This is a genomic window from Streptomyces sp. NPDC059874, from assembly GCF_042731135.1.
GTDB lineage: Bacteria > Actinomycetota > Actinomycetes > Streptomycetales > Streptomycetaceae > Streptomyces.
Genome location: NZ_JBHWJY010000028.1, coordinates 3,405 through 87,667, shown reverse-complemented (window position 1 = coordinate 87,667; position 84,263 = coordinate 3,405). Strand labels below are relative to the sequence as shown.

81 protein-coding genes and 1 riboswitch are annotated in these 84,263 nt (G+C 71.2%); of the genes, 38 read left to right on the top strand and 43 right to left on the bottom strand.

The window, feature by feature from the left end; translation table 11 throughout:
- Nucleotides 1-136: 136 nt before the first annotated feature.
- Complete coding sequence (locus ACFV9H_RS18465) at nucleotides 137-1,009, bottom strand: winged helix-turn-helix transcriptional regulator (RefSeq protein WP_385399141.1); 873 nt, start codon at nucleotides 1,007-1,009, stop codon at nucleotides 137-139.
- Between the two features lie 106 nt (nucleotides 1,010-1,115).
- On the opposite strand from ACFV9H_RS18465, the gene ACFV9H_RS18460 reads away from it, so the two are divergent.
- Nucleotides 1,116-2,345, top strand: coding sequence for an MFS transporter (locus tag ACFV9H_RS18460; RefSeq protein ID WP_385399146.1), 1,230 nt, complete (start codon nucleotides 1,116-1,118; stop codon nucleotides 2,343-2,345).
- 9 nt (nucleotides 2,346-2,354) lie between these two features.
- Nucleotides 2,355-3,335 (top strand): 2,3,4,5-tetrahydropyridine-2,6-dicarboxylate N-succinyltransferase, encoded by a 981-nt coding sequence (gene dapD / locus ACFV9H_RS18455; protein WP_365173561.1) that lies wholly within the window; start codon nucleotides 2,355-2,357, stop codon nucleotides 3,333-3,335.
- 97 nt (nucleotides 3,336-3,432) lie between these two features.
- Here the strand turns inward: dapD and ACFV9H_RS18450 are convergent, their stop codons facing one another.
- From ACFV9H_RS18450 to ACFV9H_RS18435, 4 genes are all read right to left on the bottom strand, one after another.
- Nucleotides 3,433-3,834 carry a cupredoxin domain-containing protein gene (locus ACFV9H_RS18450; protein ID WP_385399138.1) on the bottom strand — a complete coding sequence of 134 codons (402 nt, stop codon included), beginning with the start codon at nucleotides 3,832-3,834 and terminating at the stop codon, nucleotides 3,433-3,435.
- A gap of 435 nt (nucleotides 3,835-4,269) precedes the next feature.
- Nucleotides 4,270-4,524 (bottom strand): hypothetical protein, encoded by a 255-nt coding sequence (locus tag ACFV9H_RS18445; protein ID WP_385399136.1) that lies wholly within the window; start codon nucleotides 4,522-4,524, stop codon nucleotides 4,270-4,272.
- Nucleotides 4,525-4,647: 123 nt separating this feature from the next.
- A complete protein-coding gene (locus tag ACFV9H_RS18440; protein ID WP_385399133.1) occupies nucleotides 4,648-5,112 on the bottom strand; it encodes a GNAT family N-acetyltransferase in 465 nt (154 codons plus the stop codon).
- 61 nt (nucleotides 5,113-5,173) lie between these two features.
- Nucleotides 5,174-7,015 carry an endonuclease/exonuclease/phosphatase family protein gene (locus tag ACFV9H_RS18435; RefSeq protein WP_385399131.1) on the bottom strand — a complete coding sequence of 614 codons (1,842 nt, stop codon included), beginning with the start codon at nucleotides 7,013-7,015 and terminating at the stop codon, nucleotides 5,174-5,176.
- 322 nt (nucleotides 7,016-7,337) lie between these two features.
- On the opposite strand from ACFV9H_RS18435, the gene ACFV9H_RS18430 reads away from it, so the two are divergent.
- On the top strand, nucleotides 7,338-8,834 hold the full coding sequence (locus ACFV9H_RS18430; RefSeq protein ID WP_385399128.1) for a hypothetical protein: 1,497 nt from the start codon (nucleotides 7,338-7,340) through the stop codon (nucleotides 8,832-8,834).
- 159 nt (nucleotides 8,835-8,993) lie between these two features.
- Entirely contained in the window at nucleotides 8,994-10,433 is a 1,440-nt protein-coding gene (locus ACFV9H_RS18425) for an alkaline phosphatase PhoX (protein ID WP_385399126.1), read from the top strand.
- A gap of 15 nt (nucleotides 10,434-10,448) precedes the next feature.
- Here the strand turns inward: ACFV9H_RS18425 and ACFV9H_RS18420 are convergent, their stop codons facing one another.
- The 4 genes from ACFV9H_RS18420 to ACFV9H_RS18405 all read right to left on the bottom strand — a co-directional run bounded on the left by ACFV9H_RS18420 (nucleotide 10,449) and on the right by ACFV9H_RS18405 (nucleotide 13,845).
- On the bottom strand, nucleotides 10,449-10,625 hold the full coding sequence (locus tag ACFV9H_RS18420; protein WP_385399124.1) for a hypothetical protein: 177 nt from the start codon (nucleotides 10,623-10,625) through the stop codon (nucleotides 10,449-10,451).
- A gap of 102 nt (nucleotides 10,626-10,727) precedes the next feature.
- Entirely contained in the window at nucleotides 10,728-11,969 is a 1,242-nt protein-coding gene (locus tag ACFV9H_RS18415) for a TerD family protein (RefSeq protein ID WP_385399121.1), read from the bottom strand.
- Between the two features lie 62 nt (nucleotides 11,970-12,031).
- A complete protein-coding gene (locus ACFV9H_RS18410) occupies nucleotides 12,032-12,253 on the bottom strand; it encodes a hypothetical protein (protein ID WP_385399119.1) in 222 nt (73 codons plus the stop codon).
- Nucleotides 12,254-12,321: 68 nt separating this feature from the next.
- Nucleotides 12,322-13,845 carry an aldehyde dehydrogenase (NADP(+)) gene (locus ACFV9H_RS18405; RefSeq protein ID WP_385399117.1) on the bottom strand — a complete coding sequence of 508 codons (1,524 nt, stop codon included), beginning with the start codon at nucleotides 13,843-13,845 and terminating at the stop codon, nucleotides 12,322-12,324.
- A 147-nt stretch (nucleotides 13,846-13,992) separates the two neighbouring features.
- Between ACFV9H_RS18405 and ACFV9H_RS18400 the strand changes: the two genes are divergently transcribed.
- The 6 genes from ACFV9H_RS18400 (at nucleotide 13,993) to ACFV9H_RS18375 (ending at nucleotide 19,932) form a co-directional block, all read left to right on the top strand.
- Nucleotides 13,993-14,775, top strand: coding sequence for an IclR family transcriptional regulator (locus tag ACFV9H_RS18400; protein ID WP_385399115.1), 783 nt, complete (start codon nucleotides 13,993-13,995; stop codon nucleotides 14,773-14,775).
- Nucleotides 14,776-14,868: 93 nt separating this feature from the next.
- A complete protein-coding gene (locus ACFV9H_RS18395; protein ID WP_385399113.1) occupies nucleotides 14,869-15,885 on the top strand; it encodes a hypothetical protein in 1,017 nt (338 codons plus the stop codon).
- A complete protein-coding gene (locus tag ACFV9H_RS18390) occupies nucleotides 15,885-17,183 on the top strand; it encodes a sensor histidine kinase (protein ID WP_385399110.1) in 1,299 nt (432 codons plus the stop codon). Before ACFV9H_RS18395 ends, ACFV9H_RS18390 begins: the two co-directional genes overlap by 1 nt.
- Nucleotides 17,180-17,854: a response regulator gene (locus ACFV9H_RS18385; protein ID WP_385399108.1), complete on the top strand. Its 675-nt coding sequence runs from the start codon at nucleotides 17,180-17,182 to the stop codon at nucleotides 17,852-17,854. The genes ACFV9H_RS18390 and ACFV9H_RS18385 overlap by 4 nt, the downstream gene beginning before the upstream one ends.
- Before the next feature lie 62 nt (nucleotides 17,855-17,916).
- Nucleotides 17,917-19,365 carry a peptidoglycan D,D-transpeptidase FtsI family protein gene (locus tag ACFV9H_RS18380; protein ID WP_385399106.1) on the top strand — a complete coding sequence of 483 codons (1,449 nt, stop codon included), beginning with the start codon at nucleotides 17,917-17,919 and terminating at the stop codon, nucleotides 19,363-19,365.
- A gap of 69 nt (nucleotides 19,366-19,434) precedes the next feature.
- A complete protein-coding gene (locus tag ACFV9H_RS18375; RefSeq protein WP_385399104.1) occupies nucleotides 19,435-19,932 on the top strand; it encodes a GNAT family N-acetyltransferase in 498 nt (165 codons plus the stop codon).
- Between the two features lie 229 nt (nucleotides 19,933-20,161).
- On the opposite strand, the gene ACFV9H_RS18370 is transcribed toward ACFV9H_RS18375, so the two are convergent.
- The 4 genes from ACFV9H_RS18370 to ACFV9H_RS18355 form a co-directional block, all read right to left on the bottom strand.
- On the bottom strand, nucleotides 20,162-20,989 hold the full coding sequence (locus tag ACFV9H_RS18370) for a protein kinase (protein ID WP_385399102.1): 828 nt from the start codon (nucleotides 20,987-20,989) through the stop codon (nucleotides 20,162-20,164).
- Between the two features lie 78 nt (nucleotides 20,990-21,067).
- Nucleotides 21,068-21,511 (bottom strand): hypothetical protein, encoded by a 444-nt coding sequence (locus ACFV9H_RS18365; protein WP_385399100.1) that lies wholly within the window; start codon nucleotides 21,509-21,511, stop codon nucleotides 21,068-21,070.
- Nucleotides 21,508-21,684 (bottom strand): hypothetical protein, encoded by a 177-nt coding sequence (locus ACFV9H_RS18360; protein ID WP_385399099.1) that lies wholly within the window; start codon nucleotides 21,682-21,684, stop codon nucleotides 21,508-21,510. The genes ACFV9H_RS18365 and ACFV9H_RS18360 overlap by 4 nt, the downstream gene beginning before the upstream one ends.
- Nucleotides 21,681-21,932 carry a hypothetical protein gene (locus ACFV9H_RS18355; RefSeq protein ID WP_385399097.1) on the bottom strand — a complete coding sequence of 84 codons (252 nt, stop codon included), beginning with the start codon at nucleotides 21,930-21,932 and terminating at the stop codon, nucleotides 21,681-21,683. The genes ACFV9H_RS18360 and ACFV9H_RS18355 overlap by 4 nt, the downstream gene beginning before the upstream one ends.
- Nucleotides 21,933-22,063: 131 nt before the next feature.
- Here ACFV9H_RS18355 and ACFV9H_RS18350 point away from each other — a divergent pair, with 131 nt between their 5' ends.
- Nucleotides 22,064-23,404, top strand: coding sequence for a tol-pal system YbgF family protein (locus tag ACFV9H_RS18350; protein WP_385399094.1), 1,341 nt, complete (start codon nucleotides 22,064-22,066; stop codon nucleotides 23,402-23,404).
- 24 nt (nucleotides 23,405-23,428) lie between these two features.
- Nucleotides 23,429-23,659, top strand: coding sequence for a hypothetical protein (locus tag ACFV9H_RS18345; protein WP_385399092.1), 231 nt, complete (start codon nucleotides 23,429-23,431; stop codon nucleotides 23,657-23,659).
- Nucleotides 23,660-24,845: 1,186 nt separating this feature from the next.
- On the opposite strand, the gene ACFV9H_RS18340 is transcribed toward ACFV9H_RS18345, so the two are convergent.
- From ACFV9H_RS18340 to ACFV9H_RS18315, 6 genes are all read right to left on the bottom strand, one after another.
- Nucleotides 24,846-25,319: a hypothetical protein gene (locus tag ACFV9H_RS18340; protein WP_385399089.1), complete on the bottom strand. Its 474-nt coding sequence runs from the start codon at nucleotides 25,317-25,319 to the stop codon at nucleotides 24,846-24,848.
- A gap of 3 nt (nucleotides 25,320-25,322) precedes the next feature.
- Entirely contained in the window at nucleotides 25,323-25,634 is a 312-nt protein-coding gene (locus tag ACFV9H_RS18335) for a hypothetical protein (RefSeq protein ID WP_385399087.1), read from the bottom strand.
- 81 nt (nucleotides 25,635-25,715) lie between these two features.
- The gene (locus tag ACFV9H_RS18330; RefSeq protein ID WP_385399084.1) at nucleotides 25,716-27,161 is read right to left on the bottom strand and encodes a phage/plasmid primase, P4 family; all 1,446 of its coding nucleotides are present in this window, start codon (nucleotides 27,159-27,161) and stop codon (nucleotides 25,716-25,718) included.
- An 11-nt stretch (nucleotides 27,162-27,172) separates the two neighbouring features.
- Nucleotides 27,173-27,466 (bottom strand): hypothetical protein, encoded by a 294-nt coding sequence (locus tag ACFV9H_RS18325; RefSeq protein ID WP_385399082.1) that lies wholly within the window; start codon nucleotides 27,464-27,466, stop codon nucleotides 27,173-27,175.
- Between the two features lie 551 nt (nucleotides 27,467-28,017).
- Nucleotides 28,018-28,206, bottom strand: a complete 189-nt coding sequence (locus ACFV9H_RS18320; RefSeq protein WP_385399080.1) for a hypothetical protein — start codon at nucleotides 28,204-28,206, stop codon at nucleotides 28,018-28,020.
- Nucleotides 28,207-28,332: 126 nt separating this feature from the next.
- Entirely contained in the window at nucleotides 28,333-30,003 is a 1,671-nt protein-coding gene (locus ACFV9H_RS18315) for a recombinase family protein (protein ID WP_385399077.1), read from the bottom strand.
- A 98-nt stretch (nucleotides 30,004-30,101) separates the two neighbouring features.
- On the opposite strand from ACFV9H_RS18315, the gene ACFV9H_RS18310 reads away from it, so the two are divergent.
- Together ACFV9H_RS18310 and ACFV9H_RS18305 are read left to right on the top strand one after the other, a co-directional pair.
- The gene (locus tag ACFV9H_RS18310) at nucleotides 30,102-30,791 is read left to right on the top strand and encodes a DsbA family oxidoreductase (protein WP_385399075.1); all 690 of its coding nucleotides are present in this window, start codon (nucleotides 30,102-30,104) and stop codon (nucleotides 30,789-30,791) included.
- 70 nt (nucleotides 30,792-30,861) lie between these two features.
- Nucleotides 30,862-31,917: an aminotransferase class V-fold PLP-dependent enzyme gene (locus ACFV9H_RS18305; protein WP_385399073.1), complete on the top strand. Its 1,056-nt coding sequence runs from the start codon at nucleotides 30,862-30,864 to the stop codon at nucleotides 31,915-31,917.
- Nucleotides 31,918-31,932: 15 nt separating this feature from the next.
- Here the strand turns inward: ACFV9H_RS18305 and ACFV9H_RS18300 are convergent, their stop codons facing one another.
- The gene (locus ACFV9H_RS18300) at nucleotides 31,933-33,018 is read right to left on the bottom strand and encodes a pyridoxal-phosphate-dependent aminotransferase family protein (protein WP_385399071.1); all 1,086 of its coding nucleotides are present in this window, start codon (nucleotides 33,016-33,018) and stop codon (nucleotides 31,933-31,935) included.
- Between the two features lie 86 nt (nucleotides 33,019-33,104).
- Between ACFV9H_RS18300 and ACFV9H_RS18295 the strand changes: the two genes are divergently transcribed.
- Complete coding sequence (locus ACFV9H_RS18295; protein WP_385399068.1) at nucleotides 33,105-34,190, top strand: amidohydrolase family protein; 1,086 nt, start codon at nucleotides 33,105-33,107, stop codon at nucleotides 34,188-34,190.
- Nucleotides 34,191-34,463: 273 nt separating this feature from the next.
- A complete protein-coding gene (locus ACFV9H_RS18290; RefSeq protein ID WP_385399065.1) occupies nucleotides 34,464-35,393 on the top strand; it encodes an SCO1860 family LAETG-anchored protein in 930 nt (309 codons plus the stop codon).
- A gap of 49 nt (nucleotides 35,394-35,442) precedes the next feature.
- Here the strand turns inward: ACFV9H_RS18290 and ACFV9H_RS18285 are convergent, their stop codons facing one another.
- Together ACFV9H_RS18285 and cobC are read right to left on the bottom strand one after the other, a co-directional pair.
- A complete protein-coding gene (locus ACFV9H_RS18285) occupies nucleotides 35,443-36,669 on the bottom strand; it encodes a CapA family protein (protein ID WP_385399063.1) in 1,227 nt (408 codons plus the stop codon).
- A 265-nt stretch (nucleotides 36,670-36,934) separates the two neighbouring features.
- Nucleotides 36,935-38,356 carry an Rv2231c family pyridoxal phosphate-dependent protein CobC gene (gene cobC, locus ACFV9H_RS18280; RefSeq protein WP_385399060.1) on the bottom strand — a complete coding sequence of 474 codons (1,422 nt, stop codon included), beginning with the start codon at nucleotides 38,354-38,356 and terminating at the stop codon, nucleotides 36,935-36,937.
- 98 nt (nucleotides 38,357-38,454) lie between these two features.
- Here cobC and ACFV9H_RS18275 point away from each other — a divergent pair, with 98 nt between their 5' ends.
- A complete protein-coding gene (locus ACFV9H_RS18275; RefSeq protein ID WP_385399057.1) occupies nucleotides 38,455-39,180 on the top strand; it encodes a ZIP family metal transporter in 726 nt (241 codons plus the stop codon).
- An 11-nt stretch (nucleotides 39,181-39,191) separates the two neighbouring features.
- Here the strand turns inward: ACFV9H_RS18275 and ACFV9H_RS18270 are convergent, their stop codons facing one another.
- The 7 genes from ACFV9H_RS18270 to ACFV9H_RS18240 all read right to left on the bottom strand — a co-directional run bounded on the left by ACFV9H_RS18270 (nucleotide 39,192) and on the right by ACFV9H_RS18240 (nucleotide 47,913).
- A complete protein-coding gene (locus ACFV9H_RS18270; protein WP_385399054.1) occupies nucleotides 39,192-40,637 on the bottom strand; it encodes a cobyrinate a,c-diamide synthase in 1,446 nt (481 codons plus the stop codon).
- The gene (gene cobO, locus ACFV9H_RS18265; RefSeq protein ID WP_385399051.1) at nucleotides 40,631-41,230 is read right to left on the bottom strand and encodes a cob(I)yrinic acid a,c-diamide adenosyltransferase; all 600 of its coding nucleotides are present in this window, start codon (nucleotides 41,228-41,230) and stop codon (nucleotides 40,631-40,633) included. The genes ACFV9H_RS18270 and cobO overlap by 7 nt, the downstream gene beginning before the upstream one ends.
- Nucleotides 41,230-43,326: a putative cobaltochelatase gene (locus tag ACFV9H_RS18260; protein WP_385399049.1), complete on the bottom strand. Its 2,097-nt coding sequence runs from the start codon at nucleotides 43,324-43,326 to the stop codon at nucleotides 41,230-41,232. The genes cobO and ACFV9H_RS18260 overlap by 1 nt, the downstream gene beginning before the upstream one ends.
- Before the next feature lie 280 nt (nucleotides 43,327-43,606).
- Nucleotides 43,607-45,127, bottom strand: a complete 1,521-nt coding sequence (locus ACFV9H_RS18255) for a cobyric acid synthase (RefSeq protein WP_385399047.1) — start codon at nucleotides 45,125-45,127, stop codon at nucleotides 43,607-43,609.
- Nucleotides 45,124-46,083 carry a cobalamin biosynthesis protein gene (locus ACFV9H_RS18250; RefSeq protein ID WP_385399044.1) on the bottom strand — a complete coding sequence of 320 codons (960 nt, stop codon included), beginning with the start codon at nucleotides 46,081-46,083 and terminating at the stop codon, nucleotides 45,124-45,126. The genes ACFV9H_RS18255 and ACFV9H_RS18250 overlap by 4 nt, the downstream gene beginning before the upstream one ends.
- Nucleotides 46,084-46,118: 35 nt before the next feature.
- A riboswitch (cobalamin riboswitch) is annotated at nucleotides 46,119-46,272 on the bottom strand.
- A gap of 110 nt (nucleotides 46,273-46,382) precedes the next feature.
- Complete coding sequence (locus ACFV9H_RS18245) at nucleotides 46,383-46,604, bottom strand: hypothetical protein (protein WP_385399041.1); 222 nt, start codon at nucleotides 46,602-46,604, stop codon at nucleotides 46,383-46,385.
- Between the two features lie 40 nt (nucleotides 46,605-46,644).
- Entirely contained in the window at nucleotides 46,645-47,913 is a 1,269-nt protein-coding gene (locus ACFV9H_RS18240) for an anion permease (RefSeq protein ID WP_385399038.1), read from the bottom strand.
- Nucleotides 47,914-48,223: 310 nt separating this feature from the next.
- Between ACFV9H_RS18240 and ACFV9H_RS18235 the strand changes: the two genes are divergently transcribed.
- Both ACFV9H_RS18235 and ACFV9H_RS18230 read left to right on the top strand, forming a co-directional pair.
- Nucleotides 48,224-49,354, top strand: a complete 1,131-nt coding sequence (locus ACFV9H_RS18235; RefSeq protein ID WP_385399036.1) for an alpha/beta hydrolase family protein — start codon at nucleotides 48,224-48,226, stop codon at nucleotides 49,352-49,354.
- 117 nt (nucleotides 49,355-49,471) lie between these two features.
- Complete coding sequence (locus ACFV9H_RS18230) at nucleotides 49,472-50,890, top strand: hypothetical protein (RefSeq protein WP_385399033.1); 1,419 nt, start codon at nucleotides 49,472-49,474, stop codon at nucleotides 50,888-50,890.
- 33 nt (nucleotides 50,891-50,923) lie between these two features.
- On the opposite strand, the gene ACFV9H_RS18225 is transcribed toward ACFV9H_RS18230, so the two are convergent.
- Both ACFV9H_RS18225 and ACFV9H_RS18220 read right to left on the bottom strand, forming a co-directional pair.
- On the bottom strand, nucleotides 50,924-51,319 hold the full coding sequence (locus tag ACFV9H_RS18225; RefSeq protein ID WP_385399031.1) for a VOC family protein: 396 nt from the start codon (nucleotides 51,317-51,319) through the stop codon (nucleotides 50,924-50,926).
- 63 nt (nucleotides 51,320-51,382) lie between these two features.
- Nucleotides 51,383-52,273 (bottom strand): neutral zinc metallopeptidase, encoded by an 891-nt coding sequence (locus ACFV9H_RS18220; protein WP_385399029.1) that lies wholly within the window; start codon nucleotides 52,271-52,273, stop codon nucleotides 51,383-51,385.
- A 253-nt stretch (nucleotides 52,274-52,526) separates the two neighbouring features.
- Between ACFV9H_RS18220 and ACFV9H_RS18215 the strand changes: the two genes are divergently transcribed.
- The 8 genes from ACFV9H_RS18215 (at nucleotide 52,527) to amaP (ending at nucleotide 57,993) form a co-directional block, all read left to right on the top strand.
- Nucleotides 52,527-54,125 (top strand): ABC-F family ATP-binding cassette domain-containing protein, encoded by a 1,599-nt coding sequence (locus ACFV9H_RS18215; protein WP_385399027.1) that lies wholly within the window; start codon nucleotides 52,527-52,529, stop codon nucleotides 54,123-54,125.
- A gap of 406 nt (nucleotides 54,126-54,531) precedes the next feature.
- Nucleotides 54,532-54,753 (top strand): helix-turn-helix domain-containing protein, encoded by a 222-nt coding sequence (locus tag ACFV9H_RS18210; RefSeq protein WP_030010789.1) that lies wholly within the window; start codon nucleotides 54,532-54,534, stop codon nucleotides 54,751-54,753.
- A gap of 132 nt (nucleotides 54,754-54,885) precedes the next feature.
- On the top strand, nucleotides 54,886-55,665 hold the full coding sequence (locus ACFV9H_RS18205) for an enoyl-CoA hydratase/isomerase family protein (protein ID WP_385399025.1): 780 nt from the start codon (nucleotides 54,886-54,888) through the stop codon (nucleotides 55,663-55,665).
- A gap of 215 nt (nucleotides 55,666-55,880) precedes the next feature.
- Nucleotides 55,881-56,312 (top strand): Asp23/Gls24 family envelope stress response protein, encoded by a 432-nt coding sequence (locus tag ACFV9H_RS18200; protein WP_385399023.1) that lies wholly within the window; start codon nucleotides 55,881-55,883, stop codon nucleotides 56,310-56,312.
- Nucleotides 56,313-56,327: 15 nt separating this feature from the next.
- Nucleotides 56,328-56,513, top strand: coding sequence for a hypothetical protein (locus ACFV9H_RS18195; RefSeq protein WP_030010792.1), 186 nt, complete (start codon nucleotides 56,328-56,330; stop codon nucleotides 56,511-56,513).
- 7 nt (nucleotides 56,514-56,520) lie between these two features.
- Nucleotides 56,521-56,889 carry a hypothetical protein gene (locus ACFV9H_RS18190; protein WP_385399020.1) on the top strand — a complete coding sequence of 123 codons (369 nt, stop codon included), beginning with the start codon at nucleotides 56,521-56,523 and terminating at the stop codon, nucleotides 56,887-56,889.
- Nucleotides 56,886-57,428, top strand: coding sequence for a DUF6286 domain-containing protein (locus ACFV9H_RS18185; protein WP_385399018.1), 543 nt, complete (start codon nucleotides 56,886-56,888; stop codon nucleotides 57,426-57,428). Before ACFV9H_RS18190 ends, ACFV9H_RS18185 begins: the two co-directional genes overlap by 4 nt.
- 7 nt (nucleotides 57,429-57,435) lie before the next feature.
- Entirely contained in the window at nucleotides 57,436-57,993 is a 558-nt protein-coding gene (gene amaP, locus ACFV9H_RS18180) for an alkaline shock response membrane anchor protein AmaP (RefSeq protein WP_385399016.1), read from the top strand.
- Between the two features lie 21 nt (nucleotides 57,994-58,014).
- Here amaP and ACFV9H_RS18175 read toward each other — a convergent pair whose 3' ends face one another.
- The 6 genes from ACFV9H_RS18175 to ACFV9H_RS18150 all read right to left on the bottom strand — a co-directional run bounded on the left by ACFV9H_RS18175 (nucleotide 58,015) and on the right by ACFV9H_RS18150 (nucleotide 64,448).
- Complete coding sequence (locus ACFV9H_RS18175) at nucleotides 58,015-58,770, bottom strand: SDR family oxidoreductase (protein ID WP_385399014.1); 756 nt, start codon at nucleotides 58,768-58,770, stop codon at nucleotides 58,015-58,017.
- Between the two features lie 9 nt (nucleotides 58,771-58,779).
- Complete coding sequence (locus ACFV9H_RS18170) at nucleotides 58,780-59,571, bottom strand: SURF1 family protein (RefSeq protein ID WP_385399012.1); 792 nt, start codon at nucleotides 59,569-59,571, stop codon at nucleotides 58,780-58,782.
- 90 nt (nucleotides 59,572-59,661) lie between these two features.
- Complete coding sequence (locus tag ACFV9H_RS18165) at nucleotides 59,662-59,895, bottom strand: hypothetical protein (protein WP_051782373.1); 234 nt, start codon at nucleotides 59,893-59,895, stop codon at nucleotides 59,662-59,664.
- A gap of 90 nt (nucleotides 59,896-59,985) precedes the next feature.
- Nucleotides 59,986-60,963 carry a DEDDh family exonuclease gene (locus ACFV9H_RS18160; RefSeq protein WP_385399010.1) on the bottom strand — a complete coding sequence of 326 codons (978 nt, stop codon included), beginning with the start codon at nucleotides 60,961-60,963 and terminating at the stop codon, nucleotides 59,986-59,988.
- A 55-nt stretch (nucleotides 60,964-61,018) separates the two neighbouring features.
- A complete protein-coding gene (locus tag ACFV9H_RS18155; RefSeq protein ID WP_385399008.1) occupies nucleotides 61,019-63,625 on the bottom strand; it encodes an MXAN_6230/SCO0854 family RING domain-containing protein in 2,607 nt (868 codons plus the stop codon).
- A gap of 166 nt (nucleotides 63,626-63,791) precedes the next feature.
- Nucleotides 63,792-64,448, bottom strand: a complete 657-nt coding sequence (locus ACFV9H_RS18150) for a TetR/AcrR family transcriptional regulator (protein ID WP_385399006.1) — start codon at nucleotides 64,446-64,448, stop codon at nucleotides 63,792-63,794.
- 144 nt (nucleotides 64,449-64,592) lie between these two features.
- On the opposite strand from ACFV9H_RS18150, the gene ACFV9H_RS18145 reads away from it, so the two are divergent.
- The 4 genes from ACFV9H_RS18145 to ACFV9H_RS18130 are packed head-to-tail and all read left to right on the top strand — an operon-like array spanning nucleotide 64,593 to nucleotide 68,795.
- Entirely contained in the window at nucleotides 64,593-65,390 is a 798-nt protein-coding gene (locus ACFV9H_RS18145; RefSeq protein ID WP_385399004.1) for an acetoacetate decarboxylase family protein, read from the top strand.
- Nucleotide 65,391: 1 nt separating this feature from the next.
- Complete coding sequence (locus ACFV9H_RS18140) at nucleotides 65,392-66,276, top strand: SDR family NAD(P)-dependent oxidoreductase (protein ID WP_385399002.1); 885 nt, start codon at nucleotides 65,392-65,394, stop codon at nucleotides 66,274-66,276.
- 9 nt (nucleotides 66,277-66,285) lie between these two features.
- Nucleotides 66,286-67,578 (top strand): amidohydrolase family protein, encoded by a 1,293-nt coding sequence (locus tag ACFV9H_RS18135; RefSeq protein WP_385399000.1) that lies wholly within the window; start codon nucleotides 66,286-66,288, stop codon nucleotides 67,576-67,578.
- Nucleotides 67,575-68,795, top strand: coding sequence for an amidohydrolase family protein (locus ACFV9H_RS18130; protein WP_385398998.1), 1,221 nt, complete (start codon nucleotides 67,575-67,577; stop codon nucleotides 68,793-68,795). Before ACFV9H_RS18135 ends, ACFV9H_RS18130 begins: the two co-directional genes overlap by 4 nt.
- Nucleotides 68,796-68,815: 20 nt before the next feature.
- On the opposite strand, the gene ACFV9H_RS18125 is transcribed toward ACFV9H_RS18130, so the two are convergent.
- Entirely contained in the window at nucleotides 68,816-71,917 is a 3,102-nt protein-coding gene (locus ACFV9H_RS18125; protein WP_385398996.1) for an NACHT domain-containing protein, read from the bottom strand.
- 115 nt (nucleotides 71,918-72,032) lie between these two features.
- Between ACFV9H_RS18125 and ACFV9H_RS18120 the strand changes: the two genes are divergently transcribed.
- Genes ACFV9H_RS18120 through ACFV9H_RS18110 form a run of 3 tightly spaced genes read left to right on the top strand, consistent with a single transcriptional unit; the run spans nucleotide 72,033 to nucleotide 74,667 of the window.
- Nucleotides 72,033-72,905 carry a sterol desaturase family protein gene (locus tag ACFV9H_RS18120; protein WP_385398994.1) on the top strand — a complete coding sequence of 291 codons (873 nt, stop codon included), beginning with the start codon at nucleotides 72,033-72,035 and terminating at the stop codon, nucleotides 72,903-72,905.
- Nucleotides 72,902-73,573 carry a lysoplasmalogenase gene (locus ACFV9H_RS18115; RefSeq protein WP_385398992.1) on the top strand — a complete coding sequence of 224 codons (672 nt, stop codon included), beginning with the start codon at nucleotides 72,902-72,904 and terminating at the stop codon, nucleotides 73,571-73,573. Before ACFV9H_RS18120 ends, ACFV9H_RS18115 begins: the two co-directional genes overlap by 4 nt.
- A 50-nt stretch (nucleotides 73,574-73,623) precedes the next feature.
- On the top strand, nucleotides 73,624-74,667 hold the full coding sequence (locus ACFV9H_RS18110) for a zinc-dependent alcohol dehydrogenase family protein (protein ID WP_385398990.1): 1,044 nt from the start codon (nucleotides 73,624-73,626) through the stop codon (nucleotides 74,665-74,667).
- Nucleotides 74,668-74,730: 63 nt separating this feature from the next.
- Here ACFV9H_RS18110 and ACFV9H_RS18105 read toward each other — a convergent pair whose 3' ends face one another.
- A complete protein-coding gene (locus ACFV9H_RS18105; protein WP_385398987.1) occupies nucleotides 74,731-76,275 on the bottom strand; it encodes a S8 family serine peptidase in 1,545 nt (514 codons plus the stop codon).
- A 257-nt stretch (nucleotides 76,276-76,532) separates the two neighbouring features.
- On the opposite strand from ACFV9H_RS18105, the gene ACFV9H_RS18100 reads away from it, so the two are divergent.
- From ACFV9H_RS18100 to moaA, 3 genes are all read left to right on the top strand, one after another.
- Complete coding sequence (locus ACFV9H_RS18100; protein WP_385398985.1) at nucleotides 76,533-76,898, top strand: DUF485 domain-containing protein; 366 nt, start codon at nucleotides 76,533-76,535, stop codon at nucleotides 76,896-76,898.
- Nucleotides 76,895-78,523: a cation acetate symporter gene (locus tag ACFV9H_RS18095; protein WP_385398983.1), complete on the top strand. Its 1,629-nt coding sequence runs from the start codon at nucleotides 76,895-76,897 to the stop codon at nucleotides 78,521-78,523. Before ACFV9H_RS18100 ends, ACFV9H_RS18095 begins: the two co-directional genes overlap by 4 nt.
- A gap of 150 nt (nucleotides 78,524-78,673) precedes the next feature.
- Nucleotides 78,674-79,663, top strand: coding sequence for a GTP 3',8-cyclase MoaA (gene moaA / locus ACFV9H_RS18090; RefSeq protein ID WP_385398981.1), 990 nt, complete (start codon nucleotides 78,674-78,676; stop codon nucleotides 79,661-79,663).
- A 173-nt stretch (nucleotides 79,664-79,836) separates the two neighbouring features.
- Here the strand turns inward: moaA and ACFV9H_RS18085 are convergent, their stop codons facing one another.
- Both ACFV9H_RS18085 and ACFV9H_RS18080 read right to left on the bottom strand, forming a co-directional pair.
- Nucleotides 79,837-80,085 carry a hypothetical protein gene (locus ACFV9H_RS18085; protein WP_385398979.1) on the bottom strand — a complete coding sequence of 83 codons (249 nt, stop codon included), beginning with the start codon at nucleotides 80,083-80,085 and terminating at the stop codon, nucleotides 79,837-79,839.
- A gap of 136 nt (nucleotides 80,086-80,221) precedes the next feature.
- Complete coding sequence (locus ACFV9H_RS18080; RefSeq protein WP_385399143.1) at nucleotides 80,222-80,500, bottom strand: DUF3099 domain-containing protein; 279 nt, start codon at nucleotides 80,498-80,500, stop codon at nucleotides 80,222-80,224.
- Between the two features lie 253 nt (nucleotides 80,501-80,753).
- Between ACFV9H_RS18080 and ACFV9H_RS18075 the strand changes: the two genes are divergently transcribed.
- Nucleotides 80,754-81,032, top strand: a complete 279-nt coding sequence (locus ACFV9H_RS18075; protein WP_385398976.1) for a GlsB/YeaQ/YmgE family stress response membrane protein — start codon at nucleotides 80,754-80,756, stop codon at nucleotides 81,030-81,032.
- A 287-nt stretch (nucleotides 81,033-81,319) separates the two neighbouring features.
- On the opposite strand, the gene tyrS is transcribed toward ACFV9H_RS18075, so the two are convergent.
- A complete protein-coding gene (tyrS, locus tag ACFV9H_RS18070; protein ID WP_385398973.1) occupies nucleotides 81,320-82,588 on the bottom strand; it encodes a tyrosine--tRNA ligase in 1,269 nt (422 codons plus the stop codon).
- A gap of 66 nt (nucleotides 82,589-82,654) precedes the next feature.
- Entirely contained in the window at nucleotides 82,655-84,046 is a 1,392-nt protein-coding gene (locus ACFV9H_RS18065) for a metallopeptidase TldD-related protein (RefSeq protein ID WP_385398971.1), read from the bottom strand.
- Nucleotides 84,047-84,263 lie beyond the last annotated feature (217 nt).

The window sequence follows — 84,263 nt, the reverse complement described above, 5'->3', positions numbered from 1 at the left end:
GCTGAAAGATCAGCCCCGCCGGCGTTTGAGGCGCGGGTCCGGGCAGAGCCCGGTTTCGGGAAGGGGCGGGGTGGGGGCAGGCTCCGCGCAGCGGCCCCGGCGGCCCCGGCGGCCCTGGCGGCACTGGCGGCCCCGGCTACGCGGCGCGCACGGCGGCAAGGGCCGCGGCCACGCTCGCCTCGATGTCCCGGATCGGGTAGATCACCTCGCGGACCACCCGCTCCCGGTCCACGACCAACGTCAGCCGCTTGATCCGGCTCACCCCCGCCGCGCGGAACGTCGGCAACCGCAGCGCCGCCGTCAGGCCGAGCTCGGCGTCCGAGAGGAGCGGGAACCGCAGCCGCTCCTGCTCCGCGAACTCGCGCTGCTCGTCCGGCCGTTGGGTGGAGACCCCGTGCACGGTGGCGCCGGCCGCCGTGAACTCCGCGAGCTGGTCGCGGTACGTGCACGACTCGAAGGTGCAGCCCTTCGCGCCCGGGATCCCGGCCCAGCCGGGCGGGTAGGACTCGGCGCGCGCGTACGCGCCGGGGAAGCAGTACAGGACCGTGAACGGGGTGTCCGCCACCGGGTCGCGCAGCTCGCCGAAACGGTCCGGCAGCAGCAGCTCCGGCACCTTCGTGCCGCGCAGCGCGTGCACCCGGCCCGCCTCCTTCGAGGCCTCCGCCGTCGTCGCCGTCATCTCTCCCTCTCCCAGGACCCAGGTGTCTCCCCAGTCCTGGAGGGCGACCAGGACCGGCAGCAGCCCCCGCCCGCGCGGGGTCAGCCGGTATTCGTGCCGCACCGGGCGTTCCTGGTACGGCTCGCGCGTCAGCACCCCGGCTTCGACGAGCAGCTTCAGCCGCTCGGCGAGGACCTTGCGGGACATCCCCAGCTCGCGCTGGAGCTCGTCGAAGCGGTGCAGGCCGCGCGCGGTGTCGCGCACGATCAGCAGCGTCCACCAGTCGCCCACGACGTCGAGCGCCTGGGCGATGGAGCAGTCCGCGTCGCCGAGATGCGTGCGCTGGGCCATGGGCACTCCTTTGTCCGTTGACCCCAGGCTGTCATGCTGGCATAGTCCGTTCCCAAAAGGAACTAACTAGCCGACCAACTGACGGAACGCGGGGGACACGGCTGTGCTGCAGGGGTTCAAGGACGTACCGAGGGTCGTGTGGCTGCTGGCTGCTGGGATCTTCGTCAACACCGTCGCCGGCTTCACCGTCGTCTTCGTCTTCCTCTACCTGACCGGCCCGCGCGGCCTCGGCGCCACCCAGGCGGGCCTGATCGTCGGCATCGGCGGCGTCGGCCTGGTCGCCGGCAACTTCACCGGCGGCTGGTACGGCGACCGCTTCGGCCACCGCCGGGTGCTGCTCACCGCCTCGGCCCTCGGCGGATCCGCCCTCGTCGCCCTGCCGGCGGCCCCCACCGCCCTGCTGGCCCTGCTCCTGCCGCTCGCCCAGTACGCCTCCGGGGTGATCCGCGCCGCCAACTCCGCGCTGGTCGCCGTCACCGTGCCCGAAGGTTCCCGCCGCCAGGCCTTCGCCATCACCCGCTGCCTGTCCAACGGCGGCTTCGCGGTGGGCGGACCGCTCGGTGCCCTCATCGCGACCGGACTCTCCTACGACTGGCTCTTCGTCGCGGACGGCCTCGGCACCCTCTTCTTCGCCCTTTGGACCGCCCGGGTCGTCCCGGCCAGGGCCGCCACCACGCCTTCCGCGGCCCCGGACGGGGGTCTGGGCCGCGGAGGGCTGTGGCGGGAGCTGCGTGCGCGTCCGGCCGTACTGGTCCTGCTCGGTGCGATCGTCGTCATCGACGTCGTCTACCGCCAGCACCTCACGACCTTCCCCGTCTACCTCGCCGACCACGGTCTGGACACCCGCGCGTACGGCTGGCTCATCGCCGTCAACTGCGGGGTCATCCTGCTCCTGGAGATCCCCGCCGCCCTCGCCCTGCGCCGGCGCTCCCCGCTGCACGTCATCGGCAGCGGGCTGGTGCTGGTGGGCGGCGGCTACGCGATGCTGATGCTCGGGGTCGGTACCGCGACGGCCGTCGCGATGATGCTGCTGCTCACCCTCGGTGAGATCCTCTACAAGACCACCGCCATGGCGTACGTCGCGGACGAGTCGCCCGAGCACGCCATCGGCCGGTTCCAGAGCCTGTACGCGGGTGTCTCCATCAGCGGCTTCGTCCTTGCCGCGCCCCTCGGCGGAGCCTTGTACGACACCGCGCCGGAGCTGCTGTGGCCGCTGTGCGCGGCGCTCGGCGTGGCCGCCGGGGGGATCGTGCTGGTCACGGGTGCGCGGGGGGTGCGGCGACCCGTGCGCCCGGCACATGAGACCGGTTCGCAACCGAAGGCCGTCGCCGGTTAGGTTTCGGATATGACTGCTACGCGTACCACCGGCGCCGTCGCCGCCGGACTTGCCACCATCACCGCCGACGGCACCGTCCTCGACACCTGGTTCCCCGCCCCCGAGCTGGTCGCCGAGCCCGGCCCGGCCGGCACCGAGCGCCTCACCGCCGAGCAGGCCGTGGAGCTCCTCGGCGCCGCCGCGGCCAAGGCGATCCGCCAGGACGCGGTCCGCGGCGTCGAGGTCGTAGCCGTCCGCACGGTCATCGCCTCCCTGGAGGACAAGCCGCTGGACGCGCACGACGCGTACCTGCGCCTGCACCTGCTCAGCCACCGCCTGGTCAAGCCGCACGGCCAGAACCTCGACGGCGTCTTCGGCCTGCTGACCAACGTCGCCTGGACCTCGCTGGGCCCGGTCGCCGTCGACCAGGTCGAGACCGTGCGCCTGAACGCCCGCGCCGAGGGCCTGCACCTCCAGGTCACCTCGATCGACAAGTTCCCGCGGATGACGGACTACGTCGCCCCCAAGGGCGTGCGCATCGCCGACGCGGACCGGGTCCGCCTGGGCGCGCACCTCGCCGAGGGCACCACCGTCATGCACGAGGGCTTCGTCAACTTCAACGCCGGCACCCTCGGCACCTCGATGGTCGAGGGCCGCATCTCAGCGGGCGTCGTGGTCGGCGACGGCTCCGACATCGGCGGCGGCGCCTCCACCATGGGCACCCTCTCGGGCGGCGGCAAGCAGATCATCTCGATCGGCGAGCGCACCCTGATCGGCGCCGAGGCGGGCATCGGCATCGCGCTGGGCAACGAGTGTGTCGTGGAGGCCGGCCTGTACGTCACCGCCGGCACCCGGGTCACCCTGCCGGACGGCCAGATCGTCAAGGCCCTGGAGCTCTCCGGCGCCGACAACATCCTCTTCCGCCGCAACTCGGTCACCGGCGCCGTCGAGGCCCGCCCGTACAAGGCGAACTGGGGCGGCCTGAACGAGGTCCTGCACAGCCACAACTGACGGCCAACCGCACTGACCTGCGGTTGAGTTACGGCCCCTGACTAGGATCGATGGTCAGGGGCCGTCGGCTTGTCCGGTCGTGTGACGACGTACGGCGTCAGCTGACGACGAGCGTCCCCTTCATCTCGGGGTGGATGGAGCAGATGAAGGCGTAGCTGCCGGGCTTGGACGGTGCGGTGAAGGTGCCGGACTTGCCCGGTTCGATCGTGCCGGTGTCGAAGGCGTAGCCGTCGGAGGCGGTCAGGGTGTGCGGAGCCGAGTCCTCGTTGATCACGGTGACTTTCGCGCCGGCGCTTACCTTGACGTCCGCAGGGTTGAACTTGAAGTCCTTGATGCGGACTTCTGCGCTGTCGACCGTCACGGCCGACGTGCCGGCGGTCGGGGACAGGGGCGCGGCGCTGGTACTCGTGACGCCGACGATGGCGAGCAAGGCGCAGGCGGCGCCGACCGCTGCTCCCCGAGTACGGTTGCGAATGCGGCGGGAACGGGTGAGCGACATGGTCACCCCTCTCAGGATCGGTGATGGTCTTGACCGGCCCTGACGGTCTCTCCTCGGTGACCTCGTCCGGCCGGTACGCGTCCGCCTGTCGTGGGCGAGGCGGCTCGTGCGCCGCTGGTGGTCGGCCGTGTCGATCCTGCTGTGGCCGTGATCAGCCGCGCGATGTCGTGCGGAACGGTGTGGAGAATCGGTGCGCGGATGAGCGCTGCCATCAGAGCTGCCTTGCTGATCGCCTCGGCCGGAGCCGGGTCGGCAGCGGATGGCTCCCGTTCGAATACGGGTCTCTTCTCCACTATCCCAGGCCGCCGCCACCGGGGCACTTCGTGGCCATGGGGCGGTCGGGCCGCCGGTCACCGCGCCCCGCTCGGGCCGATGGCAGAACGCCCTCCCACCCCGACCGGGGGTGGGAGGGCGTTCCCGTGCTCGTGAGGCGGGTCAGCTCAGGGGGAGCCTGCGGATCAGGCCGGCGAAGGCCTCCTGCTCGGCCTCGGTCAGCTCCACCGCCTCCATCGGGTGCGAGGCGACGCCGCGCTGGGCCGGGATCACGGCCATGCCCTCGAAGGCGCCTGGCTCGGGCTGGTGGAAGCGGCTGTCCCACAGCATGTGGCCGAGGCCGACGAGCCAGACGAGCGCGGCCACGAGCAGGACGGCGATGCCGATTTCCTGGGCGAGGGAGATGGAGGGGAACACACGGTCCTCCAAAGCGAGGGTGCAAGATCGGGCGTGGGGACACTCAACACCACAACCGGGCGATTTCCCCAGGGAATGTGTCGAGCGTCACGCCAGGGCCGAAAGTCCCTACTTTGGCCCGCGTCAGTCCGCCAGCGGCAGCTTGAAGCCCTCGTGGCTCCGGGCGAAGCCCAGTCGCTCGTAGAACCGGTGCGCCGCCGTGCGCCGCTTGTTGCTGGGCAGCTGGACCAGGCCGCAGCCGCGCTCGCGGGCCCGCTCCACCGCCAGCCGCATGAGTTCCGCGCCGAGCCCTCCGCCGCGGCGGTCCGCGCGGACCCGTACCGCTTCCACCAGCGCCCGCTCCCGGCCGTTCTGGCCCAGGCCCGGGATGTACGTCAGCTGGAGGCAGCCGAGCACGACCTCGTCCGCTCCGTCCGCTCCGTCTGTCAGGACCAGCATCTCGTTGCGGGCGTCCGAACCGATGGCCGCGAAGGCCCGCGCGCTCGCCTCGTCGACCACGACCGAAGCCGGGTCCACGACCCGGTCCTCGTCGGCGAGCAGGGCGAGTACGGCGGGCAGGTCCCGGCGGGTGGCCTCACGGAAGATCATGCCCGGATTGTGGCAGGGGGTCCGGCCGGGACGGCGGCCGGACCCCCCGCGGTCCGTGGGGCTACGGGCGGAAGCGCAGCACCTGCGGGTCGTGGTCGCTGTTCTGGGCCGCGAACTCCGCGTTGATGTGCACGCTGTCGTACGAGAAGTTCTTGATCGACGGGCTGGTCAGGATCTGGTCCAGCACCTGCGCGTTGCCCTGGAAGACGTACGAGTACCGCTCCGACTTCGGCAGCGACTTGATCGCCGGGTACAGCACCCCGCCGTCCGCGAGCGCCTCCGTGGTCGCGGAGAACTCGAAGTCGTTGATGTCACCGAGGACGACGACGTTCGCGTTCTTCTCGGCCGCCAGGACCTCCTTCACGAAGCCGTTCACGGCCTGCGCCTGGAGCAGTCGCTTCTCCTCGGACTTGCGCACCGGCGGCTGGTGGTGCGAGGTCAGGCCCTCGTCGCCGCCCTTGGAGCCGAAGTGGTTGGCGATCACGAAGACGGTCCGGCCGCGGAAGACGAACTCGCCGGCCAGCGGCTTGCGGCTGTCGGCCCACGCCGGGTTCGCCGGGTCGATCCGGCCGGGGGAGTGGGTGAGGGCCGCGTGGCCGTTCTCCCGCACCACGCCGTTCGCGGTCGTCGCGTCGCCGGCGGCGCGGTCGGTGAAGGAGACCCGGGCGGGGTTGAAGAGGAACACCTGGCGGATGTTGCCGCCGGGCTCACCGCCGTCCTTCTTGTCCTCGGGGTTGACGGTGCGCCACTGGTACGCCGGGCCGCCCGCGGCGACGATCGCCTCGGTGAACTTGGTCAGCGTCTGCTCGGCCGAGACGGTGCCGTCGTTCTTGGCGCCGTTGTCGTCCTGGATCTCCTCCAGGGCGAGGATGTCGGGGGAGGCGAGGTTCTCGACGACCGCCTTGGCGAGGTTGTCGAACTTCTCCTGCGGGTCGGTCGGGTCGAGGTTCTCGACGTTGTACGTCGCCACCGCGAGCTCACCGGGGCTCTGCGCCCGGGTCTTCTCGGGGGCGATGGCGCCGGCCTTGACGGTGCCGAGGGTACGGGCCACCAGCGTGTAGCCGCCGAACTGGTTGAAGTCCAGCGGGCCTTCGGTGGTGCCGGTCAGCTTGTCGCCGACGTTGGCCACCGGGAAGGGCTGCTGCGCGATCGGCGCGAGCTGCTGGATCTGGAGGCGGCCGGTGTTCTGGGACTCGTAGGAGCCGTAGATCGTGCCACCGCGCCGGGCGGGGTTCTCCCAGCCCTTCACCGTGACCCACAGCTCCGAGTACGGGTCGGTGGCGCCGACCACGCGGGAGGTGCCGATCGCCACGTTCATGCCCTCGAGGGACTCGTAGAAGTCCAGGGCGTAGCGCGAGGGCTCCAGGGCCAGGCCGTTGATGCTGCCGGCGGCGGCCGGGTCGCCGGCCGGGGCGTACTCGGCGGGCACGGTGTACTCGTTGATCGCGGCGGCCGCGGGCAGGGCGTTGCCCGAAGAGACCACCTTGACGGTCGGCTTGGAGATCTGGGTCACCGACTGGTTGCCGGAGGCGACCCCGCCGGGAATGTACTCGCCGACCGTGCCGGAGACCGTGACCGCGTCGCCCACGGCGACGGTCGGGACCGAGTTGGTGAAGACGAACACGCCCTCGCTGGTGGCGTCGTTGTCGTCGGCGTCCGGGTCCTGGATCCAGAAACCGCGAGAGCCGTAGGCGCGGACGCCCGTCACGATGCCCGCGACGTCGGCGACCTGCTTGCCGGCGAGCGGGGATATCCGGGTGGTGCCCTGAATGTCGTGGATGCGTATCGGATCGGCGGACACGGCGCCTTCGGCCGCGTCGGCGGAACCCGCGAGCAGGCCGGTGGCCAGCGCGGTGGCGACGAGGGCCGCGACGGCGGCGGAACGGGGATGCGAGGAGCGCATGGGCGGGAACTCCGGTGTGGGATGAGGGAAAACGCAGAAGGGGGGTGGGCAGCGGGTTCCGTGAGGGTTTCGGCCCCGGGGTTCCCGACATGTCTACGCGCGTCAATTTCCTGTGTGACCAGCAAAGTTGTCAAGCCCTCCAGGGAATACACCGGTTGACTGTGGGATGAACCAAAGGTGATGGGTCGCCAGGCACGCCCGAAATGCGTCTACGCTGGGACTTCCGGCCTGATCCGAAAGACGCGCCCCGGGTCAGCCCTCGTTTCGCCCCGGCCGCCTCCGGCCCGCCCCACAGCGTTCGCTTCGCGAGGAGAATCGCCCCATGTCCGCAGAGCCGCACCCCACGCTGCCGCCGGTACGGCTGCCCGCCGATGCGGAACTGGCCCGCGACGCCCTCGTCGCGCCGCTGTTCGCCCGGGCCGTCCGGCTGGCCCGCTGGGCCGGACCGGACACCCGTGTCGAGGTCGGCGGTGAACTCGTCGCCGACCAACTGCCCGATGCCGTCGCGGCGCTCGGCCTCGACACCTCCGACGCGGACTCCGCCGTGTACGCGAGCCAGGCGTGGCGGGTGGCCGTGGACACCGGGCTGGTCGACGTGACCGAACCCGAGGAAGACGGGGCGGACGGGTCGGAAGGGGAAAGCGCTGAGGCGCAGTCCGGCACCGCCGTCCCCGGCGAGGACCTCGCGCTGGTGACGGGCGGCGCGCCCGGCGACGTACTCGACCTGTGGCTGGCGGCCCTCGACACGGTGCTCGCCGACGCCGCCGTACCCGACCTGGACGACCTCGTGGACGCGCTGGACGCGGGCGGCGAGATCGACTTCGACCAGCTGGACTGGAACCCGCGTCGAGAGGCGGACTTCCTCGACGGGGTCCTCGCCAACCTCTACCTGCTCACCGTCGCCGAGGGTGGGGCGGCGGACCGGCCGGTTCCGCTGCCCGTGCTCGCCGCGTCGATGGTCGTGCCCGACGGTATGGGCGACCCGACCGACGCCGTGCTGGAGCAGGTCTCGGACGCGATGATGCGGCTCGACGACCAGTTCCGGCAGCTGGAGCCGATCGGGCTGGTGGAGTACCAGCCCGTCGACGAGGCGCTGATGGCGGAGAGCGAGGAGCCGGGGGACGTCGGAGCGGGCGCGTACGGCGGGGACGAGGAGGACGTCTCCCGCTACGGGATGGTCCGCCTGACCCCGCTGGGCCGGTACGGCGTCCGCGCGCGGATGCTGGAGGCCGGGGTCGAGGCACCCGCCGTCGGGGACTTGACCGACAAGGGTGCCGACGCGCTGCTCGACGGGGTCTCCCGCTACCCGGAGGGCGCCGCGCAGGCCGAGATCGAACAGTGGCTGGCCGGTCGTGAACTGCCCACCGCCGTGGCCGAACTGCTGGCCGCGGCCCGCGGCGACGACGAGGGCGCCCCGCTGCGCCGGCTGCGCTGCCAGCAGGCCCTCGCGCCCGCCGGGCCGGAGGCGGAACCCGCGGTCCGCGCGGTTCTCGACGACCCGGAGCTCGGCGGGCTCGCCCGGGTCTGGCTGGCCGAGCGCGGCGTGGCCGACGTACCGGCGCCGGACGGGGCCATGGTGTTCTGGCTGACCGTCGACACGATCGCGGCTCAGCTCGCCGCCGACGGGGAGACGGAGGAGCTGCCGCTGCTGATGGAGTCCCTGACCGCTCATCACGCGGGGTTCTTCGACCGGGTGTGGCGGGTGGAGCACCCGGCGACGGCGTACGTCCTGGAGGCGATGGGGCGGCTGCACCCGGACAAGAAGGCGGCGAAGGAGGCCCGGAAGGCGGCGTTCAAGGCGCGCTCCCGTCAGAACTGACCGGAACGAGTCGTTCCTGGGGCGGAGTTGGCCATTCCGCCCACCGGAAAGGGGTCGACTCCTCTTCGTGGGTAATTCAGCCGCCGTTCACGTGTGGGCGGGAGCGTGTGCGCCGACGACCGCACACAGGCGCACCACCTCCCCACCCCTGGAGACCCGATGCCGCTCAGCCGTAGAGACTTCACCGCCCGCACCGTGATCGCCGGTGCCGGAGTCGCCCTCACCGGGACGGTCGGCGCTCTCGCCACCGCCCCGGGAGCGCTCGCGGCCGAGGACAACACGCCCCGCGACGAGCACGGCCGGCCCTGCGAGCCCGGCTACGGCCCCCTCGTCCCCGACCCGGCCGGCATCCTCGCGCTCCCCGCCGGATTCAAGTACCGCGTGATCACCCACAGCGGGGTCACCACGCTGGAGTCCGGCGAGACCACCCCGTCCAACCACGACGGCACCGCCGCCTTCGCGGGCCACCGCGGGGTCACCCTCCTCGTCAACAACCACGAGCTCAAGGGCAAGCGGTCGAACTGGGCCCACCCCGTCCCGCTCACCGAGGGCCTCGTCTACGACCCGGCCGCGGCCGGAGGCTGCACGGTCGTCGAGGTCCGCCGCGGCGGCGAGGTCGCCGAGTGGGTCGGCATCGCGGGTACGTCGACCAACTGCGCGGGCGGCTCCACCCCCTGGAACACCTGGCTGACCTGCGAGGAGAACGCCGACCTCGCCGGCAAGAACGGCATGACCAAGGACCACGGCTACGTCTTCGAGGTCGACCCGCACGACCGCCGCGCCAACCAGGACCCGCAGCCCGTCAAGGCCTTCGGGCGCTACGACCACGAGGCCGTCGTCATCGACCCGCGCACGGGCCACGCCTACCTGACGGAGGACGCCTCCGGTCCCAACGGGCTGTTCTACCGCTGGACCCCGCCGGCCGGCTTCCGGCACGGGCGCGGCAAGCTCCGTACCCTCGCCGCCGACGCCGGCGTGCTCCAGGCGGCCAAGTGCACCGACAGCTCGGGCCTGTTCGTCGACGACCTCTCGCGCGCCACGAAGATCGGCACCGTCTACGGGGTCGACTGGGTGGACGTGGCGGACCGCGACGCGCGGACCGTGCCGGTGCGCAAGCAGTTCGCGGAGGGCGGCGTGACGCGCGCCCGCAAGCTGGAGGGCATGTGGTGGGCCGACGGCGGCGCGTACTTCGTCTCCTCGTACGCCCGTGAGGAGAGCCCGGGCACGGCCCACGACGGACAGGTGTGGTTCTACGACCCCAAGCGGCGCACCATCCGGCTGACCGTGCTGATCGGGGTGAACGCGGACCCGTCCGCGGACGGCGGCTACGACGGCCCCGACAACATCACCGTGTCCCCGTACGGCGGCCTCGTGATCGCGGAGGACGGCTCGGGCCTGCAGCACCTGTTCGGCGCGACCGAATCGGGCCGCACCTACCCCCTGGCGCGCAACGAGCTGAACATCGGGACGGCCGAGGAGCCGGAGTACTCCGAATTCACCGGCGTCTGCTTCTCCCCGGACGGGCGCACGCTGTACGTCAACATCCAGGACCCGGGCATCATGCTGGCCGTGACCGGGCCGTGGCGGCGCGCGCACTGACGCACGCCGATCCGGCTACTGGGAGGCGGAAAGCTCCGCGCGGGAGGCCTCGGCCCACTCTGCGAGCAGGAATTCGTACGCCTCCGAGGGCCACTCGCCGTCCACCCGCGTCTCGACAAGGTGCCGTATCGCCTCGTTCGCCTCGGCGGCGGACGGGCGGGCGGGCCCCGCGGGGGTGAGTGACTGCTTCATGCGTTCAAGGCTACGGGCGGGCACTGACAGCCACCTCCGAATTCAGGGTGGGGTCGATCACCCGGAATCGTCCTCGGTTGCTCCATGTGCCCGCCCACCTGCTCAGAGTGCCTGCGCGGCGGGCTTGACCATGCCGCGCACTGTGCGCGACTTCACAAACTCGCCCATGGCCGTCATCTCCCACTCGCCGCTGAACTGCTTGATCAATTTCGCCATCATGACTCCGGTCTGCGGCTCGGCGCCGGTGAGGTCGAAGCGCACCAGCTCCTCCCCGCTCGCCGCGTCGATCAGGCGGCAGTAGGCCTTGGCGACCTCGGTGAACTTCTGGCCGGAGAAGGAGTTGACCGTGAAGACCAGGCCCGTGGCGTCGGCGGGGAGCCGACCCAGGTCCACCACGATCACCTCGTCGTCGCCCGCGCCCTCGCCGGTGAGGTTGTCGCCCGAGTGCTTGACGGCGCCGCCCAGGATGGACAGCTTGCCGAAGTAGCAGCTGTCGATGTGGTTGCGCTGCGGGCCGTAGGCGATGACGGAGGCATCGAGGTCGATGTCCTTGCCGCGGAAGGCGGGCTCCCAGCCGAGGCCCATCTTGACCTGGGAGAGCAGCGGGCGGCCGCCCTTGACCAGGGAGACGGTCTGGTTCTTCTGGAGGCTGACCCGGCCCTTGTCCAGGTTGATCTTCCCGGCGCCGGGCGCGGCGGCCGCGGGGACCGGCGCGGGCGGTGCGGGGGGCGCGGGCGGCGTGGGGGTCGTGCCGCCGAGCCAGGGGGAAGCCGGGTAGGAGGCGGGCTGCGCCGGGGGCGCCGGGGGCGCCGGCGGGGCGACGGGCGGGGCGGCCGCCGCCGGAGTCGGCTCCTCTTCCACCGAGACCCCGAAGTCGGTCGCGATGCCGGCGAGGCCGTTCGCGTACCCCTGGCCGACCGCGCGCACCTTCCACGCGCCGCCACGCTGGTAGACCTCGACGACGACGAGCGCGGTCTCCGAGCCCAGCTGCGGCGGGGTGAAGGTGGCGATCACCGCGCCGCCGACCGCATCACGCACGGTGGCGGTGGGCTCGATGCCCTGGAAGGTCTGACCGGCGGCGTCGGGACTGGCCGTGACCACGATCCGCTCGATGCCCGGGGGGAGCGCGCCGGTGTCCACCGTGACGGAGTCCGGTGCCGAACCGCCGCCGGAGCGGTAGCTGACACCGGGCCCGGCGGGCTGGTTGAAGAAGATGAAGTCGGCATCGGAGCGCACCTTGCCGTCCGCCGCGAGGAGCAGGGCCGATACGTCGAGGCGTACCGGCGCGGCCACGTCCACCGTCACGCGGACGGTGTTGAGCGGCAGGTTGGAACCTGGGGTCATAGCGGTCATGCCCGGAGAACGACCGGAGGGGCTTTGCCGTTCCCTTACCCTGGCGCGAGATTTCAGCGCCGGTTGCGGGGGTGGTTCCGTGCGACGCGCTCGTTGCCGAACTTGTACGAGCCGGTCCAGCGGGCCATCACGAGCTGCGCGTCGCCGGACTCCACCTCCGCCAGGAACTTCTCGGCCCGGCCCCCGCGCAGGGTGGCCGCGGCGCGACCCCGGTGGGTGATGACGACGGAGTCGTCCCGGTGGCGTTCGTACGTGAATCCGTGCGGCTTGGGCATACCGCGGAGCCTGCCCCGCCGAGGGCGGGGCGGGCAACGGGTTTACCGGCGGCCCGGGCGGGCCCGGCTCAGCCGCCCGTCACGCGGCGCGGCAGCCCCAGCGGGTTGGCCTCGCGCAGCTCCGCCGGGAGGAGGGCGTCCGGGACCGACTGGTACGCCACCGGGCGGAGCCAGCGCTCGATCGCGGCCCCGCCGACCGAGGTGGAGTGGGAGGTCGCCGCCGGGTACGGACCGCCGTGGTGCTGGGCCGGGGCCACCGCGACCCCGGTCGGCCAGCCGTTGACCACGATCCGCCCCGCCAGGCCCGTGACCTGCTCGATCAGCTCCGCGGCCGGGCCGGCCGCGCCCTCGGTCTCGGCGGCCGACAGCTGGAGGGTGGCGCTCAGGTTCCCGGAGAGCAGCCCGAGCACCGCGCCCGCCTCGCGCGGGTCGGCGTACCGTGCGACGACGGTGACCGGGCCGAAGCACTCCTCCAGCAGGACCTCGTACGCCCCGCCCTCCAGCAGGCGCCGCGCCGGCACGGTCAGGTACCCCGCCCCGACGGTGTGCTCCCCGCCCGAGCCCGGGGTGACCGGAGAGTCGACTCCGGACAGCGCGGCCCGCTCGTGGACCCCCGCGATGAAGTTCTCCCGCATCCGGTGGTCGAGCAGCACCCCCGGCTCGGTTTCGCCGAGGGCCTTGCCCAGCGCTCCGGCGAGCCGATCGCCGTCCGCGCCCTCGGGGACCAGCACCAGGCCGGGCTTCACGCAGAACTGACCGACCCCGAGGGTGACCGATCCCGCGAGCCCGCCGCCGATCTCCTCGGCGCGCTCGGCGGCCGCCGCCGGGGTGACCACGACGGGGTTGAGGGAGCCGAGTTCGCCATGGAAGGGGATCGGCACCGGCCGCGCGGCGGCCGCGTCGAACAGGGCCCGTCCGCCCCGGATGGAACCGGTGAACCCGGCGGCCGCCACCAGCGGGTGGCGGATCAGGGCCAGACCGGCGTCGAACCCGTGGACCACGCTCACCACATCGGCCGGGAGGCCGGATTCGACCGCCGCCCGGCGCAGCAGCGAGGCGCACAGCTCGGAGGTGGCCGGGTGGTCGGGGTGCGCCTTGACGACCACCGGGCAGCCGGCGGCGAGGGCGCTCGCGGTGTCCCCGCCCGGGACGGAGAAGGCCAGCGGGAAGTTGGAGGCGGCGTACACCGCGACCACGCCGAGCGGCACCTTGTAGCGGCGCAGTTCGGGGCGCGGCGGGCTGAGGGAGGGGTCGGCGCGGTCGATGCGGATGTCGAGGTACGCGCCCTCGTCCACGGCGTCGGCGAAGGCGCGCAGCTGGCCGGTGGTGCGCGCGAGCTCGCCGGTGAGCCGGCCGGGGCCGAGCGCGGTCTCCGCGTCTGCGGCCTCGATGACGTGGGCGACGGACTCGTCGAGCAGCGCGGCGGCGGCCCGCAGGAAGGCGGCGCGGGCGGTGGCGTCGGCGAGCGCCCCGCGGGCCGAATGGGCGGCCCGTACGGTTTCGTCCACCTCCTGGGATGTGGCCTCCACCGCAACCTGTTCGCGCTGCTTCCCGGTGCGGGGGTCCACACTCCAGACTGGTGTCGTTGTCATGACCCGCTGCCTCCTGGATCGTTCAGTATTCTGAACGCCGTTCCGGTGGATGAATGATCACATCTGCTGCGGACTCTATTTCCGCGTCCCGCGCGTGACAAGGGGCGATCGGACGCGACCAGAGGCGACCAGAGGGGAAGCGCGCCCATGACGACGACCGAGGCGGGGCCCCCGGCACAGACGGCGGCGGTCAAATCGGCGGTGCGGACCGTCCTGCTCCTGGAGCACTTCGCGGCCCGGCCCGGACTGCACAGCCTGGCCGACATCCAGAACGACCTCTCCCTGCCCAAGTCCAGCCTGTACATGCTGCTGCGCACCCTGGTGAACCTGGGATGGGTGGAGACGGACGCCACGGGCACGCGGTACGGCATCGGCGTACGGGCCCTGCTCGTCGGCAGTTCGTACATCGACGGCGACGAGGTCGTCGCCGCCGCCCGACCCACCCTGGACCGGCTCTCCGACGACACGACGGAGACCATCCACCTCGCCCGGATGGACGGGACGAGCGTGGTGTACCTGGCCACCCGGCAGTCCCAGCACTACCTGCGGCCCTTCACCCGGGTCGGGCGGCGGCTGCCCGTGCACTCGACGGCGCTCGGCAAGGCGCTGCTGGCCACGCACACGGACGAAGAGGTACGAGGACTGCTGCCGCGGCGGCTGGAGGCCGTCACCGAGCACACCGTCACCGACCGGGAACGGCTCATCGAGGAGCTGGCGCTGGTCCGCGAGCAGGGGTACGCGGTGGACCGGGAGGAGAACACCCTCGGGCTGCGCTGCTTCGGGGTGGCGATTCCGTACCGGACCCCGGCCCGGGACGCGGTGAGCTGCTCGGTGCCGGTGGCCCGGCTGACGCCGGGGCACGAGCAGGTCATCAAGGCGGCGCTGTTCGAGGCGCGGGACCGGCTGTCGGTGGTGACGCGCCGCATGTGAGGCGGTGGAGGGGGTGGTTCCTCCCCCGCTCGGGGGAGGAGGTTCCCCTTGGAGGGGGAGGTGGCGGGGCGGCGATCACGGGACCGTTGGGTCATGACCACACGAGCAGTTCACCCGACGCGCGCCGCGCAACCGCAGCGGCAGCCGCAACCGCAGCGGCAGCCGCAGCAGCCGGCCCCTGGTCCGGGGGCCGGGAGGCAGATCCTGCGGGCGGCGGCCCTGGCCGCCACCGTGCCGTACCTGGTGCTCAAGACCGCCTGGCTGGCGGGGAGTCGGATCGGGATACCGGACGGCAGCGTGCTGCTGGACCCGGAGCCGTTCCTCATCGCGGCGAACGCGGTCACGGTGGCCATGGACGCCTGCGTGATCCTGCTCGCGCTGGTGCTCACCCGGCCCTGGGGAATACGGGTGCCGGCCTGGCTGCTGACCGTCCCGGTGTTCGTGGCCACCGGGCTGCTGTCCCCGATCGTCATCGGGTTCCCGGGCCAACTGCTCATACTCCTGCTCGGTTTCGGGGAGGCGCCCGCCGCGAAGGCGATGCGCGAGCCCTTCCTGGACCCCTGGGTGTTCAACGTCGTCTACACCGGATTCGCGATCCAAGGACTCGCCCTGGCCGGGCTGTTCGTGCCCTATGCGCGGGAGCGCTGGGGCCGGCGGTGGCAGGGCGTGCTCGGCCGCGGGCTGCCGTCGTCCACGGGGGTGGTGGCGGCAGCCGCGGCAGCGGCCGGCCTCGCGGTCGCGGCGGTGCACGCCTACTGGGCCCTCGGGGGTACGGCCGGGCTGGGGGCCGAGCGGGCGGCGCTCTCGTCGGAGACGGCCGTGGTGACCGCGATCCACGGGGCGTGCGCGCTCGCCGCCGGAGTGGGGGCACTGCTGCTGGCCCGCGGCGGGGCGCTCCGGGCGCGGTGGCCGCTCGGCCTCGCCTGGATCGGTGCGGGGGCCGCCCTGAGCTGGGGGACGTGGATGCTGGTCGTCTCGGGAGGACCGCAGCTCGACGGTGGGGAAGGTCCGCCGGCGGCAGCCCTGTTGACCTACGCTGGCCAGATGATCACCGGAACGCTCGCGGGCGCGGTCCTCACCCGGTTCCTCATATCCCGCCGCGAGGGGTGATGCGCGAGGGCCTGGGCAGGCTGCTGGGGGCGCGGGCCCGGCTGCGCTGGGTGCACCTGATCCTGGGCGGGGCCCTGCTGATGCCGTACTTCCTCGTCGCCGTGGTGGGGGTCGGCATGGCGGCCGGCGGGGTCAACGCCCTCGACTCCTTCCCGCTGGCCTTCGCCTCCTACGCCGCCGCCCTGCCGCTCGCCGCGGTCACCGCGGTCTTCGGGTTGGTGCGGCCGCTGTCGGTGGCGGCCGTCCGGACCATGTGCGGGGTGCCGGGGGACCGGCTGGCCGACGGGCCCGCGAGGTCCTGGGCCGCCCGGGGCCGGACCTCCGCCTGGTGGACCCTGCACCTGGGGGTCGGCGCGTTGGTCAGCGGGATGTCGCTCGCGGTGCCGCCGATGGGGATCGTGCTGATCTCACTGCCGCTCGTGAACGGGATGCTGGACGCCCGGCTCGAGCTCGGCCCGTTCGTCACGGACGCGGACCCCTACGTCGCGCCGCTGCTCGGGATCGGCCTGCTCGCCGGGGTGGTCCTGTGCGCCGCCGGGGCCGGGGCGCTGCTGGCCCGGCTGGCGCCCGTACTGCTCGGGCCGACGGCGGCGGACCGGCTGGCGGCGGCCGAGGAGCGGGCCGCGGACCTGGCCGTGCGCAACCGGCTGGCCCGGGAGCTGCACGACGCGGTCGGGCACGCGCTGAGCGCCGTCACCCTCCAGGCGGTCGCCGCCCGGCGGGTGCTGGAGCGCGACCCCGACTTCGTCCGGGAGGCGCTGGCCGCCATCGAGGACACCACCCGGCGGACGGTGGGCGAACTGGACGCCGTACTGGGCCTGCTGCGCGACGGGGACCCGACCCGGCCGGACGCCGCACCCGCCCCGACCCTGGCCGCCGACCTCGACGGGCTGCTGGCACGCACCCGGGCGGCCGGCACCACGATCACCGCCCACCAGGACCCCGGGCCCGCCCGGGACTGGGAGCAGCTCCCGGCGATCGCCTCCCGCGAGGCGTACCGGATCGTCCAGGAGGGCCTCAGCAACGCACTGCGCCACGGCGCGGGGCCGGTGGAGCTGTGGATCCGCGTACAGAAGGGGCGGCGCCCCCGACAGGAAGGCGCACATCGTGAACTGGAGATCACCATGACCAATCCGCCCGCCGCGCCCGACGGCCGGGAGCCCCGCACGACCGGGGGCCGGGGCCTGAGCGGTGCGGCCGAACGGGCCGCGCTGCTCGGGGGCCGCATCGAGGCGGGCCCGCACGAGGGCCGTTGGCGGCTGACGGCCGTCCTCCCGCTGGGGGAGGAGGCCCGATGACCGGGCCGAGCCGGCCCCCGCTGCGCATCGTGCTCTGCGACGACGAGCGGATGGTGCGCACCGCCCTACGGGTCATCCTCGAAGCCGAGCCCGACCTGGAGGTCGTCGGCGAGGCGGCCACCGGGGCCGAGGCCGTCCCGCTGGTCCGCTCGCTGGCCCCCGACGTGGTGCTGATGGACGTGCGGATGCCCGAGATAGACGGGATCCGGGCCACCGAGAAGATCCTCGCCACCATGTCGGAGCCGCCCCGGATCGTGGTCGTCACCACCTTCGAGAACGACGCCTACGTCTACGACGCGCTGCGGGCGGGCGCCTCCGGGTTCCTCCTCAAGCGCGCCGACCCCGACGAGCTGGTCGGCGCGGTCCGGCTCGTGGCCCGCGGTGACTCGCTGCTCTTCCCCGCCGCCGTCCGCGCCCTCGCCGCCGCCCAGGCGCCCGGAACCCCGCCCGGCGTGGCGCCCTGGGTGTCCCGGCTCACCGAGCGGGAGGCCGACGTGCTGCGTCTGATGACCACCGGACTGTCCAACCACGAGATGAGCGAACGCCTCGGGGTCGGCCCGCAGACGATCAAGACGTATGTCGCGGCGGTCCTCGCCAAGACGGGCTCCCGCGACCGCACGCAGGCGGTCATCGCGGCGTACGAAGGGGGCTTCATCATGAGGAAAAGCTGAGAACTCGGCCACAATCGGGGCAGAGCGGAACGGCCGGCACGGCTGGGACGTCCTTCTGGGGGATGAACAAAACGATCAGGCGTGCGTCGGTCTTCTGTCTGCTCCTGGTGCTGGCCCTGCTGGTCCGCGTCACCTGGGTGCAGGCATACCAAGGCCAGGCCCTCGCAGACGACGAGCACAACCGACGGAACCTCATCGGGCAGTACGAGAACCCGCTGGGCAACATCATCGTGGGCGGGGAGGCGATCACCGGCTCGACGAAGACGGGCGGCAAGGACTTCGGGTACAAGCGGACCTACACCGACGGCCCCCTCTACGCGCCGATCACCGGGTACAGCTCCCAGGCCTACGGCACGAGCATGTTGGAGGGCATCTACAAGAACGTCCTCAACGGCTCCGACAGCCGGCTGAAGACGATGATGGACACGCTCACCAACAAGCGGGCCGCCCCGGGCAACGTCCTGACCACCATCGACAAGGACGTGCAGAAGGCCGCCTACGACGCGCTCCAGGGCAAGCAGGGCGCCGCCGTGGCCATCGACCCGGCGACGGGCGAGATCCTCGCGGTGGTGAACAACCCCTCCTTCGACCCCGGCCGCATCACCGGCGCCAATGACAAGCAGGCCTGGCAGGAGCTCTCCGCAGACAAGGGCAAGGCCATGGAGAACGTGGCGCTGCGCAAGCCGCAAGCACCCGGCTCCACCTTCAAGCTGGTCACCCTGGCGGCGGCGATCGAGAACGGCCTCGTCGGCAACCTGGACCAGCCGACGGGCATCCCCGACCCGTACACGATCCCCGGCACCCGCACCCAGCTGCCCAGCGAAGCGGGCTCGGCCGCCTGCGACAACGTCTCGGCGCGCACCGCGCTGCGGCTGTCCTGCAACAACGTCTTCGCGGAGCTCGCGTACAAGCTCGGCCAGGACAAGATGCGCGCCATGGCCGAGAAGCTCGGCTTCAACACGCAGATCGACACCCCGGTCCGCACCAACCCGCCGAGCAAGTACCCGTCGAAGAAGATGTCCGTCGACCAGGTCGCGCAGACGGGTATCGGCCAGTTCGACGTGCAGGCCACCCCGCTCCAGATGGCGATGGTGACGGCCGCGATCGAGAACGGCGGCAAGCTCGTCGCCCCGCACATGGTCTCCGAGGTCACCGACGCGGGCGGCAACGTGCTGGAGAGCTTCAAGGACCCGAAGTCCCAGCAGGTCATGAGCGCGAAGACCGCCTCGATGATCCGTGACGCCATGAAGACGGTCGCCACCGAGGGCGGTGGCAAGCCGGCCCAGGTGTCGGGCGCCGAGGTGGGCGGCAAGACGGGTACCGCCCAGCGAGGCGTCAACAACAGCCTCGCCCCGCTCGCCTGGTTCACCTCGTACGGAAAGACGAGCGGCAAGCAGATCGCCGTGGCCGTGGTGATCGAGAACTCCGACACCGACCGCTCCGAGATCGGCGGCGGCAAGCTGGCCGCCCCCATCGCCCAGAAGATGATGGAGGCATGGCTCAAGAAGTAGCCGTGGCCGGGGGGCGTGCCGCGGCGACGCGCCGGGAACCGACACGGGGCCCGGCGCGTTTCCCCTGCCATGATCAGGACCGCGCAACCCGCCGACCTCGACGCCATCGCCGCCCTCCACACCAGGGCCCGGGCCACCTACTACCAGGGCCACATCCCGGAGCAGGCCTACTCCGGCGACGCGGAGCTCACGCGGACCCGAGAGGCCTGGTCGCGGGCCGTCGCCCGGCCCGCCGCCGAGGGCGGGGTGTTCTGCGCCGAGCAGGACGGCGAGGTCACCGGGGTCGCCGCCTTCCTGACCGCGGACGGCGAGACCACCCTGACCCAGCTCCACGTCGACCCGGTCCACTGGCGCCGGGGCACCGGCGCCGCTCTGCACGCCGCCTGCCTCGACGCCTGGCGCCGGGCCGGAATCGGCAGGGTCCGCCTCGAGGTGTACGAGCGCAACCTGCGTGCCCAGGCCTTCTACGCCCGCCACGGCTGGCTCCCGGCCCCGGCCCCGGCCACCGGCCGCACCGGCTCCCACCGCACCCTCTGGCTCACGGTGTCGCCGCCGTCCGGGGAATGAGACGATTCCGCGAGTGGTTGAAGCTCAAACAGTTCACACGCAAACGAGTGCTGCGTACCCCGAGCCGGAGAGAAGAAGGAACATGCGCGTCGAGATCTGGAGCGACATCGCCTGCCCGTGAACCAAGGGAACCCCAGCTTAGCGCGGGGGCGTTGACCTGCGGGGATGAACGTGAAGAACCCCCGCCCACGCGCCATGGGGAAGCGCACGGACGGGGGCGGACTCAGCCCTACAGGGCCGCGCTCAGCCTCTCGCAGACCTCGGCACTCGTAGGCCGGTCAGCGGGTGAACGGCTGAGCATGTGGGGGATGAGCGAGCCCAGTACTCCGGGCACGTTCACGGGGCGGTGAGGGCCCGCCACGATGGCTTGCCGTTGAACGTCCCGGGGGGCGTCGTCCGGGTAGGCCACGTGCCGCCATCCCGTCGCGCTGATGAACAGGGCCGCTCCCAGCGCGTACACATCGGATTCCTGCGTCGGGGTAGCCGTGCCTGACTCCAACACGCTGGCCGAGATTTCCGGCGCTTCGTAGTGGACGAGACAGCCCCGGTACGGGAAGTCATAGGCACGGGGAATTTGCCCTCCGATGGACAGCGCAAGATCGATCAGAAACGCGCCGCCTACCTCACCCAGGAGGAAATGCGCGGGCTGTACATCCCCGTGTACCCATCCCATCCCGTGCAGCCCCGACAGGGCCACAGCGCACGACATTGCTTCTCCGAGGTTCGGCTGAGCTTCCCCGTCCCGGCAGGGTGCCCACCGGTCATAGAGGCTGTCTCCTTGCCGCCACGGCTGAGCGCCCCACGTCCCATGCTCCCACTCCCCGCTGAAGATCCGCTCATGGGTGAGCTGTCGCAGAACGGCGGCTTCGCGGGCAGGGGCAAGCGCGGTCCACGCGTGCGTACGGCTCGGGTAGCCGACCTTTACCGCGTAGGGCCCGGCTTCTGTCTTGACCTTCCATACGGACGACCCGCGCCGGTTGAGCACCAGTTCGGCGGGGCCTGGATTGAGGAGTTGCAGCGCACCGTCCGGCGGGCTGTACGGACCATCGAAAATCATCCTTCACCTTCCAACGGCGAGGCCGATTCCCGCAGTTGAGAACCGGCCCCACCATCACCAGTACGGGTCAGCCGGCCGTCAGGCGGCCCGGTAGTCGCGCCCGCAGTCAGAGTCGCACTGCGCTGCGTTCTCGCCGTTCACGGTCCACAGCGAGTCCAGCACCATGAAGCCGTTGGCCTTGATTGCGTGCGCGGTCGCCTGCACCTCCTCCAGGACCCGGCCGCCACCACCGGGGCGCGGGTTGTGCTCCAGGAACCGGCCCGCGTACTTCTCGGAGAACTCGCGGTAGTCGGCGGTGTGCAGGATGAACGAGTGCAGCGCGCCGTCCACGTCGTCGCTCGGGACCATCTTCACCGTGGCCGTGCCGACCGTGGCGAGGAACGCGAGTGCCTGATCCGTGGCCCGCTCCGCCTTGTCGCGGTCGTAGCCGAAGTGGGTCACGGTGAACTCGGCGATGCTGTCGAACAGATCCGAGCTGACCAGCGTGCGGCCGGTCTTGAGGTCGTTCGCGGTTGCCGTCATGGCTGTGCCTCCTTGTAGTGGATGAGCTGTTCCGCAGCGCGCCGAACGAGGACGGGAGCCGCATGCCATATCGCCGCCTCCCACTCCCGGGCCTCCCGCTCCGCGAGGATCTCCACCAATCCGGCGTTGATCACCGCGCGCTGTTCCGGGGTGAAGCTGGGGGCCCGTCTCACATCCGCTCCCTTATCCGCTGGCTCGTGTTGGCGATGACCACTGCGGCGCTGAGGGCGTCCGACTGGTGGGCGGGTTCCAGGCTCTCCGGGTCGGCCTCCCACTCCCGGCCACCGTTCAGCGGGCGGAGTTGGTAGCGCGGCCCCACGTGACCCACGACGCGACCTACGCGGCCCGTGGAGGCGTCCAGCGCCGTTTCCCCCGCCTCCCAGTCCCGGGGGTGCTCACGTGCGCTCTCAGGGCTGCTCATGGCTGCACCTCTCGTGCTCGTTCGGCTGCTCACAGAAGGCAACCGCGTAACCACAGGGGAGAGGTACCGTTGCGACACAGCGAGGACTTAAGAGCTTTAAGCGGCTTGAAGACGCGGGGAGTTGATGACCGGTGGCCAGCCCCAACGAGACACTTGCCCGACTACACCGGGAAACCGGCTGGACGCTGCGCCAGTTCGCCCAAGAGGTCAACAAGTTGGGGACTGAGCGGGGAACGCCCCTCAAATACCGCGAACCCTCGGTGCACCAGTGGCTCAACGGGCACATGCCGAAAGAGGCCGTCCGCCCGCTGATCTTGGAAGCGCTGGCCCGAAAACTCGGACGCCCCATCACGCACAGCGAAGCGGGATTCCCGCCCCCTCCCGCCGAAGAGTCCAGCGCGCTCCCCAGTACCGTGGAAGGACTGCTAGACCTGGGGAGGGCAGACATGGACCCATCGCGCCGGAGTGTGCTCGGAGTAGGTCTCTTCTCTGTCGCCCTCACCGTGCCCAATTGGCCGGACGTGGTCGGACGAATGGAAGCCGCCCACAAGGGCGAGACTCAGCGCATCGGAATGTCTGACGTGCAATCGGTCATCGCCATGACTGAACGCCTCTCAGACATTGATGACCAATTCGGTGGCAGGACGGCACGGCCGATGGCTGCCGCCTACATGGTCAACACGGTGGCCCCGTATCTGCGCGCTGACGCACCGGACAATGTCCGCAAAGCGATGATGGCCGCCGCATCGGATCTCTCATACCTCACGGGCTGCATGGCCGTGGATGAGGGCGTGCACGGAATGGCTCAGCGCTACTACCTGAAAGCGCTTGAACTCGCTGGGGCATCCGAGGATCACCTAACGTTCTGCACCACGCTCCGGGGTATGAGCGTTCAGGCCGTAGACCTCGGGCATGGGGCCCAAGCATTGCGCCTCGCTGATGCCGCTGCTGCCGCTTCCCCGCAGGCCGGTCCCCGAATGCGCGCTTTCCTCGCCGGACAGCAGGCACACGCAGCCGCGCAAGAGGGAAACAAGCGCATGGCCCTACAGCGCATTCGGGAGGCTGAAACGGCCATGGAAAAGGCCGAGTCGCAGTCCAAGACTTTCGGGTCTTACAATCCTTCCTCGCTGGCGTACCACGTCGGTCAAGTCCGGTACCAGCTCGGGGATTTGGCCGGCTCGGTCGAATCATTCAAGGAATCAAACCGACTGCGACCCAGCACCTTTCGACGGACAACCATTCGCTACCTGTCCATGCTGGCCGAACGTCAACTAGAAGTTGGCCACTTGGAGGCAGCCTGCGAGACATGGGAGGGCGTGCTGGAAATATATCCCCTGGTGCAGTCTGGGCAGTGCGACCGCAGCATTGTGACCATGCATAGCCTCATCCGCCCGTATCTGAAGAACCGTGCAGCGCGCGATCTGTTTGAGCGGGCTCGACTAGTTACCCCGCCGCAACTCCTGACACAGTAACTCGAAAGTGGGTAGCATTCCGATATGGCAACATGTATCGAGTGTGAAGCAGAATTCGACGTCGCAGACGCGCGAAGGAAGTACCATTCGGAGCCTGATGTAGCAGAGGATGAGTATGACGAGCTGCATGGCGGGGAGTGGTGCGCAGATTGCGCTGCGGTTCGAGCCGAAGGGCTGGCGAACGTCGGTATCGCGAATCTCATGATGATGGGCGAAGTGGAATACGACGACGACCACGTGCAGAAGTATCTGTAGGTGATTAAGAAACGCCGATAGCCCCAGACCCGGCCACCATCAGGCAGCGGGTATGGGGCTATAGCTCTTGCGGCAATTGTGAGATGCCCGCGCAAACACTCTCAGTTGCGGCGCTAGCTTTTTCCCTCCCTGCCGGTCGACTTCAGGGCCGGGAGGGGGTCACCCCCCAGGGGGTAGGGAGGAGCAGCGGAAATCAGAACGGCGGAGCGTCCTTCGTCTTCGGTTTCACCTTCTCGGCAGCCCATCCGCCCGGCTGGTTCTTAGCCGTTTCTCTGTTGTGGCAAGCAACGCACAACGGCCTCAAGTGCTTTGGTGTATCAGGCAATGCCTCACCCCTTGCCAGCAGTTGCTTACGGCTCAGTGGCCAATGGTCTGCGACCGTCGCATGCCGACTACACAGCACGCACCATGGATTCGCGTACAGGTAAGCCTTTCGCTTTCGCTGCCACCCAACGTCATAACCGCGCTTGCTCGCTGATCCTCGCTGCTGCTCTCTCTGCCTCTTGTGTTCAGCGCATGGACCTCCATCCGTCAGTTCGCTGCAACCAGGCTGAGTGCATGGCTTCTTGGGCTTTCTGGGCATGGCTACTCCGGTAGGTCTGTAGGCCGACGCGGGTCGGGCTGGTCATAGCGACAGCGAAGGGGGAAGGCGTCCCGGAGCGGGGCATCACACCAGGTCAGCGGGGGGTGGCAGGCTGAGCCGGCGAGACTGGGGGTTTTCAGAACGGAAGGGCCGTGCCGATGGCAGCGAACACCACCAGGGGCACGACCCTTCCCGCTGTCATTCGCTGAGTGCCTGCCATGCCTTGTAGCAGGCCAGGCACATGGATTTGCGGTAGCCCGGATAGTCCGGCCTGATTCCCCGGGCGATCAACTCTGCGCGCGTCAGCGGATACCAGACAGACGCAACGGCACCGGTCTCTGTGCTGTACGGCGCCCGGGGGCACAGCTCACAGAAAGGACTCACGCCCCTCACAGCAATACCGGTGGGTCTATTGGGTCACCGGCGGCGTCGTAAGGGGTTTGATCAATCACGACGCGCTGACGGTTCCGAACAATGGTGGTGACGCCCCGAGGCACGCGGGAACCGTGATAGTCAGCGGGGCACCGATCAGACCAAGCGGGCGAGCCGTCCGGCAGTCGGGGAAAGTACGGGTACGTACCGCCCGGCCCCGGGTCCAGAGCGTCATGCGCCATCGGGCACCGTCCATGCAGCCTCAAGCGCCTCGGAAAGGTCAGCGGCATGACGGGAGGCCGCACCAGAAATCGCATTCTCAAGCTGGCCAGCAATCATCATGTCACGCACCGAAAGCTCACGGGCGAAGGTGTCATCAGGGTGCTGGCCATGTAGCCGGAAAAACGCGCCTCGTGCATAGAGTCGAATAGCATTGCGCTTCGCGCGGTTCACCCAGAAAACAGCGATGGCGGAAATTGGGTCAGCGCCCTCGTAAACAGCGTCGGCGGCAGACTTCGAGCCGACCGCCAGGAGTTCAGCATCAAGCGACTCCCACTGATCCAGAAACGCGGCATCCTTCTCGCGCTGGTGTGCATCGCGCTCAGCAGCCCTCTGAGCAGCCTTCTCGGCTTCGGCGGACTCTAGGGCGGATAGCTTCGCTGCGGCAGCCTCAGCGGCCTTACGGGCATTCTCAAGGGGAGTCATGGATCAGGCTCCATATCCGCGCGCAATGCGCTGGGCAGGGGTCAGGTGATCGCCGGACGGCGAAGGCTCAGGCTTGGAGGGCTGGACGCCTAGTTGATCGGCGGCGCTGCGGGCAATCTGCGAATAGCCCATCGTCATTCGCGTCGTGGGGGTCAGCTGAATGCCCTTTGCCTCAGCGGCTCGAAGGTGGGACAACTCGGCGTCAAGTTCCTCGCTGGCCACAGATGCCAGCGACTCAATGTGTCGGCGCATTCGCTCTGGGTCGCGCTTCTCAACAATTTGGTTCTTGCGCATGTACCAGGGGGTATCGGTCATCGGTCATTCCTTATGGGTTGGAGAGGCCCCGCTGAAGCTGATTGCCAACGGGGATGGGGAAAGGGCAGGAGAATCAGGTACTCAGGTGGCAGCGTCGGACTGATCGAAAATTCCGGGGCCAGCCGTGGTCTCTGGGTCGCCCATTAGGCGAATACCGGTGTAGACCCAGCCCTTACTTTTGCGCCGGAGTTCTTCGACCTTTCCGCTATCGAGTAGATGCCGTTTCACGCTGGACGGGCTGAACTTCGCCGACTTGTCGCCGTTGTTGTCCCGCCACATCTTCAACTCAGCATTGAACGAGGAACGGCCGACTTCCCCGCCCTCGGAGTAGTCGAAGAGTTCGCCCACCAGGTCCTTAAGCGGGTCGACGCTGTCTTTGTGGTGTTCCGTGGCTTGAATGACACTAAGTGTGTCCTTCAATCCCTCGGCGTAATAGCGCGTTGCTCCGCGAACAACCCATGCGGCAACCCCTTCGGCTTCCGGCCCCTGAATGGACGGCTCAAGGTCCGGGTCTCGCCGGTCAGCGAAAGACTGGCCAAACAGAATGGCCTTAGTGCGGGCCCACAGAGCGGCACCGCCGGCTGAAAACTCAGGCAAATGGTTTGTGGCCAGCACGATGGTGAAAGTCGGCTCATACGAGAAGACCTTGCCCATGAGGTGACGCGTGCTGATCCGATCCCCGCCGCTGAAATTCTTGAGTAGCGCCGTGTTCATCGGAGTGCCCGGGTTGCCTTCCTGCGCAACAACCATCCGTGCACCCCGAAGTCCGGCAATCTGTTCAGTGTGGGGAGCCTGCCCCCGAACGTTCTCAAACAGCGAGAACTCAACTTCACGAACGATGTCAGCGCCGAACACTCTTTGCATGGTCCGAACGGTGGTGCCTTTTCCGTTCCGGCCGTGTGCGCCGTACCAAACACCTAGGGCATGCTCGCGGACTTCGCCCGTCACGCAATACCCCAAAAAGGTCTGGAAATACCGCTGAAGCTCCGTGTCGTCTGGGAAGACCTCTTCGACAAACCGGAGCCAGCGCGGTGCATCGGCGTCAGGCGCGTAGTTGACCCGCGCGCACTGCGTGAGCATGTCTGCCGGATCATGGCACTTCATTTCTCCGGACCGTAGATCCACAGTGCCGTTGGGGAAAGTCAGCAGATGTCGCCGGGCGTCCAAGTTGTCAACGGTCGCGTGGAACTCCCGAAGTACGCTCATCTCGGCAACGATTGCCCGGCGCTGGAAATTCACAAGCATTTTGCTCATAGCCGCTGACGCCCACGACGTATCACCGGGCGAATCAACAATGCGCCTGGCGAGCACAGCAACGGCGTCCGTGATTGCCTGCATAGCCGCCCCGTCGTTGCCGGTAGCTTCCCAGACAATGCCATTCCAGCGATACCAGCCAACATGCTCAACGTGCTTGAGCCGGTCCGCACAATGATCAGCAACGAACTTCGCGAAGTTCACGTGCAGCACGTCGTTACTTACATCGAGCCGTGCGCGTTGCTTAGCCCAGTACGCGTCATCGAGAATCATGGCCACTCCCCTTAGTCGAGAAAGGCGGCAGCGGAAGCGGCAGCACGATCGGCACGGATCTTCGCCGTCTTGACGGCCGGGAGTTCCTCACCATTGCCTGCGTACAGGTCGCGCTTGAAGTTGGAGGCATCTGCCGTAGCAGCGGCCAGCGCGAGCGTCGCGTGAACCTGTGCCTGTGCGGAAAGTCGCGCTGCCTCTTCGTCGCTGACCAGGCACATGTCTGCGCCGCTCAGCTTGTTGTACGTCGTGCGTGTTGCTTCCGCCATCAGCTGTTCAGCGCGCTCGTAGTGCTCATAACCGTTCAAGGTCGCCGTCCTTTTGGGTAAAGAAAAAGCCCCCGGTTCGTACCTGGTCTCACACGCTGCGTGGACGGCGAAATCCGCAGCGATGAAACCGGTACGAGACCGGGGGCTTAGTTAAGGGGGTGCGCCGCAGCGCATGACCGGGATGCTGGATTCGCCGTCCAACCGGTCTCGAAGGGGGTTAGGGAGTCAATTGCCTCCGCATGGAGGTGCGACTCGTATTGTCCCTTCTCTGTATATCTAGTGAGTCGATTGCCTGTGGGCCGGCTGTCAAGTGTCGCTCGCAGCGGTGGTGTCGAAAAAGCTTGCACCTGTAGAGAGTTCCCATACGCGTATAGAGGGTCTTCTCAGGTGTCAGGAATTTTGGCACCAACTCCCGTGGGCCTACCCGCTGTTCCCGAGGGCGTGAAGCGCCACGTGCCCGCCTGAGTGCCTACGAGCCGCCTGTCCGGGTTTCCCCTGTCGGCAACCCGGAAAGCCCTCAGGGGGCCTGCTGAGAGCACAAGACAGCCCCCGCCGGTCAGTAACTCAGACGGGGGCATCAATGGGAGGTGTCAGCGCTCAGCAGGAACGTCCGTCTCCATCGCGCTGCGGACCGCATCGGCGGAGTCAAAGCCGTTGCTGTAGCCCCACAGGGCAAGGTCCGTGATGACATCCGTGAGCGCAACTGAGTCCATCGGCCCGCCGGTCATTTCGACGTAACGAGACATGATCTGCTCAGCGCGCGTAAGAGCGTCGGTCATGGTGCATCCCTTCATCGGTGCGGCTACCTGTGCGCCGCCTTCGCAGGGGGTTAGAGAGTCGGTTGCCTGTGGGCAGCGGAGAGCCCCCGGCATCCCGTGAGGGACACCAGGGGCTCTTTTCTGGGCTTACTGCTTCCGCCGCTCCTCCCACCCATCCCATGCGGATTCTTCTGCCGGATTCACGCTGTCGTCTCGCCAGTGCGGTTCCAGCCGGTCAAGAATCGGCGTGCGGTCTCCCCGGAACTTCGGCGGAGTCAGCGTGATCCCTCGCAATGCCGCCTTGAGTAGTGCGCGTTGTCCGCCGATTCCGGCGTCTTGCCAAAGTTCAGCAAGTGACTGCGGGTCCATCAGCGGGGAAAGGTCGGCCTCCCGTGAAAGATCTGCCAGTTCGGATTTGAGCTCTGCGATTTGTGCTGCCACTTGTTCGCGCAGGCGGTCGTACTTCTCTTCGTCCATCCGGCCGAACACAAAGAACTCCTTCTCCAGCTTCATTTCTCTGCCGACGGCCGACTCAAGGGCCGCATTGACATGAGCCTTGCGTGCATCCTTTTCCGGGTCGGAGTACGCCAGCCAGTCTTTTGCAATGGCGTGGATTGTGGGTGATTCGGGAGAAAGGTGGAGCACGTGGTTAAGCCACATGACTTCAGCGGCAGCGTCAACGCGCTTCCGGTCAGTAGAGACTCCCTTGCAGGATGATTCCCCTTCGACCTGTCGGGCGTAGCACCTGTAATTAATTCCGCCGTTCGCCATGGGGCCATTGCACAGCCCGCAGCGAAGTGTTCCGGAGAGAAGGGCGACGACTTCCCGCTTTCCACGCGTTCGGTCACCAATGCTGGTCCCCTTTTGTGCACGCTCGGCGAGGATGGCATTGATCTTCACATGTTCAGCGAACGATATGACCCCCTCCCCGCATGCGATAGGGCTACCGGCCCTGTCAAGTAGGGGAGTTCCGCCTCTGTGGTACTTGCCCACGTCCTTACCGTTCTTGTCCAGCATCTTTTCCCGATTAGCCACCAGTCCGGCCCACGTGACGGAGTGCGCAAGGCTGATGATTCCGGGGCCGGTCCACTTCTTACCGTGACGGGTCAGGATTCCCTCGCCGTTCAGTGTGTTGGCAATCCATCCGGGCGTTTTGCGGTCAAGCAAGTACCCAGCGATCCGGCGCGCTGTGCGGTATTCCCGGGGGTTGTGGGTCAGCTTCCCTGTGCCTTGCGGCGAATGGAGACCGTATGGCGCGACTCCTCCCGTCCAGCGTCCGTCAGCCTTATTGGCGTCGATGCCGTTCTTCGTGAAGGTGCTGATATCAGCTGCCTGGTCGCGGGCTTGCTCGCTGAAGATTGTCAGAACGAGGCGATTATTTCGTGAGTCCATGCCCTCAGCGACGGAGAAGATGCGGGCTTCCCGCTCTTCGAACTTGTCGAGCAACAGGCCAACTTGCCCTGATCCTCTGCGCGAAAGGCGGCTGATCTTGAAGACGTACAGAGTCTTGGACAGACCGGCGTCCGCGATTGCGGCTGTGGCCTTCTCGAATTCCTCGCGCCTGACATACGATTTGCTAGCGCTCTTCTGCTCAAACCAGACGTGCCGGATCCGCTTTCCCTCGCGCATGGCGTGAGCGCACATGCGGCGCACCTGTTCCCGCAGCGAGCTAAGAGTGTCCTTCTTCTTGCTGCGACGGAGGTACATCTCTGCCAAGTCGGCAGGCGTGCCGATCGCTATTTCCCAGAGTCCCAGTTCTTTGAGTTCGTCTTCTTCGAAGCCCAGCGCACGCAGGTTGGGGAGGTCTTCGCGTTCCATCGGGGTCCATTCGCTGTGGGCGGTCCGTCTCTATGGCCTGTGAGCGAGTGGATTGCTCAGATTCGCTGTTTCCGCAGGTCAGAGACGGTCTGGTTCCCGTGGTCCATGGGTGCCCGTGGTGCTACATCGGCAAGGCCCGTTTCACCAAGGGGCTGGCCGACTTCGCCCACCGCGACCAGGTGGAGGTCGTCTTCCGGTCGTTCGAGCTGGACCCGGCCGGCGCCAAGGGCGTCACCGCTCCCGTCGTGGAGATGCTCGCCAAGAAGTACGGCCGCACACTGGACGAGGCGCGCGGCATGGAGGAGCACGTCGCGACCACCGCCCGCGCCGAGGGGCTGGAGTACCGGACCGACGGCCGCGACCACGGCAACACCTTCGACATCCACCGCCTGCTGCACCTGGCCGCCGCCCGCGGCCGCCAGGAAGAGCTGCTCGACCTCGCCTTCCGGGCCAACTTCGCCGAGGAGCGGTCCGTCTTCGACCCCGAGGTGCTGATCGCGCTCGCCGTCGAGGCCGGGCTGGACGAGGCCGAGGCCCGCGCCGTCCTCGCCGACGACTCCGCCTACGCGGGCGAGGTCCGCGCCGATGAGCGGGAGGCGGCCGAACTGGGTGCGAACTCCGTGCCGTTCTTCGTCTTCGACCGCCGCTACGGCGTCTCCGGCGGGCAGCCGGCCGAGGTGTTCACCCGCGCCCTGGAGCAGGCATGGGCCGGGCGCGAGATCGAAGAGCTGGTGGCCGCCGCCGAGGCGTGCGAGCCCGACGGGGCGTGCGCGGTCCCGCAGGTATAAGCATCACTTGGAGTGGGCGCAGGAAACTCGGCAATGGACTTTGGGTTGTTCCTGACGCAGAGTTGAAGACATGGATCTTTCGATCGCCGAAGCGACCCGCGCCGAGTTCGCCCACTCCACCGTCTACCTCAACACCGCCAACTGCGCGGTGCTCCCGCGTTCCTCCGTCGCCGCCGTACGCGAGCTGGCCGAGGCCGCGGGGGCCGGACTCCCCGCCGGATTCGGCGACTTCGACCGCGTGGACCGGGTCCGGTCCGCCTTCGCCCGGCTGGTCGGCGTGGACGTCGGGCGGGTCGCCATCGGCTCGGCCGTCTCCACCCACGTCGGCCTCGTCGCGGCATCGCTCCCGTCGGGCGCCGAAGTGCTGTGCCCGGCGGACGACTTCGCCTCCGTGATCAACCCGTTCCTGGTCCGGGGCGACCTCAAGCTGCGCTTCGCGCCGCTCGAAGCCCTCGCCGAGGCCGTCGGCCCCGACACCGCCCTGGTCTCGCTGAGCGCCGTGCAGTCCGCGGACGGCAGGATCGCCGACCTGGCCGCCGTGCGCGCGGCGACGGCGGCCCACGGGGCCCGGATGCTCGTCGACGCGACCCAGGCGGCGGGCTGGCTCCCCTTCGACGCCTCGCCGTACGACTACACGGTCACCGGCGGCTACAAGTGGCTGCTCGGCGGCCGCGGGGCCTCCTACCTCACCGTGTCGGAGGAGGCCCAGCACACGCTGACCCCGCTGCACGCCGGATGGGTGGCGGCCGAATCCATGTGGGACGCCGTCTACGGCCCGATGCCGCAACTGGCCGACGGGGCACGCCGGTTCGACCAGACCCCGCCCTTCCTCGCCTACCACGCCGCCGAGCCCTCGCTGGCCCTGCTGGAGCGGATCGGCATCGAGGCCGTCCACGCCCACGACACCGCCCTGGCCGCCCGTTACCGGACCGGGCTCGCCCGCCTCGGCTTCGAGCCCGTGCCCGGGGAGGCCGCCATCGTCTCGGTGCCGGGACTGGCCGACCGCCGGCCGGCCCTGGAGGCCGCCGGCATCGTCGTCTCCGCCCGGGCCGGCTCCCTGCGCGCCTCGTTCCACCTCTACACCACCGAGGCGGACGTGGACCGGCTCCTGGACGCCCTGTCCTGACCGCTACCGCTACCGCTACCGGGCCGGGGCGCCCGCCCACGCCGACTCCGCCGCGGCCAGCGCCGCCTCGGGCTCGGCCCCCAGGGCCGCCGCCAGCGCCGTCAGGGACGCCCGCACCGCCGGCAGCGAAGCCGCCGGACCGTAGTGGTTGACCCGGATCATCTCGTGCGCCGATGCCCCGCCGCCCGCGGCGAGCGGCGCCGCCGGGTTCGCCGCCAGGGCCTTGGCCACCACCAGCGAAGCCCCCTCGGCCCGCAGGGTGGTGGCCACCGGCGCGGCCTCCGCCGCCCGGCCCACGTACGGGGCGAGCCCCAGCAGGGCCGTGCCCGCACGGGTCGCCGCCGCGGCGGCCGCGTGCCGGGCCGTCACCGCCGGCAGGCCCTCCTGCGCGATCCGGTCCAGGCAGGCCTCCAGCGCCAGCATCTCCAACTGCGCGGGCGCGTGCGGCAGCGCGCCCCGCCCGGCGTCGATCCAGCGCTCCTTCCAGTCGAGGAGCGAGAGGTAGGAGCGGCGCGGAGCCGCCGGGTTCTCGGCGAAGCGGGCCCACGCGCGGTCCGAGACGGACACCGCCGACACGCCGGCCGGGCCGCCCATCGCCTTCTGCGCGCCGATCACGCACAGGTCCACGCCCCACGCGTCCACGAGCAGCGGCTCCGCGCCGACCGAAGCCACCGCGTCCACCATGAACAGGGCGCCGTGTGCCCGCACGACCTCGCCGATCTCCGCGACCGGGTTCGTGTTCCCGGTCGCCGCCTCCGCGTGGACCAGCGAGACGAAGTCGATCTCCGGGTGCTCGGTCAGTGCCCGCGCGACCTGCTCGGCCGTCACGGCGGTGTCGAAGGGGACCTCCAGGTCCACCACGCTCGCCCCGCAGTCGCGCAGCCAGTTGCCGAACGTGGTCCCGTACGGCCCGGTGACGACGTTCAGCGCCGTCGATCCGGGCCGTGCGCCAGACCGGATGCACGCCTCCAGCGGCAGCAGCGCCTCGCCCTGGGTGATCACCACGTCCTGCCGGGTGGACAGCAGCTCCGCGACCCCCCGTTCGATCGACGCGAAACGCTCCGCGGTGAGCGGCGGGAGGTCCAGGAGGGGGTGGGACACGTCGGTGCTTCTCTCTTCGTCCGGGTCGTCCGGTTACGTCCGGGGTTGCCTCCAGAGCCTACCGAGCACGCCGTTACAGTGCCGACATGAGCGATGTGCTGCACGTGAAGGGGCGCGTACTCGTCGGTCCCGACGAGGTCCGCGACGAGCTCTGGGTGGTCGGGGGGAAGGTCTCGTACGAGCGGCCGCCCACCGCGCGCGAGGTCACCACGGTCACCGGATGGGCGCTGCCCGGGCTGGTCGACGCGCACTGTCACGTGGGGCTCGACGCCCACGGCGCGGTGGACGCCGAGACCGCCGAGCGCCAGGCCCTCACGGACCGCGACGCCGGAACCCTCCTCATCCGCGATGCCGGATCGCCCTCCGACACCCGCTGGGTCGACGAACGCGAGGACCTGCCGAAGATCATCCGTGCGGGCCGGCACATCGCCCGCACCCGCCGCTACATCCGCAACTACGCGCACGAGATCGAGCCCACCGACCTCGTCGAGTACGTCGGCCGCGAGGCGCGGCGCGGCGACGGCTGGGTCAAGCTGGTCGGCGACTGGATCGACCGCGAGGTCGGGGACCTGGCGGCCTGCTGGCCACGCGCGGAGGTCGAGGCCGCCATCGCCGAGGCCCACCGGCTGGGCGCCCGGGTCACGGCGCACTGCTTCGCCGAGGACTCGCTGCGCGATCTGGTCGAGGCGGGCATCGACTGCGTGGAACACGCCACCGGCCTCACCGAGGACACCATCCCGCTGTTCGCGGAGCGCGGGGTGGCGATCGTCCCGACGCTCGTGAACATCGCGACCTTCCCGAAGATGGCCGCGGGCGGCGAGGCGAAGTTCCCGCGCTGGTCGGCGCACATGCGGCGGCTCCACGAGCGGCGCTACGACACCGTCCGGGCGGCCTACGACGCGGGCGTCGAGGTCTACGTGGGCACGGACGCGGGCGGTTCCCTGCCGCACGGCCTGGTCGCGGCCGAGGTGGCGGAGCTGGTGAAGGCCGGGATCCCGGCCCTGGACGCCCTCTCGGCGACGGCCTGGGCGGCGCGCGAGTGGCTCGGCAGGCCGGGGCTGACCGAGGGCGCGCCGGCCGACCTCGTGGTCTACGGCAGCGATCCGCGGGCCGACGTGCGGGCGCTCGCCCAGCCGTTGCGGGTGGTGGTGAACGGCAAGGTCAGGGCCTGAGCGTCCGGTTGACGGCGCGTGACGTTCCTGGCCGCTCGGTCGTTGGAATCGGCCGTGTGGGAGCCCGACGTGGGGCGGGAGGGAACTTCCGTTCTCCCTGGGGCGCGAAAAATCGAATACATGCGTGGAAACCACCCTTTGGGATGAACTCACGCCAGGTTGCCGCCCGTTCACTCACAGTGCGTAAAGATTCCGAGGGTCGAGGCCGTCGGCGCGCGCAATGTCCCCCATTGGCGGCGCGACGGCACCCATCTCCCCGGGGGTTCCACCACCTTGAACAGCAACACCTTCCGCATGCCCGCGGCCGTCCTGCTCGCCACGGGAGCGGTTGCCCTGCTCACCGCTCCGCCCGCCTTCGCCACGGGAGGCGGCGCCGGGGGCGAGGGCAAGGCCGGCGCCGCCGTCCTGCGCGCCGGCCTGGACGTGGGCCTGCTCAACAAGACCGTGCACATCCCGCTGAAGACGAGCCTCAACGAGGTGAGCGCCCCGGCGACGGCCGAGAAGACGGCGCTGTCCGTCACCCTGGACGGGGTCGAGGGCGGAGCGCCGGTCAGCGTGCTCCGCGCCGACGTGGCCACGTCGAAGGCGACCGCCGACAAGCAGCGGGCCGAGGCGGAGGTCAACCTGGCCAAGGCCAGGGTGCACGTGCCGGGCCTGCCCGCGCTCTCCCTCGTCGAGGTGGAGAAGGTCACCTCCAAGGCCGTCTGCGAGGCCGGCAGGCAACCGGTGGCCACCTCGAACGTGCTCGGGACGGTGACCGCGCTCGGCAAGAAGATCACCCTCACCGCGGGCGGCGCCCCGACCAAGGTCGAGGTCCCCGGGGTGGGCCTGGTCAGCCTGGAGCTGTCGGGCACGCAGACCACCTCCACCACGGCGGCCGCCGCAGCGCTCCGCCTGAAGGTGTCGGTCAATCCGCTGAAGCTGAACGTGGCCGAGGTGGAGGGGGAGATCGTGCTCGCCGAGGCGCACTGCGAGTCCCCGACGGGCCCGGCGCCGACCCCCTCCGCCACGCCGGACGTCAAGCCGCAGACCGGCACGTTGGGGACCTCCGGCACGGGCTCCGCCGTCACCACCACCCACGCCAACCTCGCCGAGACGGGCGGCGGTTCGCCGACCCCGTACGTCGCGGGCGGCGCGCTGATCCTGCTCGGCATCGGCGCGGGGGCGCTGGTCGTGAGCCGCCGGAGCGGCAGGGCCTCGTAAGGCCCGCCAGGGCGGTCGGCAGCCCGCGCGAGCACACGGAGGGGAGTGCTCAGCGGGTGGCGCGCACCAGTCCCTGGTCTCCCGCGCCGCGTGACATCACGGCCTCGGTGACCTGCTCGTCGATGCGTGCGTACTCGCTCCGCTTGCCGGCCGGCAGCGAGGTGTCGGACGCGGAGCAGGAGGCGCAGACGACGCGGAACGGAGGCCCCGTGTCCGAGTACTGCGTGAGGTACTCGGCCTTCACCACCTCCCAGCGACCCGGACGGGTCGCCGAGGGTGCGAAGGTGAAACGGGGGACCGAGGACTGGTTGCCGCGCAGTTTGTCGGCCGGCACGAAGCTTGCCACCTGGTCGCCCATGCCGAAGACCACCCAGGTGCCGTTGATCTTCTCGTAGGGCTGCGGCACGTGGTTGTGCGTACCGATGATCAGATCGATGTCGGGGAGGCCGTCGGCCGAGCGGGAGGCGGTCAGTGCCTGCGCCAGTTCCTCCTGCTGCTCGTCGGGAGCCGTCTGCCACTCGGTTCCCCAATGGACGCTGAGCACCACCACGTTCGCGCCGCCCGCCCGGGCGGCGCGGGCGTCGGCGATGATCCGGTCCTTGTCGATGAGGTTGACGGCCCACGGCTTGTCCTGGGGGAGCGGTATCCCGTTGGTGCCGTACGTGTAGGAGAGCTGGGCGACCTTCGCGCCGCCGGCCGAGAGCAGGGCCGGGGCAAGGGCCTCCTCCGCGCCGCGGGCCGAGCCGACGTGCGCGAGGCCGACACGGTCGAGGTGTTCGAGGGTGCGGGCGAGGCCTTCGTACCCGTCGTCCAGGGCGTGGTTCGAGGCGGTGGAACAGCTGTCGTAGCCGGTGTCCTTGAGGGCGTCGGCCAGTTGGTGCGGGGCCTTGAAGGTGGGATAGCCGGTGTAGGGGCCGCCGGGGCGGCCGTACGGCGTCTCGTGGTGGCATATCGCCAGATCGGCGGCGGAGACCAGGGGTTTGACCCCGGCGAACATCTTCCGGAAGTCGTACTCCCCGCCCCGCCCGGCATCGTCCGCCGCCCGCTGCACTATCGACGGGTACGGGATGACGTCGCCCGTCGCCACCAGGGTGAACGGCCGCGCTTGCCCCGGCTGGGCGGGAGCGGTGCTCGCCGTCGGCGCGGGCCTCCCGAACCGCTGCTCCGGCGCCGCCGGTTCGCCGCCGTCATCGAGCAGCCGCGGTACGACGAGGACCCCGCCGCCGATCACCACCAGCCCCGCCAGGCCGACCCCTATCCGCCCCGCTGCCTTCATGTACGGCCCCCCGTGTCCGGCTGTGGTGCCATCGTAGGCGCGGCCCCTGCCCAGAGCCCGGCGGCGCCTCCTGCGGGTGTGTCGCTGCGCGGAGCCGGTCCCCTACCCGCCCTTCCACCGTTCCCAGGGCTCCGCCCTGACCCGTCCTGGGGGCTCCGCCCCCAGACCCTCCCCCAGCTACCGCTGGGGGTACCCCCAGCGCCTCAAACGCCGGCGAGGCTGGACATGGCACCGACCCCGCTCCCCGCGGCCACCCCGCCCTGGTTCAACGCGCGGCCAGCGCGAGGGCGTGGTCGAGGGCCTGCAGGAGGCGGCCCGTGGTGGCGCGGTCGCGGACCGCCAGGCGGAGCCACGTGTGGTCCAGCCCCGGGAAGGTGTCACCACGGCGCACCGCGAAGCCGAGCGCGCGCAGCCGGGTGCGGACCTCCGCGCCGCCCGCCACCCGGATCAGGACGAACGGGCCCTCCGCCACCCCCACCACCGTGACCTCGTCGAACTCCGCCAGCCCGGCCAGCAGGTGCGCCCGGTCCACCGCGATCCGCCGTGCCGCCTCCTCCGCCTCGGCCAGCGCCGCCGGGGCCACGCAGGCCTCGGCCGCCACCAGCGCCGGAGTGGACACCGGCCACAGCGGTTGAGCGGCCGACAGCTTCGCGATCACCTCCGGCTCGGCCAGTACGTAGCCGATCCGCAGGCCCGCCAGCCCCCAGGTCTTCGTCAGGCTGCGCAGCACCACCAGACCCGGTACGTCGGTCCGCCCGGCCAGGGCCTCCCGCTCGCCCGGGACCGCGTCCATGAACGCCTCGTCCACCACCAGGATCCGGCCCGGCCGGGCCAACGCGGCCAGGGTCGCCGCCGGGTGCAGGACGGACGTCGGGTTGGTCGGGTTGCCGACCACCACCAGGTCCGCCTCCTCCGGCACCGCCGCCGGGTCCAGCCGGAACCCGTCCGACGCCTTCAGCAGCACCCGCTCCACGCGGTGCCCCGCGTCCCGCAGGGCCGCCTCCGGCTCGGTGAACTGCGGGTGCACCACCACCGGCCGACCGGCGCCCAGCGCCCGCGCGATGAGCACGAAGGCCTCCGCCGCTCCGGCCGTCAGCAGCACCCGCTCGACCGGCAGCCCGTGCCGAGCCGCCACCGCCGCCCGGGCGGACCGGCCGTCGGGGTACGCGGCGAGATCCCCGAGGGAGGCGGCTATCCGCTGCTTGAGCCACTCCGGGGGCGTGTCCGCCCGTACGTTGACCGCCAGGTCCACCAACCCCGAGCCGGCATCGATGACCTCCGCGTCCCCGTGGTGCCTCAGGTCGTGCGCCTGCGCCGTCGCGACCGCGCAGGTCGCCGCCACCGACCGGCGCTTCGGTACGAGGAGCTCCCCGCCCCCCGCGAGCGCCGCGGCCTCCGCCACCGACGGGGTACCGGTCGCCGAGCGCACCGCGTCCGAGGGGTGCGGCACCGTCAGCGCGGCCAACTGATCGGCGGGGTAGCCGAGCAGGGGCACGCCGAAACGTTCCGCCGCGCCCGCGATCCCCGCCTCGGCCACCTTCGACTCCACCGTGGCCAGCGCCGCCACCGCTTCCGTGGCCAGCCCGGCCCCCCGCAGCGTCTCCTCCACCAGGGCGCAGACCTCAGCGACGGAAACTCCCGCGCGTCCGCCGACCCCGACCACCAGCTGCGTCACGTACTCGCCCACCGGGGATCCTCCTCCTTCGTCACGGTCGTCAACAGTCCGCCGCCCGCCACCCGCGCGCGGACGTGCGCGCGGGGCGGGGAGTCGGTATTCAGGGGCACATGGCCGTGATCGTGGCGTTGGGCGCGTTCCTGATGACCCTGGCGGGCGGATGGACGGCGCAGCGCGTCACCGACCGCCGCCACCTCGTGCTGGGCCTGGCCGGGGGGCTCATGCTCGGCGTGGTCGGTCTCGACCTGCTCCCGGAGGCCCTGCACGCGGCGGGGGACGAGTTCCTCGGCGTCCCGCTCGCCCTGCTGCTCTTCGTGGCCGGGTTCCTCGTCGCGCACGTCGTCGAACGGCTCCTCGCCGTACGCCAGGCCGCGCACGGCGCCGAGGACGGCCACCGCGTCCCCCAGGTCGGCCTGACCGCGGCGGCGGCCATGGTCGGCCACAGCCTCGCCGACGGAGTGGCCCTGGGCGCGGCCTTCCAGGTCGGCGGCGGGATGGGGGTGGCCGTGGCGCTGGCCGTCATCACCCACGACTTCGCCGACGGGTTCAACACGTACACGCTGACCAGCCTCTACGGCAACGCCCGCCGCAAGGCCCTGATGATGCTCTTCGCGGACGCCGTCGCCCCCGTCGTGGGCGCGGCGTCCACTCTGCTGTTCACCCTTCCGGAGGAACCCCTCGGCGCGTACCTCGGGTTCTTCGGCGGGGTCCTGCTCTACCTGGCCGCCGCCGAGATCCTGCCCGAGGCCCACCACAAGCACCCCGCCCTGTCCACGCTGATGTGCACGGTGGGCGGGGTGGTCGGGATCTGGCTCGTGGTCGGCCTCGCGGACTGATCTCGACGGCTTCACGGCCGGGCCGCCGCCGCTTCCACGAACCGGCGGGCGACGGACGGCTCCGCCGCCCAGTGCGTGTGCAGGTAGCTGGCGTGCACACCCTGCTGTACGAAGCCCTCGACGCGGCGCTCCGGGTGCGTGAACCCCCACGCGGGGGCCGAACCGGCACCCGGCTCGATCACCGTGCGATGGAACTCGTGCCCGCGCAGCCGGGTCCCGGCGGGCGCGAGCGCACTGTCGGAGACGGCCACGGCCTCGCGGTAACCGAGGGTGAGGCGCTCCGACATCCGCGCGTCGGCGTCGAGCACCCCGCACATGGGCTTCCCGTCGAGGGAACGCGCGAGGTACAGCAGCCCGGCGCACTCGGCGGCCACGGGTCCGCCCTGCGCGGCGAAGTGGGCCACGGCCTTGCGGAGGGGCTCGTTGGCGGACAGCTCGGGCGCGTACACCTCGGGGAAGCCGCCGCCGATCACCAGGCCGGTGGTGCCGGTCGGCAGGGCCTCGTCCCGGAGCGGGTCGAAGATGACGACCTCCGCCCCTGCGGCTTGCAGCAGCTCCGCGTGCTCGGCGTACGAGAACGTGAACGCCGCCCCGCCCGCGACTGCGACGACCGGTCGTCGGCTGGGGCTCTGCCCCAGACCCCGCGCCTCAATCGCCGGCGAGGCTGGATTTGGCTGATGCCGTCCGCCTGGCGAGGGCACTTTCAGCCCCGCCAGGGCACCCTCCGGGGACCACGCGACGCAGTCCATCGCCGGGGCCGTGCGGGCCAACGACATCAGCGCGTCCAGGTCGCAGCCGGCCCGGACCTGCTCGGCCAGCGCCGACACGGCGGCCACCGCATCGGCCCGCCGTTCGGCCACCGGTACCAGACCCAGGTGCCGCGACGGCGCGGCCACCTGCGGAGCACGCCGCAGGACGCCGAGCACCGGCATCCCCGCCTCCTCCAGCGCCTCCCGCAGCATCACCTCGTGCCGGTCGGAGCCGACCTTGTTCAGGATCACGCCCCCCAGCCGCACCTGCGGGTCGAAGGACGCGAAGCCGTGCACCAGCGCCGCCACCGACCGCGACTGCGAGGAGGCGTCGACGACCAGCACCACCGGCGCCCGCAGCAGCTTCGCCACCTGCGCCGTCGATGCCAGTTCACCCCGGCCGGCCGCCCCGTCGTAGAGCCCCATCACGCCCTCGACCACGGCGAGGTCGCACCCGGCCGCCCCGTGCGCGAACAGCGGAGCGACCAGCTCCGGCCCGCACATGAAGGCGTCCAGGTTGCGCCCCGGGCGGCCGGTGGCGAGCGCGTGGTAGCCGGGGTCGATGTAGTCCGGCCCGGCCTTGTGCGGGGACACGGCGAGGCCGCGCTCCGAGAAGGCCGCCATCAGACCCGTGGCGACGGTGGTCTTGCCGCTGCCGGAGGACGGCGCGGCGATGACCAGCCGGGGAACGTTGAACGACGTCACCACTCGATGCCCTTCTGGCCCTTCTGGCCGGCGTCCATCGGGTGCTTGACCTTGGTCATCTCGGTGACGAGATCCGCGAACTCCAGCAGCTTCTCCGGCGCGTTGCGGCCGGTGATCACCACGTGCTGCGTGCCGGGACGACTCCGCAGCACCTCGATGACCTCGTCCACGTCGATCCAGCCCCAGTGCATCGGGTACGCGAACTCGTCGAGCACGTACAGCTTGTGGGTCTCGGCGGCCAGGTCGCGCTTGACCTGCTCCCAGCCTTCCTTGGCCGCCTGCTCGTTGTCGAGCTGCGCGTCCCGCTGGACCCAGGACCAGCCCTCGCCCATCTTGTGCCAGACGACGGAGCCGCCCTCGCCGGAGGCGCCGAGCACCTTGAGCGCGTTCTCCTCGCCGACCTTCCACTTCGCCGACTTGACGAACTGGAACACCCCGATCGGCCAGCCCTGGTTCCAGGCCCGCAGCGCCAGCCCGAAGGCCGCCGTGGACTTGCCCTTGCCGGGGCCGGTGTGGACGAAGACGAGCGGACGGTTGCGGCGCTGGCGCGTCGTGAGTCCGTCGTCCGGAACGACGGTCGGCTGTCCCTGCGGCATTACGCGGCCCTCCTGAGGGTGTGGGATACGGCAGATGTTCCAGATGCGGGGGATGACACCGCGGTACGTACGTTCTTCACGAGCCCGGCCAGCGAGTCTGCCCGCAGCCCGTCGAGGGTGACCGCGGGTGCGCCGAGGTCGGCGGCCAGAACCCCGGCCAGGCCCAGCCGGACCGGCCCGGACTCGCAGTCCACGACCACCGACGCGACCCCCTCGGCGGCCAGCAGCCGGGCGCTGCGCCCCGAGAGTTCGCGCGGGTCGCCGCCCAGGGCCCCGGCCGAGGTGGCCCGGCCGTCGGTGACGACCACGAGCAGCGGCCGGCGGCTCGGATCGCGCAGCCGCTCGATCCGCAGCACCTCGTGGGCCTTCAACAGCCCGGCGGCGAGCGGGGTGCGGCCGCCGGTCGGCAGCTGCTCCAGCCGGGCCGCCGCCGCGTCCACCGAGGAGGTGGGCGGCAGCGCCAGCTCGGCGCCGGAGCCGCGGAACGTGATCAGGCCGACCTTGTCCCGGCGCTGGTAGGCGTCCAGCAGCAGCGAGAGCACGGCCCCCTTGACGGCGCTCATGCGCTGCCGGGCGGCCATCGAGCCGGAGGCGTCGACGACGAAGAGGACGAGGTTGCCCTCGCGGCCCTCGCGCGTCGCCTGCCGCAGATCGTCCTTGCGGATGACCAGCCCGCGCCCGGCCCGGCCGCGCGCCTTCTGGTGCGGGGCCGCCGCGTGCACCGTGGCCGCCAGGTGCAGCTTCGTCAGCTGCCCCCGGGGCCGCTGGGAGCCGGTGGTCCGGCCGTGGGCGGTACGGGCGCGCGAACGTCGTCCGGCCGCGCCCTCGCCGAGCCCCGGCACGCTCAACACCTTGGTGCGGAACGGCTCGGCGGCCCGTACGGCTGCCTGCTCGGGAGCCGAGCCGCCCCCTTGGGCGGAGGGCTGCGGGGCTTCGGACTGCTGCTCGGGTGCCTCCGAGGGAGCCTCGGTGGTCTCCGACGGCCCGTCGCCCTGCGGGGGTACGCCGCCGCCTCCGTCGGGGCCGCCACCGTGGTCGTCGTCCGGGCCCTCCGGCTCGGGCTCCGGCTCGGGTTCCGGTTCCTCGTCGGGGAACCGGTCCAGGATCTCGTCCAGCTTGTCCTCGTCGAGGCCCGGCGCGTCGAAGGGGTTGCGGCGCCGCCGGTGGGGGAGTGCCAGCAGGGCCGCCTGCCGTACGTCCTCCTTGCGCACTTCGGTCCGCCCGGCCCAGGCGGCCAACGCGGTCGCGGTCCGGGCCATCACGATGTCGGCCCGCATGCCGTCGACCTCGAAGCCGGCGCAGGTCGCGGCGATCTGGAGCAGCGCGGTGTCGCCGAGCGCGACCTGCGGGAGCAGCGCCCGAGCGGCCACCACCCGGGCGCGGACCTCGTGCTCGTCGCCCGCCCAGCGGGTCGCGAAGCCCGCGGGATCGTCCTCGTACGCGAGCCGGCGGCGCACCACCTCCACCCGTTGGGCGGGCTCGCGGGAGGCGGCGACCTCGACGGTCAGCCCGAAACGGTCGAGGAGCTGCGGGCGCAGCTCGCCCTCCTCGGGGTTCATCGTGCCGACGAGGAGGAAGCGGGCGGCGTGCCGGACCGAGACGCCTTCGCGCTCCACGTACGAGGCGCCCATCGCGGCGGCGTCGAGGAGCAGGTCGATCAGGTGGTCGTGGAGGAGGTTGACCTCGTCGACGTACAGGATCCCGCGGTGGGCGTCGGCGAGCAGCCCGGGCTCGAAGGCCTTCACGCCTTCGGAGAGGGCCCGTTCGATGTCGAGGGCGCCGACGAGGCGGTCCTCGGAGGCGCCGACGGGCAGCTCCACCATGCGGGCGGGCCGGTCCTGCCCCGGACCCGGCTCGTGCGGGCCGTCGGGGCAGGCCGGATCCGGCGCGCCGGGCGCACACGAGAACCGGCAGCCGGGCACGACGTCCACCTGCGGCAGCAGGGCGGAGAGTGCGCGGACGGCGGTGGACTTGGCGGTCCCCTTCTCGCCGCGCACGAGTACGCCGCCGACCGCCGGGCTCACGGCGTTGAGCAGGAGCGCCAGCCGCAGGTCGGTCTGGCCGACCACTGCGGTGAACGGATAGGGCGTGCTCATGGGTTGCTCACTCCTTCGAGGGTGCGGACCGTCTTTGCCTGGATTTGGCCGATGTCGTCTGCCTGGCGCGGCTGGATTGCCCGCAGGGCAATTTCAGCCCTGCCGGGGACACTTCCAGCCTCGCCGGCGTTTGAGGCGCTGGGGGTACCCCCAGCGGTAGCTGGGGGAGGGTCCGGGGGCAGAGCCCCCGGCAGCGGCGCCGCACAGGCGAGGGGGCTGGGGCGGAGCCCAAGTTTCGGGAAGGGGCGGGGTGGGGGACAGCCCCGCAGGGCCCGGCCCCTCACGGCGCGCCCGGGGGGAGGAACGGGAGGCCCACCGGGGCCCCGCCCTCGATCAGGCTCAGCAGCGCCGCGGTGTCCGCGTGCTCCTCGATCAGGTCGCCCAGCAGGTCCAGCTGCTCCTCCCGCAGGGAGGCGAACGAGGTGTCCGGCGCCGGCACGAACCGCCGCCCGGCAGCCGAAGCGACCTCACGGAGGAACGCCCGGCGGAAGCCGTCCGACTCCAGCGAGCCGTGCCAGTGGGTCCCCCACACCGATCCGACCCGGCACCCGTCCAGGAACGCCTCGCCGCCCAGGACTTCGGCCACCCCGTGGTGGATCTCGTACCCGCAGACGGCCTCGCCCAGCGCCGAACCCTCCGGCCGCGCCAGGGTCTTCTCCCGTTCGAAGCGGACGCGTACGGGCAGCAGCCCGAGGCCCTCCACTTCGCCCGCACGGGACTCGACGTCGTCCGAGATCCGCTCGCCCAGCACCTGGAACCCGCCGCAGATCCCGAGCACCGGCCGCCCCTCGGCAGCCCGCCGGACCAGGGCGTCGGCCAGCCCCCGCTCCCGGAGCCACTCCAGCGCCTTCACCGTGCCCCGCGTACCCGGTACGACGACCAGGTCCGCGTCCGTCAACTCCTCGGCCCGGTCCACGAACCGCACCACGACCCCCGGCTCCGCCGCGAGCGCGTCGACGTCCGTGAAGTTCGACATCAGCGGCACCGCGCACACCGCGACCCGCAGCACGTCCTCGCCGACCGGCGGGGCCACCACGGATTCCCGTACGGCACCACGCAGGGAGACCCTCAGGCCGTCCTCCTCGTCGATGCCCAGCCCGTGCTGGAACGGCAACACCCCGTACGTGGCGCGGCCCGTCAGCCCCCGGAGCATCTCCATGCCCGGTTCGAGCAGCGAGACGTCCCCCCGGAACTTGTTCACCAGGTAGCCCGCGATCAGCGACTGGTCGTCCGGTGACAGCAGCGCCGTCGTGCCGAAGAAGGACGCGAAGACCCCGCCCCGGTCGATGTCCCCGACCACGACCACGGGGAACCGCGCGGCCCGCGCGATGCCCATGTTCACGATGTCGGTCCGGCGCAGGTTGATCTCGGCCGGACTCCCCGCCCCCTCGCAGATCACGGCGTCATACGTGCCCCGCAGCTGCTCCAGGCAGTCCGTGACGATGCCGAGCAGCTGCTCCTGCCGCCCACCGTGGTAGCCCCGCGCGCTCATCTCGCCCACCGGCTTGCCCAGCAGCACCACCTGGCTGCTGCGGTCGCTGCCGGGCTTGAGCAGCACCGGGTTCATCAGCGCGGTCGGCTCCACGCGGGCCGCCTGGGCCTGCATGGCCTGGGCCCGGCCGATCTCCGCGCCCTCCCGGGTCACGAAGGAGTTCAGCGACATGTTCTGCGCCTTGAAGGGCGCCACCTTCACGCCCTGGCGGGCCAGCCAGCGGCAGATGCCCGCCGTGACCACGCTCTTGCCCGCGTCGGACGTGGTCCCCGCGACCAGCAGTCCGCCGCCGCGCCTCGTGCCGCTCATGCCCGCCCCCTTCGTGACGTACGCGATACCAACGTCCGGACCGCCACACAGGCGCCCAGCGCCAGCCAGGTCACCTGCCGTGACAGCCGTACCGCCCGTTCGATGTCGGCGACCTCGACGGGCCGCCCCGTCTCTCCGTTGAGCACGGCCCGGTGCTCGACCCGCCCGCCGTACGCCAGCGTTCCGCCGAGGCGTACGCCGAGGGCCCCCGCGAAGGAGGCCTCGACGGGGCCGGCGTTCGGGCTGGGGTGCTTGGCCGCGTCCGCGCGCCAGGCCCGAACCGCCCCCCGACGGTCCGGGCCGGCCGCCACCGCGGCGAGCGCCGTGAGCCGGGCTCCCGGCCAGCCCGCCACGTCGTCGAGCCGGGCGGATGCCCAGCCGTAGCGCAGGTAGCGGGGGGACTTGTGGCCGACCATCGCGTCGAGGGTGTTCACGGCGCGGAAGGCGAGCAGCCCGGGGACCCCGGCGACGGCTCCCCACACCAGGGCGCCGACCACGGCGTCGGAGGTGTTCTCCGCGACCGACTCCACGACGGCGCGTGCCATCTGCTGCTCGTCGAGGGCCTGTGGGTCGCGCCCGCACAGGTGGGGCAGTCGTTCCCGGGCCACCTCGGCGTCCCCGGCGGCGAGCGCGCCGCCGATGGCGCGGGCTTCCCGGCCCAGCGAGGTGCCGCCGACGACGGCCCAGGTGGCGGCGGCGGTCAGGGCGATACGGGCGGCCGCGGGCCGGGAGCGCACGGCGCGGGCGCCGAGCACGCCGACGGCGGCAGCGCCCCCGGCGCACACCAGGGTGTGCAGGAGGCCCCGGGCGCGGTCGTCGCGCCACAGGGCGCGCTCGACGGCGGCGGCGGTTCGTCCGAAGGCGGCCACGGGGTGCCCTCGGCGCGGATCACCGAGGATCCGGTCGCCGATCAGGCCCGCCGTGGCGCCGTACGCGAAGACGCGATCGGCACGCATGGTGGCAGGTATGTCCTCACTCAGGGTCCGCGCCCTGGTTCGACGTGTCCGGCGGCGAGAGTTCCTGGCTCCCGGGACGCACTCGGTCGAGTGCCCCGGTGACAGTGGCGGGACCGCGCCGGATTCGCACCGGACTTCCTCTCCATGCCGCCGTATTGGCTCGGGCAGTCCACCACGCACCGAGAAGGCCCGTCAACTTGCCGTTGACCTGCGGCGCGGCAGGGACGGGAGACGCGAAGGCTCCCCCCGGGAGAAACCCGGAGGGAGCCTTCGCGCCCTGCCCGCCGTACGGCGGCGGATCAGGCGACGATCAGGTAGATCCCGTACGTCACGGCGACCGCGACGAGCGCGAAGCAGGCGTACGCGCCGCTACGGGCCAGGGTGGCGGTGCCGCCCTGCTCGGTCGCGGCCTCGTGCTTGGACAGGCCCATCAGACCCAGGGTGAACAGGGCCACGAGGGCGACGGTGGCGAAGAGGCTGACTCCGAAGACGGAGCCGAGCGCTTCCCAGTCGATCTTCATACTGCCGCTTTCTGAATGTCTCGGTCTCTGTGTGTCTCGGTCAGACCGCGGCGGCCGGAGCCGCCGGGGACGCCGTCGCGGCCGGGATGGTGGCCTTGAGGTCCTCGTCCGTCACGGCGGCGGTCGTACCGGCCGCGGCGACGGTCGGCGGGACGGTGACGGCCGCGATCGCCGTGGTGACGACACCCGGCTCGTCGGTGGCGGCCGGCTCCACGTCGTTGACGTTGCTGTGGTCGACGACCTGGCGGCGCGAGATGAGCCAGATGGCCAGGCAGGAGCCGACCAGGAAGACGGCGACGGCGGCGATGCCGATGTCACCGGCGCGCATGACCAGCTCGGCACCGGCCGAGACCAGCGCGGCGGCCGGCAGGGTCAGGCCCCAGGCGACGAACATGCGGGTCGCGGTGGACCAGCGGACCACACCGCCCTTGCGGCCCAGGCCCGCACCCATGACCGCACCGGAGCACGAGTGGGTGGTGGAGAGCGAGAAGCCCAGGTTGGAGGAGGCGAGGATGACGGACGCGGCCGAGGTCTGGGCGGCGAAGCCCTGCTGCGGCTGCAGGTCGGTCAGGCCCTTGCCCATGGTGCGGATGATGCGCCAGCCGCCCAGGTAGGTGCCCATCGCGATGGCCAGACCGGCGGAGACGATGACCCAGACCGGCGGGTTCGCGTCGGGCGCGATCGCACCGCCGGCGATGAGGGCCAGGGTGATGATGCCCATCGTCTTCTGCGCGTCGTTGGTGCCGTGCGCGAGGGAGACGAGGCCGGCCGAGGCGATCTGACCGGCGCGGTAGCCCTTGGCGGAGGTCTTCTCGCCGACCTTGTCGCCCAGCTTGTAGGTGACCTTGGCGGCCAGGTACGCGGCGATGCCGGCCACCAGCGGGGCGGCGATCGCGGGGATGAGCACCTTGGTGACGACGACGCTGCCGTTGACCGCGCCGATGCCGGCGGAGGCGACCGCGGCGCCGATCAGGCCGCCCATCAGGGCGTGCGAGGAACTGGAGGGGAGACCCACCAGCCAGGTCACGAGGTTCCAGAGGATCGCGCCGACCAGGGCGGCGAAGATCACCTCTGGCTGGATGCCCTCTTCGTTGACCAGGCCCTTGGAGATCGTCTTGGCGACCTCCACGGACATGAACGCGCCGACGAGGTTGAGCACGGCGGACATTGCCACCGCCGTCTTGGGCTTGAGGGCGCCGGTCGAGATGGTGGTGGCCATCGCGTTGGCTGTGTCGTGGAAACCGTTCGTGAAGTCGAACACGAGAGCGGTGATGATCACGATCCCGAGGAGAAGCGTTATGTGCTCCATTTACCCAGGCTTCTGTTTGACGTCAGTGGCTCGCCGACCGTAGGCAACCTGGATGAACGGAAGGTGAACTGACTCGGTCGGACCGGTGTACCGGCCCGGCGTGCGATCGGCGGCTTCGTCCCGATTCTGTCGTAGATATATCGATTAATGCACGTCAAAGCCGGGTGAACGGACCCCTCCGCACAGGCCCCGCGACGTATACGAACGGGTGGCCCGGGCGCCGGAAGAGACCTAGATCACTCCGCCCGCACCGCCCGCGGAGCGACTCCCTCCGGTGGCCCGACGGAGCCCGCGCCTCGACACTGGAGCGGTGCGTACCGCCACAGCGACGGCAGCGGCCGTCACCACGACCCTCCTGGGAGCCGGCGCGGCCGCCGTCGCGGCCGGTCGGTACGCCGCCGACGCGGCCCTGCGGCCCGAACCCGGCCGCCCACTGCCCGGCGGAGCCAGGCTCAGCGTCCACTCCACCGCCGCCGGCCGGATCGCCCTGACCCGCACCCTCGCCTCCCTGCGCCCCGGCACCTACGGCCTGGCCGCGCCCGGGGTGCACGCCGTGGTCGGGCCCGTCCTCACCGAGGCCGAGCACGACCCGGACACCGTCGTACGGCGGCTCCTCGCCGTCACCCACGGCAGCCTCGACCCCGGCACCCGGGTCCGACTCACCCCTCAGGTCCACCTCGGGAACCCGCGCACCGCCCTCGGGCTCGACCACGCCGACGTGGACGTCCCCGGGGAGCTCGGCGCGCTGCCCGCCTGGTTCGTGCCGGCCGCCCGCGACACCTGGGTGATCGCCGTGCACGGCCTCGGCAGCAGCCGGGAGCACCCGATGGTGGTCATGCCCTTCCTGCACCGCCAGCGGATGCCCGTCCTCGACCTGGCCTACCGCGGCGACCTCGGCGCCCCCGCCTCCCCGGACGGCCTCGGCCACCTCGGCGAATCGGAATGGCGCGACGTGGACGCCGCCATCCGCTACGCCCTGCGCTACGGCGCCAGGCGGGTGGTCCTGCACGGCTGGTCCACCGGAGCCACCATGGCCCTGTACGCCGCCGAGCGCTCCGCGCTGGCCGACCGGATCTCCGGGGTGGTGCTCGACTCGCCCGTGCTCGACTGGCACGCCACCCTGCGCCGGCTCGCCGCGGCCCGGCACACCCCGGCCCTGGTGCTGCCCCTCGCCGTCAGGGCCGCCGAGGGGCTCGCGGGGCTGCGTAACGACCGCCGCCCGCCCGGCGCGGACCCGGGCGCGCTCCGCGTGCCCGTCCTGATCTTCCACGGCCCCGACGACACCCTCGCCCCCTGGGAACCCTCCCGCCGGCTCGCCGCGGCCCGCCCCGACCTCGTCCACCTGCACACCGTGCGCGAAGCCGACCACGGCGCCATGTGGAACGCGGATCCGCAGGGCTACGAGGAATCCCTGCGCCGTTTCCTCACCCCTCTCATGTGAAGGCCCTGTGGCGGGAAGGGGCCTGCGGGCGGGATGTCCCGGTCTGTAACACCGGTGAGCAGTGGTAATGGCCGGTTCCGTTTGGGCTTTCGGCCAGTGACGGGCGAGACTGCTTCCGTGACGTCCCGAAAGCCTGATGAGCAGTTGGCTCGCGACTCCAGACTCCGACTCGTCTCCCCGCGGTCCGTCGCCGCGGCCCGCAAGGCGGTGACCGACCGACGTACCCGGCCCGCCCCCAGGCCTCCGGCGGGCACCCCCGCCACGGCCGACCTCGCGAACCGGGCCCGGGCCTCGCTCGCCGACGCCGTACGACTGACCCGCTGGGCCGAACTCAACCTCGGCGCCGGGGACGGAGGAAGGCCCGCGCCCATGGGCGCCCTGCCGGCCGTCGACGTCGAACGCGCCGCCGGGGAACTGAACCTGACGCACGGCCAGATCCGCGTCGGCTGGGACCGCGCCCGGCTCGCCGGCCTCGTCGAGGTGCACGGCGGCCACGCCCGCCCCGGCTGGCGGCTGCGCGCCTGGGACCGCGACGACTCCGCCGTCCTGCGCGGCTGGGTCGCCCTCTTCGACGCCTGGTCACTGGTCCACCCGGCCCCCGCCGACATCGCCCCCGAGGCCGTCGCCGAGGTCGTCGAGGCCATGCCCCAACTCCTCTCCCTGCTCCAGCTGTCGGCCGGCCCCGTGACCGTCCCCGACCTGCTCGACCTGCTCGGGCAGCGCGTCGCCGAACTGCGCGACGAGCGCTGCGAGGTCCCGTACGGGCCCCAACCCCGCTCCCAGCCCGAGGCCGCGGCCCGGACCGGCGCCGCCGTCCCGCTCGCCCGGCTGCTGCGCTGGGCGCTGGGCGGACTCGCCGCCGTCGACGCCGTCACCCTCGGCCCCGCGCGGGCCGCGCTCACCCCGCTCGGCAGTTGGGCGGTCTGGGTCAAGCTGGAGCAGATCTGCGTCGCCGCACAGAGCCCGGCGGGCAACATCGAGCAGTCCGCCGCCGCCATGCTGCACGGCTGCGCCCGGCTCACCCCGGGACCCGCCCGCGCCGAGTACCAGGCCTGGCTCGCGGCCCGGCCCGTCGGCCACGCCGTCAGCGAGCTGCTGCACGCCGCCCGCGGCGAGGACGCCCTGCTGCGCGGGCTCGCCTTCGAAGCGCTGCGCGTGGTCGGAGCGCCCGCCGAGCCCGAAGTGCGCGCCGCCGTACGCGAACCCGCGCTGCGGCCCTACGCCCTGCTCTGGCTCGCCGAGCACGACGGGGTCGACCCCGACGAGGCACAGGACGTCCTCACCGCCGAGGAGTCGACCTGGCTCTGGGTGGACACCGCGGCGGCCATCGCAGACCACGGCGAAGCCGAGCTGCTGGCCCGCCACCTGGACTCGGCCGTGCGCACCACCGTGCCCCGGCTGCTGGACGAGGTCCGCGCGGTCGGCCACCCGCGCACGGTGCAGGTACTGGTCGCGCTGGCCGCGGCCCACCCCGACCCGGCCCTCGCCAAAGCGGTCCGCCGGGCCGCCTTCCAGGTCCACACCGGCGGGGCGTAACCCCGTACGGGCGCGAACGTACGCGCCGCGGGCTCAGACCTGCGGCGCGTACGTCCCGAAGCTCCAGATGTTGCCCTCGGCGTCCTTGGCCATGTAGTCGCGGGAACCGTAGTCCTGGTCGGTGGGCTCCATCAGGATCTCCACGCCGTGCTCGGCGGCCCGCCGGTGGTGGGCGTCCACGTCGTCGACCACGACGTAGACCCCCGCGGGGCCGGCGCCCTCCATGGCCTTGTCGAACACCCCGCCGGTGCCCTTGCTGCCCAGCATCACGAGGCCGTTGCCGTACGCCAGCTCCGCGTGCATCACGGAGCCGTCCTCACCCTCGTACACCGCGACCTGGCTGAAGCCGAAGGCGTCGGTCAGCAGCTTGATGGCCGCCTTCGCGTCGCGGTAGACCAGCGTGGGGCAGATGGACGGAACGCCTGCCATGACGATCACTCCCTCTCGTGACGGTGACCCGCGTCACACCAGCATGGCAGGCGGGACCGACAGTCAGCGGAAGGTGTTGCACTGGGCCATGTCGCCCGTGCGGAAGCCCTGGTAGAACCACTGTTGGCGCTGCTCGGCCGAGCCGTGGGTCCAGGACTCCGGGGTCACCCGGCCCTGGAACTTCTCCTGGATCCGGTCGTCGCCGACCGCGGCCGCCGCGTCCAGCCCGTCCTTGATGTCCTGGTCGGTCAGGCTGGTGATCAGCGGCCGCCCGGTGGACTCGTCCGGGGTCTTCGTCGCGTTGTGCGCCCACACCCCGGCGTAGCAGTCGGCCTGGAGCTCCACCTTGACCGCGTTGCTGTTCGCGCCCTGCTGCCCGTCCTGGGCCCGCTGGAGCGTCCCGGTCAGGTTCTGGATGTGGTGCCCGTACTCGTGGGCGACGACGTACGCCTGCGCGAAGGGGCCGCCGCTCGCGCCGAACTTCGTCCGCAACTCGTCGAAGAAGCCCAGGTCCAGATAGACCTGCCGGTCCGCGGGGCAGTAGAAGGGGCCGACCGCCGAGGTGGCCGCCCCGCAGGCGGTGTTCACCCGGCCGGTGAAGAACACCGTCGACGCCGGGCTGTACTGGCCGCCGCGCCGGGTGAACTCCTGCCTCCAGAAGTCCTGGGTGCTGTTGACCACCGCGACCAGCCGGCAGTCCTCGCGCGCGTTCGCGTCCTGACCGGTCCGGCAGGCCTGCTGCACCTGATTGACGGAGGACGCGGCCGGCGCCGGCTCCTGGTCCCCGGAGGACAACCCCAGCTGCTCCGGACCCACACCGAAGAACAGTCCCAGGAGCAGTGCGATCAAGCCGACGATGCCGCCGCCGACCGTGGCCCGACCGCCCGGGATGCGGCTGCCGCGCACGTCCTTGACCTCGGAGGTGTCCAGATTGGCGTTGTCGTCGAACTGCATACCGCACCGCCCTCGCGTTCTACGTGTCCACCGTTGCGGCGAGTATCACCGCGTTCATCCTCGTACGCGCCGCTGCCCACCGGCTCGATCCTTGAGCCGAACGGGGGACACGGCGGCCCGGCCTACGGCCCGGAAAGTAGTTGCGCACCCCCGGTAGAATGTCTGTCATGGCAAATCTCCTCGCGGATTAGCGGCGTCGAAGCTTCGCGTCCTGCCCCCCTTCCGCCGTCCCGACCCGCCCTGGAGTATTTCCGTGATCACCGCCACCGGCATCGAGCTGCGCGCCGGCGCCCGCGTCCTTATCGAGTCCGCCTCCTTCCGCGTCGCCAAGGGCGACCGCATCGGCCTGGTCGGCCGCAACGGAGCGGGCAAGACCACCCTCACCAAGTGCCTCGCGGGCGAGGGACAGCCCGCCGCCGGCTCCATCGCCCGTTCGGGTGAGGTCGGCTACCTCCCGCAGGACCCGCGCACCGGCGACCTCGACGTCCTGGCCCGTGACCGGATCCTCTCCGCGCGCGGCCTCGACGTGCTGATCAAGAAGATGCGGGCCAACGAGGAGCGCATCGCCACCGGCTCCGGCGCCACCCGTGACAAGGCGATGAAGCAGTACGAGCGCCAGGAGACCGAGTTCCTGACCAAGGGCGGGTACGCCGCCGAGGCGGAGGCCGCCACCATCTCGGCCGCCCTCGGCCTGCCCGACCGGGTGCTCGGTCAGCCGCTGCACACCCTTTCCGGTGGTCAGCGCCGCCGCGTCGAGCTCGCCCGGATCCTCTTCTCCGACGCCGACACCCTGCTCCTCGACGAACCGACGAACCACCTCGACGCCGACTCGATCGTCTGGCTGCGGGACTACCTGAAGACCTACCGCGGCGGCTTCATCGTCATCTCCCACGACGTCGACCTGGTCGAGACCGTCGTCAACAAGGTCTTCTACCTGGACGCCAACCGGTCCCAGATCGACGTCTACAACATGGGCTGGAAGCTCTACCAGCAGCAGCGCGAGGCCGACGAGAAGCGCCGCAAGCGCGAGCGCCAGAACGCCGAGAAGAAGGCCGCGGCCCTGAACTCGCAGGCCGACAAGATGCGCGCCAAGGCCACCAAGACCGTCGCCGCGCAGAACATGGCCAAGCGCGCCGACCGGCTGCTCGCGGGCCTGGAGGCCGTCCGCGTCTCCGACAAGGTCGCCAAGCTCCGCTTCCCGGACCCGGCGCCCTGCGGCAAGACCCCGCTGACCGCCGAGGGCCTGTCGAAGTCCTACGGCTCGCTGGAGATCTTCACCGACGTCGACCTGGCCATCGACAAGGGCTCCCGCGTCGTCATCCTCGGCCTCAACGGCGCCGGCAAGACCACCCTGCTGCGCCTGCTGTCGGGCACCGAGAAGCCCGACACGGGTGTCGTCACCCCCGGCCACGGCCTCAAGCTCGGCTACTACGCCCAGGAGCACGAGACCCTGGACCCGGAGCGGACGGTCCTGGAGAACATGCGCTCCTCCGCGCCCGACCTGGACCTGGTGGCCGTACGCAAGACGCTCGGCTCCTTCCTGTTCTCCGGGGACGACGTGGACAAGCCGGCCGGGGTGCTCTCCGGCGGCGAGAAGACCCGCCTGGCCCTGGCCACGCTGGTCGTCTCCTCGGCGAACGTGCTGCTGCTCGACGAGCCCACCAACAACCTCGACCCGGCCAGCCGCGAGGAGATCCTGGGCGCGCTGCGCACGTACAAGGGCGCCGTCATCCTCGTCACGCACGACGAGGGCGCGGTCGAGGCGCTGGAGCCGGAGCGGATCATCCTGCTCCCGGACGGCGTCGAGGACCTGTGGGGCCCGGACTACCGGGACCTGGTGGCCCTCGCCTGACCCCTGACCCCCTGACCCCGACCTTCGCCGGGCCTGCGTGCGACCCGCGCGCGATCCCTCGCGCGGTCTGATCCAGTTCCTTATGGATCATTCGGCTCAGGGGTGATCCATCATCTGAGTGAGACGGTCTGGTACCGACCTACGTGACCCGACGGCCCCGGCCGCACCTGAGCAGGTTCGCGACCGGGGCCGTCGGTTTTCCGGCGCCGCGCCCCTGACCTGGTGATTCCCCTTGAGGGCGGAGAAGTGTGACGGAAGTCATGCGGCGGAAGAGGAGATTCCGTTCTGCTCGTGTGTCCACCCCTCGGGGAATGCGGTCGTACCGACCTTGCGGAATGGGTGGCCAGGAAGGCGGGGAGGGGTGATCATGAGAAGTCCAGAGCGCACTTCCCACGAGGAGGCACGGGTGGCCGAGACTCTGAAGAAGGGCAGCCGGGTAACCGGCGCCGCGCGCGACAAGCTCGCGGCAGACCTGAAGAAGAAGTACGACTCCGGTGCGAGTATCCGGGCGCTGGCCGAAGAGACCGGCCGGTCCTACGGATTCGTCCACCGGATGCTCAGTGAGTCCGGGGTTTCGCTGCGTGGTCGCGGTGGCGCGACGCGCGGTAAGAAGGCGGCTACGGCCTGACCCCGGTCCCATCGGTTCCAACGGTCCGGATGTACCTTCGGTGACCCCCGGTCGGCCCTTTGGTCGACTGGGTGGTTACTGTGCAGTCACTTAGGCCGAGAACGCGGCCGACCGCACACCGGAGGCATACGGATGGCTCTGCTCGACAAGGACGGCGTACGACTCACCGTCGACGACACGCTCGCCACGGTGACACTGACCAATCCGGCCAAGCGAAATGCCCAATCCCCCGCGCTCTGGCGGGCTTTGGCGGAGGCCGGAAGGTTGTTGCCGGGCACCGTCCGGGTCGTCGTGCTGCGCGGCGAGGGCAAGTCCTTCTCCGCGGGACTCGACCGGCAGGCGTTCACCCCCGAGGGTTTCGAGGGCGAGCCGTCCTTCCTCGATCTGGCACGTGGTTCGGACGAGCTGCTCGACTCCACGATCGCCGAGTACCAGGAGGCGTTCACCTGGTGGCGCCGCAGTGACATCGTCTCCGTCGCCGCCGTACAGGGGCACGCGATCGGCGCCGGCTTCCAGCTCGCGCTCGCATGCGACCTGCGCGTGGTCGCGGACGACGTGCAGTTCGCCATGCGCGAGACCAGCCTGGGCCTGGTCCCCGACCTCGCCGGCACCCAGCCGCTGACCTCGCTGGTCGGCTACGCCCGTGCGCTCGAAATCTGCGCCACGGGCCGCTTCGTGCACGCCGAGGAGGCGGAGCGGGTCGGCCTCGCCAACCTGGTGGTCCCGGCGGACGAACTCGACGCGGCCGTCCAGGACCTCGCCACGGCCCTGCTCGCGCCGCCGCGCGACGCCGTGATCGAGACCAAGGCGCTGCTGCGGGACGCGCAGTCGCGCCCGTACGACGACCAGCGCACGGCCGAGCGCGCCGCGCAGGCCCGCCGCCTGCGCGACCTGGCGGGCCTCTCGGACTGACGCCGGGCCGGGGCGGCGCCCGTCACCGGGCCCGCCCCGCCGTCGCGGATTCGTCCGGGTGCGCGGTCCTGGGCGCGCGGGACGGGCCGCGCGCTTACCGTGGTGGGGAGTCCCGTATGAGCGAAGGGCGCTTCGTCCTTGAGGCGCCTCATCTTCAAGGCCCCTCATCTTCAAGGCACCTCATCTTCAAGGCACCTCACCTTTAAGGACGTGCGATGACCGAATCCGCAGCAGGGAGCCCCGCCAAGGAACCCGGCGACCGGGGGCGCACGACCATCGCCGACGGGGTGGTCGAGAAGATCGCCGGCCTGGCCGCCCGCGAGGTGGTCGGGGTGCACGCCATGGGCAGCGGCAGCGCCCTCTCCCGCAGCTTCGGTGCCGTTCGGGACCGAGTCCCCGGCGGCGGCAAGGCCGCCGTCAGCCGCGGGGTCAAGGCGGAGGTCGGTGAGACCCAGACGGCCCTGGACCTGGAGATCGTCGTCGACTACGGCGTGGCGATCCGCGAGGTCGCGCGGGCGGTCCGTGAGAACGTCATCTCGGCGGTCGAGCGGATGACCGGCCTGGAGGTCGTCGAGGTCAACATCGCCGTCAGCGACGTCAAGCTGCCCGACGAGCCCGACGAGGAGCCGGAGACCCGTCTTCAGTAGCCGAGAGGAGCCGCAATGAGCATGGCGATCGCCGGCCTGTTCGCCGGCATGGCCCTGGCGTTCGCCGGGTACTTCGGCGGATTCGGGGCCTTCCTGCTGGTGGCGGCCCTCGGCGCCATCGGCTTCGTCGCGGGGCGCTTCCTCGACGGGGACCTGGAACCGGGTGACCTGTTCCGCCGCCGTGACGACCGGCGCGGGTGAGGCCCGAATGAGCGAGCCGAAACCCCGGGCCACCCCGCCCAAGGTGGCGCCCGCCGATCGCGGGGCCACCCGGATCGCCGACCGGGTCGTCGCCAAGATCGCCGCGCAGGCGGCCCGGGAGGCGCTCGCCGCGCTCTCGGGCGCGCCCCCGCACGCCACCGTCACCGTGCACCACGACATCGCGCGGGTCCGGGTCAGCCTGGAGCTCGACTACCCCTCCGACCTCGCGGTCCAGTGCGCGGCCGTACGGCGCCAGGTCGCCCGGCGCATCGAGGAGTGCGCGGAGATGTCCGTACCCGAGGTGGACATCGACATCGAGCACCTGCACTCCACGCACACCCGGCTCGCCGCCGGGCGGGACCGGCGGCTGCGGTGACCGCCCCGGCCGCCCGGTTCCGGTCCGCCCGGCGCGTCCCGGCCGCGCTCACCGCGCTCGTCGTACTGGGGGTCGCGGGCCTCTTCCTCTACGACCTGGCCGCCGTACGGGCCGACCGCCCCGGCATGGGCTGGCGCCGCGAGCTCGCCGGGCAGCTCGACCAGCGCACCCCCGCCGACCTCGCCGTGCAGCTGGCCGGCGGGGCCTTCGTGCTGGCCGGGGTGCTGCTCGTGCTGCTCGCCTTCACCCCCGGCCTGCGCGGGATCCTCCCGATGCTGCCCCCGGATCCGGCCGCCGGGGTGCGGGCCGGGCTCGGCCGCAGGGACGCCGCGCAGGTGCTGCGGGACCGAGCCATGGAGGTGTCCGGGGTGCGGTCGGTACGGGTCAAGGTGGGCCGGTCCCACATCACGGTGCGGGCCGTCTCGCACTTCCGCGAGCTGGACGACGTACGGGCCGACCTGGACGCGGTGCTCGCCGTCGGCATCGAGGAACTGGGCCTCGCGCACCCGCCGCAGCCGCGCGTCCGGGTCGGGAGGTGAGCGGGAGGTGCTCGGGACGGTGAACCGGATCCTGCTGGCGGTGGCCGGAGCGGTGCTGACGGCCGCCGGCGTCGTACTCCTCACCGGCTCGTGGCCACTGCACGGCCGGCACGCGCCGCTGCTCACCGAGGAGGCCCGGCGCCGATACTGGCACGCGGACGGCTGGTGGTGGTGGGCGGTGGCCGCGGGCCTCGCGCTGTGCGTGCTGTTGGCGCTGTGGTGGCTGCTGTCCCAGCTGCGGCGACCCCGGCTGGGCGCCGTCGAGGTCGACACCGGGGACGGGGCGTACGCCGTGTTGCGGGGGCGCGCGCTGGAGGAGGCGGTGGCCGCGGAGGTCGGCGCCGTCGAGGGCGTCGCCCACTGCCGGGCCTCGCTGCGCGGCCGACGCGGATCGCCCGCCCTGCGGGTCGCGATGGAACTGGAACCCCACGGCGTGCCCGCCGACGCCCTGGCCGCCCTCGCGGGCCCGGTCCTGACCCAGGCACGCGCCTCGGCGGGCCTCCGGGAACTCCCGGCGGAGGCCCGCCTCAAGGTGACCTCCCACCGGGCGCAGCGGGTGACGTAGCGCGCCCTTTGTCGGGCGGGGTCAGAACCCGTGCCGGGAGCCGCCGTCCACCGGGAGCATCACGCCCGTCAGGTACGAGGCCGCGGGGGAGAGCAGGTACGCGGCCGTGCGGCCGAACTCCTCCGGCGTCCCGTAACGGCGGAGCGGGATCCGGGACTCGTGCGCGGCCCGGGCCCCCAGCGCGTCGCCGGACATCGCGTCGAGCTCGCGCACCCGGTCGGTGTCGATGCGCGCCGGGAGCAGGCCGACGACCCGGATCCCGCGCGGGCCCAGATCCACGGACAGGGACTTGGCGAAGCCCGCCAGGCCCGGCCGCAGGCCGTTGGAGATGGTCAGGCCGGGGATCGGCTCGTGGACCGAGCCCGACAGGACGAAGCCGATGACCCCGCCCTCGCCCAGCTCGGCGGCGGCCGCCCGGGCGAGGCGGACCGCTCCCAGGAAGACCGAATCGAAGGCGGCCGACCACTGCTCGTCGGTGTTGTCTGCGGCGAGGCCGGGGGCCGGGCCGCCGACGCTGACGAGGATGCCGTCGAAGCGGCCGAAGTGCTCGCGCGCGGCGGCGATGAGCTGCCCGGCCGCGGCCGGGTCGGAGTTGTCGGCGGCCACCCCGACGGCGTTCGGGCCGAGCGCGGCGGCGGCGTCGGCCGCCCTCTTGCCGTCCCGACCCGTCAGGACGACCTTCGCGCCGTCCGCGGTCAGTTCACGGGCGGAGGCGAAGCCGAGGCCACGGGTGGCTCCGGTGACTACGTAGACGCGGTCTTTCAGTCCAAGATCCATGCCGACACGCTACGCGGTCGCGGTCTCCGCCTCGACCGAGGCTGCCTTGGCCGCCGCCTCCTCGCGGTCGCGCTTCTCCCGACGTACGAGGACCAGCCAGCCCACCGGCACCGCGGCGGCGAACAGCCACCACTGGACGGCGTACGCCATGTGCGCGCCGATCGAGTCGTGGTCGGGATCGGCGATGATCTCGGGGCTGCCGTCCGCCGGGGCCGGGGCGGTGAGCTCCAGGTAGCCGCCGAGGACCGGCCGGCCCAGGTACTCGCTCTGCTGCGCACTGTTGATCAGCATCACCTGGCGGTCCGGCAGTCCCTTGCGCTCCTTGATGCCGCTGCCGCCGCTCGTCTCGTCGGCCTTCAGCCGGCCGGTGACGGTGACCTCGCCCGAGGGCGCGGCCGGCACCGGCGGATGGGCGCGGGGGTCGTCGCCGCCGGGCACCCAGCCGCGGTTGACCAGCACCACCCGGCCGTCGCCGAGCACGAGCGGGGTCAGGACGTGGAAGCCGACCTTGTCGTCGTTGGAGGTCCGCATCCGTACGACCACCTCGTGCGCGGTGTCGTACGTGCCGGTCGCGGTGACGGCCCGCCAGAAGTCCGCGCGGGGGACCCGGTGGCCGGGGGAGGTGACCTCGGTCACGGGAACCGGCCTCGCCCGCAGGTTCGCGTCGATGAGCTGGTTCTGCGCGACCCGGTGCACGTGGCGGTGGTACTGCCAGAACCCCAGCTTGATCATCGCGGGGATCAGGACGAGGGCGACGAGGGTGAGGCACACCCACTGCCGGGTCAGCACAAAGCGGTACACGCCCACGACAGTACCCCCAGCGCGGAAGACCCCGGCGGCCGGGGGCCGTCCGGGGTCACGGGGGATGGGGGGAGCGGTGTGCCGGGGGAGTCAGACGCGGTCGACGATGCCCACCTTCCCCTCCTCGCGGGCGCAGTGCGCCCCGCAGAACCACTGCCCTTCGACCTCGACGCCCTGCCCGATGATCGAGACCCGGCAGTGCTCACAGACGGGCGCCATGCGGTGAATGGCGCAGGAGAAGCAGTCGAAGACGTGCACCGCGCCCTGCGCGTGCACCTCGAAGGACATGCCGTAATCGTTTCCGCAGACCTCACAACGTGCCATGCGCCGAATGCTGCGCACGCCGGAGGACCGGAACAAGATCCAGCGGGGTGAGTCGCCGCGCCTGCACCCACCCGGCGCAACGCACCCGGCTCAGGAGTCCGCGTCCGCCACGTCCCGCAGCAGTTGGGTGAATGCCGCCTCGTCGACGACCGGGGTGCCGAAGGACTTCGCCTTGACGGTCTTCGAGGTCGCCGAGTCGGGGTCGTTCGTCACCAGCAGGCTGGTGAGCCGCGACACGCTCGTGGCGATGTGCAGCCCCGCCTCCACCGCGCGGTCCTCCAACAGCTCCCGCTCCACCGACGTGTCGCCGGAGAAGGCGATCCGCATCCCCTGCTTCAGCGGCTTGCCGTCCTCGTAGCGCCCCGGGTTCGGGTACGGGCACGGCGGCCGCTTGCGCGAGGGCCGCCAGCTGCTGTTCCCGTACGAGGACTGGTAGCCCACCCGGGGTGCGGCGGCCGAGTCCGACCACTCCGTCAGCGGCCGGCACTCCAGCAGGGGCAGCCGTACGCCGCCCGCCGCGGCCGCGTGCAGCGACGGACGGAAGGCCTCGGCGAGCACCCGGGCGTCGTCGAGCGCGTGGTGGGCGCGCTGCTGGACCACGCCGAAGTGCGCCGCGAGCGACTCCAGCTTGTGGTTGGGCAGCGGGAGGTTCAGCTCCTTCGACAGGGCGATCGTGCACAGCCGCTGACGGACCGGCGCGGTCTCCTCGGCCCGGGCGTACTCCCGGGCGATCATCTGCCAGTCGAAGATGGCGTTGTGTGCGACCAGCACCCGGTCCGCGAGCCGGCCGGCGAACTCCTCGGCGATGTCCTTGAAGAGCGGAGCGTCGGCGAGCACCGCACTGGTCAGCCCGTGGATCCACACCGGCCCGGGATCGCGCTGCGGGTTGACCAGGGTGTACCAGTGGTCCTCCACGTTGCCCTGAGCGTCGAGCCGGTAGACGGCGGCGGAGACTATCCGGTCGTCGCGAGCGAGCCCGGTGGTCTCCACGTCGACGACCGCGTACCCCTTCGGGTACGCGGTCGGCCACATCGTCTCTGCGGTCGTACGGTCGGCGAGCATGGTCACAGAGGATATCGGCCCCGACTGACAGCCGTGGCCGCGATGTCGTCCGCCCCCGGGTTCAGCCCAGTGCCGCGACGAGGTCGCCGGCCGCCAGGTGTTCGAGCCCGCAGCCGTCAACGGGCCCCGGCAGCAGCCGGTATACGGACCCGCGCGCACCGGCCGGCGCCACGTCACCGTCCACCAGCGCGAGGAGGGCGGACCTCCCCGAGGCCGCGGCGCCCGCGAGGGCCTCCACCTCCGGCGAGGCCAGCACGGTGTCCGGATCGGCCAGCGCCACCAGCCGCGCGGCGAAGGCCGCGGTGTCCTCGCCCGCCCGCCGCCGGTAGGTCCACAGCTCGTCGGGGTCGCTCGGCCGGGGCGTGCGCCGCAGGACGACGACCTCGCCGCAGCGCGCGGCCGCGTGCCAGCCCGCCAGCTCCCACAGGGTGGTGCGGCCCGTGGAGAAGTACTGGAACAGGTCGCGGCCGATCCGGGCCAGGTCCTCCTGGTGCGCCCACACGCTGTGGTAGCCCTCGTCGTCCGGCAAGTGCACGTCGGTCCACAGGAAGCCGCGCCGCTCCAGATCGACGAGGAGCGGCACGTGGATCCGCGAGTTCCCGACCAGGTCGTAGCGCTGCCGCACGGTCCGCGGGTCGTAGCGCGCGGTGCGCCCGGAGCGGCTCGGCAGTGCCATGAAGCCGGCGAAGGCGTCGGGGAGCAGTTCGAAGGGGATGTTGTTGTAGCTGAAGACGACCGGCATGGCGAAGCGCACACCGGTGTCGGCGAGGGCGTCGAGGTCGATGTCCACGTACTCGCTCGCCCCGGCGGGCGCGGGGGCGGAGGTGAGGTCCCCGGAGTGGACGACGGCCCGCCCGCCGTAGACGAGGTTGGTGTAGTCGCACAGGCCCGCGTAGTTCCAGTCGGCGTCGAAGAGCACCACCGACAGGTCGAGGTCCACGGTCTTCTTCGGCGGCTCCATCCAGTGCAGGAACATCCGCAGCACCTCGCCGTCGGGCAGCGCCTGGAAGCTCCCCTTGGGGACGGTGACCAGGGCCTTGGCGGCCGCCCGCTCGGTGGAGGGCACGTGCAGGTGGGCCAGGCGCGAGTCGAGCACCGCGACGTCGTACGGGTCGGCAGCCGCCAGCCGGCGCAGCACCTCCCGCTCGAACAGCTCGCTCACCGCACGGGTCACCGGCTCGGCCAGCGGGGCCCGGACGTCGTCCACGGTGAACGAGTGCGCCACCTCGCCGCGGGGGAAGAACACCCGCCGGGTACCGGGCAGATGGCGGATCCGCAGCCGCCCCAGCGCGGACAGCACCGGCCCGGGCCCGGCCTTCGGCAGCCGCTCCGCCAGAACCGCTGCGACCTGGTCGGGCAGGGTGTCGGCCGCGTACCGGCGCAGCAGGTGGTCGAGGCGCCGTACGAGTTCCCCGGGCCGCTCCGCCAGCACGGCGAGGGCGCGGTCCGGGTCCGTGCCGCGCAGGGCCTCCTCGGCGCGCCCGGTCCAGGTGGCCGCCCTGATGCGAGAGCCGTCGATCCGTACGGCGTGCGGGTGCGCGGTGGCGGTGGCCAGCAGCGCGTCGCCCAGCGTGTTGCCCGGCGTGGTGCCCCGAACGTCGGTCTCGCGCAGCACGGCGAACGCCAGCGCGGTCCTCGGGTGGCGTCCGTGCTGCTCGAAGGGGTGCAGGATCTCGGCGGCGCGCTTCCAGACGTCGGGGTGGCGCAGTACGTCCTCGACGAGCAGCGCGGGGTCGAGCCCGTCCAGCAGGGCGAGGAGTTCGCGCCGCAGCGGCCGCGGCAGGGAGCGCATCCGGGGCGGCGCGAGCAGGTCGGCCCCGCCGCCGGACCAGACGGCCAGCAGCCGCAGCACGTCGGTGGCGGTGGTCAGCCGCCGGGGCAGCAGGGCCCGTACGGTCTCCCGGGTACGCCGCTCGCGCAGCAGGGTGCCGAGCACCAGGGCCTTGGTCTCCCGCACCGGGATGGCGTCCGGCAGCCAGCCCAGGTCGTGCGGAGCGGTCCCGAGGAGCACCCGCGCCTCCTCGGTGTCCTGGGGCGACAGCGGGGTGCGGCGGGCGAGGAGTCGGCCGAGGGCGGTGACGGAGTCGGCCGCGCGGTCGGTACCCAGGTTCAGCAGCCGCAGCGGGCCGGCCGAGTCGGTGGGGGCGGGCCGGCCGGGCCGTTCGGCCGGGACGAGGAAGGGGTCGGCGGGGTCGATCCGGCGGTGGCAGATCGGGCAGCCGGTGTAGACGGCGCCGTCCCAGCAGGACCGGCAGACCAGATGGGCGCAAGGGGAGACGGGGTGGACGCTGCCGACGGTGGCGCACAGCACGCAGGGCTGGGCGGGCCACTGGAGGAGCAGCGTGAAGACCCGGTCGATCCACAGGCCGTACGTGTCGTCGGGCACCGAGGCCGGGAAGGTGCGGAACAGCGGCATGTGGGTGCGGTCGGCACCCAGCAGGATGTCGATGTCCCGGACGAGGGAGGTGCCGGCGTCGGCGAGCCCGGTGGGGCCGAGCCAGGCGAGTGCGGAGCGCAGCGGAGCCGTCAGGGCGTAGCCCCGGTCGAGGAGTTCGGCCTCCAGGGCGATGAGGCCCTCGGTCGTCGAGGGGTCGCCGGGGCGCGGCCCGGCCTGGTCGACGTACACGGTGTGAAGACGGCGCAGCAGGACGGTCGACAGCTCGGGCAAAGGGGGGATTCCTCCGGAACCGGGGAGAGAGGTGGGGCGGGGGCGGAGAGGGGATGCGCTGCGGTGTCAGTGAAGGATGAGAAGGAAGCACATCGCGGAGCCGCCCCCGCGAAAACAGATCCAACCACGGCCGCGGGCAGGCGCAAACCGATTTATCGGCCCGCTTTCACCGGCTCGCTCTCGGGGCATCGCGGCCGGTCGGTGACGCCGCCGTCAGCAGGGTGGCGGTCAGGGCCTGCACGGACAGCAGGAACAGCCGCTCCGGATCGGCGGGGCGGGCCAGGGCGCGGGCGAGGGCCGGGTCGTGCGGGGCCGCCGCCGGGTCCCACAGGTCGCTCTCGGCGGGCGACTGGGCGGGGGAGCGTTCGCGATTGCGCTCGACCAGCAGGAAGCCGACGATCTGGAACTGGATCGCGCGCACCACGTCGGCCGCCCGCGCCCCGCGCAGCCCCGCGACGTGCACCTCGTGGACGAGGGCCTGCTGCGCGGGCAGGAACATCCGCTCGGTGAGCCCGCGTTCGTGGACCATCGCGATCAGGTGCGGGCGCTCGCGCAGTTCGCGGCGCAGGACCCGGGCCACCGACAGGATCCGCTCGGCCGGGGTCCGGCCGACCGGCCTGATCGCGCCCATCTCCTCCACCGTCCGCTCCACGAGGGCGTCCAGCAGCTGCTCACGGTTGCCGACGTGCCAGTAGATGGAGGTCACCGCGGTGCCCAGCTCGGCGGCGAGCTTGCGCATGGTGAGGGCGGCCGGACCGTGCTGCTTGACCAGGGACGTGGCGGCGTCCAGTACCTCGTCTCGGGTCAGCGTGCTTCTGGCCATGGGATCCGGACCGCCAATCTGTCGGGTCTCCAGAACTGGCACAGTGTCAGTTCTGGTGCGTGCACGGGTCTTTACCCTTCATCGGCGGCGGTGTAACTGTGTTACAGAACCGAACTCCGCTCAAGACGAGGGTGGTGCGAAGGCATGGCACGCGTACGGTACGGAGCGCGAACCGAGGCAGAGATCGCGGCGGCGCGCGAGAAGAGTTCCAAGCTCCCCGACATCTGGTCCACCGGTGTGGTGGCCGTCTGGGAGACCGACCCGGACGTGGTGGCGGCGGTCCTCCCGCCACCGCTCAAGCCCGCCGAGCGGCCCCTCGTACGGGCCAACATCAGCAAGGTCGACCTGCCCGGCTACCCGCTCGGCGCCGGCTCGGTGGCCGTCGCCGCCCGGCACGGCCTCGTCGAGGGCTGGTACCCGCTGGTCATGCCGATGAGCATGGAGCGCGCGCTGATCGGCGGCCGCGAGGTGTTCGGCGAGCCGAAGAAGCTGGGCGAGATCAGCGTCGAGCGCGAGGGCCTGGTCGTACGCGCCGCCCTCGCCCGCCACGGGATCGCCTTCGTGGAGGTGCGCGGGGCGGTGGACCGTGAACTGCCGTTGCCCGAGCCCACGCAGAAGGTCGACTTCTACTTCAAGTTCCTGCCCGCCGTGGACGGTTCGGGCTTCGACGCCGACCCGGTGCTCGTGCACTGCACCCGCAACGAGAAGGTCCGCAAGCTGGAGCACGTCACCGGTGACGTGGTGCTCCGCGAGTCGATGTTCGACCCCATCGCGGACCTCCCGGTGCGCCGCGTCGTCGAGATCACCATCGGTGAGAAGACCACCGACCAGCAGGGCAAGGTAGTCGAACGGGTCAGCGCCCAGGCCCTGCTCCCGTACATCCACCAGCGCTACGACGACCCGATGCAGATCCTGGACGGTCCTCCGGAAGGCAGTGTCTGACATGCGACTCGAACCAGGACAGGTCGCCGTCGTCACCGGCGCCGCCAGTGGCATCGGCCTCGCGATGGCCCGCCGCTTCGCCGCCGAGGGACTGAAGGTCGTCCTCGCCGACGTGGAGGAAGGCGCCCTGAACAAGGCCGCCGGGGAACTCGCCGCCGACGGGGCGGACGTCCTCGCGCGGACCGTGGACGTCAGCGACCGCGACTCGGTGATCGCGCTGGCCGACGCCGCGTACGAGAAGTTCGGCGCCGTGCACGTGCTGTGCAACAACGCGGGCGTCGGCTCCGGCGCCGAGGGCCGGATGTGGCAGCACGAGCCCAACGACTGGAAATGGGCCTTCTCCGTCAACGTGTGGGGCGTCTTCCACGGCATCCAGGCCTTCGTCCCCCGCATGATCGAGGGCGGCGCCCCCGGCCACGTCGTCAACACCTCCTCCGGTGACGGCGGCATCGCCCCGCTGCCCACCGCCTCCGTGTACGCCGTCACCAAGGCGGCCGTGGTGACGATGACCGAGTCCCTCTACGCCCACCTCAAGGCGGAGGGCGCGGCCGTCGGCGCCTCCGTCCTCTTCCCCGGACCGCACATGCTGCGCACCGGCCTGTGGGAGTCGCACCGCAACCGGCCCGAGCGGTACGCGAAGGAGCGGCCGCGCAAGTCCCCGTACCGCAGCCTCGACCAGTACGAGGCAGCCATGAAGCAGGCCGGCCACGAGGTGAACTTCACCCCCGTGGAGGAGGTCGCCGAGCACGTCGTCGACGGCATCCGCGCCGACCGCTTCTGGATGCTCCCGGCGAGCGAGCACAGCGACCGGCAGATCCGCGCCCGGTCGCAGTCGATGCTCGACCGCGCCAACCCCGCCTACCTGGAAAGCTTCATCCTCGACTGAGGGGCTCTTGTGAGTGACGTGCCGTACGAAGACCCGTACCTGATCATCTCCTCCGACTGCCACGCGGGCCTGCCGACCGAGCAGTACCGCCCCTACCTGGACAGCGCGTTCCACCGCCAGTTCGACGAGTTCCTCGGCGAGCGCGACGCCCGCCGCGCGGAGGCCACCCGCCTGGGCGTCCGCAACGAGGCCTTCGCCGAGAAGTGGTTCCACGACCACGAGGAAGGCCTCAAGGGCGGCTGGGACACGGCGCAGCGACTGAAGGAGCTCGACGGCGACGGCGTGGCCGGCGAGGTCGTCTTCCCCGACGCGGACGCCGTCGACAGCCAGACCGCCGCCCCCTTCGGAGTGGGCCTCGGCCTCTCCGGCGACCAGGACCCCGAACTCGGCATGGCGGGCGCCCAGGCGCACAACCGCTGGCTCGCGGAGTTCGTGTCGGCGACCCCCGAACGCCACTGCGGCGTCGCCCTCCTGCCCATCACCGGCGAGCCGGACAAGGTCGTCGCCGAGATCCACCGGGCCAAGGAGTCCGGGCTGGGCGCGCTGATGATCCCCGCGATGTGGGTGGACAAGGCGCCGTACCACGACCGCCGCTACGACCCCGTCTGGGCGGCGGCGGCCGAGACGCAGATGCCGATCGTCACCCACTCCGGCTCCTCGCCGCGCCACGAGTACGGCGACCACCTCGGCATCTTCGTCTCCGAGGTCACCTGGTGGCCGTCCCGCCCGCTGTGGTTCCTGCTCTGGTCCGGGGTCTTCGAGCGGCACCCGGGCCTCAAGTTCGGCGTGGCGGAATCGGGCTGCTGGTGGCTCCCGAACCAGCTGTGGTTCATGGACCGCCTCTACCTCGGCGCGCACGGCGGCAAGAAGCTCTCCCCGTTCGAGGAGCTGAAGCGGCCGCCGAGCGAGTACCTGGACCGCCAGGTCTTCATCTGCGCGACCAACACCAAGCGCCGCGAACTCGCCCAGCGCTACGAGATCGGCGTGGACAACATCCTGTGGGGCTCGGACTTCCCGCACCCCGAGGGCACCTGGCCGGACACCCGGAACTGGCTGAGGAAGACCTTCCACGACATCCCGGTCGACGAGACCCGCCGGATGCTCGGCCTCGCGGCTGCCGAGGTCTTCGGCTTCGACACGGAGAAGCTCGCCCCGATCGCCCGCCGGATCGGCCCCACCCCGGCCGAGCTGGGCCAGTCTCCCGACCAGGCGGCGGTGAAGGCCTCCTGGGCCCGCTCCCGCGAAGTGGGCCGGCACTGGCTGACCGACAACGACTTCCCGGTGCTGGGGGTCTCGGAATGAGCGACGACCGCTACACCGTCATCTCGGCGGACTGCCACGCGGGCGCCGACCTGCTGGACTACAAGCCGTACCTGGAGAAGCGGTACCACGAGGACTTCGACGCCTGGGCCGCGACGTACGTGAACCCGTACGAGGACCTCCTCGCGGACACGGCGGACCGGAACTGGAACTCGGCGCGCCGCCTCGCCGAACTCGAAGCGGACGGCATCGTCGCGGAAGTCCTCTTCCCGAACACGATCCCGCCGTTCTTCCCCAAGGCCTCCCTGATGGCCCAGCCTCCGACGGCCGCGGAGTACGCGATGCGCTGGGCCGGGCTGCAGGCACACAACCGCTGGCTGGCCGACTTCTGCGCGGACGCGCCGGGCCGGCGGGCGGGTGTCGTCCAGATCCTCCTCAACGACGTGGACGCGGCGGTGAAGGAGATCCGCCGCACCCGCGAAGCAGGCCTCACGGGCGGCATCCTGCTGCCCGGCGTCCCGCCCGGCTCCACCGTCCCCGAGCTCTACTCGGAGGCGTACGACCCGATCTGGGCGGTCTGCGACGAGCTGGACGTCCCGATCAACCACCACGGCGGCTCGGCTTCCCCGCCGCTGGGCGACGAACCCGCCGCCCGCGCCGTCTTCATGGTCGAAACCACCTGGTTCTCGCACCGCGCCCTGTGGCACCTCATCTTCGGCGGCGCCTTCCGTCGGCACCCCGGCCTCAAGCTGGTCCTGACGGAACAGGGTTCGGGCTGGATCCCGGGCGTGATGGAGATGCTGGACTACTACCACGGCCGCCTGGTCGCGGCTTCGGGCACGGCCGAGTCCAAGTTCGGAGCGGGCCTGGCGGACGCGATGGGCAAGGGCCCGAGCGAGGTCTGGCGGGACAACTGCTTCGTGGGAGCCAGCTTCATGCGCCCCCACGAGGTCCCCCTGCGGGAGCGGATCGGCCTCGACAAGATCATGTGGGGCAGCGACTACCCCCACGACGAGGGCACCACCCCCTTCTCCCGCGAAGGCCTCCGCATCGCCTACGCGGGCCTCCCGCGGGATGAGGTCGCCGCGATGGTGGGCGGCAACGCGGCCCGCGTGTACGGCTTCGACCTGTCCTTGCTGGACGCGGTGGCCGCGAAGCACGGCCCGCTGGTCTCGGAGATCGCCGAGCCACTGACGGAGGTCCCGGCGGGGGCCACCAGCCCGGCCTTCGCCCGAGGGGGGTCGGTCCGGGTCTGGTAGCCGTCGGCCCGACGGGCGGCTCAGGAACGGCTGACCCTGAGCCGCCCGTCGGGGAAGTGCTCGCTGCCGAGGACGGGGCTGCCGCCCGACAGGGTGATCCGCAGCTCCTGCAGGTCTGCCAGCGGGCTGAGGTCGACCGGCCCGTCGCACTGGTGGATGCTGAGGTGTGTCAGATACGGCATGTCACGAAGCGGTTCGAGCCCGGTCGTGAGCGTGCTCGATCCCACATAGAGGTCGCTGATCCGCTGATGGGGGACGAGCGTGCCGAGGTCGAGGCCGGACTGGAAGAGGATCTGCAGGGTCCGCAGCTGCGGCAGCGGCCCCAGCCGGGCCAGCTGTGCGCCCTGCTCGTCACCGGAGACGGTCAGCCAATCCAGGCCGTCCCGGAAGCGCTCGATCCCGTCCAAGCTGACGTGGCGCGCCCCTTTGTAGAGACCGAGGCCGGTCAGCGGGCCGTTGACCGGCAGATCGGCGACGCGGTGCAGGTCCGGGACGAAGTCCAGGCCGAGATGGGTCAGCGATGCCAGGTCGGCGAGCGGAGCGAGATCAAGTCCGTCCTGGAGCCGGTACAGGTACAAGGTGTCGAGCGCGAGGCCGCGGAGACCGTCCAGTCGCGCACCCGGGCAGGCGTCCAGTCCCAGCAGCGTGAGCCGGCTCTGTCCCGAGAGCGCCGAGAGGTCACTCAGCCGGCGATTGTCCCGGAAGTACACGTGCTCGAGATCCGGATGCGCCAGCAGCTCCGGAGGGATGCCGAACTCGCCTTCGAGGGTGATGCGCTTGAGGTGCCGTAGGCGGGGCAGCTGTGCCAGCTGCTCGGCGGTGTTTATCTGGAGGAACGCGTCCTGCCCCAGGGAGCTGCCGGCCAGCACTGCCTCGGCGTACTCGGCCGCGTCGAACCTGCGCCAGCCGCTGGACAATTCGTAGCAGACAGAAAACCGGGTGTCCTCGCGGAATGCCGTGATCAGTTCCAGAGCTCGCGGTCCGCCCACGAGCGCTGCGGTCTTGACCGTCGTCGCGGCTTCGTAGACGGTCAGATCTGCTGGCTCCGGCAGCAGCTCCAGGACCAGCTCTCCCACCTTCGCCAGCTCTTCCGCCTGCTCCAGGCTCTTGGGCGGAAGCAGCGCCGCCGTGCGCCGCTCGATTTCCGAACGGACCGCCGGGTCGAGCTCCGGGGCGTGCTCCAGGCATGCCGCGGTCAGCAGGACGAGCCTGCTCCGGTCCCGCTTCACACGGTCGGCACGACGGAGCAACTGCCGCAGGATCCGTGCACGTTCGTCGGGCCGGGCGTGGCCCACGGCCATGCGTACGACGTCGTCCCAGGTGTCGTCGTGCGCGTGCTGCACAAGGACACCGAAGTCGCGTGCCTCGACGGCCGCCTTGGCGCCCAGGTAGTCCTGGAAAGTGCGGTGGACGAAGTCCACCGAGCCCTTCACCGGTTCGCGGAGCAGCCCGCTGCGGATCAGCAGGTGGGTGAACACCCGCGCGGCGCTGCCCTGTGCCCGCACTTGCGGCATCGCATCCAGCCACTCGTCGATCATTTCGACCGCCTCGTCCCGCGCGGCCTCGACCTGACCGTTTCGGATCAGCCAGTACGCGAGCCGCTGCAGCAGGAGGATCTGCTCGTCCCTGGTGAGCTGGACCCCCTCGACACCGATGATCTCCCGTTCCGTGTCCCGCCGGACCAGCAGCATGTCCAGCGCGGCGTCGTACAGCTCCTTGCGGGCTCTCGGGAGCTGCATCCGCCGGTCTCGGTTCAGTGCGCAGAGCAGCGCGCACATCAGGGGATTGGTCGCGAGCCGGCTCAGATCCCGCCGCGCGCTCACCGCCTCCAGCAAGGACGTCTCGTACGCCCCGATGTCCTCACCGGAAGATCGGCTTTCCTCGCGCGCCGCCGTGTGCCAGTGCGCGATGAACGACCTGATGTCCTCCCGTTCCATCGGGAGCAGCGAGTGCGGGGTGAAGGCCTGACCGGCCAGCCAGGTTTCCGGCACCGCCGACGGCCGTGTCGTCACCACGTAACGGGCCTTCGGAAAGGCGGCGACGAGCGCGCGCAGCCACTTCTCGGTACGGGTGCGCAGCCGCTGCGGGACCTCGTCCACCCCGTCCACCAGCACCAACGCCCGGCCGCTCAGCATGAGCTGCTCGACCCACCCTGGAGGAGCCGACAGGGGCACGCCCGAGGACGGCAGGAACTCCTCCGGCAGCGGCAGGTTCTCGGCCGAGGTGAAGGACCGCAGGCGCAGGATGAACGGCACGCACGTGTTCCACGACCGCATCTCATGGCCGAAGCTGCGCTGTGCGGCATTCAGGGCCAGCCACTGCACCAGGGTGCTCTTGCCGGAGCCGGCCGGACCGCGCAGCAGCACCCGGTCCGCGGCGCCGAGGGCCTGCTCCGCTTTGATCGGGGTCTGGCGTACCCGGGGTTCGCCCGTCACCAGTTGCTGCTCACTGCTCACCGTCAGGCTGATGTACGCGAGGTCCAGTGGCCACTCCTGCTGTGCCCGGCCGGCGGTCAGCCCGAACAGCTCGAGCCGGCCGTGGGTGCGGGTGACGTACTCCGCGTACCGCTCCTCGAAGGCGTGCGCGACGCCGCCCGGCCGGTCCTTCAGCTGCTCCACCGCACGCGCCAGCTCCCCGGTCCGCCGTACGAGTTCCACGTCCGCCCGGGCCCCGAAGCCCGGCAGGGTCGTCGCGTACTCCACCGCGTGCGCGCAGCACAGGGCGACCAGCCGCCGGTACAGGGCGTCCGCCGCCTCGCTCAGCCCCGGAGGGGGAGCCGGCATCGCCGCCATCAGGGACGCCGGGTCCAGGTCCGCCGCGAAGAGGGCCTCCGCGTCGAGCGGGCCCAGCGCCGCGAAGGTGTCGCCCACGGCCGCCACCGCCGCCAGGCGTTCGTGTTCCGGTAACCGGGCGGTGGCCTCGCCCAGGCGGGCGGCCAGGATCTCCGCCAGCCGGCGGATCTCCGGCTCGCCCAGCTCCACCGGCGGCTTGCGCCAGCGCGGCCCCGGAGCGGCCGGGTCCGCCGTCAGCCCCGCCCCCGGCGCCCGCGCCAGGAGCGACTTCACCACCGCCCCCGCCGCCGTACCCGCCACGCGTAAGAGAACCGTCTCGAAACCCGTCATCCTCCGCCCTCCCCATCGGCCCGGACATCGTCTCGCGTACCCGCGGTAATCCCGATGGATACCGATCGGTAACAACCCCTAGCGGCACCCCCGAAGCCGCCTCTATGGTGCGGGCATGCCGAACCTGCCCGATGTCGTGCTGTGGTCCATACCCGCCTTCGTGCTGCTCACCGTCGTCGAGCTGGTGAGCTACCGCATCCATCCCGACGAGGACGCCGCCGGGTACGAGACCAAGGACGCCGTCACCAGCGTCGGCATGGGGCTCGGCAGCATCGGGTTCGACCTGCTCTGGAAGATCCCCGTCGTCGCGATCTACACCGCCGTGTACGAGCTGACCCCGCTGCGCGTGCCGTTCCTGTGGTGGACCTTCCCGCTCATGCTGCTCGCGCAGGACTTCTGCTACTACTGGCAGCACCGCGGACACCACGTCATCCGCATCCTCTGGGCCTGCCACGTCGTCCACCACAGCAGCCGCAAGTTCAACCTCACCACCGCCCTGCGCCAGCCGTGGACCAGCGGCACCTCCTGGCCGTTCTACCTGCCGATGATCGCCCTCGGCGTGCACCCGGCCGCGATCGCCTTCTGCTACTCCGTCAACCTCGTCTACCAGTTCTGGATCCACACCGAACGGATAGACAAGCTGCCGCGCCCCATCGAGTACGTCTTCAACACCCCTTCCCACCACCGCGTCCACCACGCCTCCCAAGGCGGCTACCTGGACCGCAACTTCGGCGGGATCCTGATCGTCTGGGACCGGATGTTCGGCTCCTGGGTGGGGGAGACCGACAAGCCCGTCTTCGGGCTCACCAAGAACATCAGCACCTACAACCCGCTGCGCGTGGCCACCCACGAGTACGCCGCCATCGCCCGGGACGTACGGGCCGCCGGCAGCTGGCGCGAGCGCGCCGGGCGCGTGTTCCGCGGCCCCGGCTGGCAGCCCGCCCCCGCGGCCCCGGCGCCCGAGCCCGCCCCGGAGCACGCCGCGTGAGCGCCACCGAGTCCCGTACGCCCTCCTGGGCGCGCCCCGCACCCGCGCGAACGGCTGCCGGCCGGGCCGCCCTCGCGGGCTTCGCCCTGGCAACCGCCGTCGACCTCGGCTCGCTGCTCGCCGGCTGGCACCTCGGCCACGTCATCGCCAAGCCGCTGCTGATGCCGCTGCTCGTCGCGTACGTGATCACGCGCGGCGCGCCCCGCCTGCTGATCGCCGCCCTGTTGTTCGGCTGGGGCGGAGACCTCGCCCTGCTCTTCGACGCCGAGCCGGCCTTCCTCGTCGGCATGGGCTCCTTCGCCCTCGGGCACGCCTGCTACCTCGTGCTCTTCGGCAAGCGGGCCGCGAACCCGCTGCTCGGGGGCGCCTACGTACTCGCCCTCGTCGGGACCGTCGCGATGCTCTGGGCGGACCTCCCGGCCGACCTGCGCGTCCCGGTCGCCGGATACAGCCTGCTGCTCACCGCCATGGCCTACCGCTCCAGCGCGCTGGGACTGCGGGCCGGGATCGGCGGGGCGCTGTTCCTGCTCTCCGACACCCTCATCGCCACCGGCGTCGCCGAATGGCCCCAGCTGCCCCGGCCGGACTTCTGGATCATGGCCACGTACATCGCGGCCCAGTACCTGCTGGCCACCGGCGCGACCGGTCGGGAATCAGGCGTACGGTAGGGGAAGTCTTACAAGACTCAACCATCCCCGAGCCGGAGGACTGCACCACCATGCGCGCCACCGTCATCCACGCCCCGCACGACATCCGCGTGGAGGAGGTGCCCGACGCTGCGATCCAGCGGCCCGAGGACGCCGTCGTCCGCGTCCTGCGCGCCTGCATCTGCGGCAGCGACCTGTGGGCCTACCGCGGCGAGGCCGCGCGTCAGCCGGGCCAGCGGATCGGCCACGAGTTCCTCGGCGTCGTCGAGGAGACCGGCTCGGCCGTCTCCGGCCTGAGCGCCGGGGACCTCGTCGTCGCCCCCTTCATGTGGTCCGACGGCACCTGCGACTACTGCTCCGAGGGCCTCTACACCTCCTGCGTGCACGGCGGCTTCTGGGGCGCGGTCGGCCACGACGGCGGCCAGGGCGAGGCCGTCCGCGTCCCGCACGCCGACGGCACCCTCGTGAAGCTGCCCGCCGACGCGGTCTCCGACGACCACCTGCTGACCGGGCTGCTCGCGCTCTCCGACGTCATGGGCACCGGCCACCACGCGGCGCTGGGCGCCGGCGTGCGCAAGGGCTCCACGGTCGCCGTCGTCGGTGACGGCGCGGTCGGCCTGTGCGGCGTCCTCGCCGCCAAGCGCCTCGGCGCCGACCGGATCATCGCACTGGGCCGCCACACGGCCCGTACGGACATCGCGAAGCTCTTCGGGGCCACCGACGTCGTCGCCGAGCGCGGCGAGGCGGCCGAGGCGGCCGTCCGTGAGCTCACCGGCGGCCAGGGCGCGCACGCGGTCATCGAAGCCGTCGGCACCGAGCAGTCCATGCGCACCGCCGTGAACATCACCCGCGACGGCGGGGCCATCGGCTACGTCGGCGTCCCGCACGGCAGCGGCACCGGCCTCGACCTCGGCGTGATGTTCGACCGCAACATCACCCTGCGCGGCGGCGTGGCCCCCGTCCGCGCGTACATCCCGGAGCTGCTGGAGGACGTCCTCAGCGGCGCGATCGACCCGGCGCCCGTCTTCGACCGTGCGGTGTCCCTGGACGAGGTCCCGGACGGCTACCGCGCGATGGACGACCGCAGCGCGCTCAAGGTCCTGATCAAGCCCTGACGGCCCGCACGAAGAAGGGCCGGACGGGATCGATCCCGTCCGGCCCTTCCGCGTATCAGCCGGTTACTTGACGGCCTTCAGCGCGTCGACCACGCCGTAGCCGTAGTAGCCCGTCTGGCCCCACTTGCTCTGGCAGGTGGTCGCGTTGATCAGCGTGCCCGTGTTGTCGTATATCTGCGTCGGGCAGTCCGTCTTCGTGGCCTGGCCCTTGAGCATCGCCTGGATCTGCGAGGGGGTGGCCGACGGGTGGGCGCTCTTGAGGAGCGCCGCGACGCCCGCGACGTGCGGGGCGGCCATCGAGGTGCCCTGCTTGTAGCCGTAGCCGCCGCCCGGGATGGTCGACAGCACGCGGCCGTTGGCGTCCGGAGTGGCCGGGACCTGCCACTTGTCGCCGCCGGGGCCGGCGACGTCCACGACCCCGAGGCCGTAGCTGGAGTAGTAGGAGCGCAGGCCCTTGTCACCGGTCGCCGACACCGTGACCACGCCCGGGAGCTGCGTGGGAAGGTCCAGGCAGACGCTCGGGTCGATGGTGCGCGGCACCGGGGTGGTGTCGTTCGGGCTGGTGTCGTCGAGGAGCGAGTCGGCGGCCAGGTCCTGGTTGGAGTTGCCCGCCGAGGCCACGTGGAGCGTGCCCTTGCGCTCGGCGTACTTGGTGGCCCGACCGATGGCCTCCACCAGCGCCTTCTGGTCGTCGTCCGTTTTGCAGTTGAAGAGGTACGGGTCGACGTAGTAGCTGTTGTTGGTCACCTCGATCCCCTTCTCGGCGGCGAACATGAAGCCGCAGACGACCGCCTCGGTGTAGAAGAGGCTGGTGCCCGGCTCGCTCACCTTGATCGCGGCGATCTTCACGCCGGGCGCGACACCGCTGATGCCGACGCCGTTGCGCGGGGCCGCGATGGTGCCCGCCACGTGCGTGCCGTGGTCGCTGCCGTCCGCGTACGGACGCCAGGCGCCCTCGGTGGTGTCCGCGACGCCGCCGACGCAGTTGGCCGACTGCTCCTTGGAGAAGTTCGGCGCGAGATCGGGGTGAGTGTCGTCGACACCCGTGTCGATGACGCCCACCGTGACGTCCTGGCTGCCATCGTTGATCTTGTGAGCCTGATCGGCCTTGATCGTCCGCAGGTCCCACTGGTTGGACTCCAGCGGCTCCTGACCCTCCTGGGCCGCCGCTGCCGCCTTGGCGGCGTCCGCCGCGCTCAGCTGCTGCGTCGCGCCCTCGTCGGTGGTCTGCACCGTCTGGAGGGGGGCCGTACGGGTGGCGCCGACCGAGACGAACAGGCCGCGGTTGGCGCGCAGCGTCTTGGCGAACTCCGGGTTCTGGGAGTGCGCGACGATGACGCCGATCTGCTCATAGGCCGTCACGACCGTTCCACCGGCCCGCTCGATGGCCTTCTTCGCCGCCTTCACCGTGGCATACGAGTTCAGGTTCGCCACGTACGACAACTTGGGGCCGGTGGTCTCGGCCTTCGAAGCCGTTGCCGCGTCCGCCGTGTTGCCCAGCGGAGCGGCCGAGGCCGAGACCGAGGGCAGGAAGGCGAGCGAGGCGGTGAGCGCCAGGCCGACCGGTACGGCGAGAGCACGCCGGCGGCCGGATCCCAGATGAGCCATGGGTTCTCCACATCATCTTTGAAAAAGCCGTCCGTGCGCGGTCGCGACGGACGGGTTCATGACAGGCGAACCTAGCGTTTTCGTTCCCCTCTGCGCCATCAGTTCGAGAAATCAGTTCTCAAAGAATCAGTGGGTGTTGAACCGTCGCGACACGCCGTCCGTGCCGTTGACAGGGGGGATCAGCACCACCGTCCCCCCACACGGAGGTTGTTTTGTCCGTCTTCCCCACCGCACCCGCGTCACAAGGAGAGTCCCCCGTGACCACCGAAGCAGCGCCGCCGCCGGGCGGCGCGGGAACGCCACTGGCGGGCCCCACGGCCGATGATTTCGCGAGCGTCCAGCAGAGCGCGGAGTTCGCCGAACTGCGCAGTTCCTACCGCTCCTTCGCCTTCCCGCTCACCGTGGCCTTCATCGCCTGGTACCTGCTCTACGTGCTGCTGTCCAACTACGCGGGCGGCTTCATGGGGACCAAGCTCTTCGGCAACATCAACGTCGCGCTCGTGCTCGGCCTCGCCCAGTTCGCGACGACCTTCCTCATCGCCTGGCTGTACTCGCGCCACGCCGCGTCCAAGCTGGACCCGAAGGCCGCGGCCATCAAGGCGCGGATGGAGGCCGGGGAATGAGCGGTGCGCTCCACGTGAACACGGTCGCGGCGGGTGCCGGTGAGCACCGTCCGCTGATCATCACCCTGTTCGGACTGTTCGTCGTCGCCACCTTGATCATCACGATCTGGGCCGGGCGCCAGACCAAGGACGCCGCCGACTTCTACGCGGGCGGCCGCCAGTTCACCGGCTTCCAGAACGGCCTCGCCATCTCCGGCGACTACATGTCCGCCGCGTCCTTCCTCGGCATCGCCGGAGCCATCGCCCTCTTCGGCTACGACGGCTTCCTCTACTCCATCGGCTTCCTCGTCGCCTGGCTGGTCGCCCTGCTGCTCGTCGCCGAGCCGCTGCGCAACTCCGGCCGCTACACGATGGGCGACGTCCTCGCGTACCGGATGCGCCAGCGGCCCGTCCGCACCGCCGCCGGCACCTCCACCATCGTGGTCTCGATCTTCTACCTGCTCGCCCAGATGGCCGGCGCGGGCGTGCTCGTCTCGCTGCTCCTGGGCATCACGAGCGACGGCGGCAAGGTGGCCGTCGTCGCGCTGGTCGGCGTCCTGATGATCGTCTACGTGACCATCGGCGGCATGAAGGGCACCACCTGGGTCCAGATGATCAAGGCCGTCCTGCTGATCGCGGGCGCCCTGCTGATCACCTTCCTGGTGCTGCTGAAGTTCAACTTCAACATCTCCGCGCTGCTGGGCCAGGCCGCGGAGAACAGCGAACAGGGCAAGAAGTTCCTGGAGCCGGGGATGAAGTACGGCAAGGACTCGCTCACCAAGCTGGACTTCATCTCGCTCGGCCTCGCCCTGGTCCTGGGCACCGCGGGCCTTCCGCACATCCTGATCCGCTTCTACACCGTCCCCACCGCCAAGGCCGCCCGCAAGTCCGTGAACTGGGCCATCGGCATCATCGGCGCCTTCTACCTGATGACCATCGCCCTCGGCTTCGGCGCCGCGGCCCTGCTCAAGCGGGCCGACATCCTGGCCTCGAACAAGGCGGGCAACACGGCGGCCCCGCTGCTCGCCCAGGAGATCGGCGGCGGCGCCGGCTCCACCGGCGGCGCGATCCTGCTCGCCGTGATCTCCGCGGTCGCCTTCGCCACCATCCTCGCCGTGGTCGCGGGCCTCACGCTCGCCTCCTCCTCGTCCTTCGCGCACGACCTGTACGTGAACGTGATCCGCAAGGGCAAGGCCACCGAGCAGGAGGAGGTGCGAGCCGCCCGCTGGTCCACCGTCGTGATCGGCGCCGTCGCCATCGGCCTCGGGGCGCTGGCCCGCGACCTGAACGTGGCCGGGCTGGTCGCGCTCGCCTTCGCGGTCGCCGCCTCCGCCAACCTGCCGACGATCCTCTACAGCCTCTTCTGGAAGAGCTTCAGCACCCAGGGCGCGCTCTGGTCGATCTACGGCGGCCTGATCTCCGCGGTCGGCCTGGTGCTCTTCTCCCCGGTCGTCTCGGGCAAGCCCACCTCGATGTTCAAGGACGCCGACTTCTACTGGTTCCCGCTGGAGAACCCCGGCATCATCTCCATCCCCCTCGGCTTCCTGCTGGGCTGGCTGGGAACCGTCCTGTCCAAGGAGAAGGCCGACCCGCAGAAGTTCGCCGAGCTGGAAGTGCGCTCCCTCACGGGAACAGGCGCTCACTGAGATCGTCCGAGCACCTATCGTGGCCACGTCGTACTTCCGTACGACGTGGCCACGTGGCCTCTCGTTCGTTCGGGCACCTCTGGATGTAACAGGCGTCGCGTAGGCTCGATTAATCGACCCTCTACTTCCGGACAGGGGAGGAGGCCCACAGTGCTTCTCGACACCTACGGCCGCGTAGCCACTGACCTGCGCGTCTCACTCACCGACCGGTGCAACCTGCGCTGTACCTACTGCATGCCCGAGGAGGGCCTGCAGTGGCTGGGAAAGTCCGACCTGCTCAGTGACGACGAGATCGTCCGGCTGATCCGCATCGCGGTCACGCGGCTCGGCATCACCGAGGTCCGCTTCACCGGCGGCGAGCCGCTGCTCCGCCCCGGCCTGGTCGGGATCGTCGAGCAGTGCGCGGCCCTGGAGCCCCGCCCCAAGATGTCCCTCACCACCAACGGCATCGGCCTCAAGCGCACCGCGCAGGCCCTGAAGGCCGCCGGCCTGGACCGGGTAAACGTTTCCCTGGACACCCTGCGGCCCGATGTCTTCAAGACGCTCACCCGCCGCGACCGGCACAAGGACGTCATCGACGGCATGGCCGCGGCCCGCGAGGCCGGCCTGACCCCCGTCAAGGTCAACGCCGTGCTGATGCCCGGACTGAACGACGACGAGGCCCCCGACCTGCTGGCCTGGGCCGTGGCGAACGAGTACGAGCTCCGCTTCATCGAGCAGATGCCGCTCGACGCCCAGCACGGCTGGAAGCGCGACGGCATGATCACCGCCGGGGACATCCTGGAGTCCCTGCGCACCCGCTTCACCCTCACCGAGGAAGGCTCGGAGGAGCGCGGCTCCGCCCCGGCCGAGCGCTGGGTGGTCGACGGCGGCCCGGCCACCGTCGGTGTCATCGCCTCGGTCACCCGCCCGTTCTGCGGCGCCTGCGACCGTACCCGGCTCACCGCCGACGGTCAGATCCGTACGTGCCTGTTCGCCACCGAGGAGTCGGACCTGCGCGCCGCCCTGCGCTCGGGCGCCCCGGACGAGGAGATCGCCCGGCTGTGGAAGGTCGCGATGTGGGGCAAGAAGGCCGGGTCCGGCCTCGACGACCCGACCTTCCTGCAGCCCGACCGCCCGATGTCGGCGATCGGCGGCTGACCCGCCGCACGGCTGGTGCTGTGACCGGAAAGGTTCACCGGGTCGCGGCGCTCGGCACGGCACCTCGCCGCGTTGTCGGACCGCGCAAGTACGTCGAGTACGAGCCGCGGCCCTCCGCCTTGCGATGCACCGCACCGAACACCGCGCCCCGGCAAACCTTTACAGCCACAGCACTAGAGGCGCTCCGAGCCCTCCGGCTGCACCCACTCGTCGAGCTTCACGACGTCCTTGAGGAAACCGCGGACGCCCAGGAACTGGGAGAGGTGTTCGCGGTGTTCCTCGCACGCCAGCCAGGTCTTGCGCCGCTCCGGCGTGTGCAGTTTCGGGTTGTTCCACGCCAGGACCCAGACGGCCGCGTCGCGGCAGCCCTTGGCGGAGCAGGTGGGGGTTTCGTCGGCGCCCGAGAAGTCAGAGGAAGTCACCGCTCAACCCTAGAACGGAAAGGCGACGCCGAGCAGCCACGGGGGGAGCTGCCCGGCGTCGGTCCGTCGCTCCGACGGGGGATGCGGAGCGCGTGAGCAGTATGTCACGCAGGACCCGCTGCGGTGCACTGGAACTTCATGATTGATCTGAGCTTTTCCTGAGGTTTCCCGTGTCCAGTGCGGGCCGCACAGGGGTCGGGATGAAGTGGGAGGGCAGGGAGGGCGTCGACTCGCGCCCCGCGTTGGCGATGACCACCGCGACGTAGGGCAGCAGGGCGCCCGCCACGAGCGTCACGATCGCCACAGGACGCTGCACGTTCCACAAGAGCACGGTCGCGATGACCGACAGGGTCCGGATGACCATCGAGATCACGTACCGCCGCTGCCGGCCCCGCACGTCTTCCGCGAGCGCCATCCGGGCCCCGGTGATCCGGAAGACCTCTGCCCCGTTCCGCTTCTGCCGCTTCGTGCGTGCCACGCTCCACCACCCGATCACCCGCCGGACACTCCCCGGTCCGGACCGCCTCCCACCGTACGCCGCGCCGTCGGCCGGGAGGAGGGCGGGTGCCCCCGGCACTGCTCCGAATGGGGTCGCCCGAAATGCGGGCTACGCCGGACGGGTCGAGACTGGGCCCACGTGCGCACAACGCGCCAGGAGGAGGCTCGACATGTCTTGGTTGTGGGCGATCATCGTCGGTTTCGTGCTGGGGCTGATAGCCCGGGCCATCCTGCCGGGCAAGCAGCACCAGCCCCTCTGGCTGACCACCGTCTTCGGCATCATCGGCGCGGTCCTCGGCAATGCCGTCGCCACCTGGATCGGCGTCAACGAGACCCGGGGCATCGACTGGATCCGCCACCTCCTGCAACTCGTGGGAGCCGTCGTCGTGGTCGGCCTCGGCGACCTGGTCTACGCGTCGCTGCGGGGCAGCAAGCGCCAGACGACCTAGTGCTGTGACCGGAAAGGTTCACCGGGTCACGGCGCTCGGCACGGCACCTCGCCGCGTTGTCGGACCGCGCAAGTACGTCCAGTACGAGCCGCGGCCCTCCGCCTTGCGATGCACCGCACCGAACACCGCGCCCCGGCAAACCTTTCCGGCCGCAGCACTAGGCGTCGTCCCGTTCCGTCCCGGAGGACGGAACGCGACGGAGGGGCCGGTCGGACCATGTGTCCGTACCGGCCCCTCCGCCGCGTTCGTGTGTCGTCCTACGGGGCGTCAGCCACCGTCGGCCACCGTCAGGCGCCGGTGACCTCGACCGCGGCCAGGTTCTTCTTGCCGCGGCGCAGTACCAGCCAGCGCCCGTGGATCAGGTCCTCCTTGGCGGGGACCGCGTCCTCGGCGGTGACCTTCACGTTGTTCACGTAGGCGCCACCCTCCTTGATGGTCCGGCGCCCGGCGGACTTGCTCGCGACCAGACCGGTCTCCGCGAGCAGGTCGACGACCAGGCCCGGCTCCGTGACCCTGGCGTGCGGCAGCTCGGACAGGGCCGCGGCCAGCGTGGCCTCGTCCAGCTCCGCCAGCTCGCCCTGACCGAACAGCGCCTTCGACGCGGCGATCACGGCGGCGCACTGGTCGGCGCCGTGCACCAGCGTCGTCAGCTCCTCCGCGAGCGCGCGCTGCGCGGCGCGCGCCTGCGGCCGCTCGGCGGTCTGCGCCTCCAGCGCCTCCAGCTCCTCACGGCTCTGGAAGGACAGGATCCGCATGTAGGTGGAGATGTCCCGGTCGTCCACGTTCAGCCAGAACTGGTAGAACGCGTACGGCGTGGTCATCTCCGGGTCGAGCCAGACGGCCCCGCTCTCGGACTTGCCGAACTTGGTGCCGTCCGCCTTGACCATCAGCGGGGTCGCCAGCGCGTGCACGTGCGCCTCCGGCTCGACCCGGTGGATCAGGTCGAGGCCGGCCGTCAGGTTGCCCCACTGGTCGGAGCCGCCCTGCTGGAGGGTGCAGCCGTAGCGCCGGTACAGCTCCAGGAAGTCCATGCCCTGGAGCAGCTGGTAGCTGAACTCGGTGTAGCTGATGCCCTGGTCGGACTCCAGTCGCTTGGCGACCGAGTCCTTCGTCAGCATCTTGTTGACGCGGAAGTGCTTGCCGATGTCGCGCAGGAACTCGATGGCGGACATGCCCGCCGTCCAGTCCAGGTTGTTCACCATGAGCGCCGCGTTCTCGCCCTCGAAGGACAGGAACGGCTCGATCTGGGTGCGCAGCCGGTTGACCCAGTTCGCGATGGTCTCCGGGTCGTTCAGGGTCCGCTCGGCGGTCGGCCGCGGGTCACCGATCTGCCCGGTGGCCCCGCCGACCAGCGCCAGCGGCCGGTTCCCGGCCTGCTGGAGCCGGCGCACGGTGAGCACCTGGACCAGGTGCCCCACGTGCAGCGAGGCGGCCGTCGGGTCGAAGCCGCAATAGAACGTGACGGGACCGTCCGCGAAGGCCTTGCGCAGCGCTTCTTCGTCAGTGGACTGGGCGAAGAGCCCGCGCCACTTCAGTTCGTCGACGATGTCCGTCACGGTCTCTCGACTCCTTCGAATGATGGAAGTTGCAACACTTAGTTGCAAGAGATCAGTCTAGGCCGGTCAGACGCCCTTGCTCACCGAACTCATGTTGAAGTCCGGGATGCGGACAGCCGGCATCGCGGCCCGGGTGAACCAGTCGCCCCACTCGCGCGGCAGGGTCTTCTCCGTCCGGCCCGCCTCCGTCGCCCGCGACAGCAGGTCCACGGGGGACTCGTTGAACCGGAAGTTGTTGACCTCGCCGACGACCTGCCCGTTCTCCACCAGGTAGACGCCGTCCCGGGTCAGGCCGGTGAGCAGCAGGGTGGCCGGGTCCACCTCGCGGATGTACCAGAGGCAGGTCAGCAGCAGACCCCGCTCGGTGGAGGCCACCATCTCCTCCAGGGACTTGTCCCCGCCCCCGTCCAGGATCAGGTTCCCGAACGCGGGGGAGAGCGGCAGCCCGGTCAGCCCGGCGGTGTGCCGGGTGGTGGTCAGCCGGCTCAGCTCGCCGCCCTGGATCCACTCGGTCGCCGGGACCGGCAGGCCGTTGTCGAAGACCGAGGCGTCGTCCCCGGAGCTGTGCGCGATCACGAACGGCGCGGACTCCAGGCCCGGCGCGTTCGGGTCGCTGCGCAGGGTCAGCGGCAGTTCGGACAGCTTCTCGCCGATCCGGGTGCCGCCCCCGGGCGTGGAGAAGACCGTACGGCCCTCCACCGCGTCCCGGGCCGCAGCCGACCACATCTGGTAGATCAGCAGGTCCGCCACGGCCGTGGGCGGCAGCAGCGTCTCGTACCGCCCGGCGGGCAGGTCGATCTTCCGCTCCGCCCAGCCCAGGCGTACGGCGAGCTCCGCGTCCAGCGCGATCGGGTCCACGTCCTTGAAGTCCCGGGTGGCCCGGCCGGCCCAGGCCGACCGCTGCCGGTCCGGGGACTTCGCGTTGAGCTCCAGGGTGCCGTTGGGCTGGTCGTGGCGCAGCCGCAGGCCCGTCGAGGTGCCGACGTACGTGGAGACGAGCTCGTGGTTGGCGAAGCCGTACAGCTCACGGCCGCCCGCGCGGGCCCGGGCGAAGGCCTCGCCCAGGGCCGGCGCGAAGTCGGCGAACACCGTGGAGGAGGTCTCGGCCGGGGCGTCGGTGAAGTCCGGCGAGGCCGGGGTCCCGGTCACCAGGGGCTGGGCGTCCTCGGCGGGCCCGGCCCCGCGGGCGGCGGCCTCGGCGGCCCGCACGAGCGGCTCCAGGTCGTCGGCGGTGACGGCGGAGCGCGAGACGACCCCCGAGGCCGTGCCCTCCTTGCCGTCGACCGTGGCGATGACCGTCAGGGTCCGGCCGCGGGTGACGCCGTTCGTGGTGAGGGCGTTGCCCGCCCAGCGCAGGTTGGCGCTGGACTCCTCGTCGGCGATGACGACACAGCCGTCGGCGGTGGACAGCTCCAGGGCCCGCTCGACGATCTCGTGCGGCTTGGCGATGCGGCTCATCGGCCGGCCTCCTGCGTGGTGTTCAGACAGTGCTGTCCCGGGGGGCAACCCCCGGACCCCCGGCAGATCTGGTGGTGATCGCGCGTGGTCATCGGCCGGCCTCCTGCGTGGTGTTCAGACTGTGCTGTCCCGGGGGGCAACCCCCGGACCCCCGGCAGATCTGGTGGTGATCGCGCGTGGTCATCGGCCGGCCTCCTGCGTGGTGTTCAGACTGTGC

Bases quoted from the DNA above. Each gene is read 5' to 3' on its own strand.
- ACFV9H_RS18465 (WP_385399141.1), bottom strand. From the start codon at position 1,009: ATGGCCCAGCGCACGCATCTCGGCGACGCGGACTGCTCCATCGCCCAG.
- dapD (WP_365173561.1), top strand. From the start codon at position 2,355: ATGACTGCTACGCGTACCACCGGCGCCGTCGCCGCCGGACTTGCCACC.
- ACFV9H_RS18450 (WP_385399138.1), bottom strand. From the start codon at position 3,834: ATGTCGCTCACCCGTTCCCGCCGCATTCGCAACCGTACTCGGGGAGCA.
- ACFV9H_RS18440 (WP_385399133.1), bottom strand. From the start codon at position 5,112: ATGATCTTCCGTGAGGCCACCCGCCGGGACCTGCCCGCCGTACTCGCC.
- ACFV9H_RS18435 (WP_385399131.1), bottom strand. From the start codon at position 7,015: ATGCGCTCCTCGCATCCCCGTTCCGCCGCCGTCGCGGCCCTCGTCGCC.
- ACFV9H_RS18430 (WP_385399128.1), top strand. From the start codon at position 7,338: ATGTCCGCAGAGCCGCACCCCACGCTGCCGCCGGTACGGCTGCCCGCC.
- ACFV9H_RS18425 (WP_385399126.1), top strand. From the start codon at position 8,994: ATGCCGCTCAGCCGTAGAGACTTCACCGCCCGCACCGTGATCGCCGGT.
- ACFV9H_RS18420 (WP_385399124.1), bottom strand. From the start codon at position 10,625: ATGAAGCAGTCACTCACCCCCGCGGGGCCCGCCCGCCCGTCCGCCGCC.
- ACFV9H_RS18415 (WP_385399121.1), bottom strand. From the start codon at position 11,969: ATGACCCCAGGTTCCAACCTGCCGCTCAACACCGTCCGCGTGACGGTG.
- ACFV9H_RS18410 (WP_385399119.1), bottom strand. From the start codon at position 12,253: ATGCCCAAGCCGCACGGATTCACGTACGAACGCCACCGGGACGACTCC.
- ACFV9H_RS18405 (WP_385399117.1), bottom strand. From the start codon at position 13,845: ATGACAACGACACCAGTCTGGAGTGTGGACCCCCGCACCGGGAAGCAG.
- ACFV9H_RS18400 (WP_385399115.1), top strand. From the start codon at position 13,993: ATGACGACGACCGAGGCGGGGCCCCCGGCACAGACGGCGGCGGTCAAA.
- ACFV9H_RS18395 (WP_385399113.1), top strand. From the start codon at position 14,869: ATGACCACACGAGCAGTTCACCCGACGCGCGCCGCGCAACCGCAGCGG.
- ACFV9H_RS18390 (WP_385399110.1), top strand. From the start codon at position 15,885: ATGCGCGAGGGCCTGGGCAGGCTGCTGGGGGCGCGGGCCCGGCTGCGC.
- ACFV9H_RS18385 (WP_385399108.1), top strand. From the start codon at position 17,180: ATGACCGGGCCGAGCCGGCCCCCGCTGCGCATCGTGCTCTGCGACGAC.
- ACFV9H_RS18380 (WP_385399106.1), top strand. From the start codon at position 17,917: ATGAACAAAACGATCAGGCGTGCGTCGGTCTTCTGTCTGCTCCTGGTG.
- ACFV9H_RS18375 (WP_385399104.1), top strand. From the start codon at position 19,435: ATGATCAGGACCGCGCAACCCGCCGACCTCGACGCCATCGCCGCCCTC.
- ACFV9H_RS18370 (WP_385399102.1), bottom strand. From the start codon at position 20,989: ATGATTTTCGATGGTCCGTACAGCCCGCCGGACGGTGCGCTGCAACTC.
- ACFV9H_RS18365 (WP_385399100.1), bottom strand. From the start codon at position 21,511: ATGACGGCAACCGCGAACGACCTCAAGACCGGCCGCACGCTGGTCAGC.
- ACFV9H_RS18355 (WP_385399097.1), bottom strand. From the start codon at position 21,932: ATGAGCAGCCCTGAGAGCGCACGTGAGCACCCCCGGGACTGGGAGGCG.
- ACFV9H_RS18345 (WP_385399092.1), top strand. From the start codon at position 23,429: ATGGCAACATGTATCGAGTGTGAAGCAGAATTCGACGTCGCAGACGCG.
- ACFV9H_RS18340 (WP_385399089.1), bottom strand. From the start codon at position 25,319: ATGACTCCCCTTGAGAATGCCCGTAAGGCCGCTGAGGCTGCCGCAGCG.
- ACFV9H_RS18335 (WP_385399087.1), bottom strand. From the start codon at position 25,634: ATGACCGATACCCCCTGGTACATGCGCAAGAACCAAATTGTTGAGAAG.
- ACFV9H_RS18330 (WP_385399084.1), bottom strand. From the start codon at position 27,161: ATGATTCTCGATGACGCGTACTGGGCTAAGCAACGCGCACGGCTCGAT.
- ACFV9H_RS18320 (WP_385399080.1), bottom strand. From the start codon at position 28,206: ATGACCGACGCTCTTACGCGCGCTGAGCAGATCATGTCTCGTTACGTC.
- ACFV9H_RS18315 (WP_385399077.1), bottom strand. From the start codon at position 30,003: ATGGAACGCGAAGACCTCCCCAACCTGCGTGCGCTGGGCTTCGAAGAA.
- ACFV9H_RS18305 (WP_385399073.1), top strand. From the start codon at position 30,862: ATGGATCTTTCGATCGCCGAAGCGACCCGCGCCGAGTTCGCCCACTCC.
- ACFV9H_RS18295 (WP_385399068.1), top strand. From the start codon at position 33,105: ATGAGCGATGTGCTGCACGTGAAGGGGCGCGTACTCGTCGGTCCCGAC.
- ACFV9H_RS18285 (WP_385399063.1), bottom strand. From the start codon at position 36,669: ATGAAGGCAGCGGGGCGGATAGGGGTCGGCCTGGCGGGGCTGGTGGTG.
- ACFV9H_RS18275 (WP_385399057.1), top strand. From the start codon at position 38,455: ATGGCCGTGATCGTGGCGTTGGGCGCGTTCCTGATGACCCTGGCGGGC.
- cobO (WP_385399051.1), bottom strand. From the start codon at position 41,230: ATGCCGCAGGGACAGCCGACCGTCGTTCCGGACGACGGACTCACGACG.
- ACFV9H_RS18260 (WP_385399049.1), bottom strand. From the start codon at position 43,326: ATGAGCACGCCCTATCCGTTCACCGCAGTGGTCGGCCAGACCGACCTG.
- ACFV9H_RS18255 (WP_385399047.1), bottom strand. From the start codon at position 45,127: ATGAGCGGCACGAGGCGCGGCGGCGGACTGCTGGTCGCGGGGACCACG.
- ACFV9H_RS18250 (WP_385399044.1), bottom strand. From the start codon at position 46,083: ATGCGTGCCGATCGCGTCTTCGCGTACGGCGCCACGGCGGGCCTGATC.
- ACFV9H_RS18245 (WP_385399041.1), bottom strand. From the start codon at position 46,604: ATGAAGATCGACTGGGAAGCGCTCGGCTCCGTCTTCGGAGTCAGCCTC.
- ACFV9H_RS18240 (WP_385399038.1), bottom strand. From the start codon at position 47,913: ATGGAGCACATAACGCTTCTCCTCGGGATCGTGATCATCACCGCTCTC.
- ACFV9H_RS18225 (WP_385399031.1), bottom strand. From the start codon at position 51,319: ATGGCAGGCGTTCCGTCCATCTGCCCCACGCTGGTCTACCGCGACGCG.
- ACFV9H_RS18220 (WP_385399029.1), bottom strand. From the start codon at position 52,273: ATGCAGTTCGACGACAACGCCAATCTGGACACCTCCGAGGTCAAGGAC.
- ACFV9H_RS18205 (WP_385399025.1), top strand. From the start codon at position 54,886: ATGGCTCTGCTCGACAAGGACGGCGTACGACTCACCGTCGACGACACG.
- ACFV9H_RS18200 (WP_385399023.1), top strand. From the start codon at position 55,881: ATGACCGAATCCGCAGCAGGGAGCCCCGCCAAGGAACCCGGCGACCGG.
- ACFV9H_RS18195 (WP_030010792.1), top strand. From the start codon at position 56,328: ATGAGCATGGCGATCGCCGGCCTGTTCGCCGGCATGGCCCTGGCGTTC.
- ACFV9H_RS18190 (WP_385399020.1), top strand. From the start codon at position 56,521: ATGAGCGAGCCGAAACCCCGGGCCACCCCGCCCAAGGTGGCGCCCGCC.
- ACFV9H_RS18175 (WP_385399014.1), bottom strand. From the start codon at position 58,770: ATGGATCTTGGACTGAAAGACCGCGTCTACGTAGTCACCGGAGCCACC.
- ACFV9H_RS18165 (WP_051782373.1), bottom strand. From the start codon at position 59,895: ATGGCACGTTGTGAGGTCTGCGGAAACGATTACGGCATGTCCTTCGAG.
- ACFV9H_RS18150 (WP_385399006.1), bottom strand. From the start codon at position 64,448: ATGGCCAGAAGCACGCTGACCCGAGACGAGGTACTGGACGCCGCCACG.
- ACFV9H_RS18145 (WP_385399004.1), top strand. From the start codon at position 64,593: ATGGCACGCGTACGGTACGGAGCGCGAACCGAGGCAGAGATCGCGGCG.
- ACFV9H_RS18140 (WP_385399002.1), top strand. From the start codon at position 65,392: ATGCGACTCGAACCAGGACAGGTCGCCGTCGTCACCGGCGCCGCCAGT.
- ACFV9H_RS18130 (WP_385398998.1), top strand. From the start codon at position 67,575: ATGAGCGACGACCGCTACACCGTCATCTCGGCGGACTGCCACGCGGGC.
- ACFV9H_RS18125 (WP_385398996.1), bottom strand. From the start codon at position 71,917: ATGACGGGTTTCGAGACGGTTCTCTTACGCGTGGCGGGTACGGCGGCG.
- ACFV9H_RS18120 (WP_385398994.1), top strand. From the start codon at position 72,033: ATGCCGAACCTGCCCGATGTCGTGCTGTGGTCCATACCCGCCTTCGTG.
- ACFV9H_RS18110 (WP_385398990.1), top strand. From the start codon at position 73,624: ATGCGCGCCACCGTCATCCACGCCCCGCACGACATCCGCGTGGAGGAG.
- ACFV9H_RS18105 (WP_385398987.1), bottom strand. From the start codon at position 76,275: ATGGCTCATCTGGGATCCGGCCGCCGGCGTGCTCTCGCCGTACCGGTC.
- ACFV9H_RS18095 (WP_385398983.1), top strand. From the start codon at position 76,895: ATGAGCGGTGCGCTCCACGTGAACACGGTCGCGGCGGGTGCCGGTGAG.
- ACFV9H_RS18080 (WP_385399143.1), bottom strand. From the start codon at position 80,500: ATGGCGCTCGCGGAAGACGTGCGGGGCCGGCAGCGGCGGTACGTGATC.
- ACFV9H_RS18075 (WP_385398976.1), top strand. From the start codon at position 80,754: ATGTCTTGGTTGTGGGCGATCATCGTCGGTTTCGTGCTGGGGCTGATA.
- ACFV9H_RS18065 (WP_385398971.1), bottom strand. From the start codon at position 84,046: ATGAGCCGCATCGCCAAGCCGCACGAGATCGTCGAGCGGGCCCTGGAG.